Annotated in this window: 124 protein-coding genes, 1 other RNA gene and 1 pseudogene (2 of these 126 running past the window's edge); 79 read left to right on the top strand and 47 right to left on the bottom strand. The window is 40.9% G+C overall.

What is annotated here, in order from left to right; genetic code table 11:
• The 6 genes from Aba26S_RS00295 to Aba26S_RS00320 all read left to right on the top strand — a co-directional run.
• Positions 1 to 1,730, top strand: the 3' portion of a protein-coding gene (locus Aba26S_RS00295; protein ID WP_043969691.1) for an autotransporter assembly complex family protein. Its footprint begins 988 nt before the window's first position; the window shows 1,730 of its 2,718 coding nt (coding positions 989-2,718); its start codon lies off the left edge, out of view; it ends in the stop codon at positions 1,728 to 1,730.
• 50 nt (positions 1,731 to 1,780) lie between these two features.
• Positions 1,781 to 6,286 carry a translocation/assembly module TamB domain-containing protein gene (locus Aba26S_RS00300; RefSeq protein ID WP_043969692.1) on the top strand — a complete coding sequence of 1,502 codons (4,506 nt, stop codon included), beginning with the start codon at positions 1,781 to 1,783 and terminating at the stop codon, positions 6,284 to 6,286.
• A 137-nt stretch (positions 6,287 to 6,423) separates the two neighbouring features.
• Positions 6,424 to 6,909 (top strand): DUF4124 domain-containing protein, encoded by a 486-nt coding sequence (locus tag Aba26S_RS00305; protein ID WP_005241960.1) that lies wholly within the window; start codon positions 6,424 to 6,426, stop codon positions 6,907 to 6,909.
• A 102-nt stretch (positions 6,910 to 7,011) separates the two neighbouring features.
• Positions 7,012 to 7,371: a hypothetical protein gene (locus tag Aba26S_RS00310; protein WP_005241959.1), complete on the top strand. Its 360-nt coding sequence runs from the start codon at positions 7,012 to 7,014 to the stop codon at positions 7,369 to 7,371.
• Positions 7,372 to 7,630: 259 nt separating this feature from the next.
• Positions 7,631 to 10,270 (top strand): bifunctional aconitate hydratase 2/2-methylisocitrate dehydratase, encoded by a 2,640-nt coding sequence (locus Aba26S_RS00315; protein WP_005241958.1) that lies wholly within the window; start codon positions 7,631 to 7,633, stop codon positions 10,268 to 10,270.
• A gap of 233 nt (positions 10,271 to 10,503) precedes the next feature.
• Positions 10,504 to 10,725: a hypothetical protein gene (locus Aba26S_RS00320; protein ID WP_004806481.1), complete on the top strand. Its 222-nt coding sequence runs from the start codon at positions 10,504 to 10,506 to the stop codon at positions 10,723 to 10,725.
• 79 nt (positions 10,726 to 10,804) lie between these two features.
• Here Aba26S_RS00320 and Aba26S_RS00325 read toward each other — a convergent pair whose 3' ends face one another.
• Positions 10,805 to 12,262: a DASS family sodium-coupled anion symporter gene (locus Aba26S_RS00325; protein WP_043969693.1), complete on the bottom strand. Its 1,458-nt coding sequence runs from the start codon at positions 12,260 to 12,262 to the stop codon at positions 10,805 to 10,807.
• Between the two features lie 267 nt (positions 12,263 to 12,529).
• Between Aba26S_RS00325 and Aba26S_RS00330 the strand changes: the two genes are divergently transcribed.
• The 5 genes from Aba26S_RS00330 (at position 12,530) to Aba26S_RS00350 (ending at position 17,426) form a co-directional block, all read left to right on the top strand.
• Positions 12,530 to 13,513, top strand: coding sequence for an ion transporter (locus tag Aba26S_RS00330; RefSeq protein WP_043969804.1), 984 nt, complete (start codon positions 12,530 to 12,532; stop codon positions 13,511 to 13,513).
• A gap of 292 nt (positions 13,514 to 13,805) precedes the next feature.
• Positions 13,806 to 14,759: an ABC transporter permease gene (locus tag Aba26S_RS00335; protein WP_005241953.1), complete on the top strand. Its 954-nt coding sequence runs from the start codon at positions 13,806 to 13,808 to the stop codon at positions 14,757 to 14,759.
• The gene (locus Aba26S_RS00340; RefSeq protein WP_043969694.1) at positions 14,752 to 15,708 is read left to right on the top strand and encodes an iron chelate uptake ABC transporter family permease subunit; all 957 of its coding nucleotides are present in this window, start codon (positions 14,752 to 14,754) and stop codon (positions 15,706 to 15,708) included. Before Aba26S_RS00335 ends, Aba26S_RS00340 begins: the two co-directional genes overlap by 8 nt.
• Entirely contained in the window at positions 15,699 to 16,463 is a 765-nt protein-coding gene (locus tag Aba26S_RS00345) for an ABC transporter ATP-binding protein (protein ID WP_043969695.1), read from the top strand. Before Aba26S_RS00340 ends, Aba26S_RS00345 begins: the two co-directional genes overlap by 10 nt.
• Before the next feature lie 9 nt (positions 16,464 to 16,472).
• On the top strand, positions 16,473 to 17,426 hold the full coding sequence (locus Aba26S_RS00350) for a siderophore ABC transporter substrate-binding protein (protein ID WP_043969696.1): 954 nt from the start codon (positions 16,473 to 16,475) through the stop codon (positions 17,424 to 17,426).
• An 82-nt stretch (positions 17,427 to 17,508) separates the two neighbouring features.
• Here the strand turns inward: Aba26S_RS00350 and Aba26S_RS00355 are convergent, their stop codons facing one another.
• From Aba26S_RS00355 to Aba26S_RS00445, 20 genes are all read right to left on the bottom strand, one after another.
• On the bottom strand, positions 17,509 to 18,705 hold the full coding sequence (locus Aba26S_RS00355) for an MFS transporter (protein ID WP_005241946.1): 1,197 nt from the start codon (positions 18,703 to 18,705) through the stop codon (positions 17,509 to 17,511).
• 229 nt (positions 18,706 to 18,934) lie between these two features.
• Positions 18,935 to 19,840, bottom strand: coding sequence for a nuclear transport factor 2 family protein (locus tag Aba26S_RS00360; RefSeq protein WP_043969697.1), 906 nt, complete (start codon positions 19,838 to 19,840; stop codon positions 18,935 to 18,937).
• 382 nt (positions 19,841 to 20,222) lie between these two features.
• The gene (locus Aba26S_RS00365; protein WP_005274817.1) at positions 20,223 to 20,672 is read right to left on the bottom strand and encodes a Mor transcription activator family protein; all 450 of its coding nucleotides are present in this window, start codon (positions 20,670 to 20,672) and stop codon (positions 20,223 to 20,225) included.
• Positions 20,673 to 20,684: 12 nt separating this feature from the next.
• Positions 20,685 to 21,128 carry a gp16 family protein gene (locus Aba26S_RS00370; protein ID WP_043969698.1) on the bottom strand — a complete coding sequence of 148 codons (444 nt, stop codon included), beginning with the start codon at positions 21,126 to 21,128 and terminating at the stop codon, positions 20,685 to 20,687.
• A complete protein-coding gene (locus Aba26S_RS00375) occupies positions 21,125 to 21,343 on the bottom strand; it encodes a hypothetical protein (protein ID WP_043969699.1) in 219 nt (72 codons plus the stop codon). The genes Aba26S_RS00370 and Aba26S_RS00375 overlap by 4 nt, the downstream gene beginning before the upstream one ends.
• On the bottom strand, positions 21,343 to 21,570 hold the full coding sequence (locus Aba26S_RS00380; RefSeq protein ID WP_043969700.1) for a hypothetical protein: 228 nt from the start codon (positions 21,568 to 21,570) through the stop codon (positions 21,343 to 21,345). Before Aba26S_RS00380 ends, Aba26S_RS00375 begins: the two co-directional genes overlap by 1 nt.
• On the bottom strand, positions 21,567 to 22,292 hold the full coding sequence (locus Aba26S_RS00385; protein WP_043969701.1) for a DUF2786 domain-containing protein: 726 nt from the start codon (positions 22,290 to 22,292) through the stop codon (positions 21,567 to 21,569). The genes Aba26S_RS00380 and Aba26S_RS00385 overlap by 4 nt, the downstream gene beginning before the upstream one ends.
• A gap of 58 nt (positions 22,293 to 22,350) precedes the next feature.
• Positions 22,351 to 22,617 carry a hypothetical protein gene (locus Aba26S_RS00390; protein WP_151838114.1) on the bottom strand — a complete coding sequence of 89 codons (267 nt, stop codon included), beginning with the start codon at positions 22,615 to 22,617 and terminating at the stop codon, positions 22,351 to 22,353.
• Between the two features lie 4 nt (positions 22,618 to 22,621).
• Positions 22,622 to 22,690, bottom strand: an RNA gene (locus Aba26S_RS00395) — hammerhead ribozyme type II.
• Positions 22,690 to 22,962 (bottom strand): HU family DNA-binding protein, encoded by a 273-nt coding sequence (locus tag Aba26S_RS00400; RefSeq protein ID WP_005274832.1) that lies wholly within the window; start codon positions 22,960 to 22,962, stop codon positions 22,690 to 22,692. Before Aba26S_RS00400 ends, Aba26S_RS00395 begins: the two co-directional genes overlap by 1 nt.
• Positions 22,963 to 22,968: 6 nt before the next feature.
• A complete protein-coding gene (locus Aba26S_RS21565; protein WP_265596971.1) occupies positions 22,969 to 23,100 on the bottom strand; it encodes a hypothetical protein in 132 nt (43 codons plus the stop codon).
• A 10-nt stretch (positions 23,101 to 23,110) separates the two neighbouring features.
• Complete coding sequence (locus tag Aba26S_RS00405; RefSeq protein WP_043969703.1) at positions 23,111 to 23,728, bottom strand: DUF3164 family protein; 618 nt, start codon at positions 23,726 to 23,728, stop codon at positions 23,111 to 23,113.
• Between the two features lie 10 nt (positions 23,729 to 23,738).
• Positions 23,739 to 24,095: a hypothetical protein gene (locus Aba26S_RS00410; protein WP_043969704.1), complete on the bottom strand. Its 357-nt coding sequence runs from the start codon at positions 24,093 to 24,095 to the stop codon at positions 23,739 to 23,741.
• Complete coding sequence (locus tag Aba26S_RS21285) at positions 24,092 to 24,478, bottom strand: hypothetical protein (RefSeq protein ID WP_252322548.1); 387 nt, start codon at positions 24,476 to 24,478, stop codon at positions 24,092 to 24,094. Before Aba26S_RS21285 ends, Aba26S_RS00410 begins: the two co-directional genes overlap by 4 nt.
• A 4-nt stretch (positions 24,479 to 24,482) precedes the next feature.
• On the bottom strand, positions 24,483 to 24,695 hold the full coding sequence (locus tag Aba26S_RS00420; protein WP_043969705.1) for a TraR/DksA C4-type zinc finger protein: 213 nt from the start codon (positions 24,693 to 24,695) through the stop codon (positions 24,483 to 24,485).
• Between the two features lie 3 nt (positions 24,696 to 24,698).
• Positions 24,699 to 25,898: an ExeA family protein gene (locus Aba26S_RS00425; protein ID WP_043969706.1), complete on the bottom strand. Its 1,200-nt coding sequence runs from the start codon at positions 25,896 to 25,898 to the stop codon at positions 24,699 to 24,701.
• Between the two features lie 2 nt (positions 25,899 to 25,900).
• Positions 25,901 to 27,643 (bottom strand): DDE-type integrase/transposase/recombinase, encoded by a 1,743-nt coding sequence (locus Aba26S_RS00430; RefSeq protein ID WP_043969707.1) that lies wholly within the window; start codon positions 27,641 to 27,643, stop codon positions 25,901 to 25,903.
• A gap of 2 nt (positions 27,644 to 27,645) precedes the next feature.
• Entirely contained in the window at positions 27,646 to 28,590 is a 945-nt protein-coding gene (locus tag Aba26S_RS00435; protein WP_043969708.1) for a hypothetical protein, read from the bottom strand.
• 2 nt (positions 28,591 to 28,592) lie between these two features.
• Positions 28,593 to 28,907, bottom strand: a complete 315-nt coding sequence (locus tag Aba26S_RS00440; protein WP_043969709.1) for a helix-turn-helix domain-containing protein — start codon at positions 28,905 to 28,907, stop codon at positions 28,593 to 28,595.
• 244 nt (positions 28,908 to 29,151) lie between these two features.
• A complete protein-coding gene (locus Aba26S_RS00445) occupies positions 29,152 to 29,352 on the bottom strand; it encodes a DNA-binding protein (RefSeq protein ID WP_005274857.1) in 201 nt (66 codons plus the stop codon).
• Positions 29,353 to 29,451: 99 nt separating this feature from the next.
• Here Aba26S_RS00445 and Aba26S_RS00450 point away from each other — a divergent pair, with 99 nt between their 5' ends.
• From Aba26S_RS00450 to Aba26S_RS00615, 34 genes are all read left to right on the top strand, one after another.
• Positions 29,452 to 30,111, top strand: a complete 660-nt coding sequence (locus Aba26S_RS00450) for a LexA family transcriptional regulator (protein ID WP_043969711.1) — start codon at positions 29,452 to 29,454, stop codon at positions 30,109 to 30,111.
• Positions 30,112 to 30,131: 20 nt separating this feature from the next.
• A complete protein-coding gene (locus Aba26S_RS00455) occupies positions 30,132 to 30,464 on the top strand; it encodes a hypothetical protein (protein ID WP_005274861.1) in 333 nt (110 codons plus the stop codon).
• An 81-nt stretch (positions 30,465 to 30,545) separates the two neighbouring features.
• Positions 30,546 to 31,046: a glycoside hydrolase family 108 protein gene (locus tag Aba26S_RS00460; RefSeq protein WP_043969712.1), complete on the top strand. Its 501-nt coding sequence runs from the start codon at positions 30,546 to 30,548 to the stop codon at positions 31,044 to 31,046.
• Complete coding sequence (locus tag Aba26S_RS00465) at positions 31,043 to 31,492, top strand: hypothetical protein (RefSeq protein WP_043969713.1); 450 nt, start codon at positions 31,043 to 31,045, stop codon at positions 31,490 to 31,492. The genes Aba26S_RS00460 and Aba26S_RS00465 overlap by 4 nt, the downstream gene beginning before the upstream one ends.
• Positions 31,492 to 31,797, top strand: a complete 306-nt coding sequence (locus Aba26S_RS00470; RefSeq protein WP_043969714.1) for a hypothetical protein — start codon at positions 31,492 to 31,494, stop codon at positions 31,795 to 31,797. The genes Aba26S_RS00465 and Aba26S_RS00470 overlap by 1 nt, the downstream gene beginning before the upstream one ends.
• Positions 31,798 to 31,802: 5 nt before the next feature.
• A complete protein-coding gene (locus Aba26S_RS00475; protein WP_043969715.1) occupies positions 31,803 to 32,096 on the top strand; it encodes a hypothetical protein in 294 nt (97 codons plus the stop codon).
• A gap of 8 nt (positions 32,097 to 32,104) precedes the next feature.
• Entirely contained in the window at positions 32,105 to 32,671 is a 567-nt protein-coding gene (locus tag Aba26S_RS00480; RefSeq protein ID WP_043969716.1) for a phage protein Gp27 family protein, read from the top strand.
• Entirely contained in the window at positions 32,671 to 34,311 is a 1,641-nt protein-coding gene (locus Aba26S_RS00485; RefSeq protein ID WP_043969717.1) for a phage protein, read from the top strand. The genes Aba26S_RS00480 and Aba26S_RS00485 overlap by 1 nt, the downstream gene beginning before the upstream one ends.
• 189 nt (positions 34,312 to 34,500) lie before the next feature.
• Positions 34,501 to 35,268, top strand: coding sequence for a DNA adenine methylase (locus Aba26S_RS00490; RefSeq protein WP_043969718.1), 768 nt, complete (start codon positions 34,501 to 34,503; stop codon positions 35,266 to 35,268).
• 212 nt (positions 35,269 to 35,480) lie between these two features.
• A complete protein-coding gene (locus Aba26S_RS00495; protein ID WP_043969719.1) occupies positions 35,481 to 37,067 on the top strand; it encodes a DUF935 domain-containing protein in 1,587 nt (528 codons plus the stop codon).
• Positions 37,060 to 38,346 (top strand): phage minor head protein, encoded by a 1,287-nt coding sequence (locus Aba26S_RS00500; protein ID WP_043969720.1) that lies wholly within the window; start codon positions 37,060 to 37,062, stop codon positions 38,344 to 38,346. The genes Aba26S_RS00495 and Aba26S_RS00500 overlap by 8 nt, the downstream gene beginning before the upstream one ends.
• A gap of 3 nt (positions 38,347 to 38,349) precedes the next feature.
• Positions 38,350 to 38,844 carry a phage virion morphogenesis protein gene (locus Aba26S_RS00505; protein WP_043969721.1) on the top strand — a complete coding sequence of 165 codons (495 nt, stop codon included), beginning with the start codon at positions 38,350 to 38,352 and terminating at the stop codon, positions 38,842 to 38,844.
• Positions 38,845 to 38,902: 58 nt separating this feature from the next.
• On the top strand, positions 38,903 to 39,979 hold the full coding sequence (locus Aba26S_RS00510) for a phage protease (RefSeq protein WP_043969722.1): 1,077 nt from the start codon (positions 38,903 to 38,905) through the stop codon (positions 39,977 to 39,979).
• Positions 39,979 to 40,389, top strand: coding sequence for a hypothetical protein (locus Aba26S_RS00515; protein WP_043969723.1), 411 nt, complete (start codon positions 39,979 to 39,981; stop codon positions 40,387 to 40,389). The genes Aba26S_RS00510 and Aba26S_RS00515 overlap by 1 nt, the downstream gene beginning before the upstream one ends.
• A complete protein-coding gene (locus tag Aba26S_RS00520; RefSeq protein ID WP_043969724.1) occupies positions 40,386 to 41,294 on the top strand; it encodes a Mu-like prophage major head subunit gpT family protein in 909 nt (302 codons plus the stop codon). The genes Aba26S_RS00515 and Aba26S_RS00520 overlap by 4 nt, the downstream gene beginning before the upstream one ends.
• Positions 41,295 to 41,297: 3 nt before the next feature.
• Positions 41,298 to 41,726, top strand: a complete 429-nt coding sequence (locus Aba26S_RS00525; protein WP_043969725.1) for a gp436 family protein — start codon at positions 41,298 to 41,300, stop codon at positions 41,724 to 41,726.
• Complete coding sequence (locus tag Aba26S_RS00530) at positions 41,720 to 42,334, top strand: phage protein Gp37 (protein ID WP_043969726.1); 615 nt, start codon at positions 41,720 to 41,722, stop codon at positions 42,332 to 42,334. Before Aba26S_RS00525 ends, Aba26S_RS00530 begins: the two co-directional genes overlap by 7 nt.
• Entirely contained in the window at positions 42,334 to 42,606 is a 273-nt protein-coding gene (locus Aba26S_RS00535) for a hypothetical protein (RefSeq protein WP_043969727.1), read from the top strand. Before Aba26S_RS00530 ends, Aba26S_RS00535 begins: the two co-directional genes overlap by 1 nt.
• Positions 42,582 to 44,480, top strand: a complete 1,899-nt coding sequence (locus tag Aba26S_RS00540) for a hypothetical protein (RefSeq protein WP_043969728.1) — start codon at positions 42,582 to 42,584, stop codon at positions 44,478 to 44,480. Before Aba26S_RS00535 ends, Aba26S_RS00540 begins: the two co-directional genes overlap by 25 nt.
• 23 nt (positions 44,481 to 44,503) lie before the next feature.
• Positions 44,504 to 45,304 carry a phage tail sheath C-terminal domain-containing protein gene (locus Aba26S_RS00545; protein WP_043969729.1) on the top strand — a complete coding sequence of 267 codons (801 nt, stop codon included), beginning with the start codon at positions 44,504 to 44,506 and terminating at the stop codon, positions 45,302 to 45,304.
• 129 nt (positions 45,305 to 45,433) lie between these two features.
• Positions 45,434 to 45,811: a hypothetical protein gene (locus Aba26S_RS00550; RefSeq protein WP_043969806.1), complete on the top strand. Its 378-nt coding sequence runs from the start codon at positions 45,434 to 45,436 to the stop codon at positions 45,809 to 45,811.
• Positions 45,812 to 45,822: 11 nt separating this feature from the next.
• Positions 45,823 to 46,149 carry a hypothetical protein gene (locus Aba26S_RS00555; protein WP_043969730.1) on the top strand — a complete coding sequence of 109 codons (327 nt, stop codon included), beginning with the start codon at positions 45,823 to 45,825 and terminating at the stop codon, positions 46,147 to 46,149.
• 47 nt (positions 46,150 to 46,196) lie between these two features.
• Positions 46,197 to 46,373 (top strand): hypothetical protein, encoded by a 177-nt coding sequence (locus Aba26S_RS00560; protein ID WP_155770348.1) that lies wholly within the window; start codon positions 46,197 to 46,199, stop codon positions 46,371 to 46,373.
• Complete coding sequence (locus tag Aba26S_RS00565) at positions 46,370 to 48,493, top strand: phage tail tape measure protein (protein ID WP_043969731.1); 2,124 nt, start codon at positions 46,370 to 46,372, stop codon at positions 48,491 to 48,493. The genes Aba26S_RS00560 and Aba26S_RS00565 overlap by 4 nt, the downstream gene beginning before the upstream one ends.
• 74 nt (positions 48,494 to 48,567) lie before the next feature.
• Positions 48,568 to 49,752: a DNA circularization N-terminal domain-containing protein gene (locus Aba26S_RS00570; protein ID WP_043969732.1), complete on the top strand. Its 1,185-nt coding sequence runs from the start codon at positions 48,568 to 48,570 to the stop codon at positions 49,750 to 49,752.
• Positions 49,742 to 50,836: a phage baseplate assembly protein gene (locus Aba26S_RS00575; protein ID WP_043969733.1), complete on the top strand. Its 1,095-nt coding sequence runs from the start codon at positions 49,742 to 49,744 to the stop codon at positions 50,834 to 50,836. The genes Aba26S_RS00570 and Aba26S_RS00575 overlap by 11 nt, the downstream gene beginning before the upstream one ends.
• Positions 50,833 to 51,315 carry a phage baseplate assembly protein gene (locus tag Aba26S_RS00580; RefSeq protein WP_043969734.1) on the top strand — a complete coding sequence of 161 codons (483 nt, stop codon included), beginning with the start codon at positions 50,833 to 50,835 and terminating at the stop codon, positions 51,313 to 51,315. The genes Aba26S_RS00575 and Aba26S_RS00580 overlap by 4 nt, the downstream gene beginning before the upstream one ends.
• A 3-nt stretch (positions 51,316 to 51,318) precedes the next feature.
• Positions 51,319 to 51,681 carry a phage GP46 family protein gene (locus Aba26S_RS00585; RefSeq protein ID WP_043969735.1) on the top strand — a complete coding sequence of 121 codons (363 nt, stop codon included), beginning with the start codon at positions 51,319 to 51,321 and terminating at the stop codon, positions 51,679 to 51,681.
• A gap of 1 nt (position 51,682) precedes the next feature.
• Positions 51,683 to 52,726, top strand: coding sequence for a baseplate J/gp47 family protein (locus Aba26S_RS00590; protein ID WP_043969736.1), 1,044 nt, complete (start codon positions 51,683 to 51,685; stop codon positions 52,724 to 52,726).
• Entirely contained in the window at positions 52,723 to 53,256 is a 534-nt protein-coding gene (locus Aba26S_RS00595) for a DUF2313 domain-containing protein (RefSeq protein ID WP_043969737.1), read from the top strand. Before Aba26S_RS00590 ends, Aba26S_RS00595 begins: the two co-directional genes overlap by 4 nt.
• Positions 53,256 to 53,921 carry a hypothetical protein gene (locus Aba26S_RS00600; RefSeq protein ID WP_043969738.1) on the top strand — a complete coding sequence of 222 codons (666 nt, stop codon included), beginning with the start codon at positions 53,256 to 53,258 and terminating at the stop codon, positions 53,919 to 53,921. The genes Aba26S_RS00595 and Aba26S_RS00600 overlap by 1 nt, the downstream gene beginning before the upstream one ends.
• Positions 53,918 to 54,241: a hypothetical protein gene (locus Aba26S_RS00605; RefSeq protein ID WP_043969739.1), complete on the top strand. Its 324-nt coding sequence runs from the start codon at positions 53,918 to 53,920 to the stop codon at positions 54,239 to 54,241. Before Aba26S_RS00600 ends, Aba26S_RS00605 begins: the two co-directional genes overlap by 4 nt.
• Positions 54,241 to 55,641, top strand: a complete 1,401-nt coding sequence (locus Aba26S_RS00610) for a hypothetical protein (protein ID WP_052500209.1) — start codon at positions 54,241 to 54,243, stop codon at positions 55,639 to 55,641. Before Aba26S_RS00605 ends, Aba26S_RS00610 begins: the two co-directional genes overlap by 1 nt.
• A 166-nt stretch (positions 55,642 to 55,807) precedes the next feature.
• On the top strand, positions 55,808 to 56,599 hold the full coding sequence (locus Aba26S_RS00615; RefSeq protein ID WP_043969740.1) for a DUF4198 domain-containing protein: 792 nt from the start codon (positions 55,808 to 55,810) through the stop codon (positions 56,597 to 56,599).
• 312 nt (positions 56,600 to 56,911) lie between these two features.
• On the opposite strand, the gene Aba26S_RS00620 is transcribed toward Aba26S_RS00615, so the two are convergent.
• Positions 56,912 to 57,613, bottom strand: coding sequence for an epoxyqueuosine reductase QueH (locus tag Aba26S_RS00620; RefSeq protein ID WP_043969741.1), 702 nt, complete (start codon positions 57,611 to 57,613; stop codon positions 56,912 to 56,914).
• 397 nt (positions 57,614 to 58,010) lie between these two features.
• Here Aba26S_RS00620 and Aba26S_RS00625 point away from each other — a divergent pair, with 397 nt between their 5' ends.
• On the top strand, positions 58,011 to 58,931 hold the full coding sequence (locus tag Aba26S_RS00625; protein ID WP_043969742.1) for a LysR family transcriptional regulator: 921 nt from the start codon (positions 58,011 to 58,013) through the stop codon (positions 58,929 to 58,931).
• An 85-nt stretch (positions 58,932 to 59,016) separates the two neighbouring features.
• On the opposite strand, the gene Aba26S_RS00630 is transcribed toward Aba26S_RS00625, so the two are convergent.
• Both Aba26S_RS00630 and Aba26S_RS00635 read right to left on the bottom strand, forming a co-directional pair.
• Complete coding sequence (locus tag Aba26S_RS00630) at positions 59,017 to 59,472, bottom strand: DUF441 domain-containing protein (RefSeq protein ID WP_043969743.1); 456 nt, start codon at positions 59,470 to 59,472, stop codon at positions 59,017 to 59,019.
• 183 nt (positions 59,473 to 59,655) lie between these two features.
• Positions 59,656 to 60,510, bottom strand: a complete 855-nt coding sequence (locus Aba26S_RS00635; protein ID WP_043969744.1) for a hypothetical protein — start codon at positions 60,508 to 60,510, stop codon at positions 59,656 to 59,658.
• 451 nt (positions 60,511 to 60,961) lie between these two features.
• Here Aba26S_RS00635 and Aba26S_RS00640 point away from each other — a divergent pair, with 451 nt between their 5' ends.
• Positions 60,962 to 61,522: a TetR/AcrR family transcriptional regulator gene (locus Aba26S_RS00640; protein ID WP_005241938.1), complete on the top strand. Its 561-nt coding sequence runs from the start codon at positions 60,962 to 60,964 to the stop codon at positions 61,520 to 61,522.
• Between the two features lie 124 nt (positions 61,523 to 61,646).
• Here the strand turns inward: Aba26S_RS00640 and Aba26S_RS00645 are convergent, their stop codons facing one another.
• Positions 61,647 to 62,426, bottom strand: a complete 780-nt coding sequence (locus Aba26S_RS00645) for a ferredoxin--NADP reductase (RefSeq protein ID WP_005241937.1) — start codon at positions 62,424 to 62,426, stop codon at positions 61,647 to 61,649.
• 118 nt (positions 62,427 to 62,544) lie between these two features.
• Between Aba26S_RS00645 and tsaA the strand changes: the two genes are divergently transcribed.
• Together tsaA and Aba26S_RS00655 are read left to right on the top strand one after the other, a co-directional pair.
• The gene (tsaA, locus tag Aba26S_RS00650) at positions 62,545 to 63,258 is read left to right on the top strand and encodes a tRNA (N6-threonylcarbamoyladenosine(37)-N6)-methyltransferase TrmO (protein WP_171248911.1); all 714 of its coding nucleotides are present in this window, start codon (positions 62,545 to 62,547) and stop codon (positions 63,256 to 63,258) included.
• Positions 63,259 to 63,305: 47 nt separating this feature from the next.
• Entirely contained in the window at positions 63,306 to 65,084 is a 1,779-nt protein-coding gene (locus Aba26S_RS00655; protein WP_043969746.1) for a GspE/PulE family protein, read from the top strand.
• A 467-nt stretch (positions 65,085 to 65,551) separates the two neighbouring features.
• On the opposite strand, the gene hemP is transcribed toward Aba26S_RS00655, so the two are convergent.
• Positions 65,552 to 65,722, bottom strand: a complete 171-nt coding sequence (hemP, locus tag Aba26S_RS00660; RefSeq protein WP_004653932.1) for a hemin uptake protein HemP — start codon at positions 65,720 to 65,722, stop codon at positions 65,552 to 65,554.
• A gap of 177 nt (positions 65,723 to 65,899) precedes the next feature.
• On the opposite strand from hemP, the gene Aba26S_RS00665 reads away from it, so the two are divergent.
• Positions 65,900 to 66,805, top strand: a complete 906-nt coding sequence (locus Aba26S_RS00665; RefSeq protein ID WP_043969747.1) for a thiamine phosphate synthase — start codon at positions 65,900 to 65,902, stop codon at positions 66,803 to 66,805.
• Between the two features lies 1 nt (position 66,806).
• Here the strand turns inward: Aba26S_RS00665 and Aba26S_RS00670 are convergent, their stop codons facing one another.
• Both Aba26S_RS00670 and mrcB read right to left on the bottom strand, forming a co-directional pair.
• The gene (locus Aba26S_RS00670) at positions 66,807 to 67,352 is read right to left on the bottom strand and encodes a tetratricopeptide repeat protein (protein ID WP_043969748.1); all 546 of its coding nucleotides are present in this window, start codon (positions 67,350 to 67,352) and stop codon (positions 66,807 to 66,809) included.
• Between the two features lie 19 nt (positions 67,353 to 67,371).
• On the bottom strand, positions 67,372 to 69,780 hold the full coding sequence (gene mrcB / locus Aba26S_RS00675; RefSeq protein WP_043969749.1) for a penicillin-binding protein 1B: 2,409 nt from the start codon (positions 69,778 to 69,780) through the stop codon (positions 67,372 to 67,374).
• A 234-nt stretch (positions 69,781 to 70,014) separates the two neighbouring features.
• Here mrcB and Aba26S_RS00680 point away from each other — a divergent pair, with 234 nt between their 5' ends.
• From Aba26S_RS00680 to Aba26S_RS00690, 3 genes are all read left to right on the top strand, one after another.
• Entirely contained in the window at positions 70,015 to 70,923 is a 909-nt protein-coding gene (locus tag Aba26S_RS00680) for an NAD(+) kinase (RefSeq protein ID WP_010589837.1), read from the top strand.
• Complete coding sequence (locus Aba26S_RS00685; RefSeq protein WP_005241929.1) at positions 70,920 to 71,192, top strand: YeaC family protein; 273 nt, start codon at positions 70,920 to 70,922, stop codon at positions 71,190 to 71,192. Before Aba26S_RS00680 ends, Aba26S_RS00685 begins: the two co-directional genes overlap by 4 nt.
• 63 nt (positions 71,193 to 71,255) lie before the next feature.
• Positions 71,256 to 71,663, top strand: a complete 408-nt coding sequence (locus tag Aba26S_RS00690) for a hypothetical protein (protein WP_026040151.1) — start codon at positions 71,256 to 71,258, stop codon at positions 71,661 to 71,663.
• 36 nt (positions 71,664 to 71,699) lie between these two features.
• Here Aba26S_RS00690 and Aba26S_RS00695 read toward each other — a convergent pair whose 3' ends face one another.
• Entirely contained in the window at positions 71,700 to 72,695 is a 996-nt protein-coding gene (locus tag Aba26S_RS00695) for a glycosyl transferase family protein (RefSeq protein ID WP_043969750.1), read from the bottom strand.
• A gap of 247 nt (positions 72,696 to 72,942) precedes the next feature.
• On the opposite strand from Aba26S_RS00695, the gene Aba26S_RS00700 reads away from it, so the two are divergent.
• Entirely contained in the window at positions 72,943 to 74,088 is a 1,146-nt protein-coding gene (locus tag Aba26S_RS00700) for an acyl-CoA dehydrogenase family protein (RefSeq protein ID WP_005241926.1), read from the top strand.
• Positions 74,089 to 74,149: 61 nt separating this feature from the next.
• Here Aba26S_RS00700 and Aba26S_RS00705 read toward each other — a convergent pair whose 3' ends face one another.
• Complete coding sequence (locus Aba26S_RS00705) at positions 74,150 to 75,091, bottom strand: alpha/beta hydrolase (RefSeq protein WP_043969751.1); 942 nt, start codon at positions 75,089 to 75,091, stop codon at positions 74,150 to 74,152.
• A 195-nt stretch (positions 75,092 to 75,286) separates the two neighbouring features.
• Here Aba26S_RS00705 and pheA point away from each other — a divergent pair, with 195 nt between their 5' ends.
• The 4 genes from pheA (at position 75,287) to Aba26S_RS00725 (ending at position 81,001) form a co-directional block, all read left to right on the top strand.
• Entirely contained in the window at positions 75,287 to 76,396 is a 1,110-nt protein-coding gene (pheA, locus tag Aba26S_RS00710) for a prephenate dehydratase (protein ID WP_043969752.1), read from the top strand.
• Between the two features lie 116 nt (positions 76,397 to 76,512).
• Complete coding sequence (locus tag Aba26S_RS00715) at positions 76,513 to 78,762, top strand: bifunctional prephenate dehydrogenase/3-phosphoshikimate 1-carboxyvinyltransferase (RefSeq protein ID WP_043969753.1); 2,250 nt, start codon at positions 76,513 to 76,515, stop codon at positions 78,760 to 78,762.
• A gap of 291 nt (positions 78,763 to 79,053) precedes the next feature.
• The gene (locus Aba26S_RS00720) at positions 79,054 to 79,437 is read left to right on the top strand and encodes a hypothetical protein (protein WP_005274992.1); all 384 of its coding nucleotides are present in this window, start codon (positions 79,054 to 79,056) and stop codon (positions 79,435 to 79,437) included.
• Positions 79,438 to 79,540: 103 nt separating this feature from the next.
• A complete protein-coding gene (locus Aba26S_RS00725; protein WP_043969754.1) occupies positions 79,541 to 81,001 on the top strand; it encodes an aminoacyl-histidine dipeptidase in 1,461 nt (486 codons plus the stop codon).
• 18 nt (positions 81,002 to 81,019) lie between these two features.
• Here the strand turns inward: Aba26S_RS00725 and Aba26S_RS00730 are convergent, their stop codons facing one another.
• The 5 genes from Aba26S_RS00730 to Aba26S_RS00750 all read right to left on the bottom strand — a co-directional run bounded on the left by Aba26S_RS00730 (position 81,020) and on the right by Aba26S_RS00750 (position 85,038).
• Positions 81,020 to 81,589, bottom strand: coding sequence for an RNA 2'-phosphotransferase (locus tag Aba26S_RS00730; RefSeq protein ID WP_043969755.1), 570 nt, complete (start codon positions 81,587 to 81,589; stop codon positions 81,020 to 81,022).
• 12 nt (positions 81,590 to 81,601) lie between these two features.
• Positions 81,602 to 82,651 (bottom strand): RNA 3'-terminal phosphate cyclase, encoded by a 1,050-nt coding sequence (rtcA, locus tag Aba26S_RS00735; protein WP_043969756.1) that lies wholly within the window; start codon positions 82,649 to 82,651, stop codon positions 81,602 to 81,604.
• Between the two features lie 258 nt (positions 82,652 to 82,909).
• Positions 82,910 to 83,368, bottom strand: a complete 459-nt coding sequence (locus Aba26S_RS00740) for a DIP1984 family protein (protein WP_004639341.1) — start codon at positions 83,366 to 83,368, stop codon at positions 82,910 to 82,912.
• A 12-nt stretch (positions 83,369 to 83,380) separates the two neighbouring features.
• A complete protein-coding gene (locus tag Aba26S_RS00745; protein WP_043969757.1) occupies positions 83,381 to 83,764 on the bottom strand; it encodes a hypothetical protein in 384 nt (127 codons plus the stop codon).
• Between the two features lie 2 nt (positions 83,765 to 83,766).
• The gene (locus Aba26S_RS00750) at positions 83,767 to 85,038 is read right to left on the bottom strand and encodes an RtcB family protein (RefSeq protein WP_043969758.1); all 1,272 of its coding nucleotides are present in this window, start codon (positions 85,036 to 85,038) and stop codon (positions 83,767 to 83,769) included.
• 433 nt (positions 85,039 to 85,471) lie between these two features.
• Here Aba26S_RS00750 and Aba26S_RS00755 point away from each other — a divergent pair, with 433 nt between their 5' ends.
• Positions 85,472 to 85,762 (top strand): hypothetical protein, encoded by a 291-nt coding sequence (locus Aba26S_RS00755; RefSeq protein ID WP_043969759.1) that lies wholly within the window; start codon positions 85,472 to 85,474, stop codon positions 85,760 to 85,762.
• 111 nt (positions 85,763 to 85,873) lie between these two features.
• Here the strand turns inward: Aba26S_RS00755 and Aba26S_RS00760 are convergent, their stop codons facing one another.
• Positions 85,874 to 86,839: a ribonuclease Z gene (locus tag Aba26S_RS00760; RefSeq protein ID WP_043969760.1), complete on the bottom strand. Its 966-nt coding sequence runs from the start codon at positions 86,837 to 86,839 to the stop codon at positions 85,874 to 85,876.
• Positions 86,840 to 86,906: 67 nt separating this feature from the next.
• On the opposite strand from Aba26S_RS00760, the gene rtcR reads away from it, so the two are divergent.
• The gene (rtcR, locus tag Aba26S_RS00765; RefSeq protein WP_043969761.1) at positions 86,907 to 88,508 is read left to right on the top strand and encodes an RNA repair transcriptional activator RtcR; all 1,602 of its coding nucleotides are present in this window, start codon (positions 86,907 to 86,909) and stop codon (positions 88,506 to 88,508) included.
• Here the strand turns inward: rtcR and Aba26S_RS00770 are convergent, their stop codons facing one another.
• Positions 88,509 to 89,579 (bottom strand): DUF2157 domain-containing protein, encoded by a 1,071-nt coding sequence (locus tag Aba26S_RS00770; protein WP_043969762.1) that lies wholly within the window; start codon positions 89,577 to 89,579, stop codon positions 88,509 to 88,511. It abuts the gene before it with no gap.
• A gap of 93 nt (positions 89,580 to 89,672) precedes the next feature.
• Entirely contained in the window at positions 89,673 to 90,302 is a 630-nt protein-coding gene (locus Aba26S_RS00775) for an alpha/beta hydrolase (protein WP_043969763.1), read from the bottom strand.
• Between the two features lie 125 nt (positions 90,303 to 90,427).
• Here Aba26S_RS00775 and yaaA point away from each other — a divergent pair.
• The 3 genes and pseudogenes from yaaA to Aba26S_RS00790 all read left to right on the top strand — a co-directional run bounded on the left by yaaA (position 90,428) and on the right by Aba26S_RS00790 (position 92,119).
• A pseudogene (yaaA, locus tag Aba26S_RS00780) lies at positions 90,428 to 91,210 on the top strand (peroxide stress protein YaaA).
• A gap of 21 nt (positions 91,211 to 91,231) precedes the next feature.
• Positions 91,232 to 91,495 (top strand): hypothetical protein, encoded by a 264-nt coding sequence (locus tag Aba26S_RS00785; protein ID WP_005241911.1) that lies wholly within the window; start codon positions 91,232 to 91,234, stop codon positions 91,493 to 91,495.
• Positions 91,496 to 91,504: 9 nt separating this feature from the next.
• Positions 91,505 to 92,119, top strand: a complete 615-nt coding sequence (locus Aba26S_RS00790) for a metal-dependent hydrolase (RefSeq protein ID WP_043969764.1) — start codon at positions 91,505 to 91,507, stop codon at positions 92,117 to 92,119.
• A 70-nt stretch (positions 92,120 to 92,189) separates the two neighbouring features.
• On the opposite strand, the gene Aba26S_RS00795 is transcribed toward Aba26S_RS00790, so the two are convergent.
• From Aba26S_RS00795 to Aba26S_RS00820, 6 genes are all read right to left on the bottom strand, one after another.
• Positions 92,190 to 92,444 carry a hypothetical protein gene (locus tag Aba26S_RS00795; protein WP_043969765.1) on the bottom strand — a complete coding sequence of 85 codons (255 nt, stop codon included), beginning with the start codon at positions 92,442 to 92,444 and terminating at the stop codon, positions 92,190 to 92,192.
• 248 nt (positions 92,445 to 92,692) lie between these two features.
• A complete protein-coding gene (locus tag Aba26S_RS00800; protein WP_004639328.1) occupies positions 92,693 to 93,478 on the bottom strand; it encodes a thiazole synthase in 786 nt (261 codons plus the stop codon).
• Positions 93,479 to 93,501: 23 nt separating this feature from the next.
• A complete protein-coding gene (gene thiS / locus Aba26S_RS00805; RefSeq protein ID WP_043969766.1) occupies positions 93,502 to 93,699 on the bottom strand; it encodes a sulfur carrier protein ThiS in 198 nt (65 codons plus the stop codon).
• 9 nt (positions 93,700 to 93,708) lie between these two features.
• Entirely contained in the window at positions 93,709 to 94,074 is a 366-nt protein-coding gene (locus tag Aba26S_RS00810) for a DUF423 domain-containing protein (RefSeq protein WP_043969767.1), read from the bottom strand.
• Between the two features lie 107 nt (positions 94,075 to 94,181).
• Positions 94,182 to 95,051, bottom strand: coding sequence for an RNA polymerase sigma factor RpoH (gene rpoH, locus Aba26S_RS00815; RefSeq protein ID WP_005241906.1), 870 nt, complete (start codon positions 95,049 to 95,051; stop codon positions 94,182 to 94,184).
• Positions 95,052 to 95,183: 132 nt separating this feature from the next.
• Positions 95,184 to 95,423, bottom strand: coding sequence for a sulfurtransferase TusA family protein (locus Aba26S_RS00820; RefSeq protein WP_043969808.1), 240 nt, complete (start codon positions 95,421 to 95,423; stop codon positions 95,184 to 95,186).
• A gap of 357 nt (positions 95,424 to 95,780) precedes the next feature.
• Here Aba26S_RS00820 and Aba26S_RS00825 point away from each other — a divergent pair, with 357 nt between their 5' ends.
• The 3 genes from Aba26S_RS00825 to fba all read left to right on the top strand — a co-directional run bounded on the left by Aba26S_RS00825 (position 95,781) and on the right by fba (position 98,488).
• Positions 95,781 to 95,993 (top strand): cold-shock protein, encoded by a 213-nt coding sequence (locus Aba26S_RS00825; RefSeq protein WP_004911569.1) that lies wholly within the window; start codon positions 95,781 to 95,783, stop codon positions 95,991 to 95,993.
• 102 nt (positions 95,994 to 96,095) lie between these two features.
• Positions 96,096 to 97,247: an ATP-dependent RNA helicase RhlB gene (gene rhlB, locus Aba26S_RS00830; protein ID WP_005241904.1), complete on the top strand. Its 1,152-nt coding sequence runs from the start codon at positions 96,096 to 96,098 to the stop codon at positions 97,245 to 97,247.
• 203 nt (positions 97,248 to 97,450) lie between these two features.
• Complete coding sequence (fba, locus tag Aba26S_RS00835; RefSeq protein ID WP_005241903.1) at positions 97,451 to 98,488, top strand: class II fructose-bisphosphate aldolase; 1,038 nt, start codon at positions 97,451 to 97,453, stop codon at positions 98,486 to 98,488.
• A 100-nt stretch (positions 98,489 to 98,588) separates the two neighbouring features.
• Here the strand turns inward: fba and Aba26S_RS00840 are convergent, their stop codons facing one another.
• Positions 98,589 to 99,902, bottom strand: coding sequence for a peptidylprolyl isomerase (locus Aba26S_RS00840; RefSeq protein WP_043969768.1), 1,314 nt, complete (start codon positions 99,900 to 99,902; stop codon positions 98,589 to 98,591).
• The gene (locus Aba26S_RS00845; protein ID WP_043969769.1) at positions 99,902 to 102,364 is read right to left on the bottom strand and encodes an LPS-assembly protein LptD; all 2,463 of its coding nucleotides are present in this window, start codon (positions 102,362 to 102,364) and stop codon (positions 99,902 to 99,904) included. The genes Aba26S_RS00840 and Aba26S_RS00845 overlap by 1 nt, the downstream gene beginning before the upstream one ends.
• A gap of 118 nt (positions 102,365 to 102,482) precedes the next feature.
• Here Aba26S_RS00845 and Aba26S_RS00850 point away from each other — a divergent pair, with 118 nt between their 5' ends.
• From Aba26S_RS00850 to Aba26S_RS00910, 13 genes are all read left to right on the top strand, one after another.
• A complete protein-coding gene (locus Aba26S_RS00850; RefSeq protein WP_043969770.1) occupies positions 102,483 to 103,496 on the top strand; it encodes an aminoglycoside phosphotransferase family protein in 1,014 nt (337 codons plus the stop codon).
• The gene (gene murU, locus Aba26S_RS00855) at positions 103,496 to 104,185 is read left to right on the top strand and encodes an N-acetylmuramate alpha-1-phosphate uridylyltransferase MurU (RefSeq protein WP_005241899.1); all 690 of its coding nucleotides are present in this window, start codon (positions 103,496 to 103,498) and stop codon (positions 104,183 to 104,185) included. Before Aba26S_RS00850 ends, murU begins: the two co-directional genes overlap by 1 nt.
• A 240-nt stretch (positions 104,186 to 104,425) precedes the next feature.
• The gene (rsmG, locus tag Aba26S_RS00860; protein ID WP_005241898.1) at positions 104,426 to 105,061 is read left to right on the top strand and encodes a 16S rRNA (guanine(527)-N(7))-methyltransferase RsmG; all 636 of its coding nucleotides are present in this window, start codon (positions 104,426 to 104,428) and stop codon (positions 105,059 to 105,061) included.
• A gap of 18 nt (positions 105,062 to 105,079) precedes the next feature.
• Complete coding sequence (locus Aba26S_RS00865; RefSeq protein WP_005241897.1) at positions 105,080 to 105,862, top strand: ParA family protein; 783 nt, start codon at positions 105,080 to 105,082, stop codon at positions 105,860 to 105,862.
• Complete coding sequence (locus Aba26S_RS00870) at positions 105,859 to 106,746, top strand: ParB/RepB/Spo0J family partition protein (RefSeq protein WP_005241896.1); 888 nt, start codon at positions 105,859 to 105,861, stop codon at positions 106,744 to 106,746. The genes Aba26S_RS00865 and Aba26S_RS00870 overlap by 4 nt, the downstream gene beginning before the upstream one ends.
• Before the next feature lie 100 nt (positions 106,747 to 106,846).
• On the top strand, positions 106,847 to 107,476 hold the full coding sequence (locus Aba26S_RS00875; RefSeq protein ID WP_005241895.1) for a MotA/TolQ/ExbB proton channel family protein: 630 nt from the start codon (positions 106,847 to 106,849) through the stop codon (positions 107,474 to 107,476).
• A 14-nt stretch (positions 107,477 to 107,490) separates the two neighbouring features.
• Positions 107,491 to 107,919 carry a biopolymer transporter ExbD gene (locus Aba26S_RS00880; protein WP_005241894.1) on the top strand — a complete coding sequence of 143 codons (429 nt, stop codon included), beginning with the start codon at positions 107,491 to 107,493 and terminating at the stop codon, positions 107,917 to 107,919.
• On the top strand, positions 107,916 to 109,643 hold the full coding sequence (gene msbA, locus Aba26S_RS00885) for a lipid A export permease/ATP-binding protein MsbA (protein ID WP_043969771.1): 1,728 nt from the start codon (positions 107,916 to 107,918) through the stop codon (positions 109,641 to 109,643). The genes Aba26S_RS00880 and msbA overlap by 4 nt, the downstream gene beginning before the upstream one ends.
• A gap of 2 nt (positions 109,644 to 109,645) precedes the next feature.
• Entirely contained in the window at positions 109,646 to 110,653 is a 1,008-nt protein-coding gene (gene lpxK / locus Aba26S_RS00890; RefSeq protein ID WP_043969772.1) for a tetraacyldisaccharide 4'-kinase, read from the top strand.
• 9 nt (positions 110,654 to 110,662) lie between these two features.
• On the top strand, positions 110,663 to 111,424 hold the full coding sequence (kdsB, locus tag Aba26S_RS00895; RefSeq protein ID WP_043969773.1) for a 3-deoxy-manno-octulosonate cytidylyltransferase: 762 nt from the start codon (positions 110,663 to 110,665) through the stop codon (positions 111,422 to 111,424).
• Between the two features lie 2 nt (positions 111,425 to 111,426).
• The gene (locus Aba26S_RS00900) at positions 111,427 to 112,410 is read left to right on the top strand and encodes a hypothetical protein (RefSeq protein WP_005241890.1); all 984 of its coding nucleotides are present in this window, start codon (positions 111,427 to 111,429) and stop codon (positions 112,408 to 112,410) included.
• Between the two features lie 183 nt (positions 112,411 to 112,593).
• Entirely contained in the window at positions 112,594 to 112,899 is a 306-nt protein-coding gene (locus Aba26S_RS00905) for a hypothetical protein (RefSeq protein WP_005241889.1), read from the top strand.
• Between the two features lie 156 nt (positions 112,900 to 113,055).
• The gene (locus Aba26S_RS00910; RefSeq protein WP_005241888.1) at positions 113,056 to 113,565 is read left to right on the top strand and encodes a hypothetical protein; all 510 of its coding nucleotides are present in this window, start codon (positions 113,056 to 113,058) and stop codon (positions 113,563 to 113,565) included.
• Between the two features lie 55 nt (positions 113,566 to 113,620).
• Here the strand turns inward: Aba26S_RS00910 and Aba26S_RS00915 are convergent, their stop codons facing one another.
• A protein-coding gene (locus Aba26S_RS00915) for a hypothetical protein (RefSeq protein ID WP_043969774.1) crosses the window boundary here: on the bottom strand, positions 113,621 to 113,895 show its 3' portion. It continues 229 nt past the right edge of the window; only the last 275 of its 504 coding nucleotides appear in the window; its start codon lies beyond the right edge, outside the window; the stop codon is at positions 113,621 to 113,623.

Genomic DNA, 113,895 nt, shown 5'->3' on the forward strand with positions numbered 1-113,895 from the left:
CACCACAGTTCCAAGTCATTCGTTTAATTCCAGAACAGGATGTTGGTGATATTTTCAATCATGGCTCGTACGAAGCGATGAAAACTAAAATTACCAACGTTGCTGCAGATAATGGTTATTTTGATGCGTTTTGGCGCTTGCATGATGTCAAGATTACTCAGCCTGATAAAATGGCTGACATTAACTTAAAGTACGAAACAGGTGAACGTTATAAGTTAAAGCAAGTTGAGTATCGGATGAGTGATCCGAGCAAGCCATTACCATTGACCCAAAAAGTTTTAGATAGTTTGGCACCTTGGAAGGAAGGTGATGACTATGCCTTCTGGCGTGTCAATGTTTTGGCAAATAACTTAACCAACACCCGTTATTTTAATTATACCCTAGTTGATACTATCAAGCCGGATGCAATTCAGCCACCTTTAGATTTACCGCCAGATTTACAGGCGTTGGTCGACCAGCAACGTATCCAGCAATCCCAATTGATGAGTAGTCAACAAAAGGCGGATATTGCGCGGGCCAAAATCACTTCTGCGCAAGAAGTCACGCAGGATGTTGTTGATGAATCACAATTCTCTGGTGGTGAACCTGCTCAACCTTATGCATTAGCACGATCTATGCCAATGCCGCCTGTACATAATGATGATGACGAACAACGTCAGAAGCTAGAAGAACAGGCGCGGGTAGAACGAAAAATTCCTGTTGTGGTGACGCTGAATGCAGATCGCTTAAATAGTCTTGAAACAGGTATTGGTTATGGTACTGATACGGGGGCACGTATTCGTACCCAGTATCGTCGTGCGATTGTGAATAAATATGGTCACTCATTTGATGCCAACTTCGAGTTATCTGAGATTCGTCAATCAATAGATGGGCGTTATAGTATTCCTTATAAGCATCCATTAAATGACTACTTCAACCTGGTGGGTGGTTATGAGCGTGAAACCCGCAACGATATTGGTCCTGATGTGAATTTGTTGGTTGAGTCGGCAGTTCTAGGTGGTGAGCGCGTCATTAAAAACCCATTAGGCGACTGGCAACATACCTTTGGCTTACGTTATCGTTTAGATCGCTTAACCAAAAAAGGTGATGTGAATATTAATGAGCTACCAGATGCCTTTAAAGTATCCGGGATCGATTCTGAACAAGAATCATTATTGCTTGGTTATCAGGCTTCTAAAACCAATACCAATACGCGTTTAAATCCAACGCGTGGTTTTAAGCAAACCTATAAAGTTGAATTGGGGACGGAATCTTTGCTTTCAGATGCCAATATGGCAATTGTAAGTGCTGGCTGGCGTTTTATTTACTCATTAGGTGAAAACGACAATCATCAATTTGTTGGTCGTGGCGATACAAGCTATATCTTCACCGATAATTTCAATAAAGTGCCATATAATTTACGCTTCTTTACAGGTGGAGATCAATCTCTCCGAGGTTTTGATTACAAGAGCTTATCGCCCGAAGAAAACGGCTATAAAATAGGGGGGCAAGCCTTGGCTGTTGGCTCTTTGGAATATAATTATCAATTTAAAGATGGCTGGCGAGCTGCCGTGTTCTCGGACTTTGGTAATGCCTATGACAAACAATTTAGCAACCCAACAGAATATAGTGTGGGTGTTGGTATCCGCTGGAGATCGCCAATTGGACCAATTCGATTAGATATCGCATCGGGTATTTCGAATGATAACAATCCAATTCGTTTGCATTTCTTTATTGGTCCACAGCTTTAAAACTTTTTAGCCCTTTAATTTAATAAGGGTAAAACAATCTCGGGTTGATTATGACGGAAGTAGAACAGCAACTTACACCTCCAGCAGAACCAAGACAGCAACGGCGTATTTTTCGAAATATTGCGCTGATTTTATTGATCATTCTTTTGTTATTGGTCAGTTCTTTGCTTGTTATGATGTCTACGGATAAAGGGAGTCGCTTTTTATTAGACCGTGTACTTCAAAGCCAAAAAATTATCAAATATCAATATGAGAGCGGTAACCTGTTATCTGGCATCATTCTTAAAAATGTGCTGGTTGAACTGGATGCAATTGAAATCTCTTTAGAACGTGCCGACGTGTCTTTAGGTTGGCGAGCGATTTTAAAAAAAGAAGTACACCTCAGCCATGCCGATGTACGTAATCTCAAAATTATTGATAAAAAACCACCTTCGGGCAAGCCCTTTGGATTTGATCCAATTAAATTACCCTTTGTACTGCGTGTTGATGATGCAACTTTAGATCATTTAGAGTTTCAAACCACAACCTCGAAGGTTGACTTTAGTGACATCTTTCTAAAAGACGCATTGTGGTCGGAAACCAAATTAAAGTTTAAAGACTCTCGCATGAAGATGGAGCATTTAGCCGTGCAAAATGCTTCTGGAGAGATGGATTTTAGTGGTAAATACCCATTAAATGCCAAAGCAGACCTGATTATCCCATCATTAAAAAGTCTAGATATTGAGATCATCAAAGTTGCCGCTAGAGGTAGTCTGGATACCCTGAAGGTCGGTGTTGCAACGCTTACACCAGATTTGCTGAAGGGTTGGGCAGTTGTTCATCCAGTACGTGATCATGTGCCAATGAATGGTGAGCTATTCTTTAAAAATTATCACTTACCATTAATTAAAGATCAGAAGTTATTTGCAAAAGATGGCATCGCTAGATTTAAAGGTGATATTCAAAAGTTAGTCTTGACTTTAGATACGGATTTAAAAGGCGAGCAAGTTCCTGAGGGGCAATATACTGCGCTGATGGATACGGATTTAACCCATCAATTGAATATTCGCGAGTTTAATGGTCAACTGATGGGCGGCACAGCAAATTTGCTGGGTTCCGTTAATTGGCACGATCATGTCTCTTGGGATCTAAAAGGACGTTTGGAACGTTTAGATCCAAAAGACAAAACTGTACCGCAAATTGCGCAAGACTTTTTGCCACCCAATCTGGATGCGAACTTAAGCTCAACGGGTTCTTTGCAAAAAGGTTTGGTTGTCAATGCACAGCTCGCATTTGATAAATATGAAACTTGGGCAGTTAAGCTCAATCAGGACGAAGAAAAAGACAATAAGCCTCAGCCGATGTTATTGGATATTTCTTGGAAAGGGATTGATCGTGCTATGCCATATATTGGCTGGCTGAGTAGTGAAGAAGGTCATACCAATCTGACCTTAAAAGAAGGTCAGCAAGATATCTATGTATCAACGACAATCCGTCCGCATGAGCAGGCATTATTGCCAACAGGTAAATATGATGCCCGTTTAGACGTTAAGGGTGACCTGTTAAATGTTGAAAATTTCCGTTATGAAGCTGAAAAAGGCAGTTTGACTGGACAGGCAAAAGTTAAATTACCAACTGAAAAACAACAGCTATCATGGCAAGCACAGCTCAAGGCACAGGATTTTAACCCGCAAACGATTGTGGCGGCAGCACCGATTAACTTATTAAATGGTGAAATCAAAGCCAGTGGTTTTGCCAAACCAAACCAACAAATTATTCAGCTTGAACAGATTGATTTAAAAGGGCAATTGCCACAAGAAAATAAGACAGAAACTCTTGCTTTAAAAGGTAAAAGTACCGCCGCCCTGATTTTTAATGATGAAAAAGCGGGTGGTGGCTTCAAGAGTTTTGCAGTGAATTATGATGGTTCCTTAAATGCATTGAATCAAGGTAATGGCATATTAAAAATTAAAATTGCGGGCACACCAGATTACATCAAGATTAATGAACTCAATCATGACGGTGTTGCAGGCAAGGTTTATGCCACAGGCGCAGTCAATCTCAAAGATAAACTGGGTTGGGATATTAATGCTTCATTGGTACGCTTCAAGCCACAGTATTTTGTCTCAAGTGTGAAAGGTGAAATTTCTGGGCGGGTAAAAACACAGGGCGTATGGTCAGACAAGCTCAAGCGTATTGATATTCGTGAATTGAATACGGCGGGTTTCATCAATAATAAACCGATTCGTGGTCGTGGTAATCTCAGCCTGTTATTGGACTCAAATCAAGAAGGCTTCTTGCCGCAGCAATTTGAAGCCAATGATCTATTCTTTGCTTATGCTCAGAACCAGCTTCAAGCCACAGGTAATGCACAAAATTTACGTATTAAACTGAATGCTCCTGCATTATATGAGCTTTATCCGGGGTTACGCGGTCGAGCTTATGGCAGTTTGAATGTACAGTCGAAACCACGTCTAAGAGCAACTGCGAACATCATGGTCGATAATTTTGCTTTTAACGATCTGGTGACGATTCGTTCTTTGCGTGTACAGGGTGAATTGCCGACTTCTGAAACCACACCTACACAATTGACAGCGACTTTGGATCGATTGCGTAATGGCAATCGTGAAATTGAACAAGCAACAGTAAACTTGGCGGGAACACGTAAAGCACACGTATTAAAAGTAGAAAGTAAAAACCGTCAATCGAATTTTTATCTTCAGCTTGCGGGTGGTTTTAATCCGAAGAATGACTGGCTTGGACAACTGCAAAAAGGTAATTTTACTTCACGTAATATTCGTTTGGTACAAAATCAGAGTGCGCCGATTATCTATACTACCGCGCAACAAGAGCTTTATATAGGTCAGCACTGCTGGCAAAGTTCGAGCAGCCAGTTATGTTTAGATCAACCTGCACGTATGAGTAAGGAAAAAGGTAGTTTTTCATTTATTACCAAAAATCTGGATTTAAAAGACTTCACGGCATTTATGCCTGAAGGTCTGGCTGTGACGGGTCAATTGAATGGCTATGCCAAAGCAGCTTGGGCAAATGGTAGTCATCCTAAACTTGATGCACGTTTAGTGACGCGTAAAGGTGAGATTGGATTGGCAGCGGATGATCCTCAGGATCCTGCAACGACTGTAACTTATGATGAGTTAAGTTTGATTGCCAAGAGTATCAGTGAAGGTTTGTTATTCCGTGTGGATATGAAAACACCTGATATTGGTACGGGTTATGCCAATGTGATTATTGACCCATTTCAAAATAATATGCCGATGCGTGGCGAAGTGGCATTTGATGATGTACAGCTAAAAGTCTTTAAACCATTTATTAAAGATGTACGCTCAATGGCTGGAACTTTATCATTGGCTGGTAAGGTCAATGGAACCTTGACTCAGCCACAGGTTACAGGTGAGATGCGTTTAAAAAATGGCGCAATCAGTATGATCTCCCTGCCAGTCAATTTAAGCAATATCCAGCTTTATTCTTCTATACGACAGGACTCTGCAAGTATTGATGGTGCATTTAATAGTGGACAAGGCGTAGGGCGCTTAAAAGGTAGCTTTGACTGGAAAAATGACCCACATCTCAACCTGACCTTAAAAGGTGATAATTTACTGGTGCGTCAGGCACCGATGATTACTGCAATTGTAGAACCTGATCTGACGCTGGACGTTTATCCGTTTAATCAGCGCTTAAGTCTAAAAGGGACGATTGATGTGCCGCGTGCGCGCATTTCGATGCCGGAAAGCTCGGCGACTGTGGTGAACTTGTCGCCAGATGTGCGTGTAGTACAACAAGGTCAAGATTTGCTTGCAACTTTAAAAGCCGCTAAACCATGGGATATCCGTGCCGATATGACGGTAACTCTTGGCAATCAGGTGATCTTCCAAGGCTTCGAAAGTACCATTCCTTTAGCTGGCCGTTTACACCTTTCTCAACGTGGTCTAGAAACAGCAATGCGTGCGAATGGTGCGATTGGTGTCAGTCAAAAAGTGAAGATTGAAGCCTACGGTCAAAGTCTTGATTTGAACCGTGCTATTGCGCGTTTCAATGGACCATTGGCCAACCCGACCTTGGATATTGATGCCAATAAACCCGTTCAAGGTAGCATGGTTGGGGTACGTGTCACAGGAACAGCCACTGTACCGAATATTCAAATTTATAACGATGCAGGCTTGTCTGAACAGGAAGCCCTGAATGCTTTACTTACTGGTCGTATTAATGAAGGTAACAGTGGTTTAAGTAATACCGAAGGCTTTAAGTCTGACGTGAATAACACCATTGCTGCTGCGGGGATTAGTATGGGCTTGGGTGGTACACGAGCCTTGACCAACCAGATTGGTCGAACCTTTGGTTTGAGTGGCTTGGCCTTGGATGCGCAGGGTACGGGCGATGATACGCAGGTCAGTCTGACCGGATATATCACACCAGACCTATTCATTCGCTATGGTATTGGTGTATTTACCCCTGTGAATAAATTGACCTTGCGTTATCAGATGAACCGTCGTTTATATCTGGAAGCGAGTCAGTCCTTAGAGCGTGCGATTGACGTATTCTACAATTGGCGCTTCTGATTGTAGATATAAAAAACCTGCTTTATTTAAAGCAGGTTTTTTTTATGATGTACGTTTCTTGAAAATAAAAAAATGTGATAGAATTATTATAAATTATTGATAATAAACGATTTTATGACATTTTTTGGAGAAAATAAATGAAATCTGTCACTTTTGGTCAGCTTTGGGCAGTGCTTGGCTTAGTGTTCATCAGTTCAACACTCCACGTCAATGCCCAAGAATACTATAAGTGGGTGGATGCCAAAGGTGTTACTACCTATTCAGCAACACCACAACCAGTACAACGACAAGAACCTCAGCTTGATCCTGTTAAAAAGAATGCTAGTACTTCGGCCACCCAACAGGCGAGTGCACAATCGCTGACTACTTCTAAAGAGCCAAAAATCACAACGGTGACTGCAACTGTCGCAACAACATCGACTAAGCCTGTCAATGCGAACACGGCAGCTACAAGCAATGTTGTCACGACAAGTGAAGTGCTTATCCCTGTCAAAAACTGCAACGGGGTTAGATGTTGGGATATGAAAGGCAAGTCCTATAATCTAGTCGCTGGAACAACGTATCTCTCTGCTAATGGTGGAAAATGTCAAAAGTTAGGCAATAACATGCACTGTAGTAAATGATTTGTATGTTTTTATTACGGAAAGCATTGTTTTAAAGGCTTCCTTTTGCAAAATAAACAAGTTTCAGTATGATGTGTGCATCAAATTAGCCGCAGTATGATGATGAAAAAAGTTTTGTTTATTGCAATAGGTTTAGTTTTGGCTGGTTGTGCTGAGAAAAAGCCGTTAACCCCTGAAGAACGATGGCATGGCTATTGTGTCAGTGTGGGCAACGCAGCACGTTCGATCACGCTAGATCGTCAAAATGGAATTGAGCAAAAACAAGCAACGGAACATGCGGCAAAAATTGAAGATGAGACCACACGCAAATTTATCTTTAAAATTTTGGACACGGTTTATGCACTTCCTGCCGATCAACTGAAAAAAGATCCAGAAGCATTACGTGAAAACTTAAAGAAACAGTTTATGGAAGAATGCTTGGTTACCCCACATGACAAGCTGCCAAACTATAAACTTTTTTAATGCGTATATAAAAAAGACAACACCGTTTGTCTTTTTTTATGGATGTAATTTATTGTTTTATTAGACTTTAACCTAAGACCAAAGCGGTATTTTAAATAGATGAACATTTCGCTATAAAATAATGGGCATCACGTAGAAATACGGTAGTTGCATTAACATTTAACGCGAAGTCTAGTAAAATTTTGCTGTCCACATTACTTGTAAAGCTTGTACAAAGCTGGAACTTACAAGTAATTTTTTAAAAAAGAGGAATAACACTGTGCTAGAAGCTTACCGCCAACACGTTCAAGAACGTGCCGCACTCGGAGTCCCACCGAAGCCGCTTGATGATGCTCAAACTGCTGAACTCGTAGCCTTATTAAAAAATCCACCAGCAGGTGAAGAAGCTTATTTAGTCGATTTACTAGAAAATCGTGTTCCAGCAGGTGTTGACCAAGCTGCATATGTAAAAGCTGCTTTCTTAGCTGCTGTTGCAAAAGGCGAAGCAACCTCTCCACTCGTATCTAAAGAACGTGCAGTTTATTTACTAGGTACCATGCTTGGTGGTTATAACGTAGCACCGCTTGTTGAACTTCTAGACAATGCTGAGCTGGCTGAATTAGCTGCTGAAGCGTTAAAGAAAACTCTTCTTGTATTTGATGCATTCCATGACGTAGCTGACAAAGCAAAAGCAGGCAATGCTGCTGCTAAAGCGGTATTACAATCTTGGGCTGATGCAGAATGGTTCACAAGCCGTGCTGATGTTCCAGAAGAAATCAAAATCACTGTGTTCAAAGTAACAGGTGAGACCAATACGGATGACTTGTCTCCAGCTCAAGACGCTTGGAGTCGTCCAGACATCCCATTACACGCAAACGCAATGTTGAAAAACGAGCGTGACGGTATCAACCCTGAAAAACCAGGTGAAGTTGGTCCACTAAACCAAATCAAAGAACTGATCGCGAAAGGCAACCAAGTTGCTTACGTAGGTGATGTTGTTGGTACGGGTTCTTCTCGTAAATCTGCAACGAACTCTGTTCTTTGGTTCTTCGGTGATGAACTTCCACACATTCCAAACAAAAAAGATGGTGGTGTGTGCTTAGGTTCTAAGATTGCGCCAATTTTCTTCAACACAATGGAAGATGCAGGTGCATTACCTGTAGAAATCGACGTTGCCAACATGAACATGGGCGACGAAGTTGTATTGAAAATTGATCACGCTGCTGCAAAAGTAACTGCATTTAAAGACGGTGCACAAATTGCAGAAGCTGAGCTTAAAACGCCTGTACTTTTAGATGAAGTACGTGCTGGTGGTCGTATTAACTTGATCATTGGTCGTGGTTTGACTGCGAAAGCGCGTGAAGAATTGGGTCTTGCACCGTCTACATTGTTCCGTACACCAGTACAACCTGCTGACACTGGCAAAGGCTTCACACAAGCTCAGAAGATGGTTGGTCGTGCATGTGGTTTAGCAGAAGGCCAAGGTATCCGTCCGGGTACTTACTGTGAACCTAAAATGACGACTGTTGGTTCTCAAGATACAACAGGTCCGATGACGCGTGATGAGTTAAAAGACTTGGCATGCTTGGGCTTCTCAGCTGACTTAGTGATGCAGTCTTTCTGTCACACTGCTGCGTATCCAAAACCAGTTGACGTAACAACTCATCATACATTACCTGACTTCATTATGAACCGTGGTGGTGTATCTTTACGTCCAGGTGACGGTATTATCCACTCTTGGTTAAACCGTATGTTACTTCCAGATACTGTTGGTACTGGTGGTGACTCACATACACGTTTCCCAATCGGTATCTCTTTCCCAGCGGGTTCTGGTCTTGTTGCGTTCGCAGCTGCAACTGGCGTTATGCCACTGGATATGCCTGAATCTGTACTGGTTAAGTTCAAGGGTAAAATGCAGCCTGGTATCACTTTACGTGACCTAGTACATGCAATTCCTTACTACGCGATTCAAGCGGGTGACTTAACTGTAGAGAAGAAAGGTAAGAAAAACATCTTCTCTGGTCGTATCCTTGAGATCGATTTATCAGAAATGGAAAATGACTTGACGGTTGAGCAAGCATTCGAACTTTCTGATGCATCTGCTGAGCGTTCTGCTGCTGGTTGTTCAATCACACTTTCTGAAGAGAAAGTTGCTGAATACTTACGTTCTAACATCACCATGTTGAAGTGGATGATCGCTGAAGGTTATGGCGATGCGCGTACGCTAGCGCGTCGTGCTGAAAACATGCAGAAGTGGTTAGACAACCCAAGCCTGTTAAAAGCTGATGCTGATGCAGAATACTTAAAAGTTTACGAAATCGATCTTGCTGACATCAAAGAACCAATTCTTTGCTGCCCGAACGATCCAGATGACGCGAAACTTCTTTCTGATGTTCAAGGCGACAAGATTGATGAAGTATTCATCGGTTCTTGTATGACTAACATCGGTCACTTCCGTGCAGCGGGTCAATTACTTGACAAAGTACCTGGTGGTTCATTGTCTACTCGTTTATGGTTGGCTCCACCAACACGTATGGACGAGCATCAATTGATGGAAGAAGGCTTGTATAACATCTATGGCCGTGCTGGTGCGCGTACAGAGATGCCAGGCTGTTCATTGTGTATGGGTAACCAGGCACGTGTAGCACCGAACACAACATGTGTATCGACTTCTACTCGTAACTTCCCGAACCGTTTAGGTCAAGGTGCAAACGTTTACTTGGCTTCTGCTGAGCTTGCATCTGTCGCTGCGGTGCTTGGTAAATTACCAAGCCCAGAAGAATATCAACAGTACGCGTCACAAATCGACAGCGCTTCTGCTGACATCTACAAATACTTGAACTTCGACAAGATGAGCGAATATACAAAAGAAGCTGATCAAGTTGATACCAAGAAAATTTCTGCTGCTCAATTAACTTAATCCGTTTGTGAGCTAAAAATAAGGGCTGAGTAATCAGCCCTTATTTTTTTATACAATTTTGCATTCATCTAAATTTTAAAATTAATATATAAATCAATAAGTTATATTGATTCATATGCTATGTGTTTCTGGTAATTTTAATTGATATGACCTTGTAATATTTGTCTTTACAGTTTAACCAGTTCATCGTTTAATCATCGAAAATGAGTGATTTAAAAAGTTGATTCTATAAAATGGCGAAACAATCCCGCTTCTTATGTATTGGTGGATTTCTTAACGGTTCAGCTGTTAAAGATCAAGGTGACAGTTTTATCTGTGTTGAAAATGGCAAACAAGTAAGCTACCACAAAAAGGAAATCTTCCATCAAGACTCCTGGCATCAAGATTACTATGTTTGCGAAACGACGACGGATCAACAAGCACGAAACTGGGTTTACGACATTAAGCCTGATTAATGAAGCTAATATAATTTTAGTATTCTTTAAAATATATGAAAAGCCCCTTCTTAAGGGGCCTTTTTTAAACTAAATCATCCTACCAATACCCCAACACTTTCCACCAAAGTCCGCCAATCACCACAAAGATGATGATATTGACCACACTCATGACAAAGCCAGCTTTCCACCATTCACCCAGTGTGGTGTAACCTGAACCGAATACCACAGGTGATGTACCCGTTGCATAATGGGTTAAGGTCATCATGATGCTTGACGCTGCTGCCATCATTAAAGCAAACAACATCGGTGGCGCACCCAACGCCAGTCCAGCCGTATAGAAGGCGGCAAACATAGCCGTGATATGTGCCGTGGTACTGGCAAACATATAATGTGCATACAGATAGGCCAGCATTAACAATAAACATGCAGGCATCCAACTAAGACCTAAATGACCAATCCCTGTTTCTAACACACCTGAGAACCACGTGATTAAACCGAGCTTATTTAAATAAGTCGCCATCATCACTAAGGCAGCAAACCAAGTAATGGTATCCCACGCGCTTTTTTGCGTCAGAATATCTTCCCAAGTCAGTACACCAGTTATAAGCAGCAAGCCCAAACCAATAAAGGCAGTGGTAGTTGGATCAACTGCCCAAGCTGAACCAAAAATCATGGCAGGGATGCCTGCCCATAACAGCAGTAAAATCCCAAATACGCCGAGCATAATGATTTCATTTTTGCTGACAGGGCCCATTTCTTTTAACTTGGTTTTGGCAAACTGAGCTGCATTCGGAGTTTCTTTGACTTCGGGTGGATACATCCAATACATGATTAATGGCATGATGATCAAGGCAAGCAAACCCGGTAATAACATCGCCAGTGCCCATGTACTCCAGCTCAAGGAAATCTGACTGTTGGTTGCTTTCGCTACCAGATCAACCACCAAGGGGTTCGGGGCAGTTGCGGTAATAAACATGGCAGAAGTAATCGGGTTTGCTTGATAGTTCACCAAAGCTAAATATTTCCCCATACGACCTTCGGTACCTTTGGCAGGGTCAGAGTCATAGCTGGTCGAAATGGCACGGACAATCGGATGAATAATCCCGCCACCACGTGCGGTATTACTTGGGGTAACAGGGGCAAGAATCAGTTCAGACAGCACCATGCTATAACCGATACCAATGGTTTTCTTGCCCCAAACTGCGATAAATAAATAGCCTAAGCGTGCACCCAATCCAGTTTTTTGCAAACCTTTGGAGATCATAATTGAAATACCAATCAACCAGATCAGCGGGTTGGCAAAACTACTAAGCGCATCTTGAATGGCGCCACTAGGGCTGTCATTGGTGACACCCGTCACGGCGACCAAAGTAATGGCAATAATCGCAATCGCACCAATCGGCATGGCTTTACCAATAATGGCAGCAATCACACCAACAAACATCGCCAGTAAATGCCAAGCATCAGGATCAACGCCAGCGGGTACCGGAATGACAAACCAGATGATGAATGCAATAAATAAAGAGATCAGCGTCGGGAGAGCTTTAAATCCCATGTAAATTCCCCTTGTTGTACGGGTTTAATAAAATTTATAGTTCTTTATGAATGAATCGTTAAAGAAAATAACCACTAAGCTTTTATTATCGTTGAAGCGAGTGTCAAACTGCAAAGAAAGTTTTGTTGAAACAGCGTGATATAGGGCAATGAATTGGCAAATGGCTTCGTTTTGTGAGGGAAATGGAGCTTAGGGTTAAAATTTCTTATCAAATATGAAAGCAACATGCTACATTTTGAGCTTGCTGAATCGAACAAAAAATACGGTATGACTCAATTTTCATGGCAACAGTTAAGACGTTTTGTTTATAACAATCTGCATAATGATGACTATAAAAGTAAAGTCAGTACCTGCGTAAACTATCTGCTGATTGCCTTGATCATTAGCAACGTAGCGGCGGTTTTACTTGAATCTGTCAATGAATTTTATAAGCTGTACAAGCCTTATTTCGATATCTTTGAAAATTTATCGATCATCATTTTTAGCGGGGAATATTTGCTGCGGCTGTGGAGTATTGTTGAGGAAGAACCACAACAAGCGGCTTGGAAACAGCGGATTCGCTGGATGAAAAGTGGTGGGGCAATTATCGACTTATTGGCAATCTTACCAGCCTATCTCAATTTCATTGTTCCGATCGATTTACGTTTCTTGCGGGTCTTGCGCTTGGTGCGGTTACTGAAACTGACTCGTTATTTTGTTTCCTTGCAAATTTTATTGCGCGTCATCCAACGCGAAAAAGGTTCTTTCCAAGCGGTTATTTTTATCTTGGTGATCATGATTGTGATGACCGCATCTGCAATTTATGTGGTTGAAAATAAAGCTCAGCCCGAAGCATTTAGTTCGATACCACAATCCATGTGGTGGGCTGTGGTCACTTTAACCACCGTCGGTTATGGCGATGTTACTCCTGTCACTAATTTAGGTCGGATACTGGGTGCATTTATTACCATTCTGGGTGTCGGTATTGCGGCTTTACCGGCGGGTATTCTGGCTTCGGGGCTTGCCAACGAATTAAATATGCGTAACCAAAGACTAGAACAGGAATTCCGCGAAGCGTTACAGGCCAAAGGTTTAGATTTACTGCATGATCAAGTGGAAGTTGAACGGATTCGGAAAAAGGTGGGTTTACCTAAAGAGCAAACTCATGAAATTATTATGCAACTGGTCAGAGAAAAGTTACTTGAAGATCAAGATCAGGAAAAGAAGCCGTACCGTTTTTGCCCGCATTGTGGCGAAAAACTTTCGGAATAATTTGAAATTTATTATAAAAATGTAGACGAGCAATCGGGCATAAGTTCGGGATTTCAAGTTATTTATTCTGCTCAGATGATATTCAATGTGGCACTAAATCGCAGTTATGCTGCGGTTTGGAGCTTTTTTATAAAAAATGAAAAGTTGACTGAATTAAGCCGTACTTCACATCGATGATATTTCATTTAAAAAAGTTAACAATAATCTTTATCATTTGTGATAGTTTCTTATTATCTATTTTGTATTTTTTAAGCTTATTTTAAGTTTGCGCATCATATGAAGTTCTCCCAACATGATTAAGCGGCGTTATCTCGTTTTATTATTGCTTCCTTTGGCATTTATTTCTTTATTTGTCGGTGTCGGTGAGATGAGTCTTGCAGGCTTGTGGGCTGGAAATCTTCAAGAGTGGCAACTGTTCTGGACCAGTCGTTTACCACGTCTCATGGCAATTATTGTGGCAGGTGCGGGTCTAAGTGTCTGTGGCTTGATTATGCAGTCACTCAGCCGCAACCGTTTTGTTTCTCCAACCACAGCAGGTTTATATGACTGCGCACGTTTGGGGGTACTGGTTTCGATTATCTTACTGCCAAGCGCTTCAATCTTTGTCAAAACTGGCTTTGCTATTGCCGTGACACTGATGGGGGCAATGGCATTTATGAGTATTCTGGCGACCCTCAAGCATCGAGATACAGTCTTCGTTCCACTGGTGGGGATGATTTTCGGCAGTATTATCTCGGCTTTTACCACCTTTATCGCCTTGCAAATGGATTTATTACAAAACTTGGCAGGTTGGTTACAGGGTGACTTTTCTACCATTTTAAATGGCCAATATGAGCTGATCTATCTCAGTGTTCCTGTTTTGATTCTGATCTATCTCTTTGCCAATCGTTTTGTCTTGGCAGGCTTAGGGCAGGATTTTGCTACTAATCTTGGACTGAATTATAAGCAGACCTTGTTTCTGGGTTTGCTGCTCGTCTCAGTGATTACAGGTGTGGTGATTGTGACGGTTGGTGCAATTCCTTTTCTTGGATTGATTGTACCGAATCTCGTGAGCTTGTATTTGGGTGACAATATTCGTCGAACGCTTTCGCATACTGCATTATTGGGTGCTTTGCTGGTGTTGCTTTGTGATGTTTTTGGCAGGGTGGTGATTTATCCCTATGAAGTGTCTGTAAGTCTGATTATGGGCGTGGTCGGCAGCGTGATTTTCCTGTGGTTATTGCTCAGGAGGTATCGCTATGCCTAACAAAACCAAGTTGATCGTTTTAGCCTTGTTGATGCTGCTGAGCATTGCCTTATATCTGGGCTGGAATTTGGGTGTGGCATGGCAATATGCCTTAAGTTTACGTTTAAAGACTGTTGCGGCCATCATCGTCGCAGGTGTCGCTGTCGGTGTGTCAACTTTGGTCTTTCATACCATTGTGAATAATCGGGTGGTGACTCCACAGGCGTTAGGGTTAGATAAGCTGTATGAATTGTCCAAGACCAAGATGATTTATTTCTTTGGTGCCAGTACTTTGCTGTCACTCAACTTTGTCTTGGATTATCTGATCAGCCTGTTGTTAATGGTCACTTTTGCCTTATTGCTGTATCACTTTATTTTCCAGAAAGTGGCACAGCAAAATATTTACTTTCTGTTGTTGGTGGGACTGATTTTTTCAACCTTTTTCGACAATATGACCACTTTCTTTCAGGTCTTGCTCGATCCTGATGAGTTTCAAATCGCCGCTTATGCTGGTTTTGCCAGTTTTAATGTGGTGAAAATGGAAACGGTTGGATTGTCTCTGCTGACCATTGTGCCGATTCTGGTTTATAGCTTAAAGCATTACCACAAGCTGGATGTGATGGCGCTAGGACGTGATCATGCGCTGAATTTAGGACTGGATTATGACAAGACCAGCCGTTTGTTATTGATTCTGGTGGTCTTGGCGCTGGCCTCAGCAACTGCTTTGGCAGGCCCCATGATGTTCCTTGGCTTGCTGGTACTCAACATTACCCTTGAGCTGTTCAAGACCCATCAGCATCATATTTTACTGCTGGGTATTATTTTGGTCAGCATTCTTTGTCTAATGATTGGGCAGTTCATCGTACTGCATGTATTGAATTTTAAAACCACGCTCAGTGTGATTATCAACTTTGTCGGTGGAATTTATTTCTTCTGGATATTACTGAAGGAAAACAAAAAGTGGCAATAGAGTTAAAGAATTTAAGTAAAAGCTATCAGCAACAGCAGGTGGTAACGGATGTTTCACTGAGCATCACAAAAGGCCAGTTTACGGCTTTTATTGGCCCGAATGGTGCGGGTAAAAGTACGGTGCTTTCCATCATGAGCCGTTTGATCGAGGCTGATCAAGGACAAGTGTTGCTAGATGGACAAGATCTACAGCAGATGAAAAGTGCCGATATTGCGAAAAAGCTGGCGATTTTAAAGCAGTCTAACCATACCGAATTACGGCTGAGCATTGAAGATTTGGTAGCGTTTGGTCGTTTCCCATATTCACAAGGACGCTTGACCGCAGAAGATCGTGAGGTGATTGATCGCTGCATTGCCTATATGGATTTAGAAGCATTACGCCATCGTCAACTCAGTGAGTTGTCGGGGGGGCAGCGCCAACGTGCATATATCGCCATGATTCTGGCACAGGACACCGATTATATCTTGTTGGATGAGCCTCTGAATAATCTGGATATGAAGCATTCTTCACAGATTATGAAAGTGTTAAAGGATCTGGCTGAAAATCATGGCAAGTCCATCATTGTGGTGATTCATGACATCAATTTTGCCTCGGTCTATGCCGATCACATCATTGCCATGAAAGCAGGGCAATTGGTCTATCAAGGTTATCCACAGCAGATGATGGATGAACGTATTCTCAAGGATATTTTTGATTTTCATATCCCGATCCAACAGGTTCAACAACATAAATTAGGTTTGTATTTCATTAGTTAGGAGTTCGTTATGCTTTTCAAAAAAACATTGCCAGTCATGATGCTGAGTGTGGTGCTGGCTGCATGTGGTAATTCCAACACACCTTCTGCAACACAGGAAGGGAATACGACTGCTACACATGACACGCTTAGCTTTGAAAGTAAGGCGGGTCAGATCACGATTCCTGCAAACGTGTCTCGTATTGCGGTATTGGATACCAGTACTTTGAATACCATTCATGCTTTGGGCGCAGATGATAAAGTGGTGGCATTGCCGAAAGGCACACCATTACCGAAAGTGCTACAAAACTATAGTGATGGCAAATATCTGGATGTCGGCACAGTCAAAGAGCCAAATCTGGAAAAAATTGCAGCCAGTCAACCTGAATTGATTTTGATGAGTGGACGGATGGAAAATCTGGTGAATCAGATCAAACAGATTGCACCGACTTATTTTGTCGATGTGGACTATAACGATCAGTTCAACTCCTTTAAGCAGCAGACGCTGAATATTGCTAAGATGGTCGGCAAAAAACAGGATGCTGAGCAGCAATTGCAAACGCTAGAAAAAGAGATTGCCGCCTTAAAAGCCAAAACCAAAGGGAAAACAGCGTTGGTGATCTTGGTGAATAACAGCAAGATTGCAGCGTATGGGCCAGGCTCACGCTTTGGTAATATCCATGATCTATATGGTTTTACCCCAGCCGATCCCTCGATCAAAGTCGGCTTGCATGGTATGGCAGTGTCACATGAATTTATTGCTCAGAAAAATCCTGACTATTTGTTTGTGATTGACCGTGGCGCTGCGATTACTGAAAATCAGCAAGGTGCCAAGCAGGTCTTGAATAACAAGATTATCAATCAAACCAAAGCGGCGCAAAATGGCAATATCGTCTATCTGGATTCAAGTAACTGGTACTTGATGAATAATGGCTTGGATGGCATGAAGGCCATGTTAAAAGAAGTGGCAGATGCGGTGAAATAAAGACTCAGCTGGATGATTTTAGAATAAAAACCCGAAGTTTGATTTTCGGGTTTTCTCTGTATCGTTCTTTTATGATTTGCCTTTAAGACACAACAGATCCATTTTTTTGTGAGTATTTGGCATAAGCCAAAGCAATCAATAAAATCGCCAAGCCCCCCAAACTTAATACGAAACCCACCCAGATCGGTGCTAACCAGCCCATATTATGGCTGAGTACCCAACCACCCAAGAAGGCGCCGAGTGCATTGGCCAAATTAAATGCAGAATGATTTAGTGATGCAGCCAAGGTTTGCGCATCACCTGCGATATCCATGAGATGGGTTTGTAAAGCACCACCAAGGCCAATCACCGTAAAGCCAATCAGGAATAAGGCCGCAATTGCCGTATAGAGATGAGACATCATAAAGCTGGCAGCGACAAAGGCGAGTGCAGAACTGATCAGGATGCCGATAATGGTTTTAAACAGATTTTTATCTGCCAACCAGCCAGCAACCAAGCCACCAATCACCATACCCATGCCCCAAATGGCAAGGGCGATGGGAACCACACGAATATCGGCATGGGTATATTCCGTCAGAATCGGTGAAACATAGCTATATACCGAGAACATGCCGCCAAAGCCAATTGCGCCGACGGCTAGAGTGAGCCACATATTGATATTTTTAAGGCCTGCCAATTCGGCTTTAATACTGGCGCTTTTTTGCAGTGGAATATTGGGAACAAATAAACTGACACCGATGAGGGTAATAAAGGCAATGACCGCAGAAAATTCAAAGCCTGATTTCCAGCCAAATTGTTGCCCCAACCATGTGGCAATTGGTACCCCAATCACATTGGCAATGGTGAGTCCCATCATCACCTGTGCAATTGCGGTGGCACGGCGTTGTTTACCCGCCAGTTCAGCCGCAACCAAGGCGGCTACGCCAAAGTAAGCCCCGTGTGGAAAACCTGCAATAAAGCGAGACAGCAGCATGGCTTCTGGTGTTGTTGCAAAAGCCGTCGCTGCATTGGCCAAGCCATAAAAAAGCATCAAGCTGAGCAAGAGCGTTTTACGTGGTACTTTGGCCCCTAAGATCGCAATAATTGGTGCACCGACCATAACACCGAGGGCATAGGCGCTGATGAAATAACCTGCATGCGGCACACTGACATTTAGATCAGTGGCGATTTCCTGAATTAGCCCCATCGCTACAAACTCAGTGGTGCCAATACAGAAACTACCTACAGCAAGGGAAAAAATAACGAGGAATAGGGAATAGCGATGTGCGGGAGAGCTCATATATCTCAAAAAATAATTTCAATAAAGCTGATTATTTTTTCATACCTCGATATAAACCGATATAGAAAAAAGAGGAATCTTCAAATAAATCTATCGTTGAACTGAATGGCTTGATAGTAAAGTGGTCAGGATGAATTATTATGATTTAATTCCTGCGGATGAAACCTAAAAAGCCCAGATAATATGGGCCTTATTTAATCACATCGGTCTTCAACTAGATTTGATAAGTCTAGAACATGGTATTGCTATTTGCACTGTTTTCTGGAACAGCCTGATTGACATCCCAATGCTCTACGATCTTAGCATTCTCTACTCGGAAAATATCAAAGCCCGCATTTTCAGGTTCATTGCTCAATTTGCTGCGCAGTTGGACTGCAACCAGATCTCCTTCCGCAATCACGCGTTTAATTTGATACTTGGCAGCGGGGTCAGCTTGGAAGAGCTGTTCAAAGAAGGAAATAAAAGGCTCTCTACCATTTTCAATCCAAGGATTATGTTGAATGTAGTGATCTGCGAGATAGCGTTCAGAAAACTCTCTGACCTTATGTTGTTCAAATACACCTTTAACAAATGTAGTGACTAATGCCTTATTCTCACTAGTGTGTGCTGGAGAAGTCGCATGGTTCTTATTCCCATTGAACATGATCTCTGGATTGGCTGCTGTGCGTTCATTTTCAGGTACATCCTGATTCGTATCCCAATGTTCAACAATAACGCCATTCGCGATGCGAAAAAGATCAACTCCTGCATTGGTGGCGACCTCTGTATTGAGTTTGCTTCTTACATGTAAGAGTACAAGATCATCTTCTGCAATTATGCGTTCAATGCTGTATTCCGCATCAGGATGATCAGCAAGTTCTTTCTCAAAAAAGTCGACAAATGCTTGTCGTCCGTCTGGCAAGTAGGGATTGTGCTGAATATAATTTTCGGAAATATAACGATCCGAGAATTCTTTTACCTTTTTAGCTACAAATACACCTTCATAGAAGGTTTTAACAAGCGCTTTATTTTGCTCCAGTTGCTGCTGTTGGGGATGATTGGTGGTTTGTGGTTCACTATCCATTTTTGAATCGTCATTACAGCCACTAAGTGTGGTAGAAAACAGCAGGGTTATTAAAATAAAAACTTTCTTCATTGTTATCGATCCATGTTTATAGTTTGATTTTAAAGAATATGTTGAACCCATCTATACTGCTGAACAATAGCGACGTTCCTTTGTAAACTATTGTTAACCCAAAACATCGCATTTTATTGCTTCTAAAAAGAACCAAGCTCTGTTGATTTGATGAGGTAGAATTCTGAAGTGTTGTAAATAGGATATGATAATTTTAATGATAATTATTTGCATTTATATATAATACAAAGCAGATGTTTTTATGAGTACTAATATTATAACTAGAAAGGAATGTTGAGATAATTGTGGGATATTTAGGGATAGTCTGGGATTTGATGGGATGAGATTTGAAACGACGTTTCAGATTTTAGAAACGAGAAAGCGGATTGTTAGTCCGCTTTTTTTATTCATTGAATAGATCAAGATTGGGATCTTCCTGAACATTAAGCTTCTCTTCAGAGTTTACGATACTGCGAATTGTTCTAAGTGTCACGCTGAATTTGCGAGCCAGCTTTTCTTTTGACATGGTTGATGCTTGTTTACGGATCGCTCGGTTGCGCATTGCAACAGTAATAGGTGTACCCATTGGAATTTCAATGTGATTATTGCCAAGCTGATCTGAAAGCAACTGTAGATTACTAAAGCCTATCACCTGTGCAAGTTTAGAATTCACATTTAATGCCTGACGAACTGGAATATAGATTTTTGTACCACCAAAGCCATCAATTAAATTCAGTGCATTTTCGACCTTAATCAATCGTGCAATGAAAATGAAATTTTTAGGCATCAAGTTAATGATCTCATCGTCTGAGAAAACCTGTTGGGCATCTAGAATGTGTGGACGATAAGCCATGATCTATACCTCCTATGCTTCCAAAGTGACACGTTCAATGCCGCATCGTTTACACCATTGACGCAAATGATTGATAACCATATCTGCATTTTTACTGCTCAAAAACTGCAAAGCACTCACGTTCACTCGATTTTCAACAAACTTTGCCAGTGCTTTTTCGCTGCCGTCTCTGACTGCTCCAGCTTCATGCAGTTGAAGCCACAAATGTCGTATTAATTTGCTTTGTGCATCGCTGGCTAGGTTTTTAACACTTGTCTTATCTTTAGACTCAACGGCAAAGCCGAGTTGTTTTAAACGATCCAGCACAGCGTCAAGCTGTGCTAGGTTTAATTCTTTTGAACTGGTTTTACCCGTTGTACTGCTGAGAATGTCACGGTAAACATCATCATCAAGACCAAGCTTGGTCTTAGCTACATGAATAAGCTTGATCAAATTTAATTTTTTATTGAATTTCACTGAGCATTCTCCTTATTGAGAGTATCAACTCTCTCCGTAGTCATACTGTCTGGATTAATTCCTAGCATTTCGCAGAATTTAATAGATTTTGTGCGTCCAAATCTGAACAAACGATTTGCTACAACCCAATTTGGAGAGTCTTCGAATTCATCAATATTTATTCTTGCTGATTGAAAGGCATCTCTTGCCATCATCTCAAAGTTAAAAGTTTCCATCACCAGAACACTCCTTTAGCTGCATCAGCTAGTCCAATCAAAGCCAACGCTGCAAGACACAAAGATGATCCAGCTTTAAGACTATAAGCTTTACGTTCAAAAACAGTTTGACCAGTAATTTTTCGTGCTGACCAAGCTTTTTTTGCTTCAGTGCAGCAAGTCACCAAACCGATTCCAAAAACTGCAAACAAAGCCAATACGCTCAAGCAATTCATAAATTCTGTCATGAATTTGCTCCCAACTTTTCAAACTCTTGTCCACCATTCATGGCTTGATTGAGTTGAGCATCTTTACCAGCCTGACGGCCAGCATGTAAATCATTTTGATATCGGTCAGCATTGGTATTGGTTTTTTTATTTCGATCTTTTGCCTCACCATCTTTAATCTTGCGTTTGCTTTGAACGTATTCATCAATTTGATTTAATTTGTTTTCGTTCGGCTTTAGAGCAGAGACATGTTTTGTTGCCTCCAATACCCAACCTTCACAAAATAGATCTGCGCGTTTGATCTTATTGGTTTTGACTTTGACTCGACTTAATTGAGTCGAAATATAGTTAAGGCGTGACTTTTTTAGTTGGCGATACAAAACATCAAATGCGTATGCTGCAATCTCTGGAGCTGGATCAAATCCTATAAAAAGCCAACGATGTACTTTCTTAAATCCCAGTTGTGCAGTGATCTGAATGTCATGGTTTAGCAAGACTTTGCAATCCATGATTTTCGCTATTGAATTTGCAAGTACAGCCTCAAAAACTGTTGGTGTTTTAGAGCCACTTCCAGTTATAAATGCTTCTTGAATGCCGAGAAGTTCGGCATCATCTGCATCAATATTATATTTTTCCATCAATGCTTGAGCTTGGCGTAAAGCTGTGGCAGCTTCATGTTGATTGGCAGATTTGCTCAGAGCCAAGCACTTTTTGATTTTTTCGATTACTTCTGTCTTATTCATGAAATCTCTCCAATACTAATTACAATTTCAGGTGGTAAATTTTCTAAATCTTCAAGTGTCACCATAGGTAACCAGCTCCGTAGTCATTCATTTTTATTACATGTTCATCAGTCTCAGGATTCGATTCAGCTCCTAAAGTTTCAGAACGGCCTTCTGGTAATAGATTAAGAGGGCTAATTGATCCAGCAGAGTGAATGGTGCAGTCCTTTAGCACCTCTTTTTGCAAGGCATCTGCTACATCTTTATGCACCAGCTTATTTGGGAAAATGACTGGTATAAGCTCAACTAAATCGTTAATTTCTTTCCTAAACATGATGTATTTCATAATTTCCTCGCTGCTCGTCAGTACTGGATCACGACATCCAGCAGACACAGGCACTAATGCCTGTGTTTCGCTTTAATTCACCGCATCCTTTAAACCTTTGCCAGCTTTGAAAGTAGGTACTTTTGAGGCAGCAATTTGAATTTCTTCACCAGTCGCTGGATTGCGGCCAGTACGCGCAGCGCGATCAGTGACTTTGAATGTTCCAAAGCCAGTGAGTGTGACTTGACCACCACTTGCCAAGGTATCAATGACACCTGTTTCTACTGCCTGAAGAGCAGCTGTTGCTTGAGTTTTTGAAATACCAGCTGATGCTGAGATATGGTTGATAAGTTCTGATTTATTCATGGTGTATTAACCTTTTAAGTGAGTTGAACAAGCTGTCAGAATTGCAAAAAGCACATATAAAAATTCTGGCAAGCCTGATGTGTGTAAACTTCCTGCGATAAATCCACAGGTAACAATTGCAATAGAAAGTTCTTTCATTGCTAAGCCTTTAAATGGATGCGATATCGAGTGATAGTGGTAAGTAGCCACCAGTTGCATCATCACGCTTGTAAAAACGTATGTAGGCTTTGCTGCCAATAATGTTGATGCTGTCTGAAATGGCTTGCATTGCTTGCTTCCATTTCGGGTGGTTGATTTCGATTTTTTTAAGACCTAGTACTTTTGTTGTGCTGATTTCTCCCTTTTTGTCCACGTTAAATGCGTTATTGATGATGACCTTGATTTCATCGCGGCTGCCTTCAGTCCATTCCTCAAGACACTCATCAATCAATTCTTTTGCAGCTTGCAGACGTTCATCAAAGTTGATGTTCTGTGCAATATTGCGTTGAATTTTTAGGCGTCCGTCATAGCTCATAAGAGTGACATTGCCTTTATTGCCTCCAACAGTTACCCCATATTGGTCTGATGAAATTGCGCAAAACTGAGCAACATCTTCAAAACTTTGAATTTTGCAAGCCTTCAAAAGTTCATGTATTTCATTCACTTTTTCAAATAGCTTGCGAACTGTTTGATCGCGCAATTTGTCAATTTCTTTGACGTTGGCTTCAGGTACTAATGCACCTTGTGTGTTTTCCCAGTAACCTTCGGGAATAGTGTGAATGGTCATTGTGTAGCTCCTAAAGTAAGTGGCTTACTTGCTTGTAACGTGAAATATGTTCTTGTAATGCTTCGACGGAAATATTGCTGTAAAGGCAATTCGGAGTTAGATAGGTAATGCGGTTGAAACCTTTATGTTTCGCTCTTTGGAGTTCTACTTCTGCTGCATTGATACCGCCAAGGCAGATCACTGCCATACTTCTAACAACAGGGATTTGCTTTGTGCGAATCATTCTGTGAATCGCAGCTAAAACACCGCTTCTTGAGCGATTGGTTGCAGCAGCAATGTCGGCTGAAGCCTTTCCTGCGAGATACATCGTTTTGAGTAGATCAAGCTCTTTATTAGTAAAAGGTTTGTTATGTCTGAGAGCTGTCATTTCGATGCTCCTTGAGCTGCTGCACACATTGCTTTAAAAACACGACATGCTGAAAAACCTGCGCCAGCTTCCATACCAGCTCTTTCCATTGATGCATCAGGTTGCTTGGGAACAAGGACATAGTCACCACTAAGCAACTTGTCTAAATCTTTAATAAAGTTATATCTCTTGGTTGGTCTTAATTCGATAAGCCAATCTTCATAAGCTTGTTGAACAGTCGAAATTGCAAATTTCTCATTGTTCATTTCAAAGATTTCCATAATTGGAAACTGAGAGTTCAACACCTCAAAAGTTGAAGTTGTTGCAAACTGAATTTTGAATCTTTCAAGGCGGTAAGATGTACGTGCAGCTATGCCTTTTTCTACTGGACTAATTGTTCCCATAGGTCTATCCTCGGAAATGTTTTTGTTTTGCTTCGAGTGCAGTCTGGCAATCAATACATAAAGTCACGCTGCCAAGTCTGCGTCGTTGTTCAGGAATTTCTGTGCCGCATTCTTCGCAATCGAAGTAGCTTGTAAATTCCACTCGCTTTGCATTCTGCAAAGCATGGTCTAAATCTGTTTGAGCAATGTCTGCTGCTACATCTGCAAAATCAGCCATGATTTACACTCCCATAATCACGTGGCGATCAATCACGGGTACATGCAACTCAGCAGCTGCATTCATCGCACCAGTGATTAAGTTGCCAACTGCGAGTGGATAAAGAAGAGAGCGTGTGGTTTTACCAGAACCATCGACTTGCACCAGACGTTCAACAATCGCATCCACACCGTCATCGGTGATGATGTCTGAAAGCTTCTTATTTATTGATTGAGCACGGTGTTGGAGATATTGCTCAAGTCCACTTGGTGTAAGTGGTGAAAGCGTGATGTTCTCACAGCGTTGTACAACCTCACGGATTTGTGGGTTACGTTCGCTTAGCTTGATTGCTAATTCTGTTTGACCAATCAAAATGATAGAAAGCAGGTTTTTGAATCCGCTTTTAAGTTCAAAAAAGCGCTTCAAGTGTTTTAGTGTTGGGATCGGTAAACTATGTGCCTCTTCAATCAAAATAACGTGACTGTTACCACCATCAGCCGAAGCTTTTAACAATTGGTGTACTTGACGAAAGCGGCCTTCAGCAGATTGCTTTGGCTTTTCTTGCCCCATGCTAATCGTGTTAATAATCGCCTCAGCGATGTGGGCGGACTTTAAGGTTTTGCCTTTAATATCGTTGTCTTCAGCTGCAATGACATAAGGCTCAATTAAAATAATCGACAAATGCTCTCGTACAATTCGATCTTCAAGGTCAAGGCGCAAGGTGGTTTTACCTGAACCCGACTCACCAGAAACTGCAATAAAACCGCCGTGTTTTGCTGTCTGATACATAGCTTGACGAACATAATTGATGTCGTCGTTAATGAAGAGTTGGTCTTGTGACTGCACATCACCAACAAAAGGATTAGTAAACAAACCGAACTGTTTTTTGGCTTGATGAGTCAGTGATTGTTTAGCGAGTAACATGATTTCTTCCTCTACAGGTTCAATTTTTTTAGTTTCAATATGGGCTTGGTGTTGAAGCGGAACTGGGTGCATTGCTTTGAGTAAATTGAAAGCAGCTGTGATGCTTGATTGATCAATATGTTTTTCGAGCAACACTTTTGTGATGATTGCTTCAGCATCTTTTTGCTTTGGGAATAAACCTTTCAAAACAAGTTGATTGAGACCAGCTGTACTCATGCCGACGATCTTCGAAAACTCACTTTGGCTGTGGCCTGTATCCTCAATCAGTTGTTTTAGGGTTTTGATGCTTACTTTAGACATGATCATTCCCCCACAACTTTGAGCGTATGACGCTTATTCTTGTTTCTGATTTCATTAATGATTTCTCGTATGTCATCCGCTGGCACAGAGCCATTTGGATATCTTTGTTGGAGTAGCTGATATGTTTCAGCCGTGTAAAGTTCACCTAGCAATCCACGCAATTCGCTAGCTGCTTCAAAAATGGTTACTGGTGCTGAAATACGACGCTGGTTTTGAGTAGTAAGTTGCTCACCAGCTCGCTTGATATAGGTAGGAACTTCGATAGCATCGACATCAGCCATCGCATTAAGTGAACCTGCATAAGCTGTTTGTTTTTTTGCTATTGCTTTATCAACTTGTTCGAGAGTGTCAGCGTTATATGCATTTTTAAGAATGCTTTTGCGCTTAGCATCAATTTTGCTTTGCGGCATGGCTGCTGGTGTTTCACCAATGACCGTTGCATCCAAACTAAAGCCGACCCAATCTCTCTGCATCGGTTCACATGTATAAGCAATTTCTTCACCATGCTGGTTGATCATCAGTACATCAACGCAGGGTGCACGATACGGATTAACAACCACCTTGAGTTTTGCTTTTACATATACACCGCCGATATGTCGCACATCATAGTCATGCGATCCATAGCCTTTGATAGCGTATGAAATAGTCAAGTTTCCAGTTACTGTACGTTCGACAGCTGTGGTCGTTAGCAATTCCTTACATAGTTCTAATGGTGGTGCAATTCGTAGTTGCTGAGTCGATATTGTTTGCCAAACTGCATTGCGAGAGCGACCTGTTCGGCTATGAGTTTTGGTTTCATTCCACATCATTCGCCATTTAGCCGCAGTTGCATTGAGCTGGTCTAAATTGTCAATTTTGATAAAACGTAAACGTCCTTCAAACTGAGTTTCGACTATATTGTTGCCATTTTCGACTTGACCTTTTGCACGTGAGTTACCAGCCGAATGAGGAATGAAAGTTACATCTAGACGTTCAAGTAAATTTTTGAAAAGTCCTGAAGTGTTGGCACAACCTTTGTCTGTATAAAGGATATAAGGCACACCATGCAGAGGTTCTTGTGCTGAACGTTTCAGAATGCAATTCAAGAAAATTTCAGTTAAGTTTTCAGAACTTTCGCTACCGTAAACGTATTCCACATAAATTGAGCCGCTAAAGTGATCTGTGATCACGTAACGAATTACACGGTCATTTTCAATTTTCTTAACGTTCGCTGGCTTGTTCTTGTAGAACTTCTTTTCATCCATGACTTGCATACCACCACGTGGGACGTAGAACAAAACACAGACTGAAGCATCAACTTGCCAGACGTGGTTTGGATGCAATGATTTTTGTTGAATGTGTGCTGTTGGAGTTGCAAGCTGTTTAGGATGGCACATGTGGTTCTTCATCACACGTGCAACAGTTGCAGCCGATACGTTGGGCGCTTGGCCATCCGCTACCAGAATTTCTAGCGCAGTGGTCACAGGTAAAGTTTTCTTCCCGTTGGCACGTGTTGCAACATGTACCATGCCGCCAATCTTTTCAGCTACATCGACAGGTACTATTGACTTGCCTTTATCAGAGCGCTGTTTGCGTCCAGATGTATATCCAACAGTTTCTAATTCTCGATAAAGTTGGGCATTGCTAATGTTCAAGTACTCACATGCAGTAGCGACAATTTTCCCCTTCATGCCATGACCAGCATTTTGAAGCTTTGTCGCTACTTCGCGTAGATAGTCCTGAATTGCAATTTCTGGGGTTGTCATGGTTACTGCTCCGTTTGAGTTTCGACTTCAAGAGCAGCTACGGGTTGAACGTCAGTAAGTGAATCTGCTAACCATTCTGGTGTAACCATTTCTTCAAAGTTAATTTGAATACCGAACTCAACAGACGTTTGTGCAATCTGTTGAAATGCTGCAATGACATTTCCTTCAAGTGATTGTTGGATGTCATATAGCTCATGAGTCTCGATGGCTTGAATCACATCATTGATTTGGTTTCTAAAACGCGCAGTAGCGTTGTGCATAACCTGACATGCATCGTGTAGAGTTTTAATTGCAGAGGCTGCAAACTGATCACGTTCAGATTCAGCACGTTTCTGAATCTCAGCTGGGCTTTCAAGCTTAGTGAGCTTGCTATCCATTTCATTTAATTTTTGATCTTTCTTTTGCAAAATTTGATCTTTGGCTTGATCATTAGATTCAAGCTCGGCAATTCTTGCATCACGTGTTGCTTTTTCTTGGGCATGTTTTGCTGACAACTCTTCGATTAGATCAATCAAGCTTTCACGGTCTTCATTTTTGATAGCTTCACCATTGATTAAGACTTCACGATCTGAATCTGGGAGCTTGCGAAGTTTTCGCAAATCGCGGTAACCCAAACCCATGCGTTGGCTGGTTTCCAAGAAGTCTTCGCCGAAAGTTGAAAGGTTCAGGATGTCTTGGTCTACTTTTTCACGGCTCATCCCTAAGTGCTGACAGAACTCTTCAAAAGTGGTAACTGTTACCAGTTTCCCAACACTATTAACTAGCTTTAAACCTTTGTATTGTTTAGATTCTTTAATTTCGGCTAGAAGTTTGATTTCGGTAACGGTTACCAGTTTTTTGAAAAATGCTGTTGCTTTAATAGCACCAAGTTTTTCAGAAAGTTGAATCTGTTCAACTGATACCGTTTGCTCCAATTGAGCGAGTTGATTTTGAGTAACTTCAGTCATTTTTAAGACCCTGAATTAATTTGTTTGACACCAGCAAAAACTCGCTGAACGTGTTCTGATAATCGGCCTTGAGCCTTTTCAATCTCTTGAGTGTGAGCGTGTGCAATGGCTACAAGACGATTGCCTAGTGCATACGAACCATCATCCAATTGCTGAGCTAGGCCTTTTGCAATTAGCGTCTGTAATGCTCTGGTGATTTGTGCTGGCGACTCATCTAGCTGCTTTGCCAGTTCTTGATTAGTCACTCCAGACAAGCTGTGGCCTGTTAAAGCAATTAAGACTTGTAGAACTTTTTCTGCTGATTTAACGATGCTCATCGGATATCGACCTCTTTAATCGTTTGAATATTTATGCAAGTCATTCATAGAGACCTCAGAGAGCGCTTTGTATTTGATTGATATGATTTCTTTTCGCAAAATCTTGTTGTCTAATTCCGCTGTGAACCAACCGAAATATCCTAGACAGACCAAAAAGACGCCCATAAAAACTAAAAAGTGATTTTCTTGATTTTTTTTCATCTCTTTCCCTATGTGCAAAATTGTGCAAGAATGTGCGAAGTAACTAAACGGTGACTTTTGGTTGTGGTTTTAAACCGAGTGCAACAGCGATTTTATGAGCACGACCATAGTTTCCTTTAGATTGTCCGTTCAGAACTTTGTAGACTTCTTGAGATGTGAAACCATTAGTTTCCGCCCAAGTCGAAACAGGAATGCCGTTATCTACGAACTCTTTCTTTACCTGTTCTGGAGTTTTAAGGTGCATATTTAGTTTCCTTGTGTGGCTTAAATAGAATTAAGTAGAACCATATCGGATACATTAGTAACTAAAGCGTTACCTGTCAATATATTTGGAGTGTTTTTTGTGACTATTGGAGCAAGACTTAAAGAAGAACGCGAGAGATTGGGTTATACGCAACCAGCTTTTGCCGAATTAGTAGGCACAACCAAGAAAAGTCAGATTGACTATGAGAAGGATTCGACACAACCGAAAGCTAGTTATTTAGCAGGAATCGCTGATATTGGTGCTGATATTCTTTATATAGTCACAGGAATTAGACTTATCGAGAAGAAAAAGGAACAAAAAGGTGACTTTTTAGATGAGTTCGATTTGGTGAATGTTTTTGATGTTGATATATCCGCTGGTCATGGTTCTATTTGTAGTGGTGATGCTAAACCTATAAGTCGACTAGCTTTCAGAAAAGATTGGTTATCAAAACATGGGCTTTATGCAAAAGACCTTTTGATTGTTTATGCCAAGGGAGATTCAATGCTCCCTACAATTCAAGATAAAGAAAAATTGCTTGTTAATTCAGCTGATAAAGAATTGACTGATGGATTTATTTATGTGATTCGTAATCATGAGAATTATTGGGTTAAGCGTGTACAGCGGCAATTCGATGGGTCGTTGCTTTTAATCTCTGATAATAAAATGTATCCACCGATGCAACTCGATTTGAATGATGCCAATGATGTTGAGATTATTGGTAGATGGATACCACCAAGTCGTGCAACTTTTTACTAAAACTGTAAGGGGAAAAGAAAATGAAAAAAGTAATTTTAGTTTCAGTACTAATGGGCATTGTTTTGAGTAGCGGTTGTTCATTCACAAAAAAACTGCCTGATTGCGCTGATCCTCAAGCTGTCGGTATCTTAAAAAAAGCAATTACAGATACGCCAGCTTTTAAACTTTTGGGTCTTTCCGAGGTATCAATTGCAGATATTAGTGAAAGACCTTCCTCTACAGCAGATAAAAAAATCTGTAGAGGAAGTATAAATCTAGGTGAACATGTCGGATCGCAAGTAATCTATTACTCTATTGATTGGCAAAACAAGGATAAAGGCGAATTTTGGGTTCAAACAATCCAAGGTGAATAAAATAAACGGAAGCCTTTCCGCCTAATATAAAAGGCAGCAAAATCACAAACTAGCCTCATCATTTGATGAGGTTTTTTTGTTGTGGCTAAAACATTTCAAGATGCTCTAAAACGAGTGCTCAAGCATGAGGGTGGATATGTAAACCATCCATCCGATCCTGGAGGTGAAACCAATTACGGTATCACCAAAGCAACAGCTCAAAACTATGGCTACAAAGGCTCCATGAAAGACATCCCAATGGATGTTGTAGAGCGTATCTATAAAAATCAATTTTGGGATGCTTTGGATTGTGACAACTTTCCATATTCTTTTGCATTTCAATATTTCGATGCTGGTGTGAATCATGGCTTGGGCAACGCCCGAAAGATTTTGCAACGTGCTCTTGGTGTCAAAGATGACGGCATTATTGGCTCGATTACTCTAAACGAAATACGTAAACAGCCACAGTTCGCGTTGATCAATCTATTCAATGCTGAACGTATTCAATTTTATACACGTATCAAAACCTTTAGCACATTTGGTAAAGGCTGGATGAGCCGTGTCTCTGGCAATCTTAAATATGCTGCGGATGATATGCGATGAAAAAAACACAATTTAAACGTCCACGTAATCTTGTACCTTCAGCAAGCACTATTGGCACAATCGCTGTCGTTACTGAGAAAGTAGAACAGCCTGTAGTAGAAAATCCTGAAACGGTTAGCGAGTTAAAACAAAAACTCTTGGATCAAGCTAAACGCCATCAAAAACGCGTTGAAGAACTCCAAACTGAACTTGCCAACAAAGATCAAATATTAAAACCATTACTGGGAGTATCGGACTCTCATGCAGGCTTCTTAGTTAAGAACTGGCACACCTTTTGGAAGTGGTTATCTACTTGGGCATTTGCAGCAATTGGTTATGTCTCATTGTATGGCGTGCCACCAGAAATCATCGCATTAGTTCCTGAAGCCTCACAAAGTAAAGTCACAGCAGGTCTTGCTTTGCTTGGTTTTGCAGGTCGCTTTATTAATCAAAGCAGAGGGAAATAATGCCATCCAGCTATATTGGTATAACTATTACTTTAATCAGTTTTCTCTTTAACTTTGGTCTTGCTGCCTATGTCTATATTTCAAATCGACAGGCAGCAAAAGACAAAGAGTTACAAGAGACTAAAGAGCGATTAAGTCGATTAGAGGAACGTGTCAGCAACATGCCTGATCATAAAGTGATTAGCGATATGGCTGGTGATATGAAAGCCCTTAAAGAATCTGTAGCGGGGTTAAAAGAAGTTATAGCCCCTTTAGCTAAATCAGTGGATCGTGTGAATGACTATCTGCTGCACCACAAGGATTAATAATTATGAGTTTTGAGAATCAACTTAAAGAAGAAATGCGACTTGTATTATTGCGCTTGCTAAATGAGCTGCCGTCATATCGAGGCAATAGCTCCACTTTACATGGAGGCTTACACAATTGGGGACTAAGCTTTAGTCGTGATCAAGTTAAGACCGAGCTTTATTGGCTGAAAGAACAAGGCTGCGTTGAAGTTGAAATGGACAGCTCTGCTGTAGTGGTTGTGAAGCTGACTGAGCGTGGTCAAGACGTAGTTGAAAGCCGAACGCGCATTCATGGTATTAAACGTCCTTCTGCATAGGAGCAATCATGTCTAAGTCTTTTATGCATAAGCTGTCTGATGAACAACGCGCATTTGTTGAAAAATTACTGCGTGAAGACAGACTGACTTTGAATGAAATGTTGGATGAAATTCGTTCTGAATTTCCAGCTGATTCCATTCCCAGTCGATCTGCCCTAGGCCGTGAAAAGAAAAACTGGGCAGAAGAAGCCAAAGCCATGCGTGAATTTGCTGCGGCATCTGAAGTCTTGGTCAAAGAATTTGGAGAAGATCCAGACGATAAAGGCGGTATGTTGCTGGCGCAAGCTGTACAGGCCATTGTGACTAAAAAGGCTTTGGATGAATTAACAAATACAGGTGACGATCCAGAAAAGCCAAAAATGGATATTGATGCTGTTGGTGCATTAGCGCGTGCTGCACGTGCAGCAATGATGACCAAAGAGAAAGCAATGGATAACCGTGAAGAAATTCGACGTCAGGCACGTGAAGAATTACTCAAGGAACAAGACGAAAACCTTAAAAAAGCTGCCATTTCACAGGGTATGGGTGAAGAACAACTACAGTTCTGGCGTGAAAAGGTACTGGGAATTAAATAATGACAGCATTAAAGCCTCGGCAAGATACGGTGCGCGTAATTGAATGGGATGAACTTCCAGAACGTGCGCGTAATATTCCGAATAATTTTAATCCGTTTGAGAATGGTGTGTTAATGAAGCACCAGATAGAGTGGATAAAGATTAAATCAGATATTAAGGCATGTCCGAAAGGTCGTCGTACTGGTATCACTTTTGCCGAGAGCTTTGATGCTGTATTGACTGCTGCCGCGAGCAAGGAAGCTGGTGGCATGAGTGTTTACTACATTGGTGACACAAAAGAAAAAGGTCTGGAGTTCGTTGGATACTGTGCCAAGTTCTCACGTGTAATTGCTGAAGCACAAGGTCAAGGCATATCGCAGATTGAAGAGTTTCTGTTTGAGGATCAGGACGATAAAGGTGAAACACGTAAAATAACAGCATATCGCATTCGATATTCAAGTGGTTTTCAGGTTGTGGCTTTATCCAGTCGACCTGAAAACATTCGCGGTCTGCAAGGTAAAGTTGTAATTGATGAAGCAGCCTTTCACCCTAACGTTCAAGGTGTGATTGAAGCCGCAACAGCATTGCTTATCTGGGGTGGCCGTATTGTTATCATTAGTTCACACAATGGTAAAAATAATGCATTTAACCAGTTTGTTAAGGATATTGAAGCTGGTGTATTCGGTGAGGATGCTGAATGTCTGACAGTCACCTTTGATGATGCGGTAGCCAATGGCTTGTATGAACGTGTCTGCTTTATGGGAGGCAAAGAAGCAACCATTGAAGGTAAAGAGAAATGGTATAAGAAAATCCGTAAGTCTTATGGGAGTCGTAAAGCTGCCATGCGCGAAGAACTAGATGCCATTCCACGTGATGGATCGTCAGTGTGCTTGCCAACGCTTTGGGTTGAGCGAGCCATGACTGAAGTAAGGACAGTTCTTCGATTATCCCTTGGCGATGACTTTACCGCACTTACACCAGATGAGCGTGATGCGTACATTGATGACTGGATTCAACGTTATTTAGAGCCTGAACTGCAAAAGCTTGATAAATCCAAACAGCACTGTGCTGGACAGGATTATGCACGTCATCGGGACTTTAGTTTTATTCTGCCATTCTATATTGCTCAGGATTTAAGACGGATCGCGCCTTTTGTGATTGAGATGCACAAAGTGCCTTCACGCTTACAGCAAAAAATTCTCTGGTACATGTTGGAGCGATTACCGCGTTTTGGTGGCATTGCGATGGATGCCACTGGTAATGGTGAAACCTTGGCAGAAAATACCGCAGAGAGATTTGGTGAGCACATGGTGCATCAAATCAAACTCAGCCGCGCATGGTATGGCCTGTGGACTCCAAAGCTAGTGACAGCTTTTGAGGAAGATATGATTGACTTGCCAATAGATGCAGATTTGAAAAATGACTGTTCTGCTATTGAAGAAGTCGACGGTATTTACATGGTGTCAAAAGTACGAGCCAAGGATATCAAAGACCCAGAGTTGTATCGTCATGGTGATGGTGCTGTAGCGATGATCCTTGGGTGGTTTGCCAGCTTGCACCTATCTAGTCCAATAGAGTTTATGGCACTTCCATCACGTGCCGATATTGATATGCATTCGGATGATTATGACAGTTGGTTCAGTGATGCTGGTTGCATTTGAATTAAATGGAACAGCTTCCGCCTAACTTCAACTTTTTATTTTTCTAATAATTCAAAACGAGGTGACGATCCTTGCTCCAACAAGAATCGCCCCCTTGGGTATGTGACTACCGCAGGCTAAGCCTCGCTACTGTGCACACAGTCATTCGAGGCTATCAGAAAATGAAACGCTTTTGCAGTAGGTGAAAACATGAAAACCAAACCAATCGTTCCTTGGATGGGTGGTAAACGTCGTCTGGTGTCGCAATTGATCGAAAAAATGCCAGAGCATCAATGTTATGTGGAGTTGTTTGCTGGTGGTGCAGCTTTATTTTTTTTGCGAGATCAACAATCAAAAGTTGAAATCATTAATGATGTAAACGGTGAACTGGTGAACCTGTATCGAGTGGTTCAGAATCACCTTGAGGAGTTTGTTCGTCAATTTAAATACGCAATTATAAGTCGTCAGATGTTTGAATGGTTAAAAGCAGCCAACACTGATTTAATGACTGACATTCAGCGTGCAGCACGATTCTATTATTTGCAACATACAGCATTTGGAGCAAAGAACTCTGGTCAAACTTTTGGAACAGCTACAACATCGAAAGCGCCAAGCTTTCTGAGGATTGAAGATAATTTAACCGATGCGTATTACAGGCTTTCAGGTGTCACAGTTGAAAACCTAAGCTGGGATGAATGCTTGAACAAGTATGATAGACCCCACAGCTTTATGTATGCCGATCCGCCATATTGGAAATTGGCTGGTTATGGTGTTGAGTTTGGATGGGATCATTATTTGAAAATGGCTGAACTGATGAAAACCTGTAAAAGTAAAGTCATGCTGTCTATAAATGATCATCCTGATATTCGAGATGCATTCGCAGAACTGAATATCAGCACCACCAAAATTAATTACTCAGTCGGTAAAGTTGGAGTGAGTCGTGATGAAAAACAGGAACTCATCATCACCAATTATTAGTCGGGCAGATTTATAGATTTATAAACGTTTATAAACGCGTTTTTGGCGATTTAAAGACAATTCTGCATCAATGAGCCGTATTTGTTTTTGGGTCGCTAAAATCGCGCATTTCTTGGGAAATTAAAAATTAAAATAAATGGAAGTCTTTCCGCCTAATTATAAAAAAGCCAAAAACCAATAATGGTGCAAAATCCTCAAATTGTGTTTGTGCTATGACAAAGAAAAAATCTCAATCCAAAACCCAAGATCGAACTGCGCTAGAGCAAAACCAGACTGCTGAAATTGCATGGTTAGCTAATCAGTGGCAAGACCATCCTGTAGTTGGTCTAACACCACTAGCTATGCATCGGCTCTTGACTGATGCTGAACAAGGTAACTTACAAGCTCAAGCAGATTTGTTTTCAGACATGGAAGAGCGTGATGGTCATATCTTCAGTGAAATGGATAAACGAAAAAAGGGTTTGAATGGTTTGTCTTGGGGAGTCAATCCTCCTAAAAATGCCTCTGAAGCTGAGCGAAAAATTGCTGAAGAAGTTACGGAATGGATTGATGACATCAAAGATTTTGAGATGTTTTTATTTGATGCAATGGACGGTGTCGGTCATGGTTATTCTTGTCAAGAGATTGAATGGCATCAAATTGGTAACCTATGGCTACCTAAAAGTTTTGACCATGTAAATCCTCGTTATTTTATGACTCCATACAATGCACCTAATCAATTAAGGTTAAATGATGGCTCGCCAGAAGGTGTGGATTTTTGGGACTTTGGATGGTTTATTCACCGACATAAAGCCAAGTCTGGTTATATTGCTCGATCTGGCCTGCATCGTGTTCTTGCATGGCCATTCTTATTTAAAAATTATGGCGTCCGTGATGTGATGGAGTTTTTAGAGACTTACGGTTTACCAAGTAAAATTGGTAAATATCCATCTGGAGCTACTGAAAAAGAAAAATTAACTTTACTCCGTGCCATTATGAGTATAGGTCGGAACGCTGGCGGTATTATTCCACAAGGCATGAGCATAGACTTTCAGGCAGCAACTGAGGGTGATACTAAAAACCATTTTGATTTGGTCAAATGGTGCGAACAAACCCAGTCAAAAGTGATTGTTGGTGGCACATTACTTTCTCAAGCAGATGGTAAAACCAGTACCAATGCTCAAAGTAAAACTCATGAAATTCAGTTTGCAAAACTTGTTAAGTCAGATGCAAAGCAGCTTGCACGTTCAATTACTGATAGTTTGGTTAGTAGTTTGATGCGATTGAATTATCCAAACATTGCACCAGATCGCTATCCATCATTCTATTTTGACACCACTGATACTGAAGATATTGAAGTCTTTAGTGAGGCTTTACCTAAACTTGTGGAAATCGGTTTTAAAATTCCACGTACTTGGGCGCATGAAAAACTTGGTATTCCTGAGCCTGCTGACGATAAAGAAGCAGTACTTACATACACACCCGAGCCAACTACAACCATGCCTAACTTAGCAGCTAATACATACATTCCACAGCTGTTGAATGGTTTGATTGCTGCCAATAATCAAATACCGCTTGAAGAGCAAGCTGTACAGCTATTGCTAAAAGATCAGGCCGAACAAGCACAAAAAACAGCTGAAGCGTGGACAAAAGAATTAATTGCAAAAATTCAAGCTGGACAAAGTGATGAGGAAATTTTAGCAATCCTGTCTGATCTATACCCGACAGATGATGAGCCAGCATTGCAAGACAAATTAACCAAGCTTTTTTTTGCAACTGAAGTTTTTGGTCGATTAAGTACCGAGGCTGAAAATGGCTAAAGTACCTCAGCGACCAGAGCTAAATGCTCTATTTAAATCACCTCCAGCTGATGCCATTGCCTATCTAGAGTCCAAGGGGTACAAGATTGGATGGGACTGGCATGAAACTTTAGATGAGGCGCATAGCCGCGCATTTACTGTCGCTAAGGTTGCTCGAATTGACTTGCTTCAGGACATTAAAAATTCATTAATTACAGCACTTGAGAAAGGGCAAAATCTGGAGCAATGGAAATCTTCTATTATCCCTACGCTTCAGGAAAAGGGTTGGTGGGGAAAAAAGACGGTCATTAATCCAGTTGGCATCGAGCAAACAGTTCAACTTGGGAGTCCGCGACGTTTAAAAACCATCTTCGATACTAATGTGCATAAGAGCTTGGCGGCTGGTCGTTATAAAGCATTGATGGCAACGGTAGATACACGGCCTTTGTGGGAGTGGGTACATATATCCATTTCTAATCCACGAAAAGTACATCTGGCGCGTAATGGTGAGACTCGTCGTTATGACGATCCTTTTTGGTTATACGCTTATCCACCCACTGAGTTTGGCTGTAAATGTAAAGTACGTGCTCGTCGTGCCAGTGAAGCTGATTCATTGGGTTTAAATGTTGTTGAGACTACCCCTGAAGATATTGAACAGCACCAAGTCGTTATAGGGAAAAGTAGCTTTACTGGACAAGATGCTGTTGCAACTCAAACCCGTATCCGAGTTAGACCAGTTGATGGTCAAACTAGTTACTTTACCCTTGGAGCAGGTTTTAATAGTCATCCAGCAGCGAGCTATTTGATCGATGCCGAGTTGGTCAAGCGAGCTGCTGATCTACTTGGAGCACAGCCAGCCGTGCAGCAAGTTCAGCAGATGTTGTTGAGCCAACCACGGATTAAAGCGCATGAAGCATTTGTTAAAAACACCTTGAGCTTTGCTAAAACCCAAAATAAGACTAGTACCATCGGTGTTATTGATCTGCAAGATATTCATGCACTGACAAGTAAAAGTATTGTTGTTGAGAGCCCAATTATCACAATCTCTGATCAGCTTTTGGTCGGTCAAAATGCCAACGTTCTTAGCAATGAAGAATGGCTGACTTTGCCTAAGCTTCTTCAGCAAGTTAAAAAAGTGTTATGGGATGCCAACAATAAGAGCTTACTGTATTTGCTCCCTGTAAATGATGCAGCTGAAGTGATTCGAGTTTCAATCAATTCAAAAGATGGCGTGATGCAGGTTTTCAAAATTGATAAGACTGCGTCTTCAATAGTGAATAAATTTGAGGTGGTTCGGTAGCTTATGAGTTATATGCAAATCAGTGATCAACTTTTAATTGATCGATTAAATCATGTTGCTAGTCGTTTATCTGACACCACGCCATTAGCTGCTGCAATCGCTGGTACTTTTGCCACTGTGACGGATGATAATTTTGATCATGGTGGCCGACCTGAATGGGCAGGTCGTTCACTAACAACACTTAAAATATATGAGCGCAAAGGCATTAAATATTCAGGCGTATTGCAGGCTTCAGGAAATTTGAGAGCCAGAGTTGTGACTAGCCATACTCAAGATGAAGCAATAATCAGCAATAACATGCCTTATGCCGCAGCTATGCATTTTGGGATCAAACAAGGTGCTTCAGGAAAGACTCGGCGTGGTGCGCCTATTCCATTTGGCGATATACCAGCGCGGCCATACATGCCAATGGATACCAATGGCATTCTTCAGCCTGAAGCTGAGCAAGAAGTTTTTCAAGATGTAGATCATTACTGGCATAAAATTTTTACACCATAAAAATAAACGGAAGCCTTTCCGCCTAATAAAAAAAAGCTGGCAGTGCGATTCTGCCAACATGAAAAAGACCTTATTAGTAGCCGCGTGCTCATTCGCCTTAGATGCGACATCGACCTATCTTATATTGATTCCTGAAGGAGTCTTTCGTGGTATCGATGGTCGTCCTACCGATGCCCCACACTGGGAACTTACACCAGAACGTGGTCGTCAAATTGCTGCCGCATTAAGCCAGCGTTCTATTGATTTAGTGGTGGACTATGAACACGCGACTTTAAAAGCTCAAGAGTCTGGTGATCCTGCACCAGCGTCTGGTTGGCTCAAGCCTGCTGGATTCCAATATATCGATGGAGTCGGATTATGTAGTACTCAATTTGAATGGACTGATAGAGCCAAAGAATACATTGAGGCCAAGGAGTATAAATACACTTCGCCTGTTTTCTTCTACAACCAAGCTGGTGAAATCCTCGGACTTCATAGCTTCGCCTTAACCAACACCCCGAATTTAGACACCTTGCCCGAAGCACGTCTTGCTGCTGCGGCTCAGGACTTTTTGTCTCAACAATCCGACGAGGACTCAACAATGAAAGAGTTTTTAGAACTCATGCGTAAATGTCTGGGGCTGCCAGAAACAGCCACAGAACAAGAGTTATTAACCGCTGCAAATAGTGCTTTTGCAAAAATGGATGGTGCTTTTGGAACTACCTTAGTTGCTGGTCAGGCACTATCAGTTGCGATTGAAAAAGCAATTGAAGTAAAGGCTGCTGCCAATAGTCAAGCACCTGATCTGACTCAATATGTGCCGATTGCGGTTTATCAAGAAGCAATTGCCAGTGCGACTACTGTAGCTGCGAATGCTGCCAGTAAAGAATTGGACGACCTGATTGTTGCTGCTTGCTCAGATGGTCGTTTGACGGGCGATGCAACCATCAATTGGGCAAAAGATCAGGCCAAGACCAATCCTGAGTTTATTAAAAAACATATTGAAAGCCTGCCGAAAATTGCGGCTTTAAACCAAAAACAAACGTCTACCGTAAACATTGCTAGCAATAGCAATCAAGGTGGTAATCAGGCACATACCCCTGAAGATTTAGCTGTTGCAGCACAAATGGGGATTGATTTGGGAGCTACAACATAATGAGCAGCATTTTAAATCAGGAAGAACGTCAAACCCCGTTCCGTGAAAAGGGTTTGTTTGGTGTACCAGTCAAAGCTGGTGCCGTCATTGTGGCTGGCTTTGCTGCTGCTGTAGATGCAACGGGTTTTGCCGTGCCAGTCACTGTCAATGCTGATCTGACCTATTTAGGTCGTTATGAAGACAGCGTCGACAACACTGCTGGTTCAAATGGCGATGTGTATGTGTTGGTGCGTAATGATTGTGCTTTCCAGTTCGACAACAGTACATCTGACCCTGTAACGCAAGCTTCCTTTGGTAAGCCTTGCTTTTTACAAGATGGGCAAACAGTTGCTGAGACGGATGCTGGTGGAACGTTGTCTCCAGCTGGTCGTGTCGTTGGTATTGATGAAAATGGAGTATGGGTAGAATGAACGTAAACGGTGCAGTACTTAACGCAATCTTTTTAAATCTGAAGACAGTTTATAACAATGCACTAAATGATGTCGTTGTTGAATATCCAGCTATTGCAATGGTAGTGCCTAGTAATGGTGCTTATGTTGATTATCGCTGGTTAGAAAACTTTCCACAGATGAAAGAATGGATCGGCAAAAAACATATTACTAAGCTTGCAGAATATGACTATGTCATCCGTAACAAGGATTTCTCTGCAACAATTGAAGTGCGTCGCAATGACATTGAAGATGATCAGCTGGGCATCTACAAGCCTCAAGCGGAATCAGCGGCATGGTCAGCTAAGCAACACCCTGACGAATTGGTCTTTGAAGCTGTAAATAAATCATTTACTGCAAAATGCTACGACGGTCAGCCAATGATCTCGACTAGTCACAAAGTGGGTAAAACCAATGTCAGCAACAAAGGTACGAAGAAGCTTTCAATTGAAACTTTAGCCAAAGCTCAAGCCTCATTTGGGGCTGCTCGTACAGCAATGCGTAAATTTAAGGATGAATCTGGTCGTCCACTTAATATCACGCCATCAACGCTATTAGTGCCAGCTGCGCTTGAAGATATTGCGAATGCCCTAATGACAGTGGATCGTCTGGAAGATGGCAAGCCAAACCCCTACAAAGGCACTGCAAAGGTTCAAGTATCAGCACGTTTGACTGACGACAATGCATGGTTTTTGTTGGATACCAGCAAACCCGTTAAACCATTTGTTTATCAGGTGCGTAAAAAGCCTGTATTTGTTCAGCAAACCAGCATGGAATCACCGTCTGTGTTCATGGAAGGTGTTTTCTACTTTGGTGTCGAGGCGCGTGGTGCAGCTGGTTATGGTTTCTGGCAAACGGTTTACGGATCGACTGGTACGGAGGCATAAGCTATGTATGTAACGGCAGATGCAATGCGAGAACGTTTTGGCGATCCTGAGCTTGTTGAGTTGACTGATAACCGTGAGCCTTACACTGGTGAAATCAACTTTGACAAGCTGAATGCGGCACTCAGTGAAGCAAATAGCGAGATCGATGGTTATGTTCAAGTCCGCTATAAACTGCCGTTGCAAATTATTCCACCATACTTGGTCGCTATTGGTTGTCATATTGCTCGATACCATCTTTGTGCGATGGTCGTAACTGAAAATGATCCGATCAAAATTCGCTACAACGATGCAGTTAGAACCCTTAAAGCCATTTCAAAAGGTGAAGTGGCTTTAGGTGGTACGCCAGCTGGTGAAGCTGCACCTATAGAATCCTCGTCTAACAACGTCTTGATTACGGTTGGCCGTCGTGATTTTGGAGGTCGTGGATGGTAGACCTAGACTTGTCAGTTGTTGAACAAGGCATCAAAGATGTCTTGGCTCAGCAAATCAAAGACAAAAAGTGGAACTGGATTCGAGAAATCAAAACCTATGGTGGCGAGTTCGATGAAGCTCTGTTGTCTTGGGTTAAAACTTTTCCTGCAATTTGGGTGACCTTTCAAGGATCAGGAACTCCTACAAAGCTTGGTCATAACAAAACAGAATACCCAGTAACTTTTGTTGTATTGGTTGGTGCTCGATCATTGCGTAATGAAGAAGCTCAGCGTCATGGAGCAATCAATGATATTGGCTCTTTCTTAATGCTCAAACATATCCAAAAAATTTTGATTGGAAATGACCTCTCTTCTGTTGGTGTCAAAGGTTTACGTGCGCTTGAGCTTGGGCGTACAAAAACCATTTTCAACACTAAGGTACAAGCTCAATCAATTAATGTTTTATCCCAAGAGTTTCATACTCAGTTCGTCATAAGTGCTTCAGATCGCCTACGTGAAGAAGATGAAACTGAAGAAGATTTAATCCGCATTAACGTTGACTATCACTTTGAGCCTGATGATGGCATTAAAGATGAGTCTGATCTAATTGAACTAAAGGAAAATAAGTAATGACTATTCCTCAAATCAAAACACCAGGCACTTATTTAGAAGTAAATATCAATACTCAGCGCACTGGTCTGCCTGATAATCGTCAGAGAATTATTTTTATCACTGATGATAATCAGCCAACTTCAAATAATGGAATGCCTATCTCTATTTATGACAAGGCTCATGCAGATTTAGTCTATGGTACGAATAGTGTTGCTGGTCGAATGATCTCAGCTGCTATTAAAACTAACCGATTCGCGGATGTTCAATGCTTGGGAAAGACTCCAGCATAGGTATCAGTTGTGATGGAGCTATTGGTACAGCGAACGCAACGGTCTTGATTAGAGATGGCGTTCCCCTAGAGGAAATTGATAAAACCACCGTTTTGTATGATGGGGTGCTTGTACCAGTTGGCTCACAGCCTCCAGACTGGTACAAGGTTGAACCTGTCGAAGTGGTTTTTCCATATCCAATCCCAGAAGGTTTTAGCATTGCTGATAACGTTAAGATGACAAATCTTGGCGATGAGAATCATAGAATCGAGATTAATACAAACACAACTGATGTACTTATTTACCTATACAACAATCCAGCGGCTATCCAGATGGATGCGGAAAGAACACATGCTGGTGTCTGTCTGTCTGAAGCTGATCGCCCAGTAATTAGTTGTGATGGAGCAACTCAAAGTTTCAAGTGGGCTTATGCAGTAAGAAATGGCACTTCGTCAGCAATTGCACTCAAGACTTATGTCGATGGTGTTCAGCGTGACATTATTAATGATCCGCCTGAGTGGTTAACAAAAGATATTCTTGATGAGATGCCCGCAGGTGAAGTGCCAGAAGGTTTTTACATTAGCAATGGTGTATACAAATTCAGGAACAATGATTCAAGCAATCATAGGCTTGAGTTTGAGATATTAAATACAGATTTCTTTAGATCAGTTGTAAGCGATAACCCGACCTTAGTTCAAATGACTGATAAATTGGGTGAGCATGTAGGTGTATGTTTATCACAAAGTACAGATGTGATTCCGATTGGTTGTGAGGGCGCAACAGATCGCATTAGTTTTGCATTCAATACGCAGTGCCAAATTTACATTAATGATGTCTATGTAGGCAGTGATTGGATTTCACAAGCATTGTGGTCAATGCATGGTATCAAACAATCAGATTTAGCTGACAATTGGCTGATATTAAGCAATCTGACAGCCGACTACATTCGAGTGAAAATTGTCGTAACAGGTAGTCGGAACTATGGCACACCAACCGACAATCCAACTTTTGTAGATAATGATGGCACATTAACTTTCTGTTTAGCACCGACCCCAATTGGCTGTGAGGGATCAGTTGACTATATAACAGTTGGGTTGATCAACGATGGAAGTATGCTTGATGTTTATCTAAATGATAAACTTTTACCTGTAAACACCAAATTCTTTTTGAGAAATGGTGGCGGTGCTATTGTTTTGGGACAGCATGGTATTCATGTTGAGGCTTTAGATAGTCAAGGCTTACCTGCACTTATGAGTGATGGACGCTACACAAATGCAGCTTTGGCTAGATTTATCAATATGACTTCGTCGTTTCAAAAGCTTCGATTTGATCTGTTAGATGCTTCTGCGATTGATCAAAATAATACGATTGAAAACGAATCGTTTTTCTTTGACAGTTCAACAAGAAATACTAGCTTTTGTCTCTCGCCTTCCACGGATGAGGGTTGTCAACCTTCTGAAATTATTATGATCAACAATCAATTCGAAGGTGGTTCAGTACGCCTAGACTATGAGATTGAAGCACTAAGTCATTCAGTAGAAAACGTTTCAAAGCGATTTAGTATTACTGATTTACCTCAAGGAATTCTGCTCAGTGAAATTGTTAGGCAAGTAATTGCACAGATAAATGAAGATCATCCTTTTATCGCTTTTCGTGACTCTACAGGAACTGAGATAGCTAATTTTGATTTCTGGACATACCGAAGTGAAAGCAGCGGAACATTTTCCCTGTCTGGAGTTAATGCAGTTTTAAGTGAAGATCCTATAGGAATCAAGTTTGTTAAAAATGGGCTTGATGATGATTTATTCCCGTTGTTATTCCCTGATGCAGCCAGCAATGGCACAACTTCCTATGTTGCTCATTCTTGTGGAACACAAGAGTTAATAGGAATTTAACCAATAAATGAGGATTCATTAAAATGAGTATTCAAGAGAAAATTGCTCCTCTTGGGCATACAATCATCGCATTAGCATCACCTCCAGCTGCTGGTGCTGATACATTAGCTTGGATCACGCACTTGATCTCTGTGAGTGATGCAATAAATCAAAAACCAGCAATTCTGATTGTTCCATTTTCTGACATTGAAGATGCTGAAGCTTTTGCAGCACAACTACCAGTTAAAAGCTCATATCGTGTTTTATGTGTTTGTTATCATGGAGCAATTGGTCAAGAAGCAGAACTTGCTGGAGCAATGGCTTCCGCGCTGGCTGATTCAAATGATCCAGCTTTGCCATTTAATGGCGTAAATCTCGGTGGTATTACTCCAGTATCAGACCAGTACAAACTGAAATTTGAGCGTATTGAATTGGCGTTAAATCATGGCGTCTGCATGATTGATACTGGTACAGATGGGTTTCCTGAAATTGTTCGAGCAGTTTCAACTTATCGAGTTAATCCTGATTCTGGAGCAGAAGACGACTTGATGCTGGACATTAATGGTGCTTTGGTTATTGATTATACTCGCAAGGTAATCCGTGCTGATCTTGCAAAAGAACGTCGACGTAAAAATACTGCACCACAACGCCGAAATGTACGTTCAATCATTCTGAAGCGTTTAATTCAATTGGATGATGCTGAAATTTTGCAAAATGTGCGAGCTGATGCGGATCAATTGACGGTCATCGAAGATAAAACTGACCGCTATCGAGCAAATGCCAAAATTCCAGCAAATTGGGTTCGTGGTATGCATGTTATTGCTGGAACAATTGATGTGTACTAATTCTAGACTCCAGTATTGAATTTAAAGGTCGCATGTTGCGACCTTTAATATTTATGGAAGTCCTTCCGCCTAATATAAATAAATAGATAACAGCAAAATAGCCTTATTAATTTTATGAGGTCTATGAAAATGGCTGAAGAAGCAGTTGGTTCAATTGTAATGAGTGTTGATGGGCTGGATTATGATTGCTCTAAGTTCAACTCAACAAAAGCTAATGGCAAGAAACGTATTCTGACCATGAATCGTACTCTCAAAGCAAAATACAAGTCTGGCGGCATTAAAGTCTTTGACATCACCTGTTCTGTTGTGATCCCTGATGGAAAAGATTCTATTGATTGGGACAACATTGAAGATGCTCGTATCTCAATTGAGTCGCCGAATGGTGGATTTCGTGAAACTTATATCGATTGCAATGTGACTACAGCAAGCGATTCTTATGATGTTAATGGCGAAACAGTGCGTGATTTAACCCTATTCGCAATGGATTATTTGAAAGAAAGTTTTTAAGTAGGTGAACTATGAAATTAAGTATTTTAGGCACGCTTCCTGTTGCCTTGACCGTTCTGGTTAAAGGTAAAGCGGTTACATCACGTGAAATTGAGTTTTCAGATATTGATTCTGCTGAGTTGATAAAAGCTCGTTCCAATGGTATTTCTGGGGACTATCTTCAACTTCATGAGTTTTGTGCAAAAATTAAGCTGGTTGATTCTAAGGGCGGAAAACATGCTGTGCCTTATGATGTGCTTGCCTTTAGCACCAGTGCGAATCTGAAAAAACTTGAAGAGCTTGATTATGATTTGCTTGTAAAGCTTCAAGCCGAGAGTTCAGAGAACCAGTCGAGTTAATTGCAACGCTTCATAATTTTGGTGTTGACTTAATAGTTGCTGAAAAAATGCCAACACAATATGCGTTGGCATTTTTATCTGAAAAGATGGAATTCTTTGAAAAACTCAAGCATGAGCGGCAAGCCAATACTCATGCAGCGCAGCCAGTACAATCATCAAATACAAAATCATACGTTTCAACTGAACGTAAACACTCAAAATCTAAGACTGGAGCAAATGTATGAGCAGCAGTAACTCAACCGTTTCTTTAACGCTTCAGATCAGAGGACAGCAAGCTGGTCAAGAAATTAAAAAAATATCTGATCAGCAAATCACTGCGACTAAACAAATCAATCAGCAATGGACTCAGATTGGTTCAGCACAAGCGAAATTTGTTAGTGTTGCAAAAGTTGGGGTTCAAACCACGATGCAAACCGCACGTGTTAGTGATGGCCTGCTACGTACAAATAGAATGATGGAAGGTGTGCTTCGTCAGCAATCTATTCAAACCAAAGTTCAAGGCCAACAACTGAAAACCCAACAAGCCACTGTTCAACGACTAACGAGTTTAATGCAACAGCAACAACAAGCGGCTCAGCAATATGCAAAATGGATGAAACAGGCAGAAAACTCAAGTAAGCAAACTCATCAATCTACACAGCAAACAATGTCTCTTTGGCAAAAAGGTGCAGCTGTGGCTACTGGAGCAATTGCAGGCGGTGCAATTGTTTCAAATGCTATGCAGAAACCACGTGATTATGACCAGCAATTAACATACATCGCAGCTACTGCGACTGGTGGTCAAAATATGGCGGTAGCCGATCGGCTGGCAGCACGCTCTCAGTTGAATGATTATATCAAGGCAGCTGTTCGCTCTGGTGGAGGGACTCGAGAAGATGCGGCAGCTGCTGCAAATACGTTAATTGCTTCAGGTAAATATGAACTGAATAATGTTTCACCTGCACTTAATGCAGCCGTGAAAACAGCTTTTTCTACAGATGCGTCTGTGACTGATGCAGCGACTTTAACTGTACGAATGCAAGATTTCGGTTTGTCTAATTTACAGCGTGGACATGATATTGCAGTGCGTGGCGGTCAGCTTGGAAGCTTTGAATATAAAGACCAAGCAAAATGGTTAGCACAGCAAATGGCCGCTGCACGTGCAAGTGGATATAGCGGTGAAAAAGGGTTTATGGAACTGGTTGCAATGAATCAGGTTGCTATGTCAACAGCTGGTACTGCTGATGAAGCTGGTAATAACCTAGTCAACCTATTAACAAAATTATCAAGTCGAGAGTTTAGTAAATCTATAGGAGATTCAGTAGTTCCAATAAATGGTGACCCAACAAAGTTGGTAGGAAAGAAAAAACAAAAACAAGTTTTTGACTGGGGAACTTATGCAATTCAGCAGCGTGATCAAGGAGTTTATGGCGTTGAGGCATTTGTAAAATTGCTTGATCGTCAGCTTGCAGGTGATAAGCAATACCAAAAACTCCAAGCAATGGCTCAAAAAGGTACATCCGCCGAGCGTAAAGCTGCTATCGAGGATATGAGCAATATTGCAATGGGTAGCCAACTCGGTGAGATCATTGCGGATCGTCAAGCACTCATGGCTGCATTAAGTATTGTCTATAAGAAAGATCAATTAAAAAGCCTTAGACAAGGTCTTTCAAATGCTGGCGGTACTGTTGAAGCTGATTCGAATATGGTTCGTCAGACTGAGTGGGCAAAAGATATGGCAATGGAACAAGAAAAACTGTTTGCTCAGTCTAAAGCTTATGATGCTGTCTCAGACTCACTCAGTAACGCCAAAGATAAAATTTCAGACTGGGCACGGAATAATGAATCTTTAGCTGCTAGTGCTTATGCTGCAAGTGTTGGCGTTGCTGCTTTAGGAGCAGCAGCTGGCATTGCAGCTATTGCTGCTGGGGGTAAAGGATTGATCGGTGGTGCAGCCGCTGGAGGTGCTGGAACTGTAGCTGGAGCTGCTAGTGGAATTACTAAAACCGCTGGCGTTGCTGCCGCTGGATATGTTGGCTATGAGTTGTTTAAACCATTGGATGACTTATTCTATGGGAAAGTTGCTAAATTATTTGGTGCTTCAGAGAATCGCCCTGATTTTATAGAAATGGCTATAGAAAAAAGTAAAGAACAACAAGCCGCATTGGATGAACAAAATAAAAAAATGGATGAGCAGAATCAATTGAGCCGAGACATGGTCGGTAAGCTTAATTCTCTAATTTCAGCTACCATACAAAACAAGCCTATGATGATGGGAGGTGGTTTAATGGATCAAATCACACAGCACGCGCAAACTGAACAAAAAAGACATGGTTTAGATTTGTTGTCATACGGACAAAAATAAAAGGAAGTGTTTCCGCCTAATATAAAAACCTAATTTTTCGGACAATAAACCTCACAAAAGTGAGGTTTATTGTTATGGGCTGGAAAGATGATTTACAGGATGCTAGTTTTCGTGGAGTACATTTTGAATGTACAAACACAAATGAATCTGGCTCTAAATCTTTAGCGATCAAGCAAGCTCCTTATTCCAATAAAGCTGCTATCGAGGATATGGGTAACAATCCTTTAAAAATAAGCATTGATGCTGTTTTTGTAGGTACAAACTATAAAACCGAAATGGATGCATTCTGGGCTGCATTGACTGCCAAAGGTTCTGGTGAATTGATTCACCCTCTACATGGTGTAATGCAGGTCAATGTTGAATCATACAATATTGTTCATAACGTTGAAGATGTTGATAGTTGCAAGATTGCAATTGAGTTTATTCAGGCCGAAGACAAAGAGCGGCCTTTATTTATTCCTGTTGTAGCACCTACAGCTATTGATACAAAAGCAATCACAGATACCCCTGCAAGTTCGCTACAAGCTGCATTGAAAAAACTTGAAAGCACTGATCCGAATAAGTTTTTTACTATCGTCAACAATATCCGTAATGGTGTAAATGCAGCATACCAATATCTTGGTATTGTGAAAAATGCTGTTGAGACGGTTTTATCTCCAGCTGATTCAATTGTCGGCTTGGTGGATGATGTGACCAAGATAGCCGCCTTTAATACCAACATTTCAGCGATTTCAAAATGGCGTGATCTATTTAAACGAGTACAGCGTTTTGAAAGACTTTTTCAAGATGGTGATCTGCCTGAACTCAAGCAAACATGGCGCGCAACTAAAATTGCAAGCACAGTTGCAATTTCTCAAAACGTTGTAATCGCTGTCCGTAAAGAAATGGCTGCAAAAAAGCAAGTAAGTTTTACACCTATTGATCTAGCGATCATTAGACAACAAACGCGTAGCGATTTGCAGCAAGCAATAAAAGCAGAGCGTGAACAGGCAATAACAGCTTTAGATTTTGAAACTGTCAGTCAAGTCCAAATATTTAAAGAAGTTGCTGATCAGGTTCATATACAAATTCAAGAGTTAATTGAATTACGTCCCCCTATTACTAAAACTCAAATTGTTGTGCCTTGTACGCTTCATTCGCTTGCTCACATGCTGTATGGGGACATGGATCGTGCTGAAGAAATTCGTCATTTAAATCCTGATTTATTTAATCCAGCAGTACTTCAAATCGGCATGGAGTTGACTGTCTATGCAAGATAATTCAGGTAAAGATATTCGGCTCATCATTGGTGATATAGAAATCAATGGTTGGGACAATGTGAGCTGTGACAGTCAAATTGATACCCCAGCAGATAGCTGGAATTTAACCCTGTTTCGGCATGATGGTCAGGCTCTGCCTGCAAGTGTGCAAGGTGCAGCAAAAGTACAATTGCTTTACGGAGATGAAATTATCCTAACGGCAATTACTGACCGTATCTCTGAAGGAGTTAAACGTGAAGGCTATGGGCTTCAAATTTCAGGTCGCGATTTAGCTGGTCAGCTGATTGATTGCTCTGTGCCAATTTTCAATGGTCGCCAAGTCACACTGGGTGAATTGATGGAGCGTTTTGTTCTAGCTGGTGACTTCGCCTCAATTATCCATGATGTGCGTATTCAAAATGATAGCTGGCTAAAAAACAAAGTCTCTGTAGAACCAGGTGAGGCACTTTGGGACTCTATTATTAAAGCAGCTCAGGTCACTGGCCAGCATGTGTGGTTTGAGCCAGATGGTAGCTTAAATATTGGTGATCCGTTTGCTAACCCGTACCAAGTAAATCAGCCTTTACGATTAATTAAGCCACTCAATAATGAAAATAACGTTCTTAGTCTTCAGTACGACAATGATGTATCCAATGTATTCACGCAAATACAAGTAATGAGCCAAAACGCTGAAGCAAACAGTTTGCTTGCCCAAACCGTCGTCCAAACTCAATACAGTTTTAATCGTCTAAAAATAATCACTTTAAGTGATGTCGAAAGCCAAGCTGAAGCTGAAGCTGCATTGTTGAAAATCAAAAAAGACAATGACTTAGAGGCATACAGCCTGACAGCTACAGTTGATGATTGGGTGATTGATGGCAAGGTGTGGCGAGCTGGCTGGTATGTCAATGTTGAAACCAATGCATTGAGCCTTGCTACTGGCAAATGGGCTGTAATGGGGCGCACTTTGATGCTATCTCGTACTGAAGGAAAAACCACACGTTTAAACCTTAAGCGCCAAGGCGATTGGGCGCAACCGCTCATTTATAAAGACCCACAATCTACCAAGAAAAAAGGCAAAACCACCAAGGGAGCTAAAGCATGATCAGCATGGCTCAAGTAAAAAAAGCTATCGGAAAATTGCGATTTCCGTTGTTTGGAATAGTCGCTCGTGGTGGCTCAAAAGTTCTTCAAGTTACAGGCTTATCAAATGAGACATTGACTGATGTTGAGCTGCTTCAGCAAATCGGCTTTAGCTCACATATTCCAGAAAATGCAAAAGTTGTACTTATACCCCTACAGGGAACTACAGCAAAGTCAGTCGTTATTGCAACTAAGGGTGGCGCGATCTTAATCGATGTCGATGAAGGCGAAACCTGTGTTTATGACCAATTCGGGCATTCAGTCTGGCTTCAGAAAGACGGCACGCATGTTAAAGGCGGTGATCTGATTATTGATGACGGCAATGTACGCGTACTTAATGGCGATGTCTTTGATCAAACAAGCTCAATGCAAGCCATGCGTGATGTTTACAACGACCATAAGCATGGCAACAGTCCACCAGCTGCACCACCAATGGAGTAACTCATGGGAATTATTAATTTAGAGACAAGAGACTACATACTCACAAGCCTCGATGCTGAATTTAATGATGATGTCGTTCAATCTGTATGCTTACGTCTAAATATTCATCGCGGAAAGTATTGGGCTGATCCTAATTTAGGTAGTCGTTTTTATCTATTACGTCGGTCAAAAGATGTACCTCGCATGATACAGACAGTTAAACAATATGCTGAAGAAGCATTAGCTGACTTAATACCTTCACGTCTGGAGTCTTTGGTTGTTTCAGCGACTCAAACAGTTAAAAGTCGTATTGACCTAAACATAGAGATCACTCGTTTGACTGGTGAAAAACAATCAATCCAGTACTTTGTCACAGTAGGTGGTTGATATGGCTTATCCAATAAAAACATTTGCACAAATCCGCAATCAAATCGCACAGGAAATCCGTAACTCAACAGGTTTGTCCATTTCAGATGATAGCGATGCTGGCATTCGTGCTGATGGAACTGCCGCTACTGTAGAAGGTCTATATCACCATCAAGTTTATATACAGAAGCAGCTTTTTGTTGCGACTGCTGATGAGCCTTTTCTTTATATCCATGCCGATGAGTTAGGTCGACCACGTCTTGGCGGTGCTCAAGCATCTGGTACTGTTTTGGCAAAATCTAATGTGAATTTGACCATTACCGCTGGTAACAAGCTAACAGATGGTAAAGGACATTATTGGACAGTAACCAGCGATACAACTTTGGTAGCCAACACAGCAAAAGCTGTTGATGTAGTAGCGGATCGAATTGGCGCAAGTTGGAATTTTGCAGGCACTTTGCTTTGGGTTAGTCCGTTGGCTGGACTCAGTGGCATTGCAACTGATGTATCAATTGGTGGTGGTACAGATGAGGAAGAACTTGAAGATTGGCGTGCACGTTTACTAGAACAAAAACAACTTGGTTTATCTCGATATCGTGCAGAGGATTTAGAAGCTTTAGTGCGATCAATTCCTAATGTGAAGCATGCTTATATTTATGCTAAACGACGTGGTCTTGGCTCACTAGATGTTGCCATCACTGCCGTTGGTAATCCACCAACGTTACCCAGTGATGCGTTGATAGCAACGGTTCAAGCGGTTTTAGATGATTATGCAGGTTTCTGGGCTGATTGCAGAGCATATTCTCCAACTGAATTGCTTGTGCCTGTGGCAGCGGTTATCTCTGGTACAGCAAATTTAAATGTAGTAAGGCAGGTAATTCGTGACTATTTTTCTGAAATTGCACCTGTTAAGCCTTATCAAGCGGCTATTCTGACTGCTCGGATTGTTGCAATAGCTGGAGTCACTGACTTAGTTTTGAGTCCATCTGTGAATATTGTACCTACAGTTGATCCGTTTAATACTTATTGGCTGCGTCTTGGCACATTAAATGTGAGTGCGCTATGACTATTAACGAAACTATCAAAATGTATGAAATATTGCTGCGGTCATTACTGCCTGTTGGTGGTTATGATCAAGCACCAAATACCAATATTGCTGATGATATCTATGGTCATGCAACAGCTCTGGCACAAACAGATCTTGATGCCAAACGATTGCTAAAAGTAATCGAATCTATACCACCAGAACTATTAGAAGAATATGAGCGTGAATATGGTTTGCCATTAAAGTGCCAGACAAACATTGGTCAATCATTTGAAGAGCGTTTGGCTGTTGTTAATTGGATTAGAAGTACAAAAAATGTTTTAAATACAAGTTATATAGAACAACTCTTTTCCATTTTTAATGTGAACCTAGTTGAACTCATTAAATACAAACCTATGCAATGTACAACGCCTTGCACAGCACCAGTAAACACTGATGTTTTGCGTTATAAGGTCAAACTTAGATTCCAGAGTCCGATCAACGCAGATTTAAATTGCATCATGCAGAACTATTTACCTATTTTCTTACGCTATGACATTGAGGTGATTTAATGAAACGAATTAACACTATTAACGCACGTCCTGATGTCAATGGAGCTGGTAAAGCAGGATTCCATGATAATGCTGATATTTCAGGACAAGATGCCACCTACCTTGATCCATCATGGTGTAACCACGTTCAGGAAGAGTTAGCCAATGTTATTGAAGGATTTGGCACTGCACTTGATCCAGCACAAAAAAACCAAGTCTATACCATTGTTAAAGGTGTTTCCGATCAAGTTGTAGCTGTCTCACAACGTACTTCTTTGATTGAAAACTTCATCGAAAATATTGTCGATTACTTTTATCCTGTGGGTGTGGTGATTGATTTTGGCATTCCTAACTTTAATCCAAATGTAAAATACATTGGTACAACTTGGATTCGTCATGGTGAAGGTAAAGCATCTGTTGGTTTATCAACTAATTCAGATGATCCAGACTGGACAAAAGCTGTAGGAAGTATATTTGGTGCTTATGTTCATAAACTTACTATTGAAGAAATGCCTAATCATGATCATGAATTTCCATCACAACAACAAGATAACTACGCATCTACAGCAGTAACAAATACCAGTGATGTGGGCTATAAATTTAAAACTAGCAGTGCTGGTGGAGATAAACCACATAATAACGTTCAGCCATCTGTTGTGGACGCTAGATGGAGACGTATAGCATGAACCCTACGATTAAGACAGGTAATAGTTTTTCATTATTATTTATTGCACGGAATGGGAAAACACGCGAAGCAATATTGATAACTGACAATATGCATTTCACAGCTACGATTGTTGATTCAACTGGAAAAGAAATTGCTGTATGTGATGTGACTGTTTGTGACCAAGCCTCAACTAAAGGTGCGGTGCTTCTTGAGGTTGATAAGTCAATTACAGCTAACTGGAAAGCTGGCATGGCGAGAACAGACATAAAATTAAACATCGATGGGAAGGTAAAGAACTCAAGTACCTATTCATTTACGATTGAAAAGAGTATCAGCTAATGATCGATATTGTTTTAGAGGTATATTGGTCAAATAACCCTATACCAGTTAATAATTTGATTGATAACAAAGATATTGTCTTTGATCTACCTCTAGGCTTTTTCACAGGTTTGGATGCACAAGTTGTTACTTCAGTACAAGGTAAAACGGGTGCAGTACTTCTAAATGCTCAAGATGTTGGTGCAGAAAAGCTTGGTAATGTTGCCAATCTTAAATTGTATGTAGATGAACAAGGTGCCTTAAAAGCCAACATTTCTTATGTTGATACAGAAGTTAATGCGCTTAAATCGTCCATCTTTGTAAAAGCAAATAAAGTCTATGTCGATCAGCAAGATCAATTGCTATTAGATAAGATTGATCTAAAAGCTGATGGTCAGGCAGTTAATCAAGCTCTATCAACAAAAGCTGATTTAGATGAAAGCGGAAAGGTTACAGCATCTCAATTGCCCTCCTATGTCGATGATGTGCTTGATGGTCGCTACGTAAATCCTAGCCAATTCAACGATCTTAACGGCAATCCCTACGTACCCGAATCGGGGAAAGTCTATGTCGATGTGGACACGAACAAAACCTATCGTTGGAGCGGTATGTTGTACGTGGTCATTGGAGGCGGTGGTGTTGCTTTAGGTGAAACATCGGAAACTGCGTATAGAGGCGACAGAGGCAAGGTTGCGTATGATCACAGCCAGTCGCAGGGCAATCCTCACAACTCAACTACAAGTGATATTACCGAAGGTTCTAGGCTATATTTCACTGAACCAAGAGTTAGGCTTACACCATTGACAGGCCTGAGCACTGCCGACAGTTCACCCATTGTTGCAACGGACACGTTCTTGCAAGCTTTTGGTAAATCACAAGCACAGCAAAATAATCTTCCCGCCAATGTTAGAGCAACAACCCTTACAGGCCTAAATATTGTAAATGCTCCAATTACCGCCACAGATGCGTTTCTTGCGGCATTCGGTAAGCTTCAAGGGCAAATCAATTCATCAAGTGCAAATCCTATAGTTTGGGTGAATGCAAGTACATTAACTGGAATTTCATGGGCTACTCTAATTGATCAGTCCAAGTCACGGCTTGAGTTCGCAACATATCAAGGTTCGATCTATTTCAGAGGGTATATAACCACTACATCTCAAATAGGGTCGGGAGGTGGAAGTCCATTATTTACTCATAAAGATCCAAGATTTATATGTGATCTAGCATTCAATCCGAGCCAATTTGCTTCATTTGTACTTGCTAAGATATTTGCAACAGCTCAATATGGCCAACCAGATGGGCAAATGCTTGTATGTCAAAATGCTTTAGGTGGTGACAATCTATATATACAGTCGAATGGTGCACTTCAAGCAGGTGTTTACCACTTTGCCCCAGCTATGATCGGCAAAGCAAAATCTTAATATTTATACCCACCTTTGCGTGGGTATGTCATAAACACATATAAAAATTTGGAATTTGTTTTCAATACGTGAAACAGTTTAAATCTTCACTTATCTCAAAATTTTGCCGAAATTATCTCGGCGCGCATCATTTTTAGCAGAATTTTTATAAAGGGTGGAAAAAAGAGTGAAAAAATTATTGATCAGTTCATTGCTGCTTGCTTCAGGTTATAGTTTTGCTCATGAACCCTATGTTGCACCGCTTGCGTATACCACGGAACAAACTCAAGTCGCAATGATCTCGGGTTATGCAGAAGAAGCTTTGCAAAGTGAATATGCATTAAAAGATGCAAAGTTTGAAGTTACCAGTCCGAATAACAGCAAAACCACAATTGCAGCCACGTCTAAATTGGGGTCGGCAACTGTATTTGATCTAAAGTTGCCTGAAGTGGGGACGTATAGTGTTAAAACTAGCACCAGTTATCCATTCAAATATGTACAAGATCAAAAACAATGGAAAATGTTCTTTGATATGCCAGCAGACAAAGCATCTGCAAAAGCTGAGCGTGATTTTGTCATTCCTGCGGACTTGAAGGCTAAAAAAATTACACCTGTTGAGATTACTCGTGAATGGACATTATTGACCTATGTATCTAAACACAAGAATACGCCTGTGCAGGCAAGCACAGCACCGATTCAAGTTGAGTTTTTAACCCATCCAAGTGAGTTAAAAGCCAATCAAACCGCGAAAATTAAAGCATCGAAAGCCAATCAAGCATTGGCCAATGCGAATGTTGTGATTCGCGCTAAAGGTGCAACCGATAAGCAAGGGATTAACTTAAGAACAGCGGCAGATGGCAGTGCTGATCTGGTATTTGCCAAAGCAGGCGAGTATCTGATTGAAGTCAGTGAGGCGGTCGATGCCAAGCAAAAGCCAAGTAATCAGTTCTACAGCATAATTAGTGTTGCTGTAAACTGACCTTTTAATGGAGTTTAATCTAGAGAAATTATGCTATTTCAGAGTCTTTAATTGAAAAGATTAGTATAAGGATTCAACTTCATTTCGACCTACTTTTCTTTTAGGAAAAGTAGGCAAAATCATTGCCATTCGCAAAACTCGTTCGCTACCAATATTTAACACTTTATATCGCAAAAACATTATCAAGCAAAAGTAATCCTGTCTCAAACAGTTGCGAATGGCGTTGCCGCGTATTTAAATATATGAGCTGCCTTTTATATGGTATATAAATCATTTAGATGATCATATATTTATAATATTAACATCGAAGAATTAGTCTGATTGATTTGACTCATCCTCCATCGCATTACTATAAAACTTAACGCCCAATTGAATGCGATCACGACCATTACTCATACGCCAGCGGTTGGTATCTCTGAGTGAATAAACACAGCCGCAGTATTCTTGTTGATAGAACTCTTCACGCTTGCTGATTTCAAGCATGCGAACGGCGCCGCCGTGTTTACGCCAGTTATAGTCCCAATATTGAAGATTGGGATAATGCGCTGCTGCACGCAAACCACAATCATTAATTTGCTGCATATTCTTCCAGCGTGAAATACCGAGTGAACTACTGATCAGGCTAAAGCCATGTTCATAGGCATACAGGGCTGTTCGCTCAAAGCGCATATCGAAACACATGGTACAGCGAATGCCTTTCTCGGGCTCGTTTTCCATGCCTTTGGCACGGGCAAACCAATTGTCAGTATCGTAATCGCAATCAATAAACGGGATATTATGTTTTTCGGCAAATCGAATGTTTTCTTCTTTACGAATCAAATATTCCTTCACGGGATGAATGTTCGGATTATAAAAAAAAATCGAAAAGTCGATGCCTGACTCAATCAAGGTTTCCATCACTTCACCAGAGCAAGGCGCACAGCAAGAATGCAGCAGCAGTTTGTTGTGTCCTTCGGGTAGGCTGAGCGTTTGGCGTTCAAGCGTCTTTTGACTTTGTCTTGTCATCGTAGGCATGGTCTGCAAAAGTAATTTTCTATTGTAAAAGTTTTAGAAGCCTGTGGCGGCTCAATAAAATGAAATGTTCTCAGCTTAAGCTGAAATTTTTTAATGACTCTATTTCTAAGTCCCCAGCGTTATCATGTTTCAAAACTATACCAAGTCGGAGATTACGACGATGAGATGACGGGCAGTTGATTGTTGATACAACACACGAGTAAGAGCTAAAGAAAAAGCTTATGTTGAGACAAATTAATGAGTTTTGTGTTAAGATGAAATAAATTCAACTAAAAATCTTTTTAGCAGCTTGCCTTTAACGAGGAAGCAAACCCATATTTAGAATTTGATGATGATTTGTAATCGGTTTCGCTTAAAAATGGGGGATGCAAGGGGATTAAATCACTAGGCCATAGCCATGTTAGAACTTCGTCATTTGAAAACTTTAATTGCTTTAAGAGAGCACGGTTCTTTGGTTGCAGCAGCAACCGATCTATGTCTGACCCCCTCAGCTATTTCACATCAGTTAAAAGAATTAGACCACTGGTATGGCGTAGAAGTTGTGAATCGTCGCAGTCGTCCAGTGAGTTTTTCCAATGTTGGAGAGCGCTTACTGAAACTGGCAGATGATGTCTTGCCACAGGTTCAAATTGCACAAACCGATATTACCCGTATTGTGCATGGCCAAACCGGACGGATTATCTTCTCATCGGAATGTCATAGTTGCTTCGACTGGCTTATGCCTTTATTGAATCAGTACCGTCATCAATATCCCGATGTCGATCTAGACTTTGCAGCGGGTTTTGAATCGAATCCACATGAATTACTGCAAAATGCGGAATTCGATCTATTGATTACTGCTGATCCGATTGCATTAAAAGGAATTGAATATTTTCCGATTTTTGAATATGAATCACGACTAGTACTTTCAAATACGCATCCTTTGGTGCGTGCCGAAAAGATTTCTGTTGAAGATTTAGCTGAGCAAACCTTGATTACTTATCCGGTTGATAAGCATCGTCTGGATATCATGGCGCATTTGTTTCTTCCCGCAAATATTCACCCTAAGCAGATTCGAACCACGGATTTAACTCAAATGCTGATCCAACTGGTTGCCAGTGGACGAGGTATTGCCGCTTTGCCTGATTGGGTGGTAAATGAATATGAACAAAAGGGCTGGGTGGTGAGTCGTCGTCTGGATTGTGTTTCACCGCAAGGCTTAAGAAGGACCTTATATGCAGGCTATCGAGTCGAGGATAAAGAGAAGAGTTATTTTGAAGGTTTTATTAAGCAGTTGGAGAAGTTTTCGAAATTACGTACAGTTTATTATGAGTCCTGATTAACCATCATTTAGCATGGAGGTAGTGGAGAATACACTACCTTGATCTTGATCAGTGAGATATTCTTATTGCTCTTAGGATGTATTAAGATTTACCAATCAGCAGGGACAATATTCCAGCAGCAATCAGAGGACCCACGGGCACGCCACGTAGTAAAGCAACGCCTGCCACGGTTCCAATCAAAAGTCCTGCAACAACATCGGGTTGATTGCTCATCAGTTTAACTCCGCGTCCACCAAGCCATGCGACCAAGAGTCCAACAGCGATTGCAGCTAAAGACTTAATGCTGATAAATGATTTCAGAATACTTTCACCACTGATTTTACCACTTGCGATAGGAGCAAGGACACCTATCGTCAAGATAATGATGCCAATATTCAGACCATGGGTTTGAATATAAGGAAAAAACTGATTCAATGGGGTGAGTTTGACCAGAATGAGACATGCTGCCGCAATGGTTACGGCTGTATTTTGACTAAAGATACCACAGCCTAATAAAACCAGAAGAACCAATAAGTTGACATCGAGTTGAGAAAACATGTGCTGAATATATGTGCGAAAGAAAGGTGAATTATATCGTAAATTACGCACTAGCTTTGAGCCAATTCATTTTCAGGTGATATCTGAAGATATGTTGCTATGCTTGTATTAATGAATTTTTTAGGTTGTAAAAAAGCCATCATTCAACTGAAAAGTTGACGATGGCCCTTGATATAAAAGAAATTAAGCCAATTTTTTGAAACTTCCATAGTAGGCAATTTGTTCATCCCAGAACTGTTCCCATAAATCACAGTATTCAAGACAGAGTTGACGAATCGATGCGTATTCAGATTCAACGCAAGCTTGTGCCAGCACAAACCATAAATCATCTTCATGATCATCATCAGCTGCCTCAGCTGAAGCGTCATGTGAAACACCATGGACATAGTAATAACCGCTATCAACATCAAAACCAACGGCTTTAGTTGCCTGACGTAATGCGGGGCTAAATAAAATGACCTCTTCTTCGGCGACAGCCAATAGTGCCGACACCGCCTGATAGCTATGGAATGAGTTTTCCAGAAAATTGCGAACGCGTTGTGAAATGAGAGACGGTTGATAGTCATTACGTTCTGCTTGACCTAGTTCAAAGTCATTTAACACGTCTTCAAAGAGAGGGTAATGAGCATATTCAGGATTGCCTGAATAGTAACCTTCTTCGTCTAAGCCAGGGCGGAAACCGAATTCATCCAGAATATTTAGATTAAGTAAAAAACGAGGGAACATTTTAGAACCTGATAATAAACGTGGTTCTAGTTGTTTGCTTTGGAATTGTGCCATCAATAATGCATCGGTAAATACTTGTACGATGGCATGACGATATTCTAAATGAATGTGTTTCAAAGTTTCTTTGTCAATGACACCGTCATTTAAAAGTTGAATGGCAGGATGTCGTGAAACAGGATGATTTGAAATTTCTGCGCGAAGTTCATTCAGAAAATTCAGGTTCTTATTCCAGACATCTGCAGAAATACTATTTTTCATACCTTCAATAGCTTTCTGTCTTGGGTCGTTAAAGTTTTCAAATTTTTTTGGCATGGTCTTGTACTCGATGAATTAATAATATTATTGCTTTTCCAATTATTTAGTTAGATTTTTTTTGGTTGCTTATGAATATAACTATTGGTTCAACCAAACATCTTTTTATTGGATGATTTAAATATAAAATGATTTTTTTGTGAAATCAATTTATTAAGTGGGCTAAAAAATAGTAAGAAAGTTTATTAATTAACTTAACTGTAAATAAAGAGTGAATTGCTTCACGTTTAAAAAAAATATTTTAAAAATAGAAAGGTTTTTTTACAAATGATCTTGTTTATAGACTGATTTTTACATACCCTATAAGAGGGACAATAAAGAAAATATGACTTTTCTATAATGCTCTTACAATAACATAAACACACATAGTGAGTGGCCAGAATTTCCAGCACTTAAACTATGTCTAAATAATGCATTAAGTTTTTTGATAGAATTCTAAAAGGATAATAAAATGTCAAAAAAAGAAGATATCATTGTAACGGCTCTAGATCTTTTTAACCGTCATAACTACAGCTCTGTAGGTGTGGACCGAATTATCAGTGAGTCTGGCGTTGCCAAAATGACTTTCTACAAATATTTTCCTTCTAAGGAAAATTTGATCGAAGAATGCCTTTCTCGTAGGAATAAAAGTATTCAAGTCGCCATTGAACACGAAATCAGTTTAATAGCAGAAGGTGATTATTTGGGGAAAATCAAAGCCGTTTATTTTTGGCATTTGGCTTGGTTTAATACAGATGATTTTCATGGTTGTATGTTTCAGAAAGCCTCTTTAGAAATACTACAACAGTATCCTTCAATTATTGGGCCGATTGTTGAATATCGTGAGTGGTTAATGGCGCTGATCGAAGATTTATTTGAAAAGGCGAAGGTGTTTCAACCACATGTATTAACCGCGATGTATATCAATATACTTGATGGTATGACTGCTTATGCGAAAGTGAACAAGGATCGCGCTAAAATTGAAGAGTGCTGGTATTATATTGAGCGTTTAATTCATTTGGAAGCTGCTTAATTATTTATTAAGTTTAGTTTTATTAAATAGCGATTTTAACCAAATTAATAAGATATAGTTTGATTTTAAGCTTGTTATAATAAAAAAACCGAGGCTGAAACCTCGGTTTTTTTATGGCTGAAAATTATTTTTCAACAAATGCACGTTCGATTACATAATCACCCATCACGCCCATGCGCGGTGATTCAACCAGACCATGTTGATCAAGTAACGCTGCAACATCTTTCAGGAAGGCAGGGCTACCACAAAGCATGGCACGGTCAGTTTCACGGTTGAAACGTGGTAAACCAATTTTTTCAAATAGTTCACCAGACTCAATTGCAGTGGTTACACGACCTTGAGTATGGAATGGTTCACGTGTCACTGTTGGATAGTAAATCAGTTTGTCTTTGATACCTAATTCTTCGAAGAACTCGTGGTTCGGGAGTTCATTTAGGATTAAATCCTGATATGCAAGTTCTGATACATAACGTGTACCGTGAACCATAATTACTTTTTCAAATTTTTCGTAAGTTTCTGGATCACGAAGCAGTGCAAGGAATGGAGCAAGTCCAGTACCAGAAGATAAAAGGTATAAGTTTTTGCCTGGTAATAGGTCATCATGAACTAAAGTGCCTGTCGGCTTTTTAGAAATAAGAATTTCGTCGCCCACTTGTACTTTTTGTAAGATAGAAGTTAATGGACCGTCTTGTACTTTAATTGAGAAGAATTCGAGTTCCTCTTCATAATTCGCACTCGCGATCGAATAAGCACGCATCAAAGGCTTACCATTTACTTCAAGACCGATCATCACAAACTGACCATTTTTAAAACGTAAGCTGGTATCGCGTGTAGTTTTAAAACTGAAAAGTGTGTCATTCCAGTGGTGAACATGAGTAATGCGTTCAACGTTAAAAGCAGCCATTAAAGGTCTCGATCACAGTTAAAAGAAACAGATGGCTATTCTAATCTAAAATCATTCTCGATAAACTGAATATATTTAATTGTGTTTATAAGAAAAAGTGATGAGTAATTCTGTAGTCATGCCGATCATCGGTCATATGCATTCTCCTTATCGTGAGAAATTTGGTATTCCACGACAACCAAATCTCGTGCAAGTCGAGTCCTATATAGAGATGGCGGAACCCTATAACGATATTTTAGCCTTTGAGGGAATCGAAGATTTTAGCCATTTGTGGCTGCTGTGGCAGTTTCATGAAAATAAAAATCAAGATAACGCTTTGAATCAAATGTCTAAATTTCGTCCGCAGGTGCGTCCGCCACGACTAGGCGGTAATCAGAAAATTGGAGTTTTTGCAACGCGGAGTATGTATCGCCCATCTCCAATTGGTTTGTCGGTAGTGCGTTTTTTACGGGTTGAAAAGCAAGGCAAGGCCGTTCGCGTCTATGTGATGGGCAGTGATTTACTGCATGGCACACCAATTTTAGACATCAAACCGTATATCCAATATTCTGATGCCATCGAGAATTCGATGAGTGGTTATGCGCAACAAGAACCCATTCGTAAAAAAGTACTTTGGGCGGAAACTGCTCAGTCACAACAACAGCAGTTACTGGGGCAGAGGATTTTGGATAAAAAGATATTCGATGAACTAGAACAAGTGTTATCTTTAGATCCAAGACCTGCGTATCAAGCTGATGCTGAACGGGTCTATGGTATGTGTTTTTCAGAACTGAATATTCGTTTTACAGTTGATGATAGGCATGTCACAGTTGTCGCTATAGAGCAAAGTTAAAAACTTTAAAAATATAAATGTGTTAAAAATTTGGGGAACTGACGGTAATGCAAGCTCAGGCAAAATTTGCAAATTTTTCATTTACGGTTGATGTGACGTGGTGTTTAGAGCAACTACTGAAAGACGGTCGGATTACTGAACGGGATAAGTTACTCATCCAAACCACACATCGTCAAAAAGATCAGTTGAAATGGCATCCCTTACAGTGGATAGCCAATTTCAATTTAAAGGATCAACTCAATGCCGGTTCTAGCTTAGGGTTGAATCGTTTATGTCAGTGGTTGGCTGAAAAAGCCGATATTCCTTTATTTGTGATTGATCCGTTAAAAGCAGATGTGGCGGCTTTAACCAGTGTGATGTCACAAGAGTTTGCGGTACGAAACCATATTTTAGCAGTTGAAGTACAGCCTGACCGCATTCTAATTGGAACGGATCAGCCTTTTACGACAGAGTGGCTCAATAATCTAGAACGTAGCCTAGCACCCAAGAAAATTGAGAAAGTTCTGCTCAACCCAGAACAACTACAACGTTATCTTATTGAATATTATCAAGTCAGTCGGGCAGTGAGTTCATCGCAAAATGCCAGTCTTTATGATCGGGAAAATAAAGGTGTGGAGGCCTTACTGCAGTTAGGCGATACCCAGAACCCCGATGCTAATGACCAACATATTGTCAAACTGGTAGATTGGGTGCTGCAATTTGCCTTTGAGCAAGGCGCCAGTGATATTCACTTAGAGCCGCGTAAAGATAAAGGTAAGGTGCGTTTCCGTATTGATGGTGTGTTGCATACCATCTATAACATGCCTGCCAATACGCTTACTGCAGTGATTTCCCGGATTAAAATCTTGGGTCGAATGAATGTTGCAGAAAAGCGGAAACCACAGGATGGACGCCTAAAAACGCGAACACCAAAAGGACAAGAGACTGAATTACGTCTTTCAACGTTGCCAACGGCCTTTGGCGAAAAACTGGTGATGCGTATCTTTGATCCAGAAGTATTAGTGCGTAGTTTCCAGCAGTTGGGTTTTGAAGGGCATTTATTGCAGAGTTGGCAGCAACTGACTCAGCATAGTCATGGCATTATCTTGGTAACCGGACCAACGGGCTCGGGTAAAACCACCACGCTATATTCGTCTTTAAAACAATTGGCAACCGAGCAGGTCAATGTCTGTACCATCGAAGATCCGATTGAAATGTTAGAGCCCAGCTTTAACCAAATGCAGGTTAATCCCAATATTGAATTAGGTTTTGCTGATGGTGTGCGCGCATTAATGCGTCAAGACCCTGATATTATCATGGTGGGTGAGATTCGCGACCATGATACCGCAAATATGGCGATTCAAGCGGCATTAACTGGCCATCTGGTACTTTCCACTTTACATACCAATGATGCTCCTTCTAGTTTGACGCGTTTACATGATCTCGGTATCCAGCCGTTCCTCACCGCAGCTACTATTTTAGGGGTTTTGGCTCAGCGTTTAGTTCGAAGACTGTGCCCAAGCTGTAAGCAAGCAGGGCCGATGAATGAACAACAATGGGAACATTTAACCTTTGATTATATGATGGATATGCCCACGACCATGTATAACGCAGTAGGGTGTGAAGCATGTCGCCATACAGGTTATAAAGGCCGTGTTGGGATTTATGAGTTTATGCCAGTCAGCTTAGAACTCAAGTCATTGATTAGTGCGCATGGTACATTGAATGATTTAAAGGCACAGGCCAAAAAAGAAGGCATCGAACCTTTACGTATAGCTGGTGCGCGTAAAGTACTTGAGGGCGTAACCACGCTTGAAGAAGTTCTGCGTGTGGTGCCGTTGAGCTGATAATTTGTACAGACTGGCTCTAATTTTCAGATTCAGCTCATTTCATTTGCTTTAATGGATATCGCGAATTGATGACAGCAGTATGAGGTCTGTTCAAATCATCACGGCTCAAAAAAAGCTGACCATGAAAGAGGATATGTCTTTAAAAATAAAAGGTCATGATGTTGACTAGTGAAATGGATATTAACTATAAACTGGTCAAGCACCTTGAGGTTGCTGTCGATCAAGTTTAAACCACTAGGTTATTCCAGAACTCAACATGGTTATCATCTGATTTTTTGCATGTGTTTTATTTTAAGATTAAAGTGACAGATCTCATGAATGCATTTGCTGAATACGTGGATTTTAAAGCCACCATCATGTTGACGTAATCAGGCAAATTTAAATGGGCTATGCGATTAAAAAAGCAGTATGCGCTGACATACTGCTATTCCCACGTTTGTTATTTTTGTCCGATTATTATTATATTACTTGGTTAAAATCAGGCGATTGTTGCGGGTTAAACGTAAGCGGTACTCCTCACCAGCATGCATAATCCGAATTTCTCGGCCTAGGGCAAAAAGGTTATTTGAATGCAACATTGGTAAAGATTGAGCTGCATCAGTACTACGAGTGAAAAGGCTAAATGGTGCGTTCATTTGTTATGCTCCGTGGTGTGTTTTTTAATGATTTAAATGATAATCATTATCGAATAGGCCTGTCAACGGAAATTTTAACAATTTACAAAATCCTCTATTAATTTTGTTTTTTGACATGGGAATAGTGCCTTAAAGCCCTTAAAATAAAGCCGAAAAGATGAGAGATTTTAGTCTGTTATGGCCAAAGCTACGGTTGATGTTGCGATCGCAATTCTATTACATAAAAGCAAAGTATTGGTGGGCTGGAGACAAGCCAATCAACATCAAGGCAATAAACATGAATTTCCAGGCGGAAAAGTTGAATTGGGGGAGACGCCTGAACAGGCCTGCCGCCGTGAAATTTTTGAAGAAGTAGGGATTGGACTAAAAGACTGGCATGTATTTGATCGGATTTGTCACGAATATGATGACATCATTGTCAATTTACATTTATTCCATGCCTATGTACCTGATGGGTTACTTAATCTTATCCATCAGCCTTGGGCATGGTATCGCCGTGATGAGTTGGTAAATTTAAATTTTCCCAAAGCCAATGCCGCAATTTTAAAACGTTTAAGCTGGCCACATCTGATTCAAATCAGTGATCAGCTCAATCAGATGTCACAACACAACACCTTGCTCTATTGGCGGACTGCTTTAGAGGATCAAGCTCAGATTGATTCACAATTGCAGATTTTAACTGATGAACAATATTCACGCTTGATTGTGAATTACGCACTTTGGCAGCAATTGAGCAGTGATCTGCAAGCAAAAATTCAAACTATTCACCTCAAACAGTCTCAACTGATGCAGTTGAACAAAGCTGAACTGGTTATAGGGAAACGTTTGATTGCGGCATGTCATGATGCTGTGGCCTTGCAGCATGCCCATCAGATTGGCTGTGATGCGGTGTTTCTCAGTCCTGTAAATGCGACAACAACACATCCTGAAGCACAGGGCTTAGGCTGGGAGGGTTTTGCTGAATTGGCACAAGGCTGTGATATTCCTGTATTTGCCTTAGGAGGGGTTGCTCCTGCAGATTTAGAACAAGCCCAAAAACATCATGCTTATGGGCTTGCAGGGATTCGTCAGTTCAAACTTTAAATTAAAGTGCTTGAATGGCTTTGTTGGCCTCTCGGGCTTGAATCTTATGACCTCGTGTTTCACTGGCTTTTAGAATGATCAGCCAGAGCTGTTTCTTCATGGCATTGCTTTGCGCATAGCTTAAGCCACGACGTGCCAGTGCCTCGGCATTGGCATATTCCTTGCGCTGATCTGCGATTAGTGCCAAATACAGATAAGTCTCAGTCGCTTGTGGTGCAATGCGCTGCGCTTGTAAAGCATAACGTTCAGCTTCTGCAAGTTGCTGCTGCTTATATGCCACCTGTGTTTTTTGCATTAAAGTTTTAAATGCAGGCAGTTGACTGCCATCATTAAACGTTTGCTGAACTTTTTGTTGCGGTACAACGACAGGAACACTTTGGCGTTTAATCTCTTTTTGATCATAAGGCGTAATTTTTACACCAGAAGAAGGTTGGGTTACTTTCTTTGGTGGCTGCGTAGGTGCTGTTTTGGTGGGTGTTTTTTCAGGTGCAGCGGTACAGCCTGCAAGTAGTAACACACCGATCATCACCGTTGTATGCTTCATCATATGCCATCATCCTTTTGACTTAGTTGTCACCGCTATAGCTGCCGCTAGAGATCACACGGCTTGGCTGGCGATTGGATAAATCTGTATCCATTTGGTTTTCACTTTCACGAATGTAATTACTGATCCCGTCCTGATGATCCTCCACAGGGCTTTCATTATTCTGAGGAATATAGGTGGGTTCTACTTCATAATGAGACTGGCCACACAGGGTTGCACGACGCGGTACGGTTTGACGCAGTAATGGAATATACATGGCGCCATCACAGCCTTGAGCAGATAAGTCGCCTGTTGCACTATCAATCCATTGCCATTGCACATTGTCGGTTTGACGCAGATTGACCGGTTCCTGACGCAACTGGCGCATCACATTGATCCAGACTGGTAATGCACCTGAGGAACCTGTTAAGCCTGTTACTTTATTGTCGTCCAGACCTAACCAGACAACCGCGACATGGTTTCCGGAATAACCCGCAAACCAAGAGTCACGCGTGTCATTGGTGGTTCCTGATTTACCCGCCAGATTAAGCGATTCTGGCAGACTATTATAAGCAGAGCGGCCTGTACCAGAGCGCATCACTTGCTGTAAACCGTAGTTGATAATATAAGCTGCAGCAGGATCTATGGTCTGCTGCACATTTAGGCCATAACGATCGAGTAGATGTCCTTTTGCGTCGACGACTGTACGAATCGAGCGTGGAGGGTATTTAAAGCCACCTGTCGCAAAATTTCCGTAAATGCTTAATACTTCCATTGGTGACATGTTCACTGCACCGAGGTAAATAGAAGGGTAGGCCGGAATATCAGAACTGACGCCAAATTGTCTTAATTTATTGGTAAATGCAGACAAGCCAAACTCATTGGCCAAACGCACAGTAGAGAGGTTATAAGAGTTGGCCAATGCTTGTTGCATCGGTACTACACCATGCTCGCCACCACTATAGTTTTTCGGTGTCCAGCTCTTATCCCCATCAATTGGAATATTCACTGCACTATCTTCGATTGGGCTTGCCCAGGTATAACGACCAGACTCAATCGCATTTAAATAAATAATTGGTTTTAATAATGAGCCGACTTGACGTTTGGCATCGAGTGCACGGTTAAAGCCTGTAAAGTCTTGGGTTGAACCTACTGCTGCAACTAATTCACCGTTTTCTGGATGTGCAACCAGTACAGCACCTTGCAAGTTTTTCAAACGGCCGGGATTGGCTTTGGCTAAACGATCAACGGTATTCTTAAAGGCATTTTGAACTTGGGTCTGCGCAATTGGATCCAGCGTCGTAAAAATTCTTAGGCCTTGATTGGTAATGTCGCTTTCTTGATATTCCGTACGGAGTTGACGACGCACGATATCAAGGAAATCTGGGAACTTTGCAGGGCCCAAAGTCGGTTTACTCACCACATTTAATGGGCGGGCAATTTCATCCTGATATTCAGCTTCGGTTAAGTAGCCCATCACCATCATGTTATTTAACACAACATCTCGGCGTTTCTTGGCAGACTCAGGGTTGCGCCAAGGGTTATATAAGGATGGACCTTGGACGAGGCCAACCAAAAAGGCTTGCTGTGAGACGTTTAGCTCACGCAAAGGCAGGCCAAAGTAAAACTGTGATGCTAAACCATAACCATTGATCGAGTAACTACCATTTTGACCAAGGTTCACTTCATTCAAGTAAGCTTCCAGAATTTCATCTTTACTGTAATGTAATTCAATCAATAGAGACATTAGTGCTTCATTGACTTTACGTTTCAGTGTTTTCTCTGGAGAGAGATAGAAATTCTTGACCAACTGTTGCGTTAAGGTTGAACCACCTTGGCGGCGGCCACCTGTCGCATTACTCACCAAGGCACGGGCTGTGCCGCGGATTGAAATACCGTGGTGGTGATAGAAGTTACGGTCTTCGGTTGAAATTAACGCTTCAATTAAGGTTTTGGGTACTTTATTCAGCTTAATGAGCACACGGTCTTCATTATGTTGAGGATAAATACCGCCAATCAATAAAGGTTCTAAACGTGCAATGCCTGTATTTGAGGGTTTGGTTGAGCGAATCTCACTCACCTGACCATCAGTAAAGGCAAGTTCAAGTACCTGTTCAGGCTCAGTACTGTCACCATAGTCAAAGCCACGAGTATGCACAAACATTTTATTGCCTTGTACTACATAGCTGCCTGACTTATCGTAATTCGCTGTGTTTTTATAACCCAATAATTTTAACTCTTGAGTAAAATTCTCTTGAGTAATCTGGGCATTAGAATAGATTTCTAATGGGCGAGCAAACACCTTGGCAGGGATGTCCCAACGCTGACCTTCAAACTTGTCACGAATAATATTATCTAAGCTGATCAGATAGATACTAAAAGCAACAAAGACGCCTATCACTAACATTGAAAAAATGAGTGCTAGAAAACCAATACCACGTTCAAACTTCATAGATTTGCGTTAAAACCAAAACAATGTTGGTAATGATGCGATAGCTTATTGTCATTTTGCAATCATAAAACTGTGAATAAATAGCTACATGCAATAAAAACTTTAAGGATGCGTTGACATTAATCGTATAAAAAAACAACGGATAGACATTTTTATACTTTTTAATCAATCATCAACGCAACATTGGTTGTTAGTGATATGATAGTCAGTAATCGCGACGGAGCTGAATTATTCGTGCAAATTTCACATAAATCCTTTCGAAATATTGGTCTAATTGGACGACCAGATAAATATTCTGTAGTAGAAACGTTATGTTTAATTCATGATCATTTGATCAATTTAGGTTTAAACCCCGTTTTTGATCAGGAAACAGCGAAACTGGTTCCCTATAGCCATGGGCAGACCGTAAGTCGAAATTTACTGGGCGAAGTTGTAGATTTAGTGATTGTAGTCGGTGGTGATGGTTCGTTGCTACATGCTGCACGTGCGTTGGTTCGGCATAATACCCCTGTGATCGGGATTAACCGTGGTCGACTGGGTTTTTTAACAGACATCAAACCTGCTGAAGCGATTTTTAAACTCGATCAGGTTTTACAAGGTCAGTTTCAGCTGGATCGCCGTTTCTTATTAGAAATGGAAGTTCGAACCAATGGTGAAACAATTTATGATGCCATTGCACTGAATGATGTAGTGCTACATTCGGGCAGATCGGTTCATATGATCGATTTTGAACTGAATATTGACGGACAATATGTCTATCGTCAGCATAGCGATGGTTTGATTGTGTCAACGCCAACAGGTTCAACTGCTTATGCACTTTCTGGAGGCGGGCCGATTTTGCATCCGAGTATGGATGCAATTGCACTGGTTCCGATGCATCCGCATACCTTATCATCACGTCCGATTGTGGTTGGTGGGCAAAGTGAAATTAAGATCACGATCCGTGAAAACCGTGTTTTGCCGATGGTCAGTGCTGATGGTCAACATAGTGTTGCATTAAATGTCGGTGATACGGTGCATATCCGCAAACATCCGTTTAAACTAAGCTTATTACATCCACCGGGTTATGACTTTTATATGGCGTGTCGTACCAAATTGGGGTGGAATCAAGATTTTGAATCTTTTCAACAGGATGACTCATGAATATTGAACAAATGCTCGCTATTTTAAATCCTGAAATTGTTGAGCGCCTGAAAACTGCTGTTGAAATTGGTAAATGGCCTAATGGTATTGCATTAACTAAAGAGCAGCGTGAAATTTGTATGCAAGCTGTGTATGCATGGGAAATGGAACATTTGCCTAAAGAACAGCGCAGTGGTTATATCGACCGCGGGACCAAAAAAGACGGTGAGGAATGTGATGATGATCATCATCATAACGAACCTGAATTTAAGCCGATTCGTTTTGTTTAAACTTAAAGAGCTCAGTCAACACTGGGCTTTTTTTATCATTATCAAAAGATAATAATGAATGGGATGAAACTTATAAAACTTGTCTGCACGTTCTTATTGCTTAGTTTACTGAGTGGCACTGCCTTGGCTAAACAGCCGATTGAATGTTTACTCAAGGTGAAGGTGATTGCCAGCCAGAAATACACTTCACCTCAAACTGAATATACAGCAATAAAAAATGATGGTTATCCCATGTTGTTGATTGGGATTGAGGTCATGGACGCTCAAACCATGCGGAACTCCCAAAAGATCAAAGCGCATCATGCCTATTGTAATAAGCTGATAGGTCAACAACGAGATGCGTATCTGTCTGGTCCTTACGATTCGAATAAGATTACAACCAAAATCGGTGATCAATTGAGCTTAAGAAATATTCATTCTTCCGCTCAGGAATATCCGTTTTGGCCAGATTTTTATTATGTTGAACCATAAGACCAAGGCCGTTTGATAGCCTTGGTCTATTTGATATTAGAAACGGCTCTGCCAAAGGGCTTGAGCTTTCTCCATTGCATCAGCATAGCTATTGACCACACCCATGGTATACAACGCGATTCCCATAGTTTCAATGACTGCCATTTCTCCATATTCATGTGTTTGCTCACCCAGCCAAACGGCTTTAAACACAGCTAAATCAAGCTCTTCTTCAATTGGGCTACGGTCAGGGGTCAATTTAGGCAGTTCGTGCTCGTACAACTCACCATTTTTAATCCCACAAATTAAGGTTTTGGCATCAGGATTACGCTCAAACTCGCCACCTTCACCTTTAATCACTGCACTGTTTTGATAACCCAAACGAAACGCAGTTTGCTGGTGTGAACTACGATAAGCAGGGTGAAAAATTGCCTGTAAGGTTGCTTTGGCATTAAAGGGGTTGATCAGGCGTGCCAGTGTATGAATTGGTGAGCGTAATCCCATGACATTTCGTAGTGAAATCAATTCACTTAAAATTGGTGAGATGACCTCAAGTGGCAGGTAGGCAAAATGGTGTTGTTCCAGCTGCTCACGAACCTCTTGTTCATTTTGGCAAATTGAATAGCCTAAGTATTGTAGTACTTGTTCGGTATAGACACGGTTAATGGTATGACCCGATGCACCATGCATCACAATTTTGTAACCATGATGTGCTAAAGTCAGTGCTGCCAATAAGAACCATGGATAGTGCTTACGCTTGCCTGCATAAGAAGACCAGTCAAGGTCAACATCAAGTGGCTGAAAATTGAGTTGGTCACGGGTGGCTTGAACAAAACCTGCCAGCTCATCTACGGACTCTTCTTTAACACGCAACAGCATCAAGAATGCACCTAACTGCACATCCAGTACTTCATCTTTTAAAATCATCGTAAAAGCTTGATAAGCTTCTTCGTAACTGAGCGAACGAGACCCTGTTTTGCCCTTACCTAAAATACGCACATACTGAGCAAATGGATGTTCTGCGGTTTTATAAATATTACGTTTGGTGTTCATGGCCGTAGTGAAGGTTGTCACAAAGAATAAAATCAATATGACATAAAACTGCGTTGTATAGCATAAAAAAACCAATAAGCTGTTTAATCAATATACAACTGTGAACTGAAGATCGGTGATGCAAACAAAATTATTGACCGAATCAGTCTAGTGATTTGATGTAAACGGGACATGACATCCCATCTAAAAGTTATTAGCATGACTGCGAACAAACTTTTAAGAACAATGAAAGCGAAAGGAAATAATGATGTTAGCTTACGATTCAGATTTGGAACTCTTCCGCGATAACTTTAAACGCTTTATGAGCGAGCAGATTGCACCGCATTATGACCAATGGGAGCGTGAAGGCATTATGCCACGTTCGGTATGGAGCGCATTGGGTGAAAATGGATTCTTGTGTGTCGATGTTCCAGAAGAATACGGCGGTTATGGTGTACCAACGCATTATTCATTGATGTTGGTTGAAGAGTCTGCACGCGCAGGCTATTGCGCATTATCAACTGCGATTTCATGTCATTCTGAAATTGCTGCGCCGTATATCCAGCACATTGCGACAGAAGAACAAAAACAGTATTGGTTGCCAAAAATGGTGTCGGGCGAAGTCGTGGGTGCGATTGGTATGACTGAGCCAGGTGCAGGTTCTGACTTACAGGCGATGCGTACCAGTGCTATCTTGCAAGATGATCATTATGTGTTAAATGGTTCGAAGACCTTTATTTCAAATGGTCAACATGCGGATCTTGTGGTTCTAGCTGTGAAGACTGATCCACAAGCACGTGCCAAAGGTGTGTCACTCATGTTGGTGGATACACATTTAGAAGGGTTTAAAAAGGGAACCAACCTCGACAAAATTGGTTTGCACTCACAAGATACGTCAGAGTTGTTCTTTGATAATGTCAAAGTACCGAAAGATCAATTGTTGGGCCAAGCAGGGCAAGGTTTTGCTTACCTGATGCAGGAGCTTCCACGTGAACGTACCGCGATTGCTTCAACGGCATTGGGTGCAATCCGTGGCGCAATTGATTTAGCAACAGCGTATGTAAAAGAACGCCAAGCCTTTGGTCAGGCAATTTCACAATTCCAAAATACACGTTTTGTCTTGGCTCAAGCGAAGATTGATGAGTTGGCAACAGCTGCTTTCTATAACCAAAATGTAGCTTTATACAATGAAGGCAAGTTAGATGTTGAAACAGCCGCTGCATTGAAGAGCTTTAGTACTGATATGCAAATGAAAGTCGCTGATAACTTGCTTCAACTCTTCGGTGGTTATGGCTATATGACTGAATATCCAATTTCACGTTTCTTCGTTGATGCACGTATCCAGCGTATTTATGGTGGTACTAACGAAATCATGAAAGAAATCGTGGCACGTGGCATTATCGGTAAAGCTTAATTCAGCCGCTTAAAAAATAGCCTGCTTTATTGCAGGCTATTTTGTTTTATGCAGGAAGAGATTAAGGCTTTGGCTCATTAAATAAAGCAGCACAATGTTCGGTTTGACATCCTGCAAGTAGAATGGCTTTTGGGAGACTGGCGTACAGATTGGTCAGGTGCTGTTCAGCGGGATGCTGAAAATGCCAAAAAGAAAATTGTTTCGAGTATTGGTCTTTAAAATTTTGATAAAAATCATTTTGCTTTTTTAAAGCATTGGGATCTGCCGCGGGTCCTTTCCCTAATTCTTGCGTACCGACGGTGGTCATAAGCATTACATTTTGAGTTGTATTGGTTTTATTTTTTAGCCATTCAGCCTGTCTATTGGCTAAGGCGTAGTTGTCAAACCAAAGTGAAGGGCTTGCGGCAATATATCGCTGAAATGTCTGTGGCTTCGAAAAGAAGGTATGTAATGCAAACAATCCGCCAAAGGAGTGTCCGAATAAGCTTTGTTGCTGGGCATTGACCTTAATTCGTGAACTGATTGCAGGTTTAAGCTCTTTATCTAAGAACTGGATGAACTGGTCTGCACCACCATACTGATATTTGGCCTGCGCTTGGAACTCGGCAGACGTTTTAGGGGTATAGTCTAAAGCGCGTTTTTGCACATCAAAGGTGCTCTGGTCGGGATAGCCAACTGCAACAATTACCACAGGGCTAAGCCCCAAACGATTTGCACCTACACCAACTGATCTCGCAATATTGGCCGCGCTTTCAAAGGCTGCATTGCCATCCAGAACATACAAAACAGGAAAGCCATTTACAGGTGCTGCACGATCGGGAACGGAAATCTGGATCAGGTAGTCTTGAGAAGTATATTTTGATTTCAGGATAAAACTTTGTTTGGTCTGGGTATTTGTTTGTACTTCTTGAGATGAACTGGAACTTGCCGTAGCAGGCTGCGCAACCACTGATTGGCTAGCGATCATGAAAGAAAAAGTCAAAATACCAAGACGTCTAAACATTACTTTATTTACACTCGTCAAAAATTTGACAGGAAATATATAATGAAAATCATTATCAATAAAGTTTAATGCGAAAAAGAGTTAAAACTCAGCGTGTTTAATGCATAAAAGTATTGTTATACTCTAGTTCGGATAATCGATTCATACATAGATTTTAATCCATTCTTATAGATGATTTTGCTGAGGCTGCATTCAATGGTAAACGATGGACAAAACACATCGAATTCACTTAATTTAGAACAAATTCGTAACGATATTGATAGTGTTGATCAACAAATCCAAGAGTTACTCAACCGCCGTGCGACACTGGCAGAAGCGGTAGCTAAAGCGAAATTTGCATCCGAAGAAAATCCACTGTTTTATCGCCCTGAACGTGAAGCTCAAGTGCTGCGTAAAGTGATGGAGCGTAATCAGGGACCTTTGTCTGATGCGACCATGGCACGTTTATTCCGTGAAATCATGTCTGCTTGTCTGGCACTTGAAGCACCACAAAGTATTGCGTTCTTAGGGCCGGAAGGAACATATACGCATTCTGCTGTGTTAAAGCATTTTGGTAAAGATGCGGTTGTACGTCCATTACCAACCATTGATGAAGTCTTCCGTGAAGTCGAAGCGGGTAGCGCACATTATGGCGTTGTTCCAGTGGAGAACTCATCTGAAGGTATTGTTAACCATACGCTGGATTGCTTTAAATCATCGACCGTCAATGTGATTGGGGAAGTTGAACTACGTATTCATCATCAATTCCTTGTATCCGAGAATACCCGTAAAGACAGCATTAAACAGATTTATGCGCATCAGCAAACCTTGGCACAATGCCGCAAATGGTTGGATGCCCACTATCCGGGTGTAGAGCGTGTTGCGCTGAACTCAAATGCGGAAGCGGCGCGCCGTATTCGTAACGAATGGCATTCAGCAGCAATTGCATCTGATATTGCAGCAAACATGTATAACCTCGAGATTTTACATAGCAATATTGAAGATAACCCTGAAAATACCACACGTTTCCTTGTGATTGGTCGTGAGAAGATCCCTCAAAGTGGTAATGACAAGACTTCGTTATTGATCTCTGCGCATGATCGTGCTGGTGCTTTACTGGAAATTCTTGCACCATTTGCGAAGTATCAAATCAGCTTGACCAGCATTGAAACGCGTCCAGCATTACCTGAAAAATGGGCGTATGTGTTCTTTATCGATTTGGAAGGGCATATTGGTCAGGAAAATGTTGCGGCGGCATTGGAAGAAATTCGTCCAATGGTCAAAGAACTACGTGTACTTGGATCGTATCCAATCGCTGTTTTGTAAGTCTATTTATTGTAATAAATTTTAAAATCCCTCCCAACCTCCCTTTATAAAGGGAGGAGTTTCCCCTCTTTTAAAAGAGGGGTTAGGGGAGATTTTTACATAGGCAAATATGTTTTATGTCTCAACCATTATTTAAAAAAGTTGCATTTATCGGACTTGGACTGATTGGGTCTAGCCTTGCTCGTGTGATTGTGGCAGAACAGCTTGCATCTCAAATTGTGGCTTCAACACGTTCAAAAAAAACATTAGAAGATGCCAAAGCACTCGGTCTTATTCAACACGGTTATGCTACGCCTGAAGAAGCAGTTCAGGATGCAGATTTAATTGTTTTAGCCTTACCTGTTCGTGCAACGCAAAAAGTGCTTGAGCAAATCAAACCTTATTTGGCAGACAATGTCATCATTACTGATGTAGGAAGTACCAAAGGCAATGTCGTTGAAGCGGCGAAAGCAGTCTTTGGCGAAAACTTGCCAGTCGGTTTTGTACCGGGGCATCCGATTGCGGGGGCTGAGCATACTGGGGTACATGCAGGTAAAGTTGATTTATTTGTTAACCATAAAGTAATTTTGACTCCCCTGCCAAGTAGTGCGGATTGGGCTGTTGAGAAGCTGGTTCAACTCTGGTCTGCGGCAAAAGCTGAAGTTATTTGCATGGATGTGGCAAAACATGATGAGGTATTGGCACATACCAGTCATTTACCGCATTTGATGGCATTCAACTTGGTTGAGCAACTGGCAAATCGTGAAGATAATTTAGACATTTTCCGCTATGCTGCTGGCGGTTTCCGTGACTTCTCTCGGATTGCAGCCAGTGATCCACAGATGTGGCATGACATTTTCTTTGCCAATAAGACGGCAATTTTGAATGCTGTTGATGGCTTTGAACAGCAATTGTCAGTTTTAAAGAAATTGATTGAACAGGAAGATTCGCAAGCGTTGATGGGACTACTTGGGCATGCTCAAGCGGCACGTCAGCACTTTAACCATATGTTGGCCAAAAAACCTTTGATGGAGAAAAACAAGGTGACACAGCAATTTACCATTTTACCGGGAAAGAAAACATTTACAGGTAAATTCACCGTACCAGGTGACAAATCTGTGTCACATCGCTCCATCATGTTTGGTGCGATTGCTGAAGGCACAACCCATGTGACTGGCTTCTTGGAAGGTGAAGATGCACTCGCAACTTTGCAGGCTTTCCGTGACATGGGCGTGAGCATCGAAGGGCCTAAAAATGGTGAAGTCACCATTCATGGTGTGGGCATGCACGGTTTAAAAGCGCCAGCAAGTGCTTTGTATATGGGGAACTCAGGTACCAGTATGCGTTTGCTGTCAGGCATGTTGTCTGCGCAGAAGTTTGATTCAGTGATGACAGGTGATGCCTCATTGTCTAAACGTCCAATGGAGCGTATTGCCAAGCCATTACGTGAAATGGGTGCACAAATCCAAACCACAGGTGAGAAAGGTACACCACCTGTCAGTATCACAGGTAGCCAAGCATTAAAGGGCATTCAATATGACTTGCCAATGGCGTCTGCTCAAGTGAAATCAGGCATTTTACTGGCAGGCTTATGGGCGGCTGGTGAAACTTCAGTGACTGAACCTGAACCAACACGTGACCATACCGAGCGTATGTTACGTGCCTTTGGTTATGAGGTAAAAACCGAAGGCAATAAAATTTCACTCGTGGGTGGTGGTAAATTAGTGGGGACTGATATTCAGGTACCTTCTGATATTTCATCTGCTGCATTCTTTATGGTGGGTGCTGCAATTACTGAAGGAGCAGACGTCATTCTTGAAGCGGTGGGGATTAATCCAACGCGTACAGGTGTGATTGAAATTCTTAAGCAAATGGGTGCTGATCTAACTGTAGAAAATGAACGCATTGCAGGCGGTGAACCTATTGCAGATATTCATATCAAAGGTTCTCGAACACTGAAAGGTATTCATATGCCTGAAGACCAAGTACCATTAGCCATTGATGAATTCCCGGCATTATTCATTGCTGCTGCATGTGCAGAAGGTCGAACGGTATTGACGGGTGCTGCGGAGCTGCGCGTTAAAGAGTCTGATCGTATTCAGGTCATGGCCGATGGTTTGAAGATCATGGGGATTGATTGTACCCCAACCGAAGATGGCATCATCATTGAAGGGAAAGGCAAGTCTGGTGATTGGTCTGCGATCTTTACTGGTGGTGAAATTGAATCACACCATGACCATCGTATTGCCATGAGTTTTAGTATGGCTGGTTTGCGTACCTCGGGTAATATTACCATTCATGGTACAGAAACCGTGGCGACAAGTTTCCCGACATTTACTGAACTCGCAAATTCAGCGGGTTTGGATGTACAGGTTGTGAATCCATAAGCTGATTTTAAAAAGCAGTGTTTAGCTTTGAAAATAAGTTAAATGCTGCTTTTTTATATAAGCATATCGATAAAAACAATTGGCTAAGCATAAGGCGAAAACGCTTAAATAATAAAAAGACTGAGTTTGTCGATGTACATATCTAATCGGGTCTAAATTTATCAATTTAGCTATAGAACTAAGACAATCAGCTAATCTATTAAAGACAATTGTATATATAATAATTCTTAGCGTACCAGTTGGTTTAGCGCTGCGATCCAGAGCTAAAAACATAAGAATAGAGGGAATAGCATGAAAACGTTGCAATTTATAGCAGATTGCCCAAAACATGGGATGGTTGATCATCCACCGAATGAATGCTATATCACGCAAGAGTACGTGGCTGCGCTGCTATATAAACAATTAGAACAATACGGTTTTGATGCGAAGCATATCCGTCATGAGCATGAAAAAATTGAAGTGCATATCGACAATCACCAATTACCGCTTTCCATCTTATGTTCACAACAGGATACGGAAGGGCATATTCTCTGTGAAATCTCTGCCAATCCACAGCAAGAACAAGCTTGGTTTGAGCGTATTGAAACCCAAAGTATTATTCGCCAATTGGCTCAAGCTGTTGAAAATAGCTTAAAAGCAGAGCATAGTTTTTCTCAGTTTGTGTGGAAAAGCTAAGTCAATTTTGCGCATAAAATCTAAAATGAAGTGATTTAACATCATCGCCCTTCGAGTGTATGGTGTATATTGGTTTAAACGCTTTATTTGAGGATATAGGTGCATGATACAGGTCGATTTTTCTAAATTATCACCCCAAGCGGTATGGCAACACTTTGAGACCTTATGTACGATTCCTCGACCATCCAAGCATGAACAACAATTAAGGCAACATTTAAAAGATTGGGCGGAACAGCGCAACTTGGAAACCTATGTTGATGACATAGGGAATTTAATCATTCGAAAAGCCGCTACAGCGGGTAAAGAACAGGTTGCAGGCGTGATTTTGCAGGGACACTTGGACATGGTGACTCAGGCAAACCGTGGTACGCAACATGACTTTTTTAAAGATCCAATCCAACCTGTATTAAAGGATGGCTGGCTGATTGCTGAAAATACGACCTTAGGTGCAGACAATGGCATTGGGGTTGCACTGGCGCTTGCTGTATTAGAGTCAAATGATATTGCACATGGGCCGATTGAAGTCCTGCTAACCATTGATGAAGAAGCGGGAATGAGTGGTGCCCGTTTGCTTGAGTCGGGTGTTTTAACTGGACAATGGCTCTTTAATATTGATACCGAAGAATGGGGCGAATTGTATCTTGGTTGTGCAGGAAGTATTGATTTGGAAGTGGGGCAGCCACTTGCATATGAAATAGCACCAGCAAATTTAATTTATGTAGATTTACTGGTATCAGGTTTAAAGGGCGGTCACTCTGGGGTTGATATCCATCTAGGTCGTGGTAATGCCAATGTGATTTTAGCTCATTTCCTGAATGACTATTTAGCACAATCCAATGGCCGACTGGTTGAGTTTGTCGGTGGATCGGCGCGAAATGCCATCCCGCGTGAAGCTGTGGCAACGATTGCAATTAAAATAGATCAATGGGCTGATCTAGAAAAAGCAGTTGCAGCAACACAAGTGGAATGGCAGCAAAAGCTAAAAGGTATTGATGATCAACTGCACATTACCATACAAAAAAATGCCAATCAGATACATGAAGTTATTACAATGCACCAGCAACAAGCTTGGTTGCAGGCCTTGGCAACTTGCCCTTATGGTGTTGCACAGTGGAGTGCTGCTTTACCCGATGTGGTTGAGACCTCTAATAACATCGGTGTGGTGAAGCTGACTGATGACGAAGCAAAGTCTTTAATCATGGTTCGTTCGATGGTGAACCAAGAAGCCGTGACATTTGCACAAAATATTCAACAACACTTTGCCAATTTCCAGATTCAATCCGAATTAACGCCGTTAGTATCGGGTTGGACACCAAATCCAGATTCGGCTGCATTGAAATGTCTACAACAAGCTTATCAATCCGCATTTAAAATTGAACCAAACTTGAAAGTGATTCATGCTGGTTTGGAGTGTGGCATTATCGCTGAACATTATCCGAATTTACAAATGGTATCGTTTGGCCCTGATATTCAAGGGGCGCATGCGCCGGGTGAAAGAGTTAAAGTAGAAACGGTCGAGAAATGTTGGACGTTGTTAGTGACGGCTTTGGAAAGTGTGCGTTAACTCAATCTCGGAATCAGATCAGACCAATGATTCTGCCTTGGTCTGATCATTTAGTGATAAATATTGTGTTGGTACATGCTTTGTTAGCCAAACACCATTTTCTGCCTGATAAAACTCAAAGCCATCTTTATGCATTTGTACCGTATTGATTAAGAAGAGCACAGGCTTGCCATAGCGTTGACCTACATTCAAAGCCGTTTCTTTATTTTCACTTAAATGTACATAATGACGCTGTCCTGCAATTAAGCCTTGCGTCTGAATTGAATCTATAAATCGACTCGCTGTGCCATGATATAAATATTGTGGTGGTTTTAGTGCAATCATTTGCCGCTGTACAGTGCTTGTTGAGTGGCCTTGCACAGCTCTGATCATCAAACCATCGTCTGAGATTTGGAAGCGTTTTTTATCATTTTGTTCTACTATTAGTTGGAGGAATGCTTGATCTAGAAGAACATTGTGTTGTTGCGCAGCTTCAATGAGCTCAGCAATTTTTGCCCAACCTTCTTGATCAAGCTGAAGCCCAATTTGTTCAGGCTTATGTCTTAAGATCAGGCTTAAAAATTTGCTTATTTGAGTATGTTCTTTCATATTTAATATTCACTATTCTACGTTTACTTTGACCTGAAACAGTGTTTTATCCAGCTCGATAAATTCAATTTCACAATTAATAAATTTTTCAATCATAGTGGCTTGAGTACGGGTATGTTCACTAATACATTGTGCGGTAAATTCACCGCCTTGACCCAATGCCATAGGCAATAACAATTGATCTGCTAAATATTCATCTACTGCAGCATTAGATTCCATATATTGCTTCACCTGTTCAGCCAAATGATTGGCAATTTGTTCTGCACTTTTGCGCATTTCACCTAAAGCGGTGAATAGCTGAATGTGATTTTTATGCTCAACTTTGACATATGCTGTATTGCCTTGACTGATCCCATTTAAATGGAATTGCTGTTGAGTATCTAAATTCAGTCTTTTATTTAAAGTCGCTAATTCCCGCTGTGCAATTTGCGCTTCTTCGGAAAGATTTAACACTGCGACAAAAGCCTCAGTATTTTGTAACGTACCACGATCTAGTAAACTTAGTTTGTTTCGATGTTGCCACGGCTGAATCGTAATTTGAATTTCACCAGCACCAATAGGGAAGAAGCCTGTTTTGTTTAACTTAAACTCGACTTCTATTCCAAGTTTTTCTAATGCTGGCAAAAAGCAATACTCGATAAAATCTGCTGTCGGTGCAAGCGGATTATGAGTACCGCCTGAGATGGTGAGTTCACTAGCTTGATTTTGCAATAACAAAGCAGGCAATAGGGTCTGTAAAACCAGAGTTGTGCTGCCTGCTGAACCAATATGGAATTGGTATTTGCCACTTTGTACATGTTGAGGTGCAAAGTACAAGCGCTGGCTATGGAGTTCAGCACCTTCAACATACGCTTGGCTAATCTGTTGGGATGCCTGTACACAGACCAAATGCTGACGCATTAAACCTGGTTTTTTCCGTCCAGCCCGAATGTTAATTAATTCAAATGCCTGACCTGTAATCATCGAAAGGGCAAGGGCAGTTCTTAAAATTTGTCCACCACCTTCACCTTGTGAACCATCAATCTGGATGATTGCTGGCATATTTGCCAAGGCCTTATTCACGTCTATTTTCCTTATTTTCTAATTAAATGAACATACTGTCAGTACATGGTAATGCGAAGTAACGCGTGACTTTGCTTTTGGCAAAGGTTTACGAGGTCCATGGTGCTGAGCCTAATCAGTGAAGATTGATGCACGGCTCGCATGCTGCCATAGCCGCCTGAATTATTTTCAATCCCTCAGATCGGAGTAACGCAGGATCTTGTACTCGCCCAGTATGTCCAAACTGTGATTGTGAACTAAATTCACAAAATCTGTTGTCTATTCAACTAAATCAATTTGCCAGTTTGCAGCCTGAATTTTGATATTTAAATCGCGTAGTTTCGCGCTAATATCATCGGCTTGTTTTTGCAAGCTAGAAACAGGGATAACTTTTTGCCATTTGATCTCGCGTGAACTATAACGATCAGGTTCACGATGGGTATTGGCAATCGCATCAACGAGAATCTTGTGTTGCTCAGCATAACTATCTCGTAAGCTTAATAGGGACAGCAGGATTTTGCCATCCTCTAATTTTGCTTGTGCGTTGGTCAAATGAATGCGACAAATCAATTGATTGCTTTCTTGGGTCAAAGCAAACACCTGTTTGATCAGTTCATTTGGATCTTCACTCGGTTCATCACCATCTTGTACCAATACATTGGCGTTGATCCGTTGTTTTAATGAAGCGAGCTTTTTTTGTTGATCGCTTCGCAGTAAAAGTGCTTCTGCGAGTTTCATTTTATTTACCTTTTATTCAATATGTACAATGACTAAGTTTGAAACATTTTCCAATTCCATACTAAATTTTGCAAATTCAGTAATATCTTCTAAAGTTTCATTTTCATGCCAAGTTGTCATGAAGCAATGATCGACTGGTGGTTGATCGTTATAAAAACCTAGATACGTTTCATCTAGGACATCATCCCAAATAGAGCACTCATGCCCTGCCACCATTGCTTGAATGCATAGTCTTGAATAGACAATCTGCTCACAAATCCAATTACGCCATTCAGGTAAAATTTCATCAGTATTTACAGCCAAGATGATGTAATAGGATTGCTTAGGTAGAGCGAGATGAACTGCTTCATTTGCTCTGATTCTATAGCTTCGAATATCTAAACAATCCTTTTCCATAATTAGCCCTTAACACATACTACTTGTCTTAATGTATACACCACTTCAACCAAATCCTGCTGTGCTTTCATAACATCTTCAATTGGTTTATAAGCCGATGGAATCTCATCAATTACCGCAGCATCTTTACGGCATTCCACGCCTTCAGTCTGCGCAATCTGATCTTCCACAGTAAAACGTCGTTTTGCTTCAGCACGGCTCATTACGCGGCCTGCACCATGTGAACATGAGCAAAATGATTCCTGATTTCCAAGACCGCGAACAATAAAGGACTTAGCCCCCATTGAACCCGGGATAATTCCATATTCTCCCAAACGTGCACGAACAGCACCTTTACGGGTTACCATCACTTCTTCGCCGTAATGTTCTTCCTTTTCCACATAATTATGGTGGCAATTCACGGCTTCCAATCGTGCTTGGAACGGTTTCGGAATAATCGTTGCTAAGGCCTTAATCGCAGACTGCATCATGATTTCACGGTTTTTCATGGCAAAGCGTTGTGCCCAACCTACTGCAAACCAGTAATCATCAAAATGTTCAGTTCCTTCGACTAAATAAGCCAAATCTTTGTTGGGTAAGTTAATAAAGTGCTTCTGCATATCTTTACGTGCAAGCTCGATAAAATGATTACCAATGGCATTACCCACACCGCGAGAACCTGAGTGCAACATAATCCAAACATGGTCGTGTTCATCCAAACAGATTTCTACAAAGTGATTTCCTGTTCCTAAAGTTCCCAGTTGCTTGCGGTTATTGGTATTTTTTAGGCGAGGATGCTTTGCACAGATGAAGTCAAAATCTGCAACTAAATCAGCCCAAGCTTGGTCTACCATTTCAGGTGGCGTTTCCCAAGAACCTTTATCTCGACCACGGCCTTTGGTCATTCCATGTGGAATCAGACGTTCCAGTTCAGTACGTAAAGCATATAAGTTATCGGGTAAATCAGAAGCGGTTAAGCTGGTACGCGTCGCCATCATTCCACACCCGATATCGACACCGACCGCAGCAGGGATAATCGCCCCTTTGGTTGGAATCACACTTCCGATGGTTGCACCTAGGCCAAAGTGAACGTCTGGCATTACGGCCATCCATTTATAAATAAACGGCATTTGTGCGGTTTGCAGCAATTGTTGTTTTGAGTTGTCATCGACCAGTACGCCATTGGTCCACATTTTTACTGGCATACTCGTTTCATTTTTTAGAACCTGATAAGCACGTTGTTGCTGTTCTTGTTCAAATTGAGCTTGTTGGTTAAGTTGTTCAACCACAGACATTTTCATTTTCCTTTCAAAGCCTGCTTGCCAAGCGTTTGCAGGCAGGTGATATTCACAAGATCCGAATGATGTTGTGTGCTTATACTACTGCAGCGAGTGTGCCAACTTTTTATAAAATGCAAAATAAATTATATAAGTTATTGATATACATGATTTAATTAATTTTTAAAATATTTTCTATTCAATCTGGCAAGCTTATTGTTAAAAAATTTAATATAAAAATATATAAGTTTATATCTTTTTAGATATTTTGTTTAAGGTGTTGTCTCTATGTGGAAAAGCAAATTTTCACTTCTTATAATTATGAAAGGAGTGTAATTGGCATGGCTAATATTTTTCAGATGGGCAGCGGTGTGTTTATGGAAATTCAAGTATGTCTTTGCATAAGGACATGCTATAAACATAACAAAATACAAATAAATTGCTAACCCGAATGGATATTTTTCGTTATTTAATCACAATTTTTTTATTTGCAGCTGGGGTGTTTTACCTTGTTCAGTTCCTAGGGGAGAATTTTGATCTTATTTTTTTCGCGCTAAGTATCGTTTGTTTTTTATTTGCTTACTGGGTAAAACCAAAGCGAGAGCAGCGTGAACGTAGAAGTGATGCTTGGTACTGGTTTGATCCAATAGATATGTTTGTTGAGGCTGTTTATTTGATCATTAACTTACCATTTCGTCTCTTACGAAGAGTAGTTGATTTTTTCAATCCTGATGTGCCATAAATAATTAAGTTGATTCTAAGAAGAATTAGATTGGTTTATTGATTTGAATAATTACTAAAATGCCATGTGATCTATCCGAAAATTTTGTAGATAGATCACATTGCACAAGAACTATAGTGATTTATCAATTTTTGAAAGCTGACCTTTTTCATCTAAGCTAAATTGATCAAAATCATGAGCCAAGTAAAAGTTACCTTGATAGAAAGCTCGCACTTCCTCTGAGATAGCTTGTTGTCCAGCACTGTCTTGATGGCGTGGGCTAAAGTGTGTCAGGATCAGATTGCTTAGGCCTTGTTGTTGAGCGAACTCAGCAACCATTTTGGCTGAGCTATGCATTGGGCCTGAACCCACTTTATCTAAAACGGCTTGCGTGTAAGTGCTTTCGTGAATCAAAAGTTGAGCATCTTGACAGGTCTGTGCCAATAATTCAGGACGGTCATTATCGCCGCCGATAATGGCATGTGCGCTTTGTATTTGTAACTGAGTAAAATCGACTGCTTTTAAAGTTTGTCCATTAAATGGGATGTCCAGACCTTGTTGTAAATCTCCCCAAGCTTTGCCCTTGGGTACGCTGAGTTGAACTAAAGCCTGTGTGTCTAATTTCTTTTGGGTGTATCTCGCAATAATGCTAAAGGCAAAACTGGGTACACGATGACTGAGTGGATGGGCTTGAATTGAAAGATTATCTGTCAGTTGCTGTATCTGGGTCGCTTCATTTACATCAATAAAGTGGAGTGGGTAAGGTAAATGTAAATCGGTCAGTTGTGCTGTGACTGCAATCCATTGTTGAATTTCTTTGGGAGCGATAATGGTTAAAGGTGCAGTACGGGCATTCATACCTGCGCTTGCGAGTAAGCCAACTAGGCCATAACAGTGATCGCCGTGAACATGGCTAATGCAGATCGCGATTAAGTTTTGTAATGAAAGTTTGGCTTGTTGAATGCGGTGCTGTGTACCTTCACCAGCATCTACCAGAATCCAGTCTTTATTCTTGCTGTTGCGGATGGCTAAACCAGAAACATTGCGTGTAAGTGTGGGTACACCAGAAGATGTGCCTAAAAAAGTAAAATGAAGCATATTATTGGAATTTTTCATTGAATTGCGTATTGTATATGATAGACATATATAAAATATTATAGAAATTATGCCGAATGCAAAGAAAACTGTCGTTATTGGCTTTGTGGGGTCTACCTTAGATCAAGGAAAGCATCCTAATCGTTGGCAACGTTGGCGTCCGACCTTGAGTCTTTTGATGCATGAAGATCTGATTGTGGATGAACTGGTGTTATTGCATGATCGGCAACATCATAATTTAGTCAAATTTATTGCTGAAGATGCTCGGGATATGTCACCATCGACTAACGTGTCCGGGCATCGAGTGAGTATTCGTGATCCTTGGGATTTTGCCGAGGTCTATGGTGCGCTGTATGACTTTGTAAAAACCTATCCCTTTGATACTGAAAAAAACAACTATCTTTTGCATATCACGACAGGCACACACGTTGCCCAGATCTGCTGGTATCTTCTGGTTGATGCCAATTATTTACCTGCCAAGCTGATTCAAAGCGCACCCAATCAACAAAAAACACCAGAAGGTGAATATCGCATCATAGATCTGGATTTATCTCGCTATGATGTTCTCAAGCAACGTTTTGAAGATGAGCAGCAACAAAACTGGCAGCAACTAAAAGCCAATATCTCAACCTATAACCCCGAATTTAATCAACTGATCACCGAGGTTGAGCTGGTGGCAACACGCTCCAGTGCCCCGATCCTGATTATGGGGGCAACAGGGGTAGGTAAATCACATTTAGCCAAACAAATATTTCAATTAAAAAAGGACAAGTTTCATTTGAGTGGCCGCTTTATTGATGTGAACTGCGCGACCTTACGTGGTGACAGCGCCATGTCGAGTTTGTTTGGGCATATCAAAGGTGCATTTACAGGTGCAGCGGCTTCGCGGACAGGTTTATTAAAAAGTGCCGATCAGGGTATTTTGTTTTTGGATGAGATTGGTGAACTTGGACTGGATGAACAAGCAATGTTGCTCAAAGCACTCGAGGATAAATCCTTTTTTCCTGTCGGAAGTGACAAAGAGGTTCAGGCAGATTTTCAACTGATTGCAGGAACCAATCGGGATCTAAGAGCTGAAGTGCAGGCAGGCCGTTTCCGTGAAGACTTATGGGCACGATTGAATACATGGACTTTCTTTTTACCTAATCTCAAAGATCGCATTGAAGATATTGTCCCAAATATTGAATTTGAGTTACAACGCTTTGCGGCAAATCATCAACGACAACTACGTTTTCAGCGTGATGCACTCGATCTGTATTTGAAATTTGCCAAGTCTAAAGAAGCATCGTGGCAAGGCAATTTCCGTGATTTAACTGCCAGTGTGACACGGTTAGCGACATTATCCTGTGGTGAGCTAATCCGATCAGAAACAGTCGAAAAAGAGATTCAACGTTTAAAGCAGTTGTGGTCGATTCAAACCACACAAAGTGAATTTAAGGAAAAGGATGTTCTACTCAAGTATTTAGATCAAGCGCAGTTGAGCGAGATTGATGAGTTTGATCAGATTCAACTGCGTGGGGTGCTGCAAGTCTGTGAAAATGCCAAGTCAATGGCGGATGCTGGACGTCAATTGTTTGCAGCTTCACGCCAACAACGTAATACCACCAATGATAGTGACCGAGTCAAAAAGTATTTGGCTCGGTTTGGCTTGAGTTGGGGCGATTTTCAATAATCATTCAATCGGATGATCTTTCTTGATTTGGGATTGGTTGGGTAGAAATTCTAAATTCCAGAGCTTTTCGGCATGCCGACCAAGCCACCAGAAAGATGCTGCCAGCAGAATAAAGAAAATGGCTTTATGCATGCCATTCCAGAAGAACTCAAAATATTTGGTGTAGAGGTTAATGAATAAAAAGGTGATACCAAAACCACGTGAGGTAGCATCATCGTGTTTTAAACCATAAACAATTGCGATGATGGCAATAAAGGCAAACAAGATACCCCAATGCAACAGCTCATATTGTTTAACGCTATACCAACTATTCAAGTCTCCATAATTGCCAAAGATTGAGAGAATCCATAAGGCAATAAATAGATACAGCAGGCCCATAACATAAGTCGAATGTGCAAAGTCTCTAAAATGCGCATAGCGTTTAAACAGTAGGCTTAAGCCGATCAATACACCGCCAAAAAAGACAAAGCGTAAAGGGAAGTTCATGCCTAAATAATAGGCACCCCAGCCAGACATATAGCCTGTTTCCGTCCCAAACCATGAGCCGAGTGATAGCAGCGAAAACACCCAGATCAGTTTAGAAGGGAACCAGAAGGCAAGTGCTGCATAAATGATGGTGGAGAGCAGGAATAATAAAGAAAAATGCCCACTACCAGTATCAATCGCTTGGCCAAAATAGGCGACAGACGCTGCGGTAGAGAGCACGCCTGCAAAAATAATCGCCTCATTACTAAATTGATGTAAGGGTTTGGTTTTACGTCGATGATATGCAAAGCCATAAAAGGCTGCTGCAACCACAGCAAAAATCAAACAGGGAATGATTTTGGAATTGATAAAGATTTTTTCAATCAATTCCATCAAGAACTGATCCGCAGTAATTGCAGCAATTGCAATCACGGCACAAATTATTGAAATCCATAATGAATATTTTGCCAGTCGTTCCCAGTCAAACGGCCGAATTGAAAAACTCTGATTTAACTCATTGGCTACATCAGGCGTAATCGTGCCTTGTTGTTGCCATTGTTCAATGGTTTGCTTTAAAAAAAGTCCCTGTTTTTTATTTAATTTCATTATTAAAGAACCCGAATGTCTGTACATCTATATTGATATAACAGACATTGGATTCAAAAAAAGTATATTTTTCTTAGTAATTTGTTGTTAAGCCTACAGTTTTAAAAAACGAGTAATAACTTGACGCAACTGTTTTAGATACCCTGTGAAGAAATGATTGGCGCCTGGCAAAATCGTGATCGGATGTTTTTGTGGTTTTGCCCAAGCGATCATATCTGAGAGCAAGGTAATATCATCCTGTTCACCGTGAACAAATAGAATGTCGCCGTCAATTGCAGGGGTTTTGTAATGACGTAAATCAACAACTGAGCCAGTAGGTAAACCACATAACACTAACTGTTTAGGACGTAACTCATTGCTGAGTTGGGCTTGGCATTTTGCCAGTACATGTGAACCAAAGCTAAAACCACCTGCGTAGAAGGTTAAACCTGCATGCTTTTCACGGGCATATTCAATCACAGCCATGATGTCATCAGTCTCGCCATGGCCTTGGTCATGTGTGCCTTCACTACCAGCTAAACCGCGGAAGCTGGGGCGGTAAACAACACAGCCCATTTCATTGAAAATCTGAGCCAATAAAACAGGGACTTTATGATGCGGTGTACCACCTTGTAAGGGATGTGGATGGCAGACAACAGCAAAACCTGTGATTTCACCTTGGGGTTGATCAACAAACATTTCAATTTGACCAACAGGACCTTGGATGAATAATTGCTCAGACATAAGATACGCAATGGATAATGGAAGAATCCACTATTTTACCGATAAAACTGAACGAGAACACGAATTGGCATTAAAAATTATCAACTGTTATAGTTTCACCAAGATAAATTTATTTTTGATTGATTATGCTTGCTTTAATTTCTCCAGCCAAAACACTTGATTACACTACAGCACTTCCTACTGATACACATACACAACCACGTTTATTGGCGCAATCTCAACAGTTGATTGATGTATGCCGTAAACTTTCGGCGACTGAAATCGCATCCTTGATGACAGTAAGCGAAAAAATTGCCAATTTAAATGTAGAGCGTTTTCGTGACTGGAATGCTGATTTTGATTTTTCCAATGCACGCCAAGCCTTGTTTGCATTTAAAGGCGATGTATATACCGGTTTAGATGCTTATCACTTAAAAGACCAAGAGATTGATTTTGCCCAACAGCATTTGCGTATGTTGTCTGGTCTTTATGGTTTATTGCGTCCGTTGGATTTGATGATGCCGTACCGTTTGGAAATGGGGACTAAACTAAAAAATAAGCGTGGTCATAACCTATATGAATTCTGGGGCAGCATTATCACCGATCAAATTAACCAAGATTTAGCTGAAATTGATGCGAAAGTATTGGTAAATTTGGCCTCTGACGAATATTATAAATCTGTGAATGAAAAGAAAATTCAGGCAGAAATTATTAAGCCTGTATTCTTGGATTAGAAGAACGGAAAATATAAAGTCATTAGTTTCTATGCGAAAAAAGCGCGTGGATTGATGGCAAGATACTTGATTGAAAATAAATTAAGCCAAGCAGAACAATTAAAAGCATTTGATAGTGAAGGGTATTACTTTGATGCTGAAAGTTCATCGGATAAAGAATTGGTCTTTAAGCGAGATGAACAGCACGCAGCTTAGATTTGCCTTGGGCAGGGTGGGATGTTAACCAAAGAGCATTTGTTAAAACACGCAATATCGTCTGATCAAGTCCTGATTAAAGGCCACCTGACAGAACCTCGGAGTTATGGGGTATATGCACTGCCTTTAGATCGGGATGGTACTCGACGATTTCGATTTGGTAATCATCCTATGCGCCAACAGGAACTGAAACATGAGTTTGGTTCCTGTACCTTATATCAGCTTTTTCTTGAGCGTAAAGATGCGGAATCTTTAGCAAAGTGGCTGAATAAAGAGATTCAGTGAGGATTGGCAATGCAGCAATATTTAACCGTATTAGAAAAATCATGGTTTGAGCTGCATCAGCATTATCATTTTTCTGAGCCGCAGAAGGTTTTTAACAAATTGATTGCTGCCTATAGTGAAAAGCAGCGCGCTTATCATACGCTTCAGCATTTATATGAATGTCTAGTTCTAGTTGACTCGATTCGAGCTGATTTAAATGATGCACATGCAGTTGTCTTGGCGCTCTGGTTCCATGATGCAGTTTATGACCCACAAGCCAAAGACAATGAACTTAAAAGTGCTGAGCTATTTGAACAGTATCTGGCTCAAGACTTACCAAACGATATTGTTGAAAAGATAAAGCGGTGGATTGTTGCTACGCAAAAGCATGCATCGACAGATGAGTTGGATTTACAGTTTTTACTGGATATTGATTTGGCGATTCTAGCGGCTGCACCAGACCGTTTTGCGGAATATGAGCAGCAGATTCAGCAGGAATATGCTTGGGTTGATCCAGATGTCTATTCGATTAAAAGAAAAGAAGTTCTAGCGCATTTTTATCAGACGGAGCCGCTGTATCAAACGGAATCTTTCCAGCAGCGTTTTGAGCAAAGGGCGAAAGGGAATTTGAGGAAGGTTGTTTGAGATTAGATCTCTATTTAATAAGGATTTTTGAATAAATAATTAAAGCTAAAGATATATCTAATCTGAGAGTTTATTGAATATAATTTATTGCGTATTTTTCTTGGTTTTCATAAATTTTTAACTCAATCACCCCATCTTTCCGATTTCCTTTTATATAGAAATGATAGTAATAATATGATATATGGTCTTGGCTATCTCCAGAATACCAGCCAGATTTTCTTAGTTTATAATTTTCTATCGTTCCATATTTTTCATGTAATTCTGTATCGTGTTGGAATATTTGAGCAATATTCCTCTCATTTTTCTTGTAATCTTTATTTGTCATATAAGTTGAAAAATATGCTAAGCAAATTGCTAACACTAAAAAGTTAGAATTTTTTTACATTCAACTTCATTTTATACTCTTAGATATCAGCATTGTAAAATAAGAAAGAATTTGATATTTTTTTAACAATAAGGTTTAGCTAATGTGTTAATTTTACTAGAGTTAAGCTGAACACATCTTCATCATAATTGCGTAGTTTATAAAAGAAAAGTAACGAAAGAATAGAATTTATCCCTTCGTTAAACAAATTACTTAAAGAAATAACCAGTCTCAGGTGAACTCGCATTCGCCATACGCTTACGTGGCATACGACCTGCTAAAAATGCTTCACGACCTGCTTCAACTGCTTTTTTCATGGCAGAAGCCATCAAAATTGGATTTTGCGCAGCAGCAATTGCTGTATTCATGAGTACGCCGTCACAACCCAATTCCATTGCAATGGCAGCATCACTGGCAGTACCAACACCAGCATCAACCAAGACCGGAACTTTGGCATTTTCTTTGATGATGGAAATGGTATGTGGATTTAAAATACCAAGGCCAGAACCAATTAAACTACCCAAGGGCATGATCGCAACGCAACCCATGCTCTCAAGTTCTTGTGCAACAATTGGGTCATCTGAGGTATAAACCATGATCTCAAAACCATCATCAATCAAGGTTTGCGCTGCTTTAAGTGTTGCGGTTACATTCGGATATAAGGTTTTTTCATCACCGAGCACTTCTAGCTTCACTAGATTGTGACCATCAAGCAGTTCACGTGCCAGCATACAGGTACGAATTGCGCTATCCGCATCAAAGCAGCCTGCAGTATTCGGCAAAATCGTGTATTTCTCTGGTGGAATTACTGAAAGCAAGTTCGGCTGATCAGCATGCTGTCCGATATTTACACGACGAATTGCCACGGTAACAATTTCGGCGCCACTGGCTTGAATGGCTAAATCAGTTTCATTGAGGTCTTTATATTTACCTGTCCCAACCAATAAACGAGATTGGAAAGTACGAGAACCAATAATTAAAGGGGAATCTTGCATGGGCTTACTCCATTTTTAGCCAATTAGCCGCCACCAACAGCTTGAATAATTTCAATACGATCTTCAGAAGCAATTGCGGTTTGCTCAAGTCTACTTTTCGGAATAATCTGTTGGTTCTTCTCTACAGCGAAGCGTTTGCCTTCTAAGGCTAAGCTTTGAATCAATTGCTGTAGGTTTTCACAAGACGTGTCTGTTGACTCGCCATTTAAATAGATGTGCATGATCAATCCTTATTTCGCATGCTTGATTGCTTGCCATGCGAGTAACAACCAGCCCGCAATCATAAATGCGCCGCCAATTGGGGTAATTGCACCTAAGATTCGAGGCAGGCCGAGCGCCATAATGTACAACGAACCGCAGAAAAAGATGATACCAATTTGGATCAAAATAAAAGGAATTTTTATTGGGAAGGTTGCTGTGGTTTTATGCAGGACACCCAAGATAAGCAAACCAATCGCATGATAGAAAAAGTATTGAGTTGCTGTACCCCACCAAGCGAGCTGCTCTGGGGTTGCAAAAGATTTGAGTCCATGAGCACCAAAAGCACCCAACATAACTGCAAGCGCAAGGTTAAGCGCCGAGATAGCTATCCACATAATGATAATGGAACTGGAAATTTGATGAACAAAGTTAACATATTCGAGGGCTTAAACAAAGCCAGATAAAACAAAAGGGCATTAAAGCCCTTGTGTTTGTATTGGTTCTAGCTCGCAGACATTGCAGTCTTGATTTTCTCCATTGCATTTTTTTCAAGCTGGCGAATTCGTTCTGCGGAAACGTTATATTCAGCAGCCAGTTCATGCAAAGTCGATTTATCATCATCTAACCAGCGGCGTTGTAAGATATTACGAGAGCGATCATCAAGCTGTTCCATTGCCTCGTGTAAGGCAGAGGTACTTTGCTCTTCATAATCTTCTTCTTCAATGAGGCGCGCAGGGTCGTAACGATTATCTTCTAGATAAAGTGCAGGAGCAGTATGTGGTGTATCGTCATCATCATCACCTTGTGCTTCAAAAGCAGCATCATAAGCGGTTAAACGACCTTCCATTTCGAGCACTTGCTCTGGTGTGACGTTCAAATCATTGGCAATTGATTTCGCTTCTTCCAAAGTGAGTCGTTTGCTTGATTTTTTAAGGCTACGTAAGTTAAAGAATAATTTACGTTGTGCCTTGGTCGTTGCGATTTTGACAATACGCCAGTTACGAATCACATATTCATGTATTTCGGCTTTAATCCAGTGCACAGCAAAAGAAACTAAGCGAACACCCATATTCGGATCGAAGCGTTTTACCGCTTTCATTAATCCGAGGTTACCTTCTTGAATAAGATCACCTTGTGGTAATCCATAACCTGCATAACTACGTGCAATATGTACGACAAAGCGTAGGTGTGACATTACCAATAGTTTGGCAGCATCAAGGTCTTGGTCATAATAATAACGCTCAGCAAGTTCTTTTTCCTGCTCGGCCGTTAAGATTGGAATTTGATTGACAGTACTGATATATGCACCAAGGTTTACACCTGGCGCAGACAATGACAGGGGCATCAATTGATTGCTGCTGTCAGTAGTCATGGAGTCTCCTTATAGGATGATATTTGAGTCAACAATTTCATCTTAATGCGAATGTTCTTCATCACTAAGGAAATTTGAGTATAGAAATGTAAATTAAGCAATTTTATCTTTAACCAAGAGTTTAGCAAAGAATTACATAGATTCAATTAAATAGTGAAATTCATGGTCTGAAATTTTCTGTGTATGGCATTGAAGTTGTTGGATTTTGCAATATCGTGTTACATCAATTTCGCTGTGTGGATCAGAAGATTTCAGTAAATATTGTTTTGAACCTTCAGTTTTCTTTAACGCGCGTTTCAACATGAGTAATGGCATAGGGCAAGGCTGTCCGAGTGCATCAATTATTTCAGGAGAATTGGGGGTATCAGTCATATGCATTTAAATTGTTTCATTCAAAATTATATTAACAAATTTTTGCGTAATTTTTGAGAGAAAAATTTCATTAAAAAAATAGCTAAATTAGTGAAAAAAACAGATAGAAACTAGGGAAATAACTAAAAATAATTCTATTAATTGTCATAAACCCGTGATAAGCTCGATGCGTTTTAGGAAGAGTTTAATGCAATATTATTGTAATAAACCCTAATAACAAATGGATGTAACCGGAAATTGTTGATAGTTTTACAGAATGATTACAAGCTTTAAAATTATAAATATTTTAAAACCTTGTTGGCTCTGCTGTTTGCAACACCGGAAGGTCCTTATCTTTCAAAATCTGAGGATTGACTTATGACAGCTCGTGAACAAGGCGTAGTAAAGTGGTTTAACGACACTAAAGGCTTTGGTTTTATTCAACGTAATGGCGGTGATGACGTATTCGTTCATTTCCGTGCAATTGTTGGTGAAGGTCACCGTTCTTTACGTGACGGCCAACGCGTAGAATTCAGCGTAGTTCAAGGACAAAAAGGTTTCCAAGCTGAAAACGTTCAGCCTTTAGACTAATTTGTTGCCTTATACGCAATATAAAAACGCTCCAATGTAATTTGGGGCGTTTTTGTTTATAATAGCCACTTTCTTTTGATCACTGATGGTTCGAGAGCATATATGACGTCTGGTTTTGAAACCTTAAATTTACATCCGCAGTTGAAGAAAGCGATTGATGCTTTGGGTTTTACACAAATGACCCCAATTCAACAAAAGGTTTTAAAATATACATTGGCAGGGCATGATGCCATTGGTCGAGCGCAAACAGGTACAGGTAAAACTGCGGCCTTTTTGATTAGTGTGATCAATGATCTACTTAATAATCCAGTGAAAGAACAACGTTTCCGTGGTGAACCACGTGCGTTAATTCTAGCGCCAACACGTGAGTTAGCATTACAGATTGAAAGTGATGCACAAGCATTAACGAAATTTTCAAATTTGCACCTCGTAACGCTGTTGGGTGGTGTGGATTTTGAAAAACAAAAGAAAATGTTGGATCGAAACTTCGTTGATATTATCGTGGCAACGCCAGGGCGTTTGATCGATTTTGTTGAACAAAAAGAAGTTTGGTTAGACAAAATTGAATTTCTGGTGATTGATGAGGCTGATCGCTTACTCGATATGGGCTTTATTCCATCGGTAAAACGAATTGTCCGTTATTCGCCATTCAAAGAGCAGCGTCAAACCTTAATGTTCTCTGCAACATTTAGCTATGATGTTTTGAATCTTGCACGTCAATGGTTATTTGAGCCTGTAACGGTAGAAATTGAACCTGAACAAAAAACAAATAACGATGTTGAACAACGTGTTTATGTGGTTGCGAAGCAGGATAAATATAAGTTGTTGCAAGAAATCTTGCGTGAAGAACCAATTGATAAGGTGATGATTTTTGCGAATCGCCGTGATCAGGTTCGTCGTTTATATGATCATTTAAAGCGTGATGGTTATAAGGTCGGGATGTTATCTGGTGAAATTGCACAAGATAAACGCCTGAAAATGCTCGATCAGTTCAAGCAAGGTAAGAATAATATTATGATTGCAACCGATGTTGCAGGTCGTGGTATCCATGTCGATGGGGTTTCGCACGTGATCAATTTCACCTTACCTGAGCAATCAGATGATTATGTACATCGTATTGGCCGTACGGGTCGTGCGGGAGCGCAAGGTGTCAGTATCAGTTTCCTGTCTGAAGATGATGCATTCTATTTACCTGAGATTGAAAAAGCGATTGGTAAAAAATTACCATTAACGCGTTTAGAAGGTTATTGCTAAGTCTTATAAGGTATTTGATTAAGACGATAAGATCTTCTTTGAAAAGACCAAATCATCACATGATTTGGTCTTTTTGCTTATTTCATAAGGTTTGCTACTCAAATTACACAAAAGACTGAAGATTTTTTTATAATTCCTGTGATTAGTTGCTGAATTGAAATACATCAGCATGTAGAATATGGCGCATTACCTGGGAGGATATTATGGCTCTAATCTCAATGCGCCAGCTCTTGGATCACGCTGCAGAACATAACTACGGCGTACCAGCATTTAACGTAAACAACTTAGAACAAATGCGTGCAATCATGCTCGCTGCGGATGCAACAAACTCACCTGTGATCGTGCAAGCTTCGGCGGGTGCACGTAAATATGCGGGTGCACCTTTCTTACGTCATCTTATTTTAGCTGCGATTGAAGAGTGGCCACATATTCCGGTGGTAATGCATCAAGATCATGGTACAAGTCCAGATGTTTGCCAACGTTCTATTCAATTGGGCTTTAGCTCGGTGATGATGGATGGCTCATTGGGTGCAGATGGTAAAACACCAACAACATACGATTACAATGTAGATGTAACTCGTCGTGTTGTGGCAATGGCGCATGCTTGTGGTGTGTCGGTTGAAGGTGAGATTGGTTGCCTAGGTAGCCTTGAAACTGGTATGGCTGGCGAAGAAGATGGTGTTGGTGCAGAAGGTGTGCTTGACCATTCTCAGTTGTTAACTTCTGTAGAAGAAGCAACTCAATTCGTTGCAGATACCAATGTCGATGCCTTGGCAATTGCAGTGGGTACCTCGCATGGTGCGTATAAGTTTACTCGTCCACCTACGGGCGATATCTTGGCCATTGACCGTATTAAAGAAATTCATGCCGCGTTACCAAATACACATCTTGTTATGCATGGTTCAAGCTCTGTACCACAAGAGTGGTTGGCTGTGATTAACCAATATGGTGGTGATATTAAAGAGACTTATGGTGTACCTGTCGATCAGCTTGTTGAGGCGATCAAGCATGGTGTGCGTAAGATTAATATTGATACCGATTTGCGTTTGGCGTCTACAGGCGCAATGCGTCGTATGATGGCTGAGAAACCAAGCGAGTTTGATCCGCGTAAATTCTTCGGTGAAACTGTTGAAGCAATGAAAGAGATCTGTGTTGCTCGTTACGAAGCATTTGGCACAGCGGGTAATGCGAGTAAGATTCGCCCAATTTCTTTAGAGAAAATGGTTGATCGTTACAAGTAATCTAAGCGTTATTTGTGAAATGAAAAAAGCGGCCATAGCCGCTTTTTTCATTTGTGATTTAAAAAAATACCAGCAATTTGCTGGTATTTTTTTAAATCAATTATTTTTGCTTTGCTTTGGAGTCTAGATTGGCATCTTTAATTTCAACATAGGCGTTTGCACGTAGCTCTCGCATCCAGCTATCCACCTCAGTATCAAATAAGCGTTCACCTAAAATCTGACGTGCCATACGTTCTTGCACTTCTTTGGTCATATCTTGTTGGCGTGTATCCGTCACTTGCAGGATATGCCAACCAAATTGGCTTTGGAATGGTTTGCTAATTTGTCCGACAGGGGTGTCTTTCATCACTTTTTCAAATTCAGGGACCATAACGCCCGGGCTAACCCAGCCTAAGCTACCGCCATCACGCGCCGAACCTGTATCATTTGAGTAGGTTGCAGCCAGTGTTGCGAAGTCTTCACCTGCTTTAGCGCGGTTGTAAAGGCTATCGATCATTTGTTTCGCACGATCTACACTGACAACTTCAGAAGGTTGAATCAAAATATGGCGGGTCTGATATTGCGGAACCAAGGCCTTCTGATCGTTTTGCTTACGTTCAAGTAATTTTAATACATGTACGCCATCACGAACATTGATTAACTCTGTGGTTTGTCCAATTTGGAGTGGTGCAATACGTGCCGAAAGTTCAGTTGGGATTTCTGCGAGTGAGCGGAAGCCCATATCTGCACCATCGACCTTAACTGAAGCTGTTGATAGCTTAGAGCTGATCGCTTTTGTATCATCACTATTTGTTAACGATTGTTTAACCTGTTGAGCAACTTGCTGTACGTCCTTCTCATTTTCTCCAGAGATACGCATATGTAATACGTGGACCTGTGTGCCAAGGGCAGCTTGACCTTCAGGAGATTTTAAGAAGTTTTCGACATCATGATCACTGATTTTGATACGAGACATAACCTGTTGTTGGCGTAAACGTCCTATAGCAAGGTCTTCGGCAACACGGTTACGTAAATTTTCATAAGTTCCTGGTGCGATTGAATCCAGCTTTTGCTGGAATGCTTCAAGTGAGTTTGCAGCTGATTGATTCGCGATTTTTAAAACAGCCGCATTTAAACTTTTTTCGTCAGGTTTGATGCCATAACGTTTGACTTGCTCTAATTGAGCTTGACGAATAATCAGTTGATCCAGTACTTGCATTTGTAAATACTGTTGTGGCGGAATTGTTTTATTTTGCGCCTTTAACTGATGCTCTGTTTCAGCAACTCCTTGTTCTAAATCACTTTTAAGAATGACACTACTATCAACAATTGCAACAACCTCATCCGTTGGTTGTGCAAAGCTGTGCATTGATGAAGAAATTAGGGCAGCGAGAACAGTCGCTTTAAAGATATGTTGAAAAGGTTTTATCTTCATTAACGTTGTGTCCAAGATTGATTAATTTTGTCGAAACCTAAAACTCTATTCTCAAGCAGAGAAGCAAGTTTGTTGTTTAAAGCACCTAGGCCTTTGAGAGTGAATTCAGCCATAACAGCATTCTTTTTATGAACGCCTGGGGTGTTTGGATCATCTAAATCATTGTAGTAAGAACGACCATAGACGGATACAGCCCAACAACACGACTCGTAATTTACACCGAGTAAATATTCACGCATAACATTGTTGTCGATATCATATTGGGCATGGCCCATGATACGCCAATTGTCCTTCACAGGTTGTATAAAGGATGCAACAACTTGATCGTAGGCATCTTGTCGGTCTGTAATTTTTTTTCTATAGAAATAACCCAGATTGTAAAGATTACCTTTGTCACCCGTATAGTACGCTTGTAAATCTCGTTGTGCGTTGTCACCATTTTCTGTCCATGCGGAGTTGGAGCTGATGGTGACATTTTGGTTGAGTTGACTAGAAAGACTTACAATAGGTCCAGTACGGCGCTGAGTGTCGAACTCATCCAGTTTTTCGTTTAGGCTGACACGACGGTCACTAAAATAATAGCTTTGACCAATACTGGCTTTAATTCGTTCTAAACCTTCAGTGTCTAACAAGCTATAGGTAATACCAAGCGATAAGAAATTGTTGTCATCTAAGCGGTCATGCCCATAAAAGCGATATGGGTTGAACAGTTGATCATAATTGACCGAGGCTGTCGTTGAGTCAAAGTTTGGATTGTTGTCTTGGTTTTTATATGGTGAATAGGCATAGAAAGCGCGTGGAGAAATACTTTGAAGGTATTTTCCATCTTTTTCAAATGTTAGACCTGTTGCAAAAGTAAACTGAGGTACGACAACAGATTTTTCTTGGTTGTCAGATCTAAGGTTTGCTTTGGTATCTTGGTCGTAATAGGTATTAATACTCCGAACAGATACTTCAGGAACTGCATAGAACCAAGATGGCGTGAGATAATTATATCGAACTGCAAACTGGTTATAGATACGCGTACCACTTGACTCAAGCGCAGAGCCATCATTGATCGATTTTTTAAAGTAAGCGGTATCGTTGTTAAACTCGTATTGTAGCCCTTGTGGGTCACCTGTAACGTAGTTTAATAAAAATTGAGGCAATCGAGCATATGGCTTATTTGCATCAGGGATCGTTTTATCGAGTGTCTGGAAGTCTTCAACTTTCAATTGAGCTTTTAGACCTGGAATACCATTGCGATAATTCAGTTCCCAGGCTCGACGTAAGTTGAGATCGGTTCTTGTATTTGGGTTGTGATTGAAATCCGCAAAATAGTCTTTATCAGAAGCGTAATTATATTCTAAATTAGTTGACCATTGATCATTAATGCTCCAGTGATGAAGGAAGTGTAAGTCATCACGATTTTCATCACCATATTGCTTATCTTTAGCAATATATCCGCCCCAAATACGGCCCGAACCAAAGTTTTCCGTCATATAACGGAATTCAGCATCTAGTTTTTCGCCACGCTTGCTCATATAGCTTGGTGTTAGCGTAAGATCGTAGTTAGGTGCAAGATTGAGATAAACTGGTGTGGCAAGTTGAGCCCCGCCATCATTGCTATAGCCGAAAAGTGGGCTGAGCAGGCCAGTAGTACGGCGATCATCAATTGGGAAGTTGAAATAAGGGACTGCAAGTACAGGTACGTTTTTCACATAAAGTTTTGTACCACGAGTGACACCGCGCCCCGTATCCTGATTTAATTCAATTTGTTTCGCTTGAATTTTCCAGGCTGGTTTCTGTTCTGGTGGGCAAGCTGTATAGCTCGCATCTTTTAAAATAACTAAATTTTCATTGGCACGTTTAATCTGGCTTGCATGTCCGTGTGCATGCTGTTGTTCAGAAATGTAGTAACTATTATTTAAATCGCCTGTCTGGGTCTTTAAATTATAGTTAATTTCATCACTTTGGCTGAGTAAGCCAGATTGGGCGAGTTGAACACGACCTTCGGCATTGGCATAGGTTTGGGTTGAATCAATAGTAACTTGATCTGCACGAATCGTACGACCTTCTTGATCGATTACGACGTTGCCTTGTAGGACTGAGTCACCTGTAGGGTTGTAATGTCCATAATCAGCAGTAATGACAGAAGTCGTGGTGTTTTCGTTGCCTGCTTTTGTTTGGGGATTAATTGGAGTGACCCAAGTCCCTTGGCAAAAGGAAGAACTTAAATAACGATTATCACGTAACTGTGCTTCTGGCGCAGATTTATCTACATAATATTGCTGGAAAAAGCTTTCCCCAGGATAACTTTCTTGATCTTGCTGTCCTTGATTTCGAATTGCTGCTTTGAGCTGTTTGTTGTCAAGCGTAGAGACAGCATCAGCTTGAGCTGCGAAACCAGACTGGATCGAGCCGCCACACAAGAGTGTCAAAATAGCTGTTGCTAAAGGATTAAATTTAAACTGATGTTTCATTGTCTCATTAACCAGTACGCTAATTCACAATTAATTATTGTCGCATCATAGAGAAAAAGTTGATAAGTGGCTACACTTAAGCTTTCAAAATCTCAGCTAGTTTTAGATTTTATTGCAAATGAATACACAACGTGAACAATTGATACAAACTTGGCTTCAAGCCACTCTCCAATCTGATCAATTTGAGATCAATTTTTTAGCAGGAGATGCAAGCTTTCGTCGTTATGCGCGAATTGGATTACAAAACAAAACATACATGCTTATGGATGCGCCTCCTGAAAAAGAAGATTGTGCACCATTTGTAAGTATTGATGAGTTTTTTGACAAACATGGTGTGCGTGTTCCGCATATTATTGCGAAAGACTTAGCACATGGTCTGTTATTGCTGGAAGATTTTGGTGATGTTGTACTTTCGACACTGCTCACAGATCACACGGTTGATCAGTACTACGCACAAAGCTTTAAGCAGTTAATAGCGTTGCAACAGGTCGATGGTCATGGGCAATTGCCAGCTTATTCATACGAAAAGTTAATGACTGAAATGCGTTTGCTAACGGATTGGATGTTGCCTTCACTGAATATTCAACCGACAGAGCAGCAGTTGGAAACAATTGAACAGGCATTTGATTTCCTTGCGATTGAGGCAACTCATCAACCACAAGTGATTGTACATCGTGATTTTCACAGTCGTAACTTGATGAAAATTGAAAATGAGCAAGAGCTTGGCGTGATTGATTTTCAGGATGCCGTGATTGGTGCGGATACCTATGATTTGATTTCGATTACACGTGATGCTTATGTACAGTGGAATGCTGAGCGTGTATATGAATGGTTTGAGGTGTTTTATAACTTATTACCCGCGGCAGCAAAAGAAAACCGTAGTTTTGAGCAATTCAAGCGAGATGCGGACTTGATGGCAATTCAGCGCCATTTGAAAATTTTAGGTATCTTTGTACGCCTGTTTGAACGTGATGGTAAATCTGGTTATTTAAAAGATTTACCACGTGTGATGTGGTATTTGCTTGAAGAAAGCCAAGGCTATGATGAACTGAATGATTTCATGCAGTTTATCCGTGATGTAGTCATGCCGAAATTTATTGCAAAATATGGTGATTACGAGGTTGCAGCATAATGAAAGCCATGATTCTAGCTGCAGGCTTGGGTAATCGCATGCGGCCTTTAACATTACATACCCCTAAACCTTTACTTGAGGTTGGGGGAAAACCACTGATTGTCTGGCATATCGAGAAACTTAAAGCGATTGGCGTGACTGAGATCGTGATTAATACGGCTTGGTTGGCTGACAAGCTCGTGGCGGCGCTTGGTGATGGTTCGCAATTTGGTGTGACGATCTTATGGTCGCATGAAGGTGAGGGGTTGGAAACGGCAGGTGGCATCATTAATGCTTTACCTTTGCTGGGTGATCAGCCTTTTATCTTGGTGAATGGTGATGTCTGGACCACGATGGACTTTTCTTCATTGCTCAGTGTTCAGTTAGATGGTAAGCAAGCACATTTGGTGCTGGTGGAGAATCCACCACAGCATTTGAAAGGTGATTTTATTCTTGCGAATAATCTAGCTTATACTTTTGAGCAGGAACAGTTTGGTGAGGCATTAACTTATAGTGGTGTTGCGATATTTGATCCACAGATGTTTAATGGATTGGAAAACGGTAAACGGCCTTTAGCACCATTACTGAAACAAGCGATGCAACAGCAGCAGGTTTCAGCTGAAAAGATGCAGGCAATTTGGGTGGATGTTGGTACACCAGAGCGTTTGCAACAACTGGATCAGCAAATCCAACAAGGTGTATTTGCATAAGGTTATGGCTTGTTTATGGCATTTTAGCCGATAGCACAATGCACGGCTGAAATGTCAATAGCCCTAAGAAAAATGCTTTGTCTATCTGTGATTTGCATAAGAACAGACAAAAAATTAGCGGATTGTGCAGTTTATCATGCTTGTAAATGTTTAACTGCATAATCGTTCAACAAGTCCTACTGTGCCTTGTATCAGAAATCGGTATACTGCACAGCAAATTTATCGAGATGTTGCACTGTTATGCATCCTTTTTTTCAAGAATTAAAGCAAGGTAGTCAAGCTCTGGGTTTAAACCTGAGTGAGGATAGCCTAACACTCTTATTGAAATATCAAGATGCTCTAGTGCTGTGGAATAAGGCCTACAACTTAACGGCGATTCGTGAGCCGAAAGAAATGTTGGTTAAACATTTGTTGGATAGTTTAAGTATCTTAAATGATTTACCACAAGGCCGTTTACTGGATGTTGGGACAGGTGGCGGAATGCCGGGCATGATCATTGCTTTATGTCAGCCAGAACGTTCTTGTGTATTATTGGATTCAAATGGGAAAAAAATTCGTTTCCTGAAGCAGTTTATTGCTGATTTGAAATTGAAAAATGTTATTGCTGTGCAAACACGTGTTGAAAATGAAGACAGCATTGGCGAGTTGGGGCAGTTTGATGTGATTACCAGCCGGGCATTTGCTTCGTTGACTGACTTTGTGGATGCGGCACAACCTTATATGCATGAGCAGAGTATTATTGCTGCAATGAAAGGCTTGGTGCCAGCGGATGAAGTTGAACAGATGAAAGATGAGTATTCATGTAAGATCATTGAACTTCGTGTCCCGAGATTAGATGAACAACGTCATTTACTTTTACTTCAACGCATTCAATAAAAATATTAAGAGGAAGTCATGGCTCAAATTATTGCGATTGCAAACCAAAAAGGTGGTGTCGGAAAAACCACGACAGCAGTCAACCTTGCTGCTTCTTTGGCGATCTTGAAAAAACGTGTCTTGCTGGTCGACATGGACTCGCAAGGGAATGCCACCATGGGGTCTGGTATTCAAAAGAATGATTTACTTTATTCTGTGACCGATGTGTTGTTGGGTGAAGTGCCGATTGAAACTGCCATTCAAAAAGCAGAAGTAGGTTATAAAGTACTTGGGGCAAACCGAGAGCTTGCTGGCGTAGAGTTGGCGATTGCAGAGCAGGAAGGACGAGAGTTTATTCTTAAAAATGCATTGCAAGAGGTCGATGCTGCCTTTGACTATATTATAGTGGATTGTGCACCAAGCTTAAGCCTGATTACGGTGAATGCCTTAGCTGCGGTTAATGGTGTGATTATTCCAATGCAATGCGAATATTATGCCTTGGAAGGTTTGGCTGATCTCACTCAAACGATTGATCGTATACAAAAAGCCCTTAATCCAAACTTGGAAATTGTTGGGGTATTACGTACCATGTATGATGCTCGGAATGCATTGACACGTGATGTGTCAGCAGAGCTGGAGCAATATTTTGGTAAAAAGTTATATGAAACGGTCATTCCCCGAAATATTCGTTTGGCAGAAGCGCCCGCGCATGGGTTGCCAGTGATTTATTTTGAGAAAAGTTCTAAAGGCGCTGTTTCATATTTGAACCTAGCCGCTGAAATGTTGAAGAAAAGTAAAGTGAAAAAAGGAAGTGCGGTATGAGCATCAAAAAACGCGGATTGGCTAAAGGTCGTGGTTTAGATGCGCTATTGGGTTCAATTCAAAAAGAAAAATTGCAACTTGAAGCACAAGCCTTGGATCATGGTCAACTCAAGCAAATTGATGTCAATTTATTGAAGCGTGGCGAATACCAACCACGTCGCTTTATTCAAGAACAAGATTTACAAGAGCTTGCCGCATCGATTGAAAAACATGGCGTGATGCAACCGATTGTGATTCGTCCTGTCGACGATGAACAACACCCCTATGAAATTATTGCAGGTGAGCGACGCTGGCGTGCGGCACAATTAGCAGGGTTAACAGAAATTCCTGCAATTGTGCGTGACTTAAATGATCAAGTCGCGATTGCTTTGGCATTGATCGAAAATATTCAACGTCAAGATTTGAATCCGATTGACCAAGCGGTGGCTCTACAACGTTTCCATGATGAGTTTGGTTTGAGCCATCAAGAAATTGCAGATACTGTTGGCAAAGCGCGTACGACAGTCAGTAACTTATTACGTTTACTCAGCTTGGCAGATCCAATTAAAGATTTGATGCAACAAGGTCAGATTGATATGGGACATGCCCGTGCTATTTTGGCTTTGAAAGCAAAAGATCAAATCGCGGTTGCACAGATCGTGATTGAAAAAGGTTTGTCGGTACGACAGACTGAACAGTTAGTTCGTGAGTGGAGTGAACCAAAACCTGAAAAAGAAAAGGTTCAGGTATCTCCTGATATTGAACAGTTGACTCTGAAGCTGTCAGAGCGTTTCGGGGCAAATGTGAAAATTGACCATAACCAAAAAGGTAAAGGGAAAATGGTCATTCATTACCACTCATTGGATGAGTTGGATGGAATCCTCAATATTTGTTTACCTAACTAATATTAAGGATTGGGTTCCTTTATCGGGTCTGTAAAGATAATTGAATGATGAACGAATCCTGTTCCATCCTTTTATATTTTAAATATTATTGGGGAATAATATGTGGGAACTTGTGAAAGCGGGTGGTTGGTTAATGCTGCCCCTTATTCTCTCATCAATTTTTACGGTTGCCATTGCACTTGAACGATACATTCGTTTAAAACGGTCACAAGTTTTACCGCAAGTTTTGCTTATCAGTGGTTCTGATGCCGAGTCGGTGATTCAACATTTACAACAACAGGAAGCATCAAAAAGCCCGTTAGGTCGTATTTTAAAAGCAGGTTATGACCATCAAGATCAGGGTGAGCAATTTGCGCGTGCTCAGATGGAAGCAACCGCATCTCAAGAGATTAGTCATCTTGAAAAAAATATTAACTTCTTGGGAACTTTGAGCGCGATTGCTCCTTTGTTGGGTTTGCTGGGAACAGTGCTCGGGATTATTGAATCTTTTTTAGTGATTGATGTCGGTTCAGCGGGTAATGCCAGTATGATGATGCCAGGTATTTCCAAAGCTTTAATTACGACTGCTGTAGGGATGCTGATTGCGATTCCTGCAATGATTGCTTATCGTTATTTTCAACGAGTAGTACATGAGTATGTTGCCGAATTAGAACAGCAATCAACACTATTTCATGCTGCACTTTTTTATAAGAAAGCAGCTTATGCACATGAACATCGTCGTGCAAGCTAAGCCGAGGTGTTCATATGAAATTTAAACGCTCTCAAGTTGAAGATATTCATATCAATTTGACACCAATGATTGACTGTATGTTATTTATTTTGGTGTTTTTATTATTATCGACGACATTTAGTCAGCAAAGTCGTATAAATCTGACATTACCCGATGCACAAGGTGTTCCGCCTAAACAATTCGATCACAAAATTGAAATCATGGTAGACTCCACAGGACATTATTCTGTTAATGGTCAAGCTTTATCAAGCAAGGATATTGCTGATTTAAGCACGGCTATCAAGCAGATTGCACAAGATCGTCGTGATTTTATGTTCATTATTGCGGCTGATGCCAAAGCTGCGCATCAAGACGTGATTCGCGTGATGGATGTTGCCGGTCAACTCGGTTTTGTTAACGTCAATATCAGCACCAAGGTTCCAACAAGAGGTTTTACTGAGTGAATCAGGATTTTAAGGTTTATGTCCGTTTAATATCGTATTTAAAATCTTATTGGGGCGTTGCCTTATTAGTCTTGCTTGGTTTCGGAATCAATGCAGCGACAGAAGTTTCTGTGGCAAAACTGTTGAAGTACATTATTGATGCCATTCAAGAAGGTAGCCGAACAAATCTGGATTGGTTTCCAGCGCTAATTGTTTTATTGATGTTTTTCCGTGGTTTTGGTCTATTTCTCGGTGGTTACTTTTCTGCGGTGATTTCACGCAGTTTGGTGTTTAGCATTCGCCAGGAAGTTTATGCAAAACTTTTAAGGCTCCCATCACAATATTATCTTGATAACAGTGCGGGTCATATCAGTGCGAAACTGATGTATAACGTAGAGCAGTTAACAGCAGCGTCTTCCGAATCTCTGCAAACATTGATTAAAGATGGTTTGATTGTTGTTGGTTTATTGAGTTATTTACTTTATACCAATTGGCGTTTAACCCTATGTATTGTGGTTTTTATGCCATTTATTGGTTTGCTGGTGAGAATTGCATCGAAAAAGATGCGGAAACTGTCGATCCAGGTCCAAAATACCATGGGCGATGTCAACCACGTGGTACAAGAAACCATTACAGGAAACTCTGTTGTAAAGAGTTTTACCGGTGAAGCGTTTGAACAGAAGCGTTTTTATAAGTCTTCTGAGGAGAACCTGCGCCGCGGTTTAAAAATGGTGGTGGTACAGAATATTAATAGTCCGATCATTCAACTGTTATTGTCGATGGCAATGGCAATCATTTTGTGGTTGGCTCTACGTCCACAGGTATTGGGTGATACATCTGCAGGTGAGTTTGTCTCTTATATTACTGCAGCAGGTTTAATTTCAAAACCAGTAAAAAACTTAACTGATATCAATGAAAAGCTACAACGTGGTTTAGCCGCAGCACATTCCGTATTTGAATTGCTGGATATGCCTGAAGAAGTCAATAACGGACAGCTTAAACCAGTCTTACACGGTAATATTAAATTTGAGCATGCGAATTTGCGTTATGAAGATGGCACGCATGCAATTAAAGACTTCTCTTTGGATATCAAAGCAGGACAAACTATTGCATTGGTAGGACGGTCTGGCGCAGGAAAAACCTCACTGGTGAATATGTTGCCACGCTTTCAAGAGTTAAGCGAAGGGAAAATTTATTTTGATAATATTCCTGTTCAAGATATTGAATTGTCGTATTTGCGGTCACAAATTTCGACAGTGAATCAACAGGTCGTACTTTTTAACCGTTCAGTGCGTGATAATATTGCTTATGGTCAGCTACAAGATGCGACTGATGAACAGGTTGTTGCAGCCGCTAAAGCAGCATTTGCACATGATTTTATCATGAACTTGCCACAAGGTTATGACACGATTCTTGGGGCACAAGGCCTGAATTTGTCAGGTGGTCAGCGTCAGCGTATCGCAATTGCAAGGGCGATTTTAAAAGATTCTCCGATCTTGATTTTGGATGAAGCGACCAGTGCACTCGATAATGAATCTGAATATTTCATCCAACAGGCATTTGATGAAGCCATGCAAGGACGTACTACAATTGTAATTGCACATCGTCTTTCAACAGTTGAAAATGCAGATATGATCGTAGTCATGGATAAAGGGCAAATTATTGAACAAGGGACACATGCTGAATTGCTTGCCAAGCATGGTATGTACTATCAACTACATCAACGCAATTTTGAGGAAAATTAAGCATGTCGATGGCACAGCGGATTCAGGATGCTTGGAATGAACAGGCTTCGTGGTTAGTGCTGTTGCGCCCATTGTCATGGTTATATCGACTCGGTTTTTGTGCGAATCAGGCGCTGTATCAACATGGAATTAAGCCTGTTTATCAAGCGCCAGTGCCTGTTATGGTGATTGGAAACATTACAGTTGGTGGTAGTGGTAAAACACCGTTATTGATCCAGTTGGTTAAGTACTTACAGCAGCATCATTTAAAAGTTGGAGTAATTAGCCGTGGTTATGGTGGCACAGGCCCATTTCCACTTTTGGTGACGAAGGGTTCAGAACCTGAGGCTACAGGGGATGAACCTTGTCTGATCGTACAATCGACCGGTGTAGCGATGGCTGTTGGGCCAAACCGACAAGCTGCTATTGAGTTGCTTCTTGAAAATGAAAAACTTGATCTAATTATTAGTGACGACGGCCTGCAACATTGGGCTTTAGCGCGGCAAATCGAATGGATTGTATTGGATCAGAATCGTGGTTTAGGCAATGAAAAACTCTTACCTGAAGGATATTTGCGTGAGCCCAAATCACGCTTAAAAAAAAGCACCGTGATTGCACATACTAAAACTGCACAAGCACAAAGAAATATGCATTTAGCAGTTGGGGAACCTTATCTGTTAAATCCTGATGTAGAGACGAAATGGTTTGATGCCAGTCAGTACTTTAATGCAGTTGTTGGCATCGGCTTTCCACAGCGTTTTTATCAAACTTTGAATACCTTGAAGGTGCAGCAATATCAGGCCCATGAGTTTCCAGATCATCATGATTATGAGATTGCTGATCTAACTTTCGATAATCATGATGCGATTATTACCACTGAGAAAGATGCGGTAAAGTTCAAGGCATTATTAAAGCAAAACTCTGAATTTAATATTCCAATCTGGGTTGTACCCGTTGAGGCTGTTTTATCATCTGATTGCTATGATTTGCTGAAGTCGCAACTACAGCAAGTTGGTATTCAATTTTCTTAGAGAGCGACCATGAAACATATTGTTATTCCGGCTCGTTTTGCGAGTTCTCGCCTGCCTGCAAAACCCTTATTGCTTATTCATGGCCGCCCAATGATTTTGCGTGTGGTTGATCAAGCCAAAAAAGTTGCTGGCTTTGATGACCTTTGTGTAGCGACAGATGATGAGCGGATTGCTGAAGTATGCCGTGCAGAAGGCGTTGATGTGGTCATCACCAGTACAGAGCATCCTTCAGGTACAGACCGTTTAAGTGAGGTTGCGCGGCTGAAGGGATGGTTGCAAGATGATATTATCGTCAATGTACAGGGGGATGAGCCATTGCTACCAGCACAGCTTGTTCAGCAGGTTAGCCAACTTTTGGTCGACAATCCGCAGTGCTCAATGTCAACACTATGTGAACCGATTCATCAGCTGGATGAGTTTCGGCGAGATAGTATTGTCAAAGTGGTCATGAGTAAGCGTAATGAGGCGCTATATTTTAGCCGTGCCACTATTCCATATGATCGTGATGGTGCGAAACTGGCTGAGCCAACATTGCATGATCAAGCTTTCCGTCACTTAGGTTTATATGCTTATCGTGTTAAATTACTGCAAGAGTATATCACTTGGGAACAGGGGCATCTTGAGAAATTAGAAAGTCTAGAGCAACTGCGTGTACTTGAAAATGGTCATCGTATTGCCATAGCCGTTGCAGAAGCCAATTTACCACCAGGCGTTGATACGCAAGCGGATCTGGATCGATTAAACACTATGCCTGTGAGTGCCTTTCAATAATTATGGTCGATATTCAATCTACGGTGAAATATCCTTGGCATACCCAAACATGGGAATTGTTAACTACACGGTTTCCTGAGCTTGGGCACGGCCTTTTGTTTTATGGAAAGCAAGGCTGCGCAAAAAAAGAGTTTGCGGCGCGATTTGTGGCTTGGGTTCTTTGTTTGAATAAGCAAGTGCAGGCTGCTTGTGGTGAATGTACGAGTTGCCAATGGTTAAAGTCTGACACTCACCCAAATTATGTGCATATCACCACGGATGAAGAGAATAAAAAGCAAAATGCTAAAATTAAAATTGAAAAGATTCGAGATTTACTCCCATTTGTTCAGCAAACAGGAGAAGGTTGGCGTGTTGTCGTTATTGAGCCTGCTGAAGCATTAAATACGGCCTCGGCCAATGCATTACTTAAGACGTTGGAGGAACCTGGCGAGAAAGTGGTACTGATCTTATTGGCTGATCATTACTTAAAACTTCCAGCAACGATTCGAAGTCGATTACAGCATTTTGCTTTAGATCGATTAACGATCTCAGATGCACAAGCATTTATAAAACAGCAAATTCCTGAAATTAGTGCTGAGCAAGTTTCTTTATTGCTGAACCTTGCCAATGATATGCCTTTAACGGCTATTGAAATTGAAAAGAGTGAATGGCTACAGAAACGTGCCTTATTTCTACAGGATTGGCTTAAGTTGGTTGCCGAAAAGAATATGCCTTTAAACTATTCAAATAAGTGGTCTAAAGAATTAAATTTCGCTGAATGGATAACTATGTTTGAATATCTGTTAGGGGATTTGATTAGTTTAAAGTTGAATCAATCATTAAAGAATGATGATTTGGATTTTAAGCCACTGGCTGAGTTTTATAGTTTAGAGACACTCTTTACGATTTATTCTGATTTACAGAAGAAAAAGTTAATGATTGAGCAAAATGTACAAACCCAATTGGTTATGGATGAGTTGTTTATTCAGCTAATGAACGTTGGTTAAGTTGGTTTAAAAAATATTTTAATTAAATTTATATGCTTAGCTCTGTTTTCTAATCTGTGGAGCTATCTTTGTGGTGATTATGTAAGCTTTGTATATAAATTGTTCTTCGCTCTTTAATCCTTATAAAATGTATATAAAATGTGAGTTACTTCACAATAATATTAAAAAATAAGGAATATAGAGATGAAAATAACATTTATCGCGTTTGCTTTATCATTTTTAATGATACCAAGCATTGTAAGGGCAGAACCAAAATTTGTATCAAATATTAATGGCTCTTCATTTGTGATTAATGCTTCAAATATAGGATCTCAGGCCTATGAATGTATTTATAACTATTCTTTCAATCATGATCGTGGCTCAGTAGCGAATCAGTTTAGTGGTAAATTTTATATTGAAGCTGGGGTGAATAATATTTCAGTCATTTCAAGAAATACTGATCGAATGATTAGCACCTTGGATTTTGATTATAAATGTACCGAAAAATAGAAAATTCTTTTTTTGATTTTTAGGAAAGAGCTGCTCATACGGGTGGCTTTTTTTATTGGAAAAATCTCCTTAGTCGAGTGTTAAAAATTCACATTTTTAAGTAAATATGTTATTTTTTCACATGGCGTTTTGCTAGATATGCTAGGGAATTGAGATATGCAAATAAAAACACTTTTAGTCGCTTTGGGCTGTCTGTCATTGAGTGCTTGTCAGACTTTGGATTCAGCAATGTCAGCAACGGATGGAATTTTAAATAAAACTGGAGATATTTTGAGTGGAGACTTCCGTGGCTTAGGGCCTGCTAAGAAGGCAACTCTGTCAGAAATTTGGAGAGATTGGCAACAGAATGAAATTACAGCAAAGCGAAAGTGGGATGCACAGCGTCTTGAAGTACCTGGAATCATTACACGTATTACTAAAACAGGTGAGGTGATTTCCCAAAACCAGATTGCGATTATCTTTAAAGATCCAAGTAATGCGAAATGTAAAGGACAGGGATTGACTCGTGATGATTTAAAAGTGAATACCGATAAAATCAGTAATTTAAAGGTTGGTGATCGAATTACGGTGACTGGTGTGTTGGGAACGACTGAATCAAAATGGGCAACTCAAGGTGAATGCTGGTTCTCCTTTGATAAAGCTGAAATTGTTAAAGCATCAAAATAGTGAATGTGATAGATATAGCAAGCAGGCCTTGCTATATCTCATTGAAATCATTGTCTTATGGGTTGAATTTTCCATTCTCATCTTCATGCTCTGCTGCAATGGGTGTATGGTAAATTAGATTCAACTGATTGTTTTTGAGTAGATAGAATTTTTTGGCATAAATGTCTTTTCCATTCACTTTGACAGAACCATGTGTGATCAATAGCAAACTGTTGGGTTGGGTATCAATCAATTTTTCTCCGGTTTCGCCTCCGAATGTCTGTAAAATTTTACCAGTTTTTTTGCTAATTAAGGTGAGGCTATAACACATTGCATCACAGCCCCAACCAA

This window comes from Acinetobacter sp. NBRC 110496 (genome assembly GCF_000876115.1).
In the GTDB taxonomy this organism is placed as follows: domain Bacteria; phylum Pseudomonadota; class Gammaproteobacteria; order Pseudomonadales; family Moraxellaceae; genus Acinetobacter.

Coding starts and splice junctions, on each gene's coding strand:
- Aba26S_RS00300 (WP_043969692.1), top strand. CDS start 1,781: ATGACGGAAGTAGAACAGCAACTTACACCTCCAGCAGAACCAAGACAG.
- Aba26S_RS00305 (WP_005241960.1), top strand. CDS start 6,424: ATGAAATCTGTCACTTTTGGTCAGCTTTGGGCAGTGCTTGGCTTAGTG.
- Aba26S_RS00310 (WP_005241959.1), top strand. CDS start 7,012: ATGAAAAAAGTTTTGTTTATTGCAATAGGTTTAGTTTTGGCTGGTTGT.
- Aba26S_RS00320 (WP_004806481.1), top strand. CDS start 10,504: ATGGCGAAACAATCCCGCTTCTTATGTATTGGTGGATTTCTTAACGGT.
- Aba26S_RS00325 (WP_043969693.1), bottom strand. CDS start 12,262: ATGGGATTTAAAGCTCTCCCGACGCTGATCTCTTTATTTATTGCATTC.
- Aba26S_RS00330 (WP_043969804.1), top strand. CDS start 12,530: ATGACTCAATTTTCATGGCAACAGTTAAGACGTTTTGTTTATAACAAT.
- Aba26S_RS00335 (WP_005241953.1), top strand. CDS start 13,806: ATGATTAAGCGGCGTTATCTCGTTTTATTATTGCTTCCTTTGGCATTT.
- Aba26S_RS00340 (WP_043969694.1), top strand. CDS start 14,752: ATGCCTAACAAAACCAAGTTGATCGTTTTAGCCTTGTTGATGCTGCTG.
- Aba26S_RS00350 (WP_043969696.1), top strand. CDS start 16,473: ATGCTTTTCAAAAAAACATTGCCAGTCATGATGCTGAGTGTGGTGCTG.
- Aba26S_RS00355 (WP_005241946.1), bottom strand. CDS start 18,705: ATGAGCTCTCCCGCACATCGCTATTCCCTATTCCTCGTTATTTTTTCC.
- Aba26S_RS00360 (WP_043969697.1), bottom strand. CDS start 19,840: ATGAAGAAAGTTTTTATTTTAATAACCCTGCTGTTTTCTACCACACTT.
- Aba26S_RS00365 (WP_005274817.1), bottom strand. CDS start 20,672: ATGGCTTATCGTCCACACATTCTAGATGCCCAACAGGTTTTCTCAGAC.
- Aba26S_RS00375 (WP_043969699.1), bottom strand. CDS start 21,343: ATGGAAACTTTTAACTTTGAGATGATGGCAAGAGATGCCTTTCAATCA.
- Aba26S_RS00380 (WP_043969700.1), bottom strand. CDS start 21,570: ATGACAGAATTTATGAATTGCTTGAGCGTATTGGCTTTGTTTGCAGTT.
- Aba26S_RS00385 (WP_043969701.1), bottom strand. CDS start 22,292: ATGAATAAGACAGAAGTAATCGAAAAAATCAAAAAGTGCTTGGCTCTG.
- Aba26S_RS00390 (WP_151838114.1), bottom strand. CDS start 22,617: ATGAAATACATCATGTTTAGGAAAGAAATTAACGATTTAGTTGAGCTT.
- Aba26S_RS00400 (WP_005274832.1), bottom strand. CDS start 22,962: ATGAATAAATCAGAACTTATCAACCATATCTCAGCATCAGCTGGTATT.
- Aba26S_RS21565 (WP_265596971.1), bottom strand. CDS start 23,100: ATGAAAGAACTTTCTATTGCAATTGTTACCTGTGGATTTATCGCAGGA.
- Aba26S_RS00405 (WP_043969703.1), bottom strand. CDS start 23,728: ATGACCATTCACACTATTCCCGAAGGTTACTGGGAAAACACACAAGGT.
- Aba26S_RS00410 (WP_043969704.1), bottom strand. CDS start 24,095: ATGACAGCTCTCAGACATAACAAACCTTTTACTAATAAAGAGCTTGAT.
- Aba26S_RS21285 (WP_252322548.1), bottom strand. CDS start 24,478: ATGGGAACAATTAGTCCAGTAGAAAAAGGCATAGCTGCACGTACATCT.
- Aba26S_RS00420 (WP_043969705.1), bottom strand. CDS start 24,695: ATGGCTGATTTTGCAGATGTAGCAGCAGACATTGCTCAAACAGATTTA.
- Aba26S_RS00425 (WP_043969706.1), bottom strand. CDS start 25,898: ATGTCTAAAGTAAGCATCAAAACCCTAAAACAACTGATTGAGGATACA.
- Aba26S_RS00430 (WP_043969707.1), bottom strand. CDS start 27,643: ATGACAACCCCAGAAATTGCAATTCAGGACTATCTACGCGAAGTAGCG.
- Aba26S_RS00435 (WP_043969708.1), bottom strand. CDS start 28,590: ATGACTGAAGTTACTCAAAATCAACTCGCTCAATTGGAGCAAACGGTA.
- Aba26S_RS00440 (WP_043969709.1), bottom strand. CDS start 28,907: ATGAGCATCGTTAAATCAGCAGAAAAAGTTCTACAAGTCTTAATTGCT.
- Aba26S_RS00445 (WP_005274857.1), bottom strand. CDS start 29,352: ATGCACCTTAAAACTCCAGAACAGGTAAAGAAAGAGTTCGTAGATAAC.
- Aba26S_RS00455 (WP_005274861.1), top strand. CDS start 30,132: ATGAAAAAAGTAATTTTAGTTTCAGTACTAATGGGCATTGTTTTGAGT.
- Aba26S_RS00465 (WP_043969713.1), top strand. CDS start 31,043: ATGAAAAAAACACAATTTAAACGTCCACGTAATCTTGTACCTTCAGCA.
- Aba26S_RS00470 (WP_043969714.1), top strand. CDS start 31,492: ATGCCATCCAGCTATATTGGTATAACTATTACTTTAATCAGTTTTCTC.
- Aba26S_RS00475 (WP_043969715.1), top strand. CDS start 31,803: ATGAGTTTTGAGAATCAACTTAAAGAAGAAATGCGACTTGTATTATTG.
- Aba26S_RS00480 (WP_043969716.1), top strand. CDS start 32,105: ATGTCTAAGTCTTTTATGCATAAGCTGTCTGATGAACAACGCGCATTT.
- Aba26S_RS00485 (WP_043969717.1), top strand. CDS start 32,671: ATGACAGCATTAAAGCCTCGGCAAGATACGGTGCGCGTAATTGAATGG.
- Aba26S_RS00490 (WP_043969718.1), top strand. CDS start 34,501: ATGAAAACCAAACCAATCGTTCCTTGGATGGGTGGTAAACGTCGTCTG.
- Aba26S_RS00495 (WP_043969719.1), top strand. CDS start 35,481: ATGACAAAGAAAAAATCTCAATCCAAAACCCAAGATCGAACTGCGCTA.
- Aba26S_RS00500 (WP_043969720.1), top strand. CDS start 37,060: ATGGCTAAAGTACCTCAGCGACCAGAGCTAAATGCTCTATTTAAATCA.
- Aba26S_RS00505 (WP_043969721.1), top strand. CDS start 38,350: ATGAGTTATATGCAAATCAGTGATCAACTTTTAATTGATCGATTAAAT.
- Aba26S_RS00510 (WP_043969722.1), top strand. CDS start 38,903: ATGAAAAAGACCTTATTAGTAGCCGCGTGCTCATTCGCCTTAGATGCG.
- Aba26S_RS00515 (WP_043969723.1), top strand. CDS start 39,979: ATGAGCAGCATTTTAAATCAGGAAGAACGTCAAACCCCGTTCCGTGAA.
- Aba26S_RS00520 (WP_043969724.1), top strand. CDS start 40,386: ATGAACGTAAACGGTGCAGTACTTAACGCAATCTTTTTAAATCTGAAG.
- Aba26S_RS00525 (WP_043969725.1), top strand. CDS start 41,298: ATGTATGTAACGGCAGATGCAATGCGAGAACGTTTTGGCGATCCTGAG.
- Aba26S_RS00530 (WP_043969726.1), top strand. CDS start 41,720: ATGGTAGACCTAGACTTGTCAGTTGTTGAACAAGGCATCAAAGATGTC.
- Aba26S_RS00535 (WP_043969727.1), top strand. CDS start 42,334: ATGACTATTCCTCAAATCAAAACACCAGGCACTTATTTAGAAGTAAAT.
- Aba26S_RS00540 (WP_043969728.1), top strand. CDS start 42,582: ATGCTTGGGAAAGACTCCAGCATAGGTATCAGTTGTGATGGAGCTATT.
- Aba26S_RS00545 (WP_043969729.1), top strand. CDS start 44,504: ATGAGTATTCAAGAGAAAATTGCTCCTCTTGGGCATACAATCATCGCA.
- Aba26S_RS00550 (WP_043969806.1), top strand. CDS start 45,434: ATGGCTGAAGAAGCAGTTGGTTCAATTGTAATGAGTGTTGATGGGCTG.
- Aba26S_RS00555 (WP_043969730.1), top strand. CDS start 45,823: ATGAAATTAAGTATTTTAGGCACGCTTCCTGTTGCCTTGACCGTTCTG.
- Aba26S_RS00560 (WP_155770348.1), top strand. CDS start 46,197: ATGCCAACACAATATGCGTTGGCATTTTTATCTGAAAAGATGGAATTC.
- Aba26S_RS00565 (WP_043969731.1), top strand. CDS start 46,370: ATGAGCAGCAGTAACTCAACCGTTTCTTTAACGCTTCAGATCAGAGGA.
- Aba26S_RS00570 (WP_043969732.1), top strand. CDS start 48,568: ATGGGCTGGAAAGATGATTTACAGGATGCTAGTTTTCGTGGAGTACAT.
- Aba26S_RS00575 (WP_043969733.1), top strand. CDS start 49,742: ATGCAAGATAATTCAGGTAAAGATATTCGGCTCATCATTGGTGATATA.
- Aba26S_RS00580 (WP_043969734.1), top strand. CDS start 50,833: ATGATCAGCATGGCTCAAGTAAAAAAAGCTATCGGAAAATTGCGATTT.
- Aba26S_RS00585 (WP_043969735.1), top strand. CDS start 51,319: ATGGGAATTATTAATTTAGAGACAAGAGACTACATACTCACAAGCCTC.
- Aba26S_RS00590 (WP_043969736.1), top strand. CDS start 51,683: ATGGCTTATCCAATAAAAACATTTGCACAAATCCGCAATCAAATCGCA.
- Aba26S_RS00595 (WP_043969737.1), top strand. CDS start 52,723: ATGACTATTAACGAAACTATCAAAATGTATGAAATATTGCTGCGGTCA.
- Aba26S_RS00600 (WP_043969738.1), top strand. CDS start 53,256: ATGAAACGAATTAACACTATTAACGCACGTCCTGATGTCAATGGAGCT.
- Aba26S_RS00605 (WP_043969739.1), top strand. CDS start 53,918: ATGAACCCTACGATTAAGACAGGTAATAGTTTTTCATTATTATTTATT.
- Aba26S_RS00610 (WP_052500209.1), top strand. CDS start 54,241: ATGATCGATATTGTTTTAGAGGTATATTGGTCAAATAACCCTATACCA.
- Aba26S_RS00620 (WP_043969741.1), bottom strand. CDS start 57,613: ATGCCTACGATGACAAGACAAAGTCAAAAGACGCTTGAACGCCAAACG.
- Aba26S_RS00625 (WP_043969742.1), top strand. CDS start 58,011: ATGTTAGAACTTCGTCATTTGAAAACTTTAATTGCTTTAAGAGAGCAC.
- Aba26S_RS00630 (WP_043969743.1), bottom strand. CDS start 59,472: ATGTTTTCTCAACTCGATGTCAACTTATTGGTTCTTCTGGTTTTATTA.
- Aba26S_RS00635 (WP_043969744.1), bottom strand. CDS start 60,510: ATGCCAAAAAAATTTGAAAACTTTAACGACCCAAGACAGAAAGCTATT.
- Aba26S_RS00640 (WP_005241938.1), top strand. CDS start 60,962: ATGTCAAAAAAAGAAGATATCATTGTAACGGCTCTAGATCTTTTTAAC.
- Aba26S_RS00645 (WP_005241937.1), bottom strand. CDS start 62,426: ATGGCTGCTTTTAACGTTGAACGCATTACTCATGTTCACCACTGGAAT.
- tsaA (WP_171248911.1), top strand. CDS start 62,545: ATGCCGATCATCGGTCATATGCATTCTCCTTATCGTGAGAAATTTGGT.
- Aba26S_RS00655 (WP_043969746.1), top strand. CDS start 63,306: ATGCAAGCTCAGGCAAAATTTGCAAATTTTTCATTTACGGTTGATGTG.
- hemP (WP_004653932.1), bottom strand. CDS start 65,722: ATGAACGCACCATTTAGCCTTTTCACTCGTAGTACTGATGCAGCTCAA.
- Aba26S_RS00665 (WP_043969747.1), top strand. CDS start 65,900: ATGGCCAAAGCTACGGTTGATGTTGCGATCGCAATTCTATTACATAAA.
- Aba26S_RS00670 (WP_043969748.1), bottom strand. CDS start 67,352: ATGATGAAGCATACAACGGTGATGATCGGTGTGTTACTACTTGCAGGC.
- mrcB (WP_043969749.1), bottom strand. CDS start 69,780: ATGAAGTTTGAACGTGGTATTGGTTTTCTAGCACTCATTTTTTCAATG.
- Aba26S_RS00685 (WP_005241929.1), top strand. CDS start 70,920: ATGAATATTGAACAAATGCTCGCTATTTTAAATCCTGAAATTGTTGAG.
- Aba26S_RS00690 (WP_026040151.1), top strand. CDS start 71,256: ATGAAACTTATAAAACTTGTCTGCACGTTCTTATTGCTTAGTTTACTG.
- Aba26S_RS00695 (WP_043969750.1), bottom strand. CDS start 72,695: ATGAACACCAAACGTAATATTTATAAAACCGCAGAACATCCATTTGCT.
- Aba26S_RS00700 (WP_005241926.1), top strand. CDS start 72,943: ATGTTAGCTTACGATTCAGATTTGGAACTCTTCCGCGATAACTTTAAA.
- Aba26S_RS00705 (WP_043969751.1), bottom strand. CDS start 75,091: ATGTTTAGACGTCTTGGTATTTTGACTTTTTCTTTCATGATCGCTAGC.
- pheA (WP_043969752.1), top strand. CDS start 75,287: ATGGTAAACGATGGACAAAACACATCGAATTCACTTAATTTAGAACAA.
- Aba26S_RS00715 (WP_043969753.1), top strand. CDS start 76,513: ATGTCTCAACCATTATTTAAAAAAGTTGCATTTATCGGACTTGGACTG.
- Aba26S_RS00720 (WP_005274992.1), top strand. CDS start 79,054: ATGAAAACGTTGCAATTTATAGCAGATTGCCCAAAACATGGGATGGTT.
- Aba26S_RS00725 (WP_043969754.1), top strand. CDS start 79,541: ATGATACAGGTCGATTTTTCTAAATTATCACCCCAAGCGGTATGGCAA.
- Aba26S_RS00730 (WP_043969755.1), bottom strand. CDS start 81,589: ATGAAAGAACATACTCAAATAAGCAAATTTTTAAGCCTGATCTTAAGA.
- Aba26S_RS00740 (WP_004639341.1), bottom strand. CDS start 83,368: ATGAAACTCGCAGAAGCACTTTTACTGCGAAGCGATCAACAAAAAAAG.
- Aba26S_RS00745 (WP_043969757.1), bottom strand. CDS start 83,764: ATGGAAAAGGATTGTTTAGATATTCGAAGCTATAGAATCAGAGCAAAT.
- Aba26S_RS00750 (WP_043969758.1), bottom strand. CDS start 85,038: ATGTCTGTGGTTGAACAACTTAACCAACAAGCTCAATTTGAACAAGAA.
- Aba26S_RS00755 (WP_043969759.1), top strand. CDS start 85,472: ATGGATATTTTTCGTTATTTAATCACAATTTTTTTATTTGCAGCTGGG.
- Aba26S_RS00760 (WP_043969760.1), bottom strand. CDS start 86,839: ATGCTTCATTTTACTTTTTTAGGCACATCTTCTGGTGTACCCACACTT.
- rtcR (WP_043969761.1), top strand. CDS start 86,907: ATGCCGAATGCAAAGAAAACTGTCGTTATTGGCTTTGTGGGGTCTACC.
- Aba26S_RS00770 (WP_043969762.1), bottom strand. CDS start 89,579: ATGAAATTAAATAAAAAACAGGGACTTTTTTTAAAGCAAACCATTGAA.
- Aba26S_RS00775 (WP_043969763.1), bottom strand. CDS start 90,302: ATGTCTGAGCAATTATTCATCCAAGGTCCTGTTGGTCAAATTGAAATG.
- Aba26S_RS00785 (WP_005241911.1), top strand. CDS start 91,232: ATGTTAACCAAAGAGCATTTGTTAAAACACGCAATATCGTCTGATCAA.
- Aba26S_RS00790 (WP_043969764.1), top strand. CDS start 91,505: ATGCAGCAATATTTAACCGTATTAGAAAAATCATGGTTTGAGCTGCAT.
- Aba26S_RS00795 (WP_043969765.1), bottom strand. CDS start 92,444: ATGACAAATAAAGATTACAAGAAAAATGAGAGGAATATTGCTCAAATA.
- Aba26S_RS00800 (WP_004639328.1), bottom strand. CDS start 93,478: ATGCAAGATTCCCCTTTAATTATTGGTTCTCGTACTTTCCAATCTCGT.
- thiS (WP_043969766.1), bottom strand. CDS start 93,699: ATGCACATCTATTTAAATGGCGAGTCAACAGACACGTCTTGTGAAAAC.
- Aba26S_RS00810 (WP_043969767.1), bottom strand. CDS start 94,074: ATGTGGATAGCTATCTCGGCGCTTAACCTTGCGCTTGCAGTTATGTTG.
- rpoH (WP_005241906.1), bottom strand. CDS start 95,051: ATGACTACTGACAGCAGCAATCAATTGATGCCCCTGTCATTGTCTGCG.
- Aba26S_RS00820 (WP_043969808.1), bottom strand. CDS start 95,423: ATGACTGATACCCCCAATTCTCCTGAAATAATTGATGCACTCGGACAG.
- Aba26S_RS00825 (WP_004911569.1), top strand. CDS start 95,781: ATGACAGCTCGTGAACAAGGCGTAGTAAAGTGGTTTAACGACACTAAA.
- rhlB (WP_005241904.1), top strand. CDS start 96,096: ATGACGTCTGGTTTTGAAACCTTAAATTTACATCCGCAGTTGAAGAAA.
- fba (WP_005241903.1), top strand. CDS start 97,451: ATGGCTCTAATCTCAATGCGCCAGCTCTTGGATCACGCTGCAGAACAT.
- Aba26S_RS00840 (WP_043969768.1), bottom strand. CDS start 99,902: ATGAAGATAAAACCTTTTCAACATATCTTTAAAGCGACTGTTCTCGCT.
- Aba26S_RS00845 (WP_043969769.1), bottom strand. CDS start 102,364: ATGAAACATCAGTTTAAATTTAATCCTTTAGCAACAGCTATTTTGACA.
- Aba26S_RS00850 (WP_043969770.1), top strand. CDS start 102,483: ATGAATACACAACGTGAACAATTGATACAAACTTGGCTTCAAGCCACT.
- murU (WP_005241899.1), top strand. CDS start 103,496: ATGAAAGCCATGATTCTAGCTGCAGGCTTGGGTAATCGCATGCGGCCT.
- rsmG (WP_005241898.1), top strand. CDS start 104,426: ATGCATCCTTTTTTTCAAGAATTAAAGCAAGGTAGTCAAGCTCTGGGT.
- Aba26S_RS00865 (WP_005241897.1), top strand. CDS start 105,080: ATGGCTCAAATTATTGCGATTGCAAACCAAAAAGGTGGTGTCGGAAAA.
- Aba26S_RS00870 (WP_005241896.1), top strand. CDS start 105,859: ATGAGCATCAAAAAACGCGGATTGGCTAAAGGTCGTGGTTTAGATGCG.
- Aba26S_RS00875 (WP_005241895.1), top strand. CDS start 106,847: ATGTGGGAACTTGTGAAAGCGGGTGGTTGGTTAATGCTGCCCCTTATT.
- Aba26S_RS00880 (WP_005241894.1), top strand. CDS start 107,491: ATGAAATTTAAACGCTCTCAAGTTGAAGATATTCATATCAATTTGACA.
- lpxK (WP_043969772.1), top strand. CDS start 109,646: ATGTCGATGGCACAGCGGATTCAGGATGCTTGGAATGAACAGGCTTCG.
- kdsB (WP_043969773.1), top strand. CDS start 110,663: ATGAAACATATTGTTATTCCGGCTCGTTTTGCGAGTTCTCGCCTGCCT.
- Aba26S_RS00900 (WP_005241890.1), top strand. CDS start 111,427: ATGGTCGATATTCAATCTACGGTGAAATATCCTTGGCATACCCAAACA.
- Aba26S_RS00905 (WP_005241889.1), top strand. CDS start 112,594: ATGAAAATAACATTTATCGCGTTTGCTTTATCATTTTTAATGATACCA.
- Aba26S_RS00910 (WP_005241888.1), top strand. CDS start 113,056: ATGCAAATAAAAACACTTTTAGTCGCTTTGGGCTGTCTGTCATTGAGT.